Below are 111,579 nucleotides of genomic sequence, written 5' to 3'. Positions count from 1 at the left end.
TTAAAAAGTCAAACTCAGGGCAGGTTTCAAATTCGTCGCACTCCCAGCATCCTTGGAATTCCTTCTTCTGGGTGCATTGGGCAATGTTACAATACTTTGATCGTTCACCTTCCTGGCAACCCTCACACCTCAAATGCTCCATGGCCCCTAAACATTCATAGCATTCCGGGTAGTTCTTAAATTCTTTGAAAGGAATTACCTTTGCTACTTCGTCGAAATTATACTTCTTTAATTCTTTTCGAAGATCACTGGCTAAATCTGCTATGGAGCCCTTATATCCATGGCAGTCCCCGCAGTAAAGCCCACAATAACTAACTAAACTTTTATCAGTCATTTTATTTCCCCCTCAGTATAAAGGATTTTTTATGGGAATAAATATCATTCTTTTTTAGTAAGCATCCTTATCCCGGTGGTTAATAACCATAAGCCCACTAATACTCCTAAAAGCCAGGTGTAGGATGCCAAGAATAATCCCACCAACAGGATCAGGATACCTATGATTATGTCTTTAACTCCGCAGGCATTCACACCGGTCCTGGAAAGTATTCTGGCCACTCCTTCCAGTATTAGGAACAGGCCAATTATCCAGACTATTAATCCCACTATCCAAGTGAATAGGGCCGGGCTCCATATGAATCCCATTCCCAGAATAAGGGCCATAAATCCCAGAAAAAGTAAAGGAACCCCTAAACTTGCACCTTCATCCGGGCCCATCTCAGCTATCCCAGCCACTACCAGGCCCACACCTAACATCAGTACCAGAAATCCCGCTAGAATAGCAACCGGCACTAGTCCCAGGGCTGGAAAGGTAAATACAATGAGGCCCAGGAAAATTAAAAAAAAGGCCATACCTCGTTTTTGCATATCCGTACTCCCCTCTTTATTTAAGCAAAAAACACTCTTTATTTAAGCAATCGGATATTGATCATTTTTATTTCTGGGTTTGAATTTTTCATGAGCCAGAATCTTATCTCACATATTTTTCCAGCCGCTCTCTGAATTCCTTCCGGTGGCGTTTCTCCTCATCCAGTATATGTTTTAAAACACCCACCACTTCCTCGTCTGGTATCTCTCTGATCTGCCGGGTGTAGGTTTCGATGCCCTCACTTTCCAGTTCTATCTGGCGCTTCAGCATCCCCTCCAGGTCATCGCCACCGAAGTCCAGTTCCTGGTGTTCCATGGTGGGTTTTCCTCCCCTTTTGGTGATGAGATCGGCCAGCCACCACATGTGCCTCATCTCATCCACGGAGATGGCCTCGGTTACCCGGCTGGCATCACATTCTTCCATTATAAAGGAATTCCTACTGTAGATCATGGTGGCCTCTAATTCCCGGACAAGATTATCATTTAAGACTTTGATTATTTCTTTCTGGTCCAATTAACCCACACTCCCCTTTTTTAGACTATCCTGAACTAGATTATCTTTTTGTAACTATCTTTTAATTAATTTTCTGGATTTTGTGCCGGTTTATCTCTTGGCTGGTCACATCCCAACTGGAAGGTGAAGTGGATTACATTCTCGGGGACTCCCCCGATTTTCTTATAGAAATCTATAGCATAGGCATCATCGATATCAGCCTGGAGGAATATCTCTTTATCCCCCTGCTGGCAGGATATCCTTTTTAATTCCTCCAGTAGTCGGGTTCCGATCCCCCTCCGCTGATGGTCGGGGTGCACGGCCAGGTCATACACGTACACCTCATGGGCTTCGAAGTAGGTGGATGGTAATTGATGGGCAGTTAACCCGGCGATGATATCCTCTTGGTAGCTGGCCACCAGGAAAATGGTGTTCTTATTTTCCAGTAACCTTTCCAGGTAGCTGCGGCTGGGATACTGGAAGGGTTCCATTTCAAAGACGGTTTCGTAGAGCTTAATTAACTCCAAGAGTCCTTCTGTATCACCAATCCCCAACCTCGTATATTTCAGCTGATCATTTACCATTACTATCTCTCCCTAACCTTGGACTGCCCCTATTTATTTAAGACTAAACAATTCTTTATAGGATTTAAGACTAAACAATTCTTTATAGGTGATTAGATGTTTGGTAGGGGTAATAATGAAGTGCTTAAAATAAAAACCGGAAACTTAAATGCGTTTTACATTGATCAGATCTCCCAGAACCGGTTAAAAACTAACAAGACCAACTCCAGTGCTGATGTTATCATCGCCTTACTCTCCGATGCCAGTGAAACCGAATTTCAGGATTTATTTGAGGAGTTCATGGCAATAAATGACGAGTTTGATCGGTTCAAATTCCAGCAACACCTCAGCCACAACGGTTTTTACAGTTTCACCTTCAACCAGTGGCAGCATATGGTTCCTGGTCAGGAATGGTAATGCAGGGGTACCCGAGTGGACAAAGGGGGTGGGCTCAAGATCCACTGGCGCAGGCCTTCAAGGGTTCGAATCCCTTCCCCTGCACATTTTTAATTATTTCATAATCTATGTAGAATAACCATAATTTTATGATGATATTTGCTATGATAAAAGGGATGTTGATGTCCTCAGCTTCTTATTAGATTATCAGGTCAGTGAATTTTCCTTGTTCAGATTTGTTTTATATCCGTTGAAATCTCTTCGCATCCCGGGCGGTAAGGACCAGCTCCCTGACCTCCAGTGGTAACTGTTCATCCTGCCATTTCCTCTCTTTATCCACTGATTTACCCGCACTTTTGGTGGCCTTCAGGGCATACCAGGCCGCCCCCAGGGAATGGTCCGCCATATGGGCCGTGGCCACGGCGTGTCCCACCGAACGGGCCACATATATTGCAGTCTTATTTGATGCTTCCCGGGCTACTTGATGGGCTTCTACTGCCGCTTTCCGGGCCTCAGCCACCGAGGCCTCCCCCTGCCTCCACATTACAGCCACTTCCAATGCCCTGGTCAGCCGTTCATCGATCCTCTCACCAGAAAGGGGTAACACGTGCTGGGCACACTGGGTGGCCCATTCCATCAACTGGTGGTGTTGCTCTTTTTCCAGGGATCCGCCTCGATGTTCTCTTACAAAACATTTATCCCTCATTTTTATTTCTCCATCATCTATTTAGGCTATTATCCATCCCACTCCGGCAAAGATCATCACCGCACTCATCAGAATGGAACTGTACTGCGGGCTCTGTTTAAAACGTAAGTTGGCCCACACTGCCAGGGGTATGGTCAGCAGAATGGCCACTATCACCTGCCAGGGAATCAACGTCCAGAAGGATAGGGTTACCAGATACATCAACACCGTGAGTAGCAGGTGGATCAGGGGGACTCTCCCTGCCAGTCTTACCACCAGGGTGTTCTTACCCACCTGGCCGTCGGCTTCCCGGTCCAGCCAGTGCACTCCTAGGAGATTTACCAGCACCGCCAAAAAGATGGGGGTTAAAATCAGGAACATTTCCGGCTCAGCCACTCCCACCTGGGGGATGTAGGCTATAAGGGGCATCAGGTACCCGCCTAGGAGTGCATTGTCCAGCTCCCCCCACATGGTCCTTTCTAATTGCAGGGGTGGCATGGAATAGAACCATCCCCCCCACATGCCCACCAGGACTATCACTACCACCTGACTGGATATTAAACCCCATAAAAAGGATGAGAAGGTGAATATGAGGGTCATGATAGCCAGGATCACCGCCGACCAAAAAGCCCAACTGGGCGGAATTATCCCTGAGGGTAACACCCCACTCCCCCCTGAATAACGGGTGCGGCGGGTGATGGTATCGGTGTCCACATCCGCATACTCGTTGGCATAATGGGCCATCAGGGTGGCCAATACTAAAATTAGAAGCCCCACCAGAGCTGGAACTATATGGATGGTGCCCTGATCATGGTAAGCGATGGATAAACCCAGAAAGTAAGCGATAAGGCCTGCCACCAGGACGAATGGTCGGCCCATTTTAACCAGGGCCCGGAATTGATTCCAGCCCAATATTTTACTGAACATATGGTTATTTAACCAAGTATACATCCATTAATCCCGAAAAGGACTAGGGATTCTGAATACTGCTTCTTTTAATGGTAGCATAAAACCCATTTTCTATCAGGTAAATCCTGAAATCACCACTGAAATTATCCGAAGGATTACGGATGGCAGTGCTCAAGTAGTTTGGATCATCTAAGTAGGAAGGGCTGCATGGATATCCACTTATCTTTCCAGTCCCCTGGTACCAGTTGTTTTGTTACCATCTCTGGAAATCCGGCTGCCAGTAGGGCACGGTCCTCTGGGGATAAGTTGTACAATGCAAAAGGCACCACCAAATATGCAGGGCCAGTATGTTCTTGAAAAAAATCGGAAAACTTTTTTTGGATACTAGTCATTTCATCCATATTTATATTCAAGCTTCCAACTTTTTGAAATAATTGCGTCTCTTCAATCTGTATATGGGGATGCCATATATGATCTATCTTAACAAAACTGGATTTAAGCTGTTTTAATGAACTTATTTCATCTTTTTTTGACCTTAAACTGTTAAGTCCACTGTTTATTTCCTGTAGTAAACTTTCAACCTCTTTGTGTTCGGTCATCAATTGTACATAGGGTACCTCAGGTAGGAGGGGCTTAAAGTAGGGAAATACCAGCTGATTTTCGACCTTATGATGTCCATCTAAAAATGATGAAAAACTCTCCACATAGTTAAGGAAGCCTTCACGCTTGGATTTATCCACACCTCCTCCCTTTAAAAACTCGTTAATATTTCCAAGACCCACTTCCAGACTACGAGTAACGATCCTGTGAAAACGGATGAAGTCCTCCCCTATATTGGGCTTTTTTTCATTAGACATTCGAATACGTCCTTTAATCCACTTGGTTCATTTAATTTTATGACCAAGGCCTTTTAGCTTATTTCTACTTTAAATTTTGATTTCTCCTGTTTGGGGAGGTTGATGGTTAGAATGGAGTCCTCCAGTTTAGCGGTGGCTTCTTTAACCTTCACCTTGCCGGGTAGTTTGATGAATCTCTTGGTTTCACCGTAGCTCCTTTCTCTCAGGACGTAGTCCACTTCCTCCTCACTGTATTCTTCCTTAAACTGGGCCGTGATTTCCACACTGTCTTCAGTGATGGTCACATCCACGTCACCCTTCTTTATACCGGGGAGGTCAGTTTTCACGATTATATCCCCCTCAGTTTCAATAACATCGGCCAGGGGTTTATCTATGGTGATATAATCCGCCCAGGCCTTGCTGAAATCTTCCTGCCGGCTGCGAAGACTGCTTAAAAAATCATTTATCACCTTTTCCGCCTGCCTTCCCCTTTTCCTGGCAGCCTCTTCTGCTTCCTCTTCGGTCTGGGCTGCTGCTTCTTTAAGTTCCGCTGCTTTTTCCGTGGCCATCTCTTTCTTTTCCAGGGTGGCCTTTTTAATCTCCACTGCCTTTTCCTCTGCTTCTTCTTTCTTTTCTTTAAGCTCTTTTTCCACCATCTCTATCACCTACTAATATATTCGGTTTGAAAACGCTTATTTTTTTCTTAAAATATTCTCCACCAAGGGTTGGTATGATCTTTCAATCCAAAAAAGACTGGTTTCTAACCCTGACTCCGAATGTTTACTTGGACAACAACTAATACCCCCAGTAAATGATAAGCTGCAGGGCAGAGTAAGGAAATATTAGATTTAAACACCTGAAATAGATATTAATAACCTTAATTCTATTCTCTAAAAAGAAGGAAAATGGGTAGTTGGTACCTGCTAAGGATACTCCATATGAGGACTCAGGGGAGCGCCTTTAAATGCATGACCATAAAATCCATTTTCGCCAGGTACCTCATGAACAGTCCCCCATTGAATTCATCATTTTCTGAGAGGTACTGGTTTAGAAGATCCTGGAACTCGGAAAAGGAAGCATTGGTCAGATATGCACTCGCTATAGGAGCTTCTATGCCCTTTATATTTACCATCACGTCTATGTAGAACGTGTTTAATTCGCCACCTCTATTATTTCGCCCATATTATTCACCTATTGTTTCATTTCTAAATTCAGTGCATTGCAGGTGTTAATTTTTAGTTATCATTTTCCCCCTCACCAGGGAGACCAGGATCATCAGGATAAAACTCAACAGGTAGACCACCACGATCATGGCTATGACGTTGTATTGGGCGCTGAAGTTGGCCACCGCCACCACCAGCGCCGCGGAACCATTCCGGATAGCGGTGCCCAGGCCCAGTACCATTTTAGTCCCGGGGGAGGGACCCCCCAGGAGGTATCCCAGTGAAAAGGCAACTAAAATGAATGTCACAGCAGCTATCAGGGCTCCGGTTCCAAACACGGCCAGGAAGTCCTGGTAGTTCAAAAAGAGGTAAATGACCACCACCACGATGATGAAGAGGTTGGAGATCCAGGTGAAGATGGGTTTGAGAGTTTCGGCCAGGCTACGGTAGCGGGCTTTCAGAACCGTACCAGCCAGCAGGGGCAATACAATCAACACTAAAAGGGAGGTGGCAATGGACAGGTGGTTGATGTAAACTCCGGGGAGGAGGAGGGATAACATCACTGGCAGGTATATCAGAGTCACCAGGGACAGAATCAGCATCAAACCCACTGCGAAGACCATATCCGCCCGGGTAACCTGGACCAGTTTCAGCATGAAGGGCGAACCCGCCCCGGCGGCCATTAACACCAGCCCAATGGCCAGGCCCTGCTCCAGGGGGATTACCTGGAGGATTATATAGGTCAGTAGCGGAACCAGTAGGAAGTTAGCAGCCAGGGACTTTAAAACCAGGCTCTTATCCTTAAGGGGTTCCACAAACTGTTTAGGCAGAAAGCTAAGCCCCATGGATATCATGGTGGTTAAGATGTAGACTATAACGCTTAAATTGGCGATCTGCTGCAACAGGACGTCCATACAAAAATCCTCCCAACCATTACTTAAACTAGAGTAGTTTAAGAGAATTAAAACCTTTCCCCCTTACAGGGCTTCTGATCACATCCGTCCGGTCGGTGGTAAAATTAATCATTAGGCCCGGACAAAGGTTATACCGATGATTATGTCCCTGGAGATAACCACCATCAAGTTGAAGATCATGGGTGGTGTGGCCACCGTCAACTGTTACCTCCTAAAAAGTGGGGAGAATTTCCTGCTCATTGACACTGGACATGCCAGCAAAAAGAGGGCAGTGGATGAAACACTACGGCAAGCTGGCTGCCAGCCCGGAGATCTGAAACTGATACTCCTAACCCATGGTGATTCGGATCATGCTGGTAACGCTAAATTTTTAAGGGATAAATACGATGCTCCCCTAGTGATGCACCAGACTGATTCAGGTATGGTCACCGAGGGGAACATGTTATACAACCGCAGGGCAAACCTTCTCTCCCGTATCATAAGCCCCTTCATGGGTCTGGGTCGGAAGTACCGATTCACCCCCGACTTTTACGTGGAGGATGGGTATCATCTTTTACCCTACGGGATGGAGGCCCGGGTGGTGCATATCCCTGGCCACTCCGCCGGGTCCATTGGAGTCCTGACCAGTACGGGGGATCTATTCTGTGGAGATCTTTTCACCAACACCAAAAAACCGGCCCGGGGTGGTATCATCGATGATGAAGCTGCGGCCCAGGCCAGTGTGGAGAAATTGAAGAAAATGGAGATAAAGCAGGTCTATCCCGGTCATGGGGATCCCTTCCCCTGGAAATTATTACTAGATTAAGGGTAGTTTTAAAAAAAATACTTTAAATAATTCTTTAAAATCAAATTAAAAAAAGAAATTTGTTATTTCCTGTGAAATAGTCAAGATTAACTTAAATTTTATAAAAAGAATGAAAATAAACCCTAATGGGTTATAATCCTTCTAATTAAAAAAATATTGGTTATTCTACTACTTCTGCAAAGGCAAAGTTCCTTCGGGTAGAATTAACTCTAATTTTAACTTCATCGCCCACTTTGGCGCCTGAAACAAAAACCACGAAACCTTCGATACGGGCAATTCCGTCTCCGTCTCTGCCGGTATCTTCAATCTTAACATCGTATTCATGCCCTTCCTTAATAGGGGCAGAACTATCTCTATCATTACTGTAGCTATCTCTAAACAAACTTTCACTTCCAATTTTTGCCTAATAGGCAAATTACTATTGATTTTTTTAGCATATAAAGTATTGTAAAAGCGAGTTTATTTTCAGGGATCATAACCGAAATTTTTTTTGGAGAATAAATAAAAATTGGACTTAAAATGCCATTAAAATTTTATTCTTGAAACCAAACCTTATGTCGTAGGGGTTAGCAGTGCCGTGACGGATCGATAATGAATTGAAACTTATCACATGAGAATTAAAGTACTCAGCCAGCCCTGGACCAGTATCAATAGCCTTTTAGAACTATGCTTTTATGATGGTAAACACATTGCCAGTAATTCTCTTCGGTCAACACGTTTTCATACACCATTCCAAAAACATACTTCCCACATTCGGGGCAATATAACAGTTTTTTACCTAATTCTTTAATTTTTGTAGCCAAAATGCACATCTCCATCCATAAAACAGGGATCAATTTTCCTAGGAGGATATCCGTCTTTAAGAGAATCTAAATCATTTTTTAAATGGATCTAAAAATTGGGAAAATTAACTATTCTATGATTTGTGTCAGGATGTTAATTAAGGTATGTTCTAAAAAAAATTTGACAACCCCATATTTCCTATCAATTATTTTTAAAGAATCAATTTTTTAGGCATATAGGTAGCTTTAAAGGCACCAAAAATCAATACATACCTAAGGTGAAATTACAGTGAAAATTTTTTAGTTTTTTACCACGATGGAAATACTATTTTTTATGTCACTAAAATTTCGTTTTGAAACATATATTTAGGAGCTGATTTTACGTTAAATATTGCAGGATATACTCCCATCATAGCCACCATTTTAGGGGTGGTTATGGGACTAGGATCCAGTGAAATAAGTAACTGGCGCAGAGATAGAAGAACTAAAAAGAGGAAAATTAATTCAACCAGAACCTTAATCTTTCTTGAAAATGAAAGGAATCTGGAATTACTTAAGGATTTCTGGTATAAATTGAATAAAGACGAAGAATATGAAATCGAAGAAGATGAACTTAAAATAAACATGGCCCATAGATTGATAAAAACACCCATGCCTTCCTGGAACGAAATAATGTGGAGAAATCAGGCATCACTCCTGGCCATTACCTTTAAGGATACAGAAATAATCGCGATTTCATCTTTCAATAACTGTTTAGAAGTACTCCGATCCATCTATACCAAGTTAATAGATTTAGACACCAAAGACCGTGAATATAACAGTACCTATGGTTCCAGTGGAGTGGAGTTAGCTTCTCTACCAAAATCAACCCGTTTCCATGAGGAAGCCCCTGGTCTGTGGGATGAATTCGAAAAGATAACCATTAAATTAATTGAAAACGGCAACCCCCTCAATAAGTAAAACTGTAGAATTAACTTCCCTTGGAAGGTCTTTCATCAAGGATCAGTCAAGGAAATAATTAATTCGGTTTACCATAAATATTATATGAGGTGATTTGATGGCTACCGTGGCAGTTATAATGGATGACTGGTTTGAGGATGTGGAATATACTCAACCGGCTGCTGCCTTTGAAAAGGCAGGACATGAACTAGTTATCATCGGGTTAGAAAAGGGGAAAGTAGTGACGGGAAAACGTCAGAAGGTCCAAGCCACCATCCAGAGGTCCCTGGGGGATGTGTCGGTGGATGAATTCGATGCATTACTGATCCCGGGTGGTTACTCTCCGGACCGGTTACGGGCCCATGAGATGGCGGTTCAGTTTGTTAAAGACTTCACAAAAAGTGGTAAACCCGTTTTCTCCATATGCCATGCCCCCCAGATATTAATTACAGCCGATGTATTAAAGAATCGTCGGATTACTGGATATAAATCTATAATTCAGGATATAAAAAATGCTGGTGCTGAATTTATAGATAAAGAAGTGGTGGTGGATGGTAACCTGGTTTCCAGCCGTGACCCCGGAGATATCCCGGCATTTATCCGAGAATCCCTCCAAAAATTATGATATCCCCACTTATCATGATGATCTTATAAAAAAATTCAACCCCAATTCAGAGGGCCACTCCTGAAGATTTTAAAGAGAAAATCTTAGCCCTTATCCCGAACCTACCCCCCAGACAATAAATCCATTTTTAATACTTAAAAAAGGCCAGATATAGTAAAAACTGACTTAAAAAATCCGAAGACGTCTAATAATCTTGCCTGCGACTTTTTAAATTTATTTTTATCTTAAAAAATATATTTAACTATTGAAACCTGGCTGAAAAGTTCGTTCATATGAATATGGATGGGGATGGCTTTATAAGTAGCACATACTGGATTAGATTGTTTTTGGAACCGAATTAATTCCCTATATATGTAGGGGAGCACGCAGCACCATCCCCATCATCCCCTTTAGGTGCACTATCCAACATTAAAGGCCTAATAGTTTCTTAAACCATTATTAATGCTATTAGAGTTTAGTATACTAAAATTAAAGAATTGAAGAGAACTAACTTGAAAAGAATAGTTATCAATCTATTAGCAAAAGCCTCTTTTGCTAAAAAGAGTTCTTAAACTGTTTATTTCACAGTAAATTATCATAAATTTTATATGTAATGGTCTAAAAAGGCAAATTACCCAGAAATATTGGGAATATGACAAATTTCATGTTCCACTAAAAATTAGATTAACAAGATATATTCTGGGTACGGAGGCGGTATAATTAATGAAAAAAAATTAGTTACACTGCTGGTTCTATGCGGAGCATTGCTCCTCTTAAATAGTGGCGTGTGTTTTGCCAGTGCAAACCTAGACAACACTACCACAGCCATTAATAGCAGCGATTACATCAACGATACCAGTAACTCTACTGAATACACCAACAGCTACTTAAATAACATGGAAGATGCGGATAACTTAACAGCCCCTGAAGAAGTGGAAAACATTTCCGAAGGTGCTGCTGGTTCCCTTTCCGAACAGTACATCAACGCCAATGGTATCTGGATCCGAAGTGATGATATTTCCCTGATTAATGGCACGGCCCTTAAGAATGCCGGAATAACTGACGTATTCGTTAAGGTCAGCCGTGTGGTAGCCTACCAGACCACCCTGAACCAGCTCACTCAAGTTAAACAACTCCTTTTAGGTACCGGTATCCGGGTCCATGCCTGGGTAACCTGTTTCCTGGATGCCAATGGTAACTGGGTGGATCCCCAGAACACCACTGTTCAGGATGAAGTGTTGGACTTTACTTCTAAATTGGCCAGTAGTAACCTGGTAGATGGTGTACACCTGGATTATGTACGATACCCGGGAACAGCCTACCTTCACAGCGGTGGAACCGAAGCCATAACCCAATTCGTGGCAAGAGTAAACACTGCAGTTAAGACAGCCAATTCACTGGTAGCACTCTCTGCCGCCTTAATGCCGGAGGGTTCAGTTAACGCCTATTACTATGGACAGGATTACAGTCAGCTCGCTAGTTATCTGGACTTTTTAGTGCCCATGATCTACAAGGGTAACTATGGGGAGGATACCGACTGGATTGGTGATATGACGTCTTACATTGTAAGCCAGACCAATGGAACACCTGTACTGGTCGGATTGCAGACCTACATCTCAGACAGTAATCTGAGCACCCTGTCTGCAGCAGAACTGGGATGGGATATCAATGAAGCAGCAGGAAATGGTGCTTCGGGATACGTGTTATTCCGCTACGGCCTTATTGATTCTTCTTACCTGGCTGGTGGCGATTTCGACGCAGCCCCGGATAGTACCGCGCCCATTGTTTCCACAGTTGATCCCGTTAACAACGCGGTTAACGTGGCCATCGACAAAGTTATCACCGTAACTTACAACGAAGCTATCAAAACCGGCACCATGTGGATCGAACTATTAACCAGTTCAGGAGCCAGTGTGCCAGTGACCTGCGCCGTCAGTGGTAACATACTGACCATCACTCCCAAGACTAGCTTAACCTCAGGCATCAAGTACACCCTGGCCATCCACACCGGAGCAGTCAAAGACCTCACCGGAAACCAGGCCGCAGCCAAAGTAACCACCTTCACCACCGCCCAAGACAAAACAGCACCAGTTGTTAAGACAGTAGACCCCGCCAACAACGCCGTTAACGTAGCCGTTAACAAAGCCATCACCATAACCTATTCTGAGACTATTAAAGCCGGCACCATGTGGATCGAACTATTAACCAGCACCGGAACAAACGTACCAGTAACCATCGCCATAAGCGGTAACAAACTGACCATCACTCCCACCAGTAACCTCGATAATGGCATCAAGTACACCCTGGCCATCCACACCGGAGCAGTCAAAGACCTCACCGGAAACCAGGCCGCAGCCAAAGTCAGCACCTTCACTACCTTGACCGATACCACTGCACCTACCATCATCACCATCGACCCCACCAACAACGCCGTTAACGTAGCCAACGACAAAAAAATCATCGTCACCTTTAATGAACCCATTAAAGAAGGCACCATGTGGATCGAACTATTAACCAGCACCGGAACAAACGTACCAGTGACCTGCGCCGTCAGTGGAACCACCTTAACCATCACACCCACCAATAACCTAAACCAAGGCACCAAACACACCCTGGCCATCCACACCGGAGCCATAACCGACCTAACCGGAAACCTCGTCAAACTATGCGGCAGCACCTTCACCACCATCACCACCGACAACACCCCACCCACCATCACCACCATCGACCCCACCAACAACGCCGTTAACATTGTCAGTGACCAAGTAATCACCGTAACCTACAACGAAGCCATCAAAACAGGCACCATGTGGATCGAACTATTAACCAGCACCGGAGCAAACGTACCAGTGACCTGCGCCGTCAGTGGAACCACCTTAACCATCACTCCTAACAGTAACCTCGACAATGGCACCAAACACACCCTGGCCATCCACACCGGAGCAGTCACCGATCTAAACGGAAACCAGGCCGCAGCCAAAGTAACCACCTTCACCACCGAGGGTGCTTCTGGTTCGCCGACCACAACTTTTGCCTTTAATGATGTAATTGATGCTGCAGGACGGGTTAAGGACTTTATTGCAGTAAACCACAGAATGCCTACCTACGTGGAGATATCATCGGTTCAGGTTAGCATGCCCCAGTTACTGTATCTATTCACTACGGCGACTGTGCAGGCTAACAGCAAAGATACATCACCCATAACCCTCTTAACTGTCTCAGACTCCACCAATCCAACGGAATCTACTACCATCGGCACCATTTACCAGGCTGAGATCCTGGATATTGCCAACCGGGTGAAATCTTACATTGGAAGCAACTATCGGCTGCCTAACTACACCACTACTAGCCGTGGCCAGGCCGGTAGTGAATCACTGATCGACCTTTACTCCCGGGTTTTGGTCTTCTACGACAGCAACCAGCGATTACCTACCTACGCGACCATTACTCCCTGGCTCATTGAGGACTACAACAGTCCAGCATCTAACCTCGCCTACTCCGCTGATTTACAGCAGTATCTACCGGCCACGACCAACTGCCAGTCCAACGATTCCCGGATCATAGCCCTGGCCCAGAGCATCACTGCCGACTGCACCACGACCTACGAGATGGGGCTGGCCATTTATAACTGGGTTCGTGACTACATGGACTACTCCTTTTACTATAACAGCCAGAAGGGTGCGGTTGATTCCATGTTAAACGGCTCTGCCAACTGTTGTGACTTGTCCCACTTGATTGTGGCCCTTAGTCGGGCGGTGAATCTTCCAGCTAGATATAAACATGGTACTTGTACCTTCTCTAGTGGAACCTATGGACACGTCTGGGCCGAGATATACGTGAATGGTAAGTGGGTTACTGCAGATGCAAGTAGCAATGCCAACAGCTTTGGAACTATAACCAACTGGAATACCAGTACTTATATCCTGAAAGGCACCTACTCTACATTGCCTTTTTAAAAAAAACCCCCTTTTTTTCTTTTTTTAATAAAAAAAAATGCCTTAATACTTTTATTCTTAAAGATCTTTTTAATCATCCTCCCGCCTTGTTTTTGAAAAAAATTTATTTATCATGCTGCTGATAATTATTATAAGCTTAAATTAGGAAGATTGGTCAGGGGGAATTGAATGCTGGATTATAGTCGGAAAAATATTTTAGAAAATAGTGAGGTGGAACTTTTGGAGGGGGAGATCACTCACCAGTTATCCTTTAAACTATCACCGGATGTGGTGGAGGTGGTGGACCACATTGGACTATCAGCCCTCAACCAGCGTCTAATGGAAAGACGCCCCGACTGCCGGCTGGAAAAGGTGAACAGTGACCTGTACCTGGTGACCTTATTCATAGCCCAGGAGGGTGTCTTTAACGACAACATCAAGTACGATCTGATGCAGAGTGCCCTGAAGGATTTGAAAAAGCTACTATCAGAAGAGCTGGAGAATGTATGAACCAGGGGGTGTAAGGGTATGCAATTAAAATACCCCCTCAGGATCCTGAAGGGAACGTATTCATGTGAGGGAGCCTGCGAATAATGAATAAGCAACGTTTCTACGCTTACTGTGGCATCATGGCTCCCCTACTATTCACAGTACTGGTTGTAGTGGCCAGTCTGCTGCGACCGGGTTACAGTCAAAGCTACAACTTCATCAGTGATCTGGGGGTGGGGCCCTACGCCTTTATACAGAACCTGAACTTCATAATCTTCGGTTTCTTATCTCTCTGCCTGGGCCTGGGTCTCCGGGAGGGCCTGCCCAAAACCCCGGGTAAATCCATCCGGACCGGTAGTAATCTGGTGATACTCTTCGGTCTCCTGGTGATGCTGGCCGGGGTGTTCCCCGAGGATTATCTCTCCCAGTTACCCCATAACCTGGTGAGTGCCTCTGCCTTCCTGGTTATAATCGCGGCTCAGCTTTTGGTAGGGAAGGGATTGAAAAATGCAGATTCTTCTGTATGGGGCAGATACCGGACCTATTGCCTGGTAAGTGGATTGTTGTCCCTGGTCCTGCTTTTAGTTTTAAGAGTGGCCGTCTCCACTGACAGCGACTACCAGGGAGCTGTTCAGAGGATATTTCTGGCGGTGCCCTGGATCTGGATCGGGGGGAGTGGAGTGAAACTCTATACAACATCCGTTCGGTAGAGGTTTAAAAATTTAAATAAATAGTTTACCCTATGGTTAAAAGATAAGAGATAGTCTCAGGTAGATATTCAAGTGAAAAAAAAAGTAATTGTTACTTACAGTCAGTTAACCTTCGATACGATCCACTTCGAGAAACCCGTAGCTATCCACCAGATCCTTAAACTCATCAGTTTTTGAGACATTCTCCAAGGCATCTTCTATGTCTTTAAGGATGTTTGAAGTTCTAAGTTTAAATTCAACATCAGAATAATCTTTTTTAAGGACAATGGTAACCTGAATATTATCATCTTCAAATTTACAAATCTTTTGGCCATTTTTATCAGAAAGTTCTACTTTGCCATCCATGGGTCACACCACTTTATAGATCACTATGATAGTTCATAAAAACATTTCTAGGATGATTTAAACCAACCATTTTTCCAGGGTATTCTATGCTCAAAACAGGATTTATACTCGACACAGAATAAGTCTCAAATTACATGGTTCGGTCGACAAGCCCCCCCGGTCTCATCAATCCGAACCATTAATTACCCCATCAAAGTGAAGATATATTTCAAAAGGAACTAACACAGAAGACTATTAGTAAGTACTATTCACCTAGTCTTCAAGACCTTTTGATTCGTAGATACCCATTTCCCCCGTATCACGATACAGTCTATTTCTCCCTATTACATCTTAGTACAAACTAATAGATAAAATGTTTGGCGAAAAGATTAAATAACCAATTCAAACGGCTGTAATTAATAAAAGAAATTATTCAAGTAATATTATGTGGGGTCCCCAAAATTCTATTTTAAAAAAAAATAAAAAAGGAAGGGACCAGGTCCCCTATTTTCTTTTTGGCAATATCATCCCACCTAGAACCATGATTATGGCTAAAGCCATGATGGCCAGTGGTACTCCTGTCTTCTGCATGCCAATGGTACCCGCGGCTTCCACTTCTGGAACTTCCGTCTCGTTGGTTGGAGCTGCCGTGGCCTGGATGGTCAGTGTGGCCAGGTTGTTAAAGAGGTCTGGGTCGAATTCAAGGGCAGTGGCGTTGGCTTGGTTGACTATAGGTCCCGGATTAAGGACCAGAGCGTTAAGTACCAGATTAACTGATTCTCCATTGGCCATGGTGCCGATGTTCCATATACCGGTAACCGGGTCATAGGTACCCTTGCTGGGGATGGCCGAGACCAGTTGCAGGTTGGTAGGAAGCAACTCCGTGGTAGTTACGTCATTGGCTGGGTCTGGACCCCGGTTGTTGATGATCAGGGTGTACTGTATGGTGTTCCCTACCTGGGGTTGGGTGTTGTTAACGGTCTTGGTCAGCTCAATGTCTGCTGACTTAACTGGTGGCGCTGCTTTTTCCAGGGTTAGAAGTGCCCATGCAGTGGAGAGCACCGGGTTGGTGGCCCATTTGGACATTGGCCAGGAGCCGTCGGCGTTTTGTTCCGGTAGAATGGCATTGGCGAAGTCCTGATACCAGTCTATACCCCCAATGGTGTCCAGGTTAAAGGTCTGAACTGCTTTCATTATACTGTAAGTGGCTATGTAGTTGGTTACGTCAGCAGGGGTGGTTTCTCTCCATCCAATGTCATTGTAACCGCTTCCTGGTGCGTTCCAATTAGTTACCAGATAATTTATGGCAGCAGTTACTCGGGGGCTGCTGGATTCATCCCCGATGAAGGCAAACTCCACGATCAGGTTTCCAGTGTTGTAGACGTTGGCGTAATAATCTTCGGGGTCGGTGTATCCAGAACCACCGGTGGTGTCGGACTGGATGTAATCTGCCCATTTACTGAGTTCTGTTTTCACGAATGCTGGCACCGTACAATTAAAACCATTGGCTGGACTGGTAGCGTAGACTAATCCAAGGACTGCGTATCCTGATACGGAATTATCAGAATAATCCGTGTTTGGTACGTAGTACCATCCCCCATCTCTCAATCCGCTGTCGGTCTGGGCCCAGGCTAAAAAGTCCACCACGTTTTGAGCCACTTGTTTGTAGGTCTGGCCATTTACTGGACTTCCTGGAACATTCACCACCCGGTCAGGTGCTTCACTGGCGGTTAGGGCAGCCAGGGCTATGCCGGTTTGGTAGATTACCCGGTAGTCGTTGATTCCTGAACCGAAGTACACACCTATGCCATCTCCATTGCTGTCTGGATTTCCATCGGGTTGAACGCCAATGGCGACGGTTTTGGCTTGTGAGAAGAGGTAATCCAATCCATCCTGCACTTCGTCAGAATACTGGTAGCTCGGGTCAAATGGGGATATACCCTGCTCGGTGGCATGGGTTTCCAGTTTTAACACCGCGAAATCAGTGGTGCCGATGAAGTCGCTGGTACCAAAGGATCCGTCAGCGTTCTGCTGATCTGCTAACCATTCCGTACCATTAGTTGTTGAATTTTGAATTTCTTCCGGCGTAGCGGCAAAGGAAGCAGAAGAAAATGCTATGATGCCAAAGAGGACTAATACCATGAATAAAAGCTTTTTACTGTTTTTTTGTTTTGTCATATCTTTTCACCTCCATTTACAATGATTAGAATTTGTTTATATGCGTGTATCTATTATTAATATTATTTAATTATAATGAGAGTACTAGAAATCATGAATAAAGTATTAAAAAGAATTTTTTTTAATATTGACTACCAACAGCCGTTATAATTGATTAGACAACCATATTCTTTCGGATAATAATTGCATTTTATGATCATTTCCAAAATCTTCCTAGAAAGCTAGGCTAGTATGCTCACCAAAAAAAGTAACCCCCTGATCAATTCAAGATATGGTATAAACTGGAAAATACTCTTACTCTCCTCTCTATCTGCAGGAAAATAAAAACATTAGAATAATGAACAACAACATAGATTAATGGCCAGTTATAAGGTTCGGTCCTTCCAGGACTGTGAATATTTCATCAGAACCCGGTCCTTTTTAAAACTCTACCCGGTGCTGGAGAGTTTAAAAAATAACAGGGGACGGTTCATACATGTCATTGGAGCTCCTGGAACAGGTAAATCTGCCAATCTATACAGCACCCTGGCTCTCTTAGATTTGAATGTTTATGAGGCCTTTCTTTTCCTGGACAGTGTGAAACTCACCCCCGATGAAGTATGGGACCAGTTTTGGGTCACCCTCCAGGAGGATCTGGGAGCTAAGACCCCGGATGAAATCTACCAGAAGGCCGCCCAGTACGATGTGGTGCTTTTTGCCGACATCTTCCTGGACCCGGAATATGTGCAGAAAGATAAGGTGGGTCTGGGTTTGTGGACTGAGGAACACGGCCCCAAAACCATCACCTTCTATTTGAGGGTTTTAGGGGAGTATTTGAAGCACCGGAAAGATTTAAAGAACATTAATATTGTCACCCAGACCGCCTGGATTTTGAAGTACCGGGGAGTGAAGTACGACCTTTTAACCGACTTCTACCTCCTCTCCTGGATACTGGTCTTCCTACTTAAGATCTTCTTTGAGGTGGTGCGGATCTCCTACACCGAGGAGGAGATCATACAAATCATAAGAAACTATGAGCCCCACTGCAGTGAGGAAAATATCCGAAGCCTAATAAAAAGATATGGGTACCGGCCCCGCTTCATACTGGAGGCTCTGGAAAAGGGTTAAATATATTATTTTTTGTACTTGCGGTCGAAGTTCCGCCAGGACTTGGCGATGTAGGGTTCGCATTTGTCCAGTTCGGTTAGAAGACAGCCCCTGATAGTCTGGGTGTCCACCTCACCCTTCTGGTCCAACTTCTTATTGATGTTGGTAAATACCTCATCCAGGATGGCCTGTTTCTCTTCCACACTGTAACCGGCATCGATGGTGGCCTTCTGCAGGGCCCCCCTGATCTTATGGGCCTTGAAGGCCTCTGTTTTTCCCTTCTTCTTTACCACTTTCATAATTAACACCTAATCCATATTAACGGCCAGGTAGGCCAGGGCCACCGAACGGGCCACCAGTATTTCCAGGTAGGGCTGGATTAATATCCAGGCTATAAAGGTTCCTAGAATGGGGATGACGCTGATAAAGGCCATGAGCACCACAGCCACCATGACCAGCACCACCATCAGCAGGTACCATAATAGGTAGTCACCCCAGCCAATGGCAGATATCATCTCCTGGATAACACCGAAGCGCAGTGCCTCCTTTATGCTCCCGGTGGCTGCCAGGTGGGCCGAGGCCATGGTCAAAAACAGGCTAAACAGCAAGAAAATCAGCACCACCAGGATGCCCGAAAGGAACATAACCATCAGTATGGACTGGACTGATGCCGAATAAACGAGCCAAGCGCACAGCACCAGAACCACCGTGGGGATGAGCAAGTATACAATCTGCACCACCAGCAGTTTAAGTCCATTTAAGAGGAGCTCCCCCCGATTGGAAAAATCAGGCAGTCCCTCTTCACCGGCCAGGGTGGTCTCCATGACCCTTAAATAGTACCCCGCCACGAAGAGGCCGGATATGAAAATCAGTATGCTGCTCAGGACCACACCTGCAGCCAGGGCCGCTTCATTACCAGTGAAGGCCAGAACCAGCAGGATCACCAGGGCGATAATCATCGCTCCCAGGGGAATCGCTCCCAGTATCAGCACTTTCTCCAGGGCCTGGTAGGGATATTTCAGGGCATCATTCACTACAGCATCAAGGTCCATGATTTAACTCCTCCTCAAATTGATTCTATCTCCCGGCGCAGACTGTGAAATTCCTCCCGGAACTCTTCTAAAAGTTTCAGGGATTCTTCCAGCTGTTGATCAGCACCAAGGGCCAGGTATTCCTGGTTGCTGGTCACCACCTCCTGGAGGTGGGTTAAAAGCCGCAGGACCTTAAAGTACAGGGAACGGTATGGTGCGGGTGGACTTATCTTCTCGTAGTTGAAGAACACCCCCTCCACATTCTCCCTTATCCGGTCCAGCTTGGTCTTAGCTTCCTCCGGGGGGATGGTTTTTTTCTGTTGTTTACGGGTAATTTCCATCAACAGGAGGATGGAGGGACCAGTATCCTTCAGGGCCTGGGAACTTTTTTTTTTGAATTGTTTGCGGGTCATTCCAAACATTAAACCTGTCCCTCACTGCATCATGTCCATGCGGGTGTTTTCCAGATCGTGCTGGACATTATGTTTCTTATTCTTCCTCTTTTTCAATGTGATGTGGGGTTTGGGAATATCAGGCAGACTACCATCCAGGGGTAAGGATATTATCACCGGAACATCTTCCTTCCTTTTCTTTTTCAAGATTTTGACCCCTTATAAATTTTCCTGGGAGAAGAGGATTGTAGTGTTGACTAGTTTAGTTCCCGATTTATAATAAAATTTTCCTAAAACCCCTGGAACCAGTGCACCGTACTTTAGAATAGTCTAAAACAAGGTTGAAAAAGTTTTTTTTACTAAATAAAGTTAAATTTTTTTAAAAAATAAATTATAAAAGTGATCTCTAGTTATTTATCCAGCATGATATACAGGATCAAAGGAATCAGGGTAAGTAGTTGATTTCAAATGATTAGTATGGCTGTGAGCCATCAAATACATGGATAAGATAACTAGAGTACCTATTGGCCTTAAACCAATTCACCCCCCCATTCCCGGATCTAGATCCAGGACGAGCACTTTTATCCTACCTGAGAAATTTTCTCATGGTAGGTACTAAAATTTCTTAATCAAACATATTAAAATTTGCTCTCCGTCACAAATAGAAAGATTTTTAAAAGCTCATATTATGTAATATTAGCTTAAAAAGTATGATACTTATTTTCAGAGCTTCCCGACTGGGGCGGCGTAGATTACAAACTCGTCCTCCCCATCCAGGCCCAGGAGTTGGTCGAAGTATTCCTGGTCGTAGGCACCAATGGCACAGGTACCGCAACCCAGGGCTTCACAGGCCAGGTACAGGTTCTGGCCCACGTGCCCGGCATCCATGGCTATGACCTTGTGACTGTCGATATCATAGCGCCACTCCATACGGTAGGGTATGGCGGTCCAGATGAAGGTCACTGCCGACTTTCCAGCGAAGGACTGGTCGAAGCTGGCCTTTATTATCTTCTCCCGGAGGTGGTCGGTCTGGAATTCCAGGAGCAATTCATGGGTCAGAGGCAAGTATCGATAAACACCCTCCTCTAATCCCTCCACCCGGAATACTGCCAGGTAAGTTTCCAGGGCATGGCGACAGCCTGCGGAGGGCACGGTACGGAAGGCGTACTTCCCGGCGTAGTGCCTGATCCCCTGAGTGGCCCATAAGAGGTAGGATAACTCCAGGAGACTTAAGGGTTCATCCCCATAACTTCGTCGGCTGACACGGTTCCGAATGGCCTCTGAAAGACTTATAGTAAAGACTTCTTCCCAGTCAGTAGTGGGCAGATCCACTCTTTTAGCATCCAGGGAGTAGGGTTTCTGGATGGGTGGGGCGGTAACTCCCCGGCTCTGATCCGTCTGGGAGAAGTCAATGGTTTTACGTATAGAGTCCTTCAGGAAGTAACGGTAACGGTTGATTTCTTCTCGGTTCATAACTATTTCCTCCCATATTTTTCCTGTATCTCCCGGGCCACCATCTGGCTGGAGACCATGGTCATGGGCACTCCAATACCAGGATGGGTGTACTGGCCGGTGTAGTAGAGGTTTTTCACCTTCCGGCTCTGGTGGGCTGGTCTGAACAGGGCAGTCTGATCCAGGGTATGGGTCAGGCCAAAGGCGGTGCCCTTGTAAGCATTGTAACGGTCCTGGAAGTCGGTGAGGGCAAATAGCTTCTTGACCACCACATCCCCCCGGATCTTATCCTGCAGTTTAGTCTCCAGGTCATCCATGATCCGGTGGTAGAAGTCCTCCCGCAGCTGGGGGGTGTCCTCCAGGCCCGGAGCCAGGGGGGCCAGGATGTACAGGGTGTTACAACCTGGAGGGGCTGCGGTTTCATCGGTCAGGGAGGGCACGTTAACGTAGTAGGAGGGATGTTCCGGCCAGGATGCCTCGGCAGGATTGAATACCGCGTTGAAACCATCCTCCCAGTCCCGTTCCAGGAAGAGGTTATGATGGGCCAGACCCTCCACCCGGCGGTTCACCCCCAGGTAAGCCACCATCGCCGAGGGCGAAAGTATCTTCTTCTCCCAGTAATTCTCATCATAGCTGCGGTGCTCAGCAGTCAGGAGATCCACTTCTCCGTGGTGATAGTCGGCGTTAACCACCACCAGGTCCGCCTCGTACACCGCCTGGTGGGTGATAACCCGTTTAACCCGGTTGTCATGGACTTCCAGTAACTCCACTGGTTGGTTGTAGATGAACTCCGCGCCGTAGGACTGGGCCAGGTCCCGTACTGCGTAGACTATCTCCCGCATCCCACCCCGGGGGTAGTACACTCCTAGGGTCAGGTCGGCATGGGACACCAGGTGATAGAAGCTGGGCGTGTTCTGGGGTGATCCTCCCAGGAATCCGATGGCGTATTCCAGGATCTTCCGGGCCTGGTCACTCTGGAACTGTTTGTTTACGTAGTGCTGCAGGTTCTCCCACAGGCGCAGCTTAGGTGCCTTCAGTAGGAGTTTACCACTCAACAGGTCCAGGACCGACCGGTAGTCCTTGTAGAGCATCTCATTGACCGAGAACTCGTAGAGCTCCCGGGATGATTCCAGGTAATTTTTGAGCTTCTCCCCCCCACCTTCTTCAAAGCTTTCAAATAAGCGGTAATTCTCCTCTATATCCGGGGATATATCGTAGACATCTTTATCGTAGAAGAATATCCGGTACAGGGGGTCCAGTTTCTCCAGGGCATAGAAGTCTTCAGGTTTTTTTCCAAAGTCGGCGAAAAACTTTTCATAGACATCAGGCATCAGATACCAGGAGGGTCCCATGTCGAAGGTGTAACCGTCCTCCTGGTACACGCTGCCGCGGCCGCCGGGTTGTTCGTTTTTTTCGATCACCGTCACTTCAAATCCGTCCCGGGCCAGTAACGCCGCGGCGGAAATGCCACCGAAGCCAGCCCCCACAATGATTACCTTCATAACTTTCCAACTCCACTTCTTTTAAGATCCTGTAATTCCAGATCGAACTCTGGTTCTCCCACCACCACCAGGCCCAGGTATCCATTAACCGTTAGTAAATCCCCGTTTTTAAGGATCTCCGTGGCCCGGCTCACCCCATTCACTGCGGGTATTCCCAGCTCCCGGGCGATGATGGAACTGTGCACCAGCATACCCCCACGGCGTTCCACTATCCCTGCGGCCAATGAGGCCAGGAAGGTCATCTGCGGCTCCACCGCATCACAGACCATTATCTCCCCACTCTGGAATTGGGAGAAATCATCCAGGGAGGTTATGACCCGGGCCCGGCCCGTGGCCATCCCAGGAGAGGAGGGCTGGCCCACCAATTGCCGGGGTTTGAAACCAGGAACAGGGATGTTCTTCTCCTTCGGGGGTGGTGTGAGATCTAATGGAAAAATTTCATCCAGCAGGGCCTGGTGGATGAGTGGCCAGTCAGATGGGGAGATTTTAACCCCTTCCTCCAGTCGGCTCTCCTTTTTTAAGATATCAACGGCTTGGTGGAGTATCTTCAGGAATTGGTTTTCCACCCGGCCCAGCAGGAGATTATCATCATCCCGCAGCTTCCAGCTTAAGCGACCGATACGCAGCACCTCGGTGACTTCCTCCCTTCGGGATTCCCCGGCGGCCTGGTAAAGTTTTTCCTGGAAGTCATCAGAAGAAGTCTCCAAACGTGTCCGGGGAGTCTGTTGGGACAGGTGATAGAGGTTGTCAAGGATAATCTCCGGATAACTCTGCAGGGACTGGTCCTGGTAGGATACATCCAGGTGATTATCCAGTAACTCCTTAAACGATTCCAGAAAACAGGCCAGGGAGGGTATCTGGGCCATTTCCTTTAGGAGGGCTTCCCCCCTGAATCCTTCGTTTAGGATGGTTTTCACCTGTTCCTGCTGTGGGGATGAGTCCCTTAGTATCTGTGCTGCCTGGTGGAAATCTTCATCCCTTTCCCGGGCCAGGAGCTCCTGTTTTTTGAATATCTCCAGGAACTCGTAGGGATGGTCCGGTTTCACCAGGTCGTTGTAGTAGGTGCCCAGGTTACGTATACCATGGGCAAAGGGTATGAACTCCTCCCAGTAGATATCCTTCCATTTCTGGTAAATCAAGGCCCTCCTTTCAAGTTCCCGGGCCAATTCCATCCGGGATAGGTGGCTGGTGTCCTGAGTCGATAGTCGAGTCCCTTCCTCGGCCAGTTGGGGTATCAGTTCTCCCTCCACCCGGTCGGCCAAGCTCTGCAGCTGTTGGAAGTGGGGGGTGAGGGTGAGGTACCACTGCCTTTCCTGGTTGTGGTCCTTCAGACTGGTGATGGGGCGCACCTGCAGCACGGTGAACTCCCTTCCCGTGCCAGTCCACTCCACATCCACCGGGTAGGTGAAGATCTCATCTATCCGGAGCAGATCTCTCACCAGGCCCTGCAGCTCTTCCGGACTGAGGAGAGGGGAGGTCTGGCCTACTGGTTGGTAGTGATCCACCACTTCTCCATCAGCACGCTGGATCACCCATTTTTCTCCTTCCTCCACGTTATCAACCAATCTGCTCAGAAGTCCCCCTACGGCCTGGATGATCATGTTATCCTGGGCCAGGGTAGGGTCCTGGGTGAAGGCCAACCCGGATACTGGTCTTTTCTCCATCCTCTGAATAACCACCGCCATGGAACTTTTAAGTGGGTCCAGGGATAGTTCTTCACGGTAGAGTATGGCCCGGTCCGTCCATAGGGATGCCCAGACCAGTTTAACCGCCTCTATGATCTTTTCCATTCCGGAGATGTTTACGTAGGAGTCATGGATACCGGCGTAGGAGGTTTTCATGGAGTCCTCCGCAGGGGAGGAGGAACGTACACTGAAACTTTCCTCATCGTTGTATTTCTGGAGCCAGGAGAGAAGTTCGGTGTGGATATCATCGTTCAAGGGGGCTTTTAAGAAGGCGGATCGGATGCGGAGGGAGGCGTCCCAGATCTCCTCCCAGCGCATCTCAGCTGATGCTTTGCGGGAGAGTTCCTGGTCAATTACCTGGAAGAGCTTATTTTTCCTTAGAAATTTCTGGTAGGCCATGGTGCTTATACAGAAGCCCTCCGGGACCCTAAAGCCCTCCCCCATGATTCGGGACAGGTTACGGGCCTTGGAACCAGTTAACTCGTTCCCTACACGGGCAGCATCCTCTAGTGCAACTATCAATCCGGGTTGGGGTTCCACTCACTTACCTCCTGGAATCTTTGCACCAAAAAGTAGCGGTAGATATCCACCACTACCAGCACCGTGGAGGGGGCCTCTAGGAAACTCTTCAGGTAAGGATGTTTATCTAGTAAAAGGGCGGCCCACTTGGTAGCTGGGTAGTCCATGAGACGGGATTTTCCAGTGATGGTCACGGCACTGATCTGGTTAATGGCCGGGGCTCTCTGGGAACGATCATCCACCAACAGGGCCACCGGCGGAGAGTTAGAAAGCAGTTGATACTTCCTGGTCTCCCGGGAGGTGGAGAATACCAGGTGTTTAAGGTCCGGGGTTATGGCGAAGCTGATGAGGGATGCGTAGGGCTGGCCTTCCCCCTGGGTAGCCAGCACCGCGAAGGGTTCCGAGTCCAGTAATCTCCGGATCTCCCCCTCCACTTCTAGGCAATCCTCCTGGAGGGTACAGGACCGTTCTGGAAAGAGTGGTTCGTCAGGAAATCCCGGCATGTTTTATCCTCCTAAAATCCGCTCAAAATTCCGCCCAGGTCGGTGCGGTTCTCGGCGGTGGGCTGGCCAGCACTTTTGACTATGGTCCGGGCCAGGGAGCTGAGGTTCATGGACTGCACCCATACTTTACCGTTACCGGAGAGGCGAGCGAAGAATATTCCCTCCCCACCGAATAGTAGATTTTTTATACCCCGGGAATCCAGGCCCCCTATAAACTGTATATCGTAGTCGATGGTGTCCTGGAAGGCCACCAGGCAGCCAGTGTCCACGTGGATGGTACCGCCGTAGTCCGCGGGGTTGAGTTCGATGAAGTTCCCACAGGAACCGATGAAGAGGGAGCCCTGGTCACTGAATTTCTGGAGGATGAATCCCTGTCCCCCGAAGAACCCGGCACCTAATTTTTTAGTCAGGGCCACGTTAAATTCCAGGCTGCTCTCTGCCGCCAGGAGGCCGTCGGATTGTACGTACAAGTCCTGGGTCCCGTCCAGTTCGAAGGTCTTGATCTCGCCGGGTATCATTTGGGCAAAGGCCACCAGGCCATCTCCACCCTGGGGGGTGAAGTAAACGAAGGCCAGACTCTCGCCGGCCAGGCTGCGTTTCCCAATGTCTATGGCGGTGCCTAGGGCCTGGTCCAGGAAGCCCTTCTTCTCCTGGGTCTTCTTCCTGGTTCCGAAGCGGGTGTCCATGTCCATGTTGCTGGTTTTCCACAGGAATTTGCCAGCGTCACAGTACACCTCCTCCCCGGGGGAGAGGTCGCACACCACCATCTGCATGGCGTTTCCAACTATTTTGTGTTTAATCATCTTCAATCACCCATCCACTTTATTACTATTGTTACATTTATCATTCCATGTATATGGACTTATACCTTCATGATCTAAAAGATGTTAATCCTCTAAGTCCCGTACAAATTGCCCCACACTCTCCAGGGACTGTTCCGCCTCGGGGAGGGTGGAAGGGAACATCTGCCAGGCATGGAACATACCCTGCCAGACTTCCAGGTTCACCTGAACCTCCCGTTCGATGACCTGATCCCGGAAGCGGTTAACATCACACAGGAGTAGTTCGCAGCTACCGGCCTGTAAGAAGATGGGTGGCAATCCCTCCAGATCCCCGTAAACCGGGGATAGGAGGAAGTTCCCGGGATTCTGGCCCCACCGGTAGGAGCCCATCAGTTTATGCAGACTATCGTAATCTATCCAGTCCTCCACATCCTTCAGGTGCTGGTAAACCACTGGGAAGGTCAGATCCAGTATGGGAGACAGGCCCACCGCAGCCCGGGGCATGTCTTCTTCCTCCCGCTTGAGGGCCAGGAGGGTGGATAGGGCCAGGTTGCCCCCGGCGGATATGCCCGTTAAAACAATGTCCCCTGGCCTGAATCCTTCCTCCACCAGCCACAGGTAGGAGTCCAGACAGTCCTCCAGGGCGGCGGGGAAGGGGTGCTCCGGGGCTAAGCGGTAATCCACACTGAAGATGGAGTTACCGGTGGCCAGGGATAGTTGCTGGCACAGGTCCTGGTGGGAGTAGGTGGAGCCCATGTTGAACAGTCCTCCGTGGAAAAAAAGCAGCACCTTTTCCTGGCTGCTTTCCGGGGTGACTATCCAGTAGGCCGGTGCCGGACTCTCCTCTTCCTGGCGTATTTTTATGGGTCCGGTGGAGGGGAAGGACTGGTAGAGTTCATCAAAATTATGGCGCAACTTATCGGGATCCCTTTCCTCCAGGTCCACCTGATTTTTTATTAACTCCAGTAACTCCCTGGCATCTTTTTTCATGATAGAAATCCTCATTTGGTATTAATAAATTTCTCCCAAGTTCTTCATAAACTCCCGGGCCCGTCTGCGGTGTTTTACCATCCTAGTCTCATCCTGGAGGTAGCCCTTCAGGAGGGCCAGGCGGGGGTTTTTCTCCACCAGGTCCCGGTGCTGGTCCAGAAAATTCCAGAAAAGAGCATTCCAGATGTCACACCACTCTCCCCGGGGATAGTTACTCATCTTCAGGAGGTAATTGGAGGAGCTGAGGTAGGGTTTGGTGGTGATAAGGCCCCCATCGGCGTACTGGCTCATACCGTAGACGTTGGGCACCATCACCCAGTCGTAGGCATCGATGAAGAAGGTCATGAACCATCGGTAAACCTCATCGGGGTCCAGTTCCAGGAGGAGCATCAGGTTGCCCAGGATCATCAGCCTCTCAATGTGGTGGGCGTAGGCCTGGTCATGAACCCGCTTCACCGTGGCATCGAAGGGTAAAAGTCCAGTTTCACCATTCCACACCCGCCGGGGCATGTTCTTATGGTGTGCGAAGTAGTTCCGGGTGCGCTGCCGCTCTCCCTCCCGGATGTAAACAGCCCGTAGGAACTCCCTCCATCCGATGATTTGGCGTAGGAATCCTTCCCGGGAGTTAAGGGGGATGTTATCCTGCTGAAGCACCCCTTCCACCACCTGCCCTGGGGTTAACAGTCCCAGGTTGAGGCTGCTGGAGAGGAGGGAATGGAAGAGGAAGGGCTCAGTTTCATGGATGGCATCCTGGTAGTCTCCGAAGAAGGCCAGACGGTTCTCCAGAAAATCTGAAAGCCAATCCTCCGCCTCCTGGTGAGTCACCGGGTAGATGAAGCCACCAGTACTTCCCGGGTGGTGGGGAAATTTTTCCTCCACATAGTGCTCCGCTTCTTCCAGGTAAAGGCCTGGCTTCAGGTCCTTCACCGGGGGGATGTTCATCTTCCGGGGGAGCCGGCGCCGGTTGTACTTATCAAAGGTCCAGCGCTTACCAGCCGGTTTATCCCCCTCCAGGAGTATGTCCAGCCGCTTACGCATCTCGATGTAGAAGGTGGTCAGGTGGTAACGTTCCCTGGTTTTAAAATAAGTTTCTAGATCCTTTCGGGAGTTAATGAAGGAGGGAGTGTCCAGCGGGGCGGTTTGGATGTGATATTTAAGAGAGTGTCTGTGCAACCGTTCCTCCAGGGCGTGGTCCACCGGGTCGCAGTAATGAATCTCCCCCACTCCCTCGGCCTGGAGGTTGGTGAAAAGATAATCCATCCCAGTTTGGGGCTGGTATTCCAGGTAATGGACTTCATAGCCCCGGTGGATGAGCAGGTCCTGGTAGGCCTTCAGGGAGGCCCGGTGAAGCAACAACTTCTTCTTATGGAAAAGGATACGGTACTGGGGGTCGCAGAAAAAAAGGGGATCCTCGGCTAGATAAACCGGATTACCCTCCTCCAGACCGGGATGGTCCCGTAAAAGTTGGTGTGGAAAGATCACCGTAGCCGCCTTCATACCCCATTACCCCCTGGTATACTGTTATGTTCCTGGGAGACTATCAACTTTTAAAAAAAACCGGCCCCCCAGATCTATGCCTGGAGAAAATTTATTTCCCGGGTGGGAGAGATGTATAACCTGGAGGTGAGATTACATGCCAGTTATTACCATCGATGCCCCACCACTTAGCCGGGAACAGAAAGCCCAGCTGGTTAAGTCCTTTGCTGAAACTGCCAGTGAGGTTATGAATCTCCCGGTGAGTGCCATGGTGTTCATCATCAACGAAGTGGAACCGGAAAATGTGGGAGTGGGGGATATCTTGCTCTGTGACCGGGAGTGATCGAAATAAAACCATTTTTTTAATAAATGGGGGGTGAATTTTCATTTCCAGAAAAAAATTAACGCTTTTACAGTTAAATGACAGCCATGGTTATTTGGAGTTACATCAGGAGCTATTCTGGAAGGGTAAATATCCCCATCACCGGCTGGTGGGAGGATTTGCCCGTCTGAAGACCCTGATGGACTCTGTCCGTAGGGAGGGACCCACACTGGCTCTGGACTGTGGAGACACCATCCATGGCACCTACCCGGTGGTGCAAAGCCAGGGTGAGGCCATGGTCCCGGTGTTGAACCAGATGGGTCTGGGAGCCATGACCGGCCACTGGGAATTTGCCTATGGTCCCCCACAGTTCCGGAAAATCACATCGAAGCTGAACTATCCCATGCTGGCTGTGAACTGCTATCAGGAGAAGAATAATAAGCTAGTTTTCCCTCCCTACACCATCCTGGAGGAGGGCGGCCTCCAGATAGGGGTCATAGGTGTGGCGGCCACCATCGTGGACAAGGTCATGCCGCCCCATTTCAGTGGGGGTATCTACTTCACCCTGGGAAATGAGGAACTGCCCGGATACATTGACACCCTCCGAAAAAAGGAAAGGGTGGATCTAATTGTTCTAATATCTCATCTGGGCTTTCCCCAGGAGGTGAAGCTGGCGGGGGAGGTGGAGGGAATGGATATCATTCTTTCCAGCCACACTCACAACCGCCTGTACCATCCGGTGAAGGTGAAAAACACCATCATCATCCAGTCTGGATGTCACGGTTCCTTCTTAGGCCGTCTGGATCTGGAGGTGGAGAGCAGAAGGGTGAGAAATTATCAGCACCAGCTCTTAACCGTGAAGGAGGATATCCTTCCGGACCCGGTGGTGGAGGAGTTGGTTCACCGGGCCACTGGACCACATCAGGAGATGCTGCAGGAGAGGGTGGGTCACACCCGGATAGCCCTGAACCGGAACACCATCCTGGAGTCAACCATGGACAACCTACTCCTGGAGAGTCTTCTGGCCTCCACCGCCGCGGAGGTGGCCTTCTCCAATGGTTGGAGGTACGGGACTCCGGTTCCACCGGGTCCTGTGACCATGAACGACTTGTGGAACATCATACCCACCAATCCACCAGTCTCCATGGTGGAACTGACTGGAAGGGAGATCTGGAAGATGCTGGAAGTGAATGCCGAGTTAACTTTCAGTCAGGACCCCTACCAGCAGATGGGTGGCTACCTGAAGCGCTGCCGGGGAGTTGACCTCTACCTGAAAATTGAAAATCCATTCGGAGAGCGGGTGCAGGAGATATTCATACAGGGAAAACCTTTGGAACCAGGGAAAACATACCAGGCCGTGTTTGTAACCAGCCAGGGGGTGCCCTCCTCTTATGGAAGAAACCGGGAAGAAACCGACCTCCGGGCCGTGGAGGCCCTGAAACATTATGTGGAAGATGAAAAAATTGTGGAAACTCCTCTGGAGGGAAATGTAGTGGCAGTTTAAGTGGTGATAGTTTATGGCTGATGAAGAAAAATTTACCAATCATTTGAAGGATGAGAAGAGTCCCTACCTGCTTCAGCATCTGCACAATCCAGTGGACTGGTACCCCTGGGGTGAGGAAGCCTTCCGGAAAGCCAGAGATGAAGATAAACCCATATTTCTTTCCATCGGCTATTCCACCTGTCACTGGTGCCATGTCATGGCCCGGGAGTCCTTCCAGGATGGGGAAATCGGGGAGATCCTGAACCGGTACTTCGTGGCGGTGAAGGTGGATCGGGAGGAGCGTCCCGATATTGACAGTGTGTACATGACCGTGTGCCAGATGATGACCGGATCCGGGGGCTGGCCCCTGACCATCATCCTCACCCCGGAGAGGAAGCCCTTCTTTGCGGGGACCTACTTCCCCCGGGAGAGTGTTGGACGGGGGGTGGGCCTAAAGGACCTGCTTCTAAACGTCCAGGACCTGTGGATGGATAAGAGAGCTGAGCTACTGGACTCGGCTCGGGATATCAAAAGTGCCCTGGAGAAGTTAAGCCAGACCCAGCAGGGACCACTCCTGGATAGTGAAGTTCTGGACCAGGCCTACCAGTCCCTTAAGGATAACTTCGACCATGATAAGGGCGGATTTGGTGGGTTCCAGAAATTCCCCACCCCCCACCATCTGCTCTTCCTCCTGAGGTACTGGAAGGCCACCGGTCAGGAGGAGGCCCGGGAGATGGTGGAGATCACCCTGCAGAACATGACCCATGGTGGAGTGTGGGACCATGTGGGCTTCGGCTTCCACCGTTACGCGGTGGATCCCCACTGGCTGGTACCCCACTTCGAGAAGATGCTCTACGACCAGGCCCTCATGGCCCTGGCCCTCACTGAATGTTACCAGGCCACCCGGAAGCCACTCTACCGGGAGACTGCGGAGAAGATAATGGAGTACGTTCTCCGGGATATGAGGTCCCCGGAGGGTGGTTTCTACTCCGCCGAGGATGCCGACAGTGAGGGGGTGGAGGGCAAGTTCTACCTGTGGTCCCACCAGGAACTGTCACAGATCCTGGACCCGGAGGAAGTGGAGCTGGTAGAAAAGGTGTACCACACCACCAGGGAGGGCAACTATCGGGAGGAGTCCACGGGCCTGCATTCCGGCCAGAACATCCTGCACCTGGAGGGGCCACTTGAAAACACTGCCTCCCGGTTGGGACTGGAGTACCCTTTACTGAAGGATAAACTGGATGGGATCCGTCTTAAACTCTTCACTGTCCGGGAGGGGAGAGTGCACCCCCATAAGGATGATAAGATACTGGCCGACTGGAATGGCCTGATGCTGGCGGCCCTGGCCCGGGCCAGCCAGGTCTACGGTAACCAGAAATACCGGGATGCCGCCCGGGACTGTCTGGATTTTGTTAAAAATAATCTCTACCAGGGGGGCCGGTTATGGCACCGCTACCGGGAGGGTGAGGTGAAGGTGGATGGTAACCTGGATGACTACTCCTTCCTGATCTGGGGCCTTCTGGAATTGTACCAGTCCACCCTGGAAAGCAGTTACCTGGAGCTGGCCCTGGAATTGAAGGAGACCCTGCTTGATCTTTTCCAGGACCCGAAGGGGGGTGGTTTTTACTTCACTGCCCAGGATGCCGAAGAGGTTCTGGTACGTAAAAAGGAGGCCTACGATGCAGCCATTCCCTCCGGGAATTCGGTGGCTTACCTGAATCTGCTGCGCCTGGCCACGTTACTGGAGGGCCAGGAACTTAAAAGAACAGCCCTGCAACTGGAGATGGCTTTCGCTTCCTCTATTAAAGTAACTCCCACTGGTTTTTCCATGTTCCTGGCCGGTTTACAGTATCGCCTGGGCCCCAGCTTCAACGTGGTAATCTCCGGAGGGGAGGATGATGCGGACACCAGGAAGATCATCGGCGGGTTAAGAGCTCGTTACCTCCCCCATGTGACTCTTCTCTTAAATGCAGGCGAGGATATCTGGTTGAAGAGTAAGGTGGAGTCACTGCCTTCTAAAATATCCCTAGAGGGGAGGGCTACGGCCTACGTATGCGGCTCCGGTACCTGTTACCCCCCCACCCACCAACTGGAGGATGTTTTAAGGACTGTGGAAAAAGTAGATTCTGCTTAACCATAAAAAAATTTTATCTATCGGAGGCTTTTAATCCCGGGGCAGGCTCACCAGTTTACTGTAGAGAGACTTAACGTTCTGGTTCAGGCGTCGGTCCAGTTCTACCATACGCTGGGCATCTCCCTCCAGTATAAAAAGTTCCAGGCATTGCTTCTCCTGGAGGTGGCTGTGAATCTGGGTGCTGATGATGTCCTCGTAGTCGTGTTTTATCTCCGTGACCTGGTCTTCGGACCTCTGGGGGTGGATGAGGATGAGTATAGAGTGTATATTCCCTTCCAGCTCCCGTTTTTCACGGTTATCTTCGATGAACATCCGGGCTCCAGAGCGGATGACCTCGGAACGGCCGGAGAATCCCAGTTCATCCTTTAGGGCGTCCAGTTCTTCCAGGAGTTTCTGGCTCAGGGACACACTGATGATGGTCATACACCTATTATTATTAAATAATTATAAATATTTTGCTAAATTTTATTAAGATAATTTATAAATATTAATAAAACGATATTTACTGTAGAGAATTTACTGTAGAGATTCATTGGGAGGATAGTTGTTGTGGCAGGGAAGTTTAAGATCTTCATCATCCTACTGGTGGCCATCATCGGCACATCCTTACTGTACTTTTTACTCCTTCCCGATACCCAGACCCAGTCCAGCGACCAGGTACGGGTGGTGGTATCGGTGGCTCCCCAGGAAGAGTTTGTGAAGGCAGTGGGGAAAGATAAGGTTCAGGTTACGGTGATGGTTCCCTCCGGAGCAGACCCCCATACCTACGAACCCCTGCCCAAACAGATGCAGGAACTCTCCCAGGCCCAGCTCTACCTCATGGTGGGCTCACCCCTGGAGTTTGAACTGACCTGGATGGATAAGATGAGGGCCATGAATCCCCAGATGAAGGTGGTTAACACCTCCCAGGGTATAACCTTACTACCCAGCCAGGGGGAAAGTTCCAGCGACCCCCACGTGTGGGTTTCTCCCAGGAATGCCCGGGTTATGGTGGAAAACACCTACCAGGCCCTGGTGGAGGTGGATCCGGATAATCAAAAATATTACCAGGAGAACCGGGACCAGTACCTGGAGCGGCTGGACCAGGCAGACCAGAATCTAACTCACTCCCTCCAGAAAGTTAATAGTAAGAAGATCCTGGTTTACCATCCGGCCTGGGCCTACCTGTGCCGGGATTACGGATTAGAACAGATATCCATCGAGAAGGAGGGTAAAGAGCCCACCTCACAGGACCTGACCCGGCTGGTGGATCAGGCCCGCCAGGAGAACATAACCCTGGTCTTTGTATCCCCTCAGCACAACCAGGAAAACGCCCAGGTAATTGCCGATGAGTTGGGGGGAGAACTGGTGGTGGTGGATCCCCTGGCCAGTAACTACCTGGAAAACATGGCCCAAGTGGCAGAGGCCTTCTCCCGTAACTAGCCGGATACTGGGATTATACTAAAAGATAGGAAGGAGTCTATGGAAGAAACTGCAGTAAACATTAAAAATGTGAGCTTTTACTACCGGAAGAGGATGGTGCTGGAGGATGTTAATCTCCAGGTTCCCCATAAATCTTTTCTGGCCATCATCGGCCCCAATGGTGGGGGTAAGAGTACCCTGCTGCGTATCATGCTGGGCCTCATCACTCCCCACCAGGGAGAGGTGCAGGTGTTTGGTCAGGAACCTTCCCAGGCCCGCCATTTGATGGGGTACCTGCCCCAGCATGTGTCCTTCCTTCATGACTTTCCCATTAATGTGGAGGACACGGTCCTGACCGGCCGTTATCATGGACTGTTCCATGGTTACCGACCGGAAGACCGGGAGGCAGTCTCCAAGGCCCTGGATATGGTGGAGTTGGAGGGTCTGGAGGACCGTCAGATGGGACAGCTCTCGGGTGGACAGGTGCAGAGGGTTTTCCTGGCGCGGGCCCTGGTTAAAAATCCGAAACTACTCCTCCTGGATGAGCCCATGTCCAGTGTGGATCCCCAGATGCAGTTTTCCTTTTACCAGCTCCTGGAGAAATTGAAAAAAAGGATGTCCATCATCCTGGTCACCCACGATGTCGGGGCCGTCTTCGACCAGGTGGAACTCATTGCCTGCCTCAACCAGCACCTGTACTACCATGGCCAGGTGGAGGGTGCCGGGGAAGTAATTGAGAAGATGTATGGATGTCCCCTGGAAATAATCACCCATGGTACCACTCCCCACCGTATGCTGAAAAGACATTAGAGTTGATTTTTATGCTGGAAATTTTAGAGTACAGTTTCATGCAGAACGCCTTCCTGGCCGCCGTCCTGGTCAGCGTGGCCTGTGGCGTGGTGGGTAGCTACGTGGTCATTAAGAGGATCGTCTTCATCAGTGGCGGCATCAGCCACTCCGCCTTCGGAGGGGTGGGACTGGGATACTTCCTGGGGGTTAACCCCCTCCTGGCGGCGGTGCCCTTCACCCTGCTGGCTGCCACCGCCATCGGCCTCATCAAAAAGAGGATGGAGGTCTCGGAGGATACTGCCATCGGTATCTTGTGGAGTGTGGGTATGGCCCTGGGGATCATCTTCGTCAACCTCACCCCGGGCTACGCCCCGGACCTCTTAAGTTACCTCTTCGGGAACATACTCACCGTCCCCACCACCGATCTGTACCTGATGCTCCTCCTGGATGTGGTGATCCTGGTCACGGTCTACCTCTTCCAGAGGGAGTTCCTGGCTTTGTCCTTCGATGAAGAATTCAGTACCGTGGTGGGAATGCCAGCCGAGGCCATTTATCTTTTACTACTGGCCCTGGTGGCCCTGTCGGTGGTGGTGCTCATTAAGGTGGTGGGGGTCATACTGATCATCGCCCTTCTAACCATACCCGCCGCCATCTCCCGGGAGTACACCAACCAGCTGGGCCAGATGATGATCCTATCGGTGGCCCTGGGAATAATCCTCACCACCGGCGGATTGATCCTCTCCTACCTATTCAACCTGGCCAGCGGGGCTACCATCGTCCTCTTCATGGCCCTGGCCTTCCTCATATCCTCCCTATTAAAGGAATTCACCGGAACTTTACCAACAAGGTAGCCATCCCTGGAAGGGGAGTTCTAGAAAAAAATATATGAAAACAGGTGCAGATCCATAGTTATGAAGTCAGGAAAAGTCCTGGGCCTGGTTTTAGTCCTTTTTTTTGTTTCTTCCTTAACCACGGTTTATGGGGATGTTCTGGAGCCCGGTAAAAAGACGGTGCCCATCTACTACGTACTTGAAAATATTAATGATTACCCCGATTACGTGTTCCTCTTACATGGGAACCCCTCACCGGATTTTCAGATCCTGAATTCATCACCCTTCACCTTTTACAAGTTCAGTGTGGCTTCCATCTACGTGAACCTGACCCAGTTCCAGCCGGCGGAGCTGATGGCTATGAACTCCAACCAGTTGGATAACTATTTCCAGAATGATTCCCGGGTCTTAAATGCCAATCTCCAGTTGGAATCCATCTACCGGACGGTGAGCGATACTGATCCCCTGGAAAATGCTACCATCATGCTGAAAGTCGTGTCCCTGGATGATAACGGCCTTGAAATCAAGAAGGATCGGATAATATTCGGCTATAATGATGGACAGTCCGAAGAGAAAAGTTATGTGGAACAGAACACCACCCCAGAGGCTCCCACTGAGCCGTTAAATCTGTACTGGTACTATCTGCTGCCTATCCTGGCCGCAGCGGCCATCCTGATCATCCTCCTGTACCGCCGATACTCATGATCCATTTTTTCATCACCGCCTGGGTGTTGACGGTGTCCCTGGAGGCAGTGGTGTGGTGGATATTTCTTAAAGGTAAACCGGGCCCGCTGGTGTTTTACTCGGTCCTGATTAACTCCCTGACTTTGCCCCTGGCCCAATATCTTTATCTGAACTTCCTGGATAACCTGCCAGTCATGGAGTTCCTGGTGGTTCTGGTGGAGACCATCCTGATATACCTGCTGTTAAGGGTTAAACCCCACCAGGCCTTTTACCTGGCAGTGGTGGCTAACCTGGTCAGTGCCCTGGTGGGGCTGCTGGTGGTGAGCCTCTGGTGAAACCCTGCATTTAAAATAAAGTAGGCCACTTCAATCGGCTAGTAACTATAAGTACCCTCAATTTAAAGATAGCTTCCCTGCATCTTTGACTAGGGACTCACGTAGGTGGCGAAGTTTCGGTGGCAGGTATAGCATTGGTAGTAATAGAACCAGTAGTTCCCCTGGGTTGAGGATCCAGTTTGGGTGGTGGAGTTGGAATTACAGTAGGGACATACCGGAGTTTCGGGCCCTATAAATTCCAGGTCCTTTTTTATAACCGTGTAGGTCTCTCCCTTAAATAGGATCTGGGAGGGAATGGTGTAATTCTCGGTGAGGTTGGCGTCCTCGGGGATATCGATTTCTTCTTCCTCTTCCGGGGCTATACTGGCCACGGTTCCACTGCTTTCCTGAACCAGGGGGTGGGAGCTTAAGTAAATTCCGGTGACGGCCAGAATACCGCCCACCACAATTAGGACCACCAGTAATTTTTTAGTTAATAGGCGCATAACATTCACTTCAGTACTAATATTTTCTAAAATTCATCCGGTCATTTATTTAAGATCTAACCCGGGTTACGGCTTTAAGGATCTAACCTGGGTTACGGCTCCGATGAGGACTTCGTCCACTTCACCGGTGAATATACCGTTTTCCAGGACCCCTGGTATGTTGTTTAATTCCTTCTCCAGGAGGACCGGGTGGGGGATGTTATCAAACTGCACATCCAGGATGAAGTTGTTGTTATCACTGATAACCGGGCCATCCTTCATGTGGGCCATACGTAAACGGGGCGTTCCTCCCATGGATCCCAGACGCTCTTTAACCATGGTCAAAGCTCCTGGAAGGACTTCCACTGGCACCGGGAATTCCCCCAGCTGTTCCACCAGCTTAGATTCATCCACGATAACCAGGAAGGTTTTGGCGGCATAATCCACAATCTTCTCCCGGGTGTGGGCGGCACCTCCCCCCTTAATGAGGTTGAGGTAGGGGTCCACTTCATCGGCACCATCCACCGCCAGGTCCGGTCGGTGCTCATCCAGGGTGGTAACCGGTATTCCCAGTTCAACGGCCAGGAAATAGGACTGGTAGGAGGTGGGTATACCCCACACTTCCAGTTCCTCCTCTTTTAACCGTTCAGCCAGGCTTTTAATGAAGTGGTGGGTGGTGGAACCAGTTCCCAGACCCACCACCATACCATCCTTCACCCGCAGGGCTGCTTCAATTCCTACACGTTTTTTAGGATCCATACAAGGGCACTCCGTTCATATTAAATCATTTTAGTATTTGACCAGTACCATGGTGAGTTCGTAACCGCGGGGACATTTCTTGGGGGGTTTGCCCATTTTTTTGACAATTTTGCACTTATCATCCGGATAAAGTCCTTCCGGGATGCATAACTCTCGCAGGGAACATTCCTCATCACACTGGCGGGGAGTGTAGGAGAAACGAGACCCCTCAAATGCCTTTTTAGAATCTATCAGGGTCTTGATCAGGGCCCGTTCCACCTCCACCACTTTAACCTGCCCCCCATCATGCACCGGGCAGGGATGGATGGTGTCCTTCACATTTTTAATCCGATAAATTCTCCCTGACTCCAGGGAGTCTATGCAGGTGGCTTTGAAGCGGCACTCCTCGCACTGGATGGAAGCACCGTAGTGGATGAATTTCAGTCCTTTATCAGCTAAACTTTTCCCAATAAGAGTTATCATGACAATAATCCCCCTGGGCTACTATCTGCCCAGTGATATCATGGACCAGTAAAAGTATGATCAAGGTATATTTACAGACCAATCCAATAAGATTTCTTATCCTAATCGGGTTTATATCTATTTCCCTGGTGATGTTCCCATGGGAGTAACGGGAACTTTGTAGTTAAAAATAGGAATGGCCTCTTAGTGTATGGATTTAAGTGAGTATGAACTCTTTCTATAGGGTGCAGAACTAAAAAAAATTTTTCAGGATTCTATTACCCCGGTACGCGCCGCCAGCTTCTCCGCAGCCTGGGTGGTGAGTCCCCGATCACCCAGTATGGTGTAACGCTCCTGACGAATGGTGTGTGCCATACTGAGGGCTTCAATAATATAATCTGGTTTTATACCTAATTCCCGGGCGGTGGTAGGTGCCTTGATGGCCTTCAGGGTGTTCCTTATGAATTCCCAGTCCCCGCCATGGAGGTACATCATCATGATGGTGCCCACGCCGCACTGTTCACCGTGGAGGGCTGGCTGGGGGGCGATGACATCCAGGGCATGACTGAACTTGTGCTCGGCTCCACTGGCTGGCCGGCTGCTGCCGGCAATGCTGATGGCCATCCCACTGCTGATGAGGCCCTTAACCACCAGGGCCGCGCTTTCCACGTGTCCCTCCTTCACGGCGTCCGCCATTTTGGCGGTTACCTCGGCAGTTACCAGGGATAAATTCGCGGCCGAGTCACTGAAGTATTCATTCAACAGGCGATGGGCCAGTTTCCAGTCCAGCACCGCAGTCTGGTTGGATATGATATCCCCAAAACCTGCGGCCAATAGTCGAAAGGGTGCCTGTCCAATTATATGGGTGTCAGCGATTATTCCCATGGGGGGTGTGGCCTCGATGGACACACTTCCTCCCTCATTTTTGATGGATGCCCGGGGTGAGGCAATTCCATCGTGGGAAGCAGCGGTGGGGACGCTTATGAAATCCAGGTTGCAGCGGGTGGAGGCCAGTTTGGCCACGTCGATAACCTTCCCGCCTCCCACTCCCAGCACCGCAGATACACCCTCCATCTGGTCCTGAACCTCCCCCACTACTTCCAGGGAGGGATGGTGGATGACAGTATTTTCCACTTCAAAACCTTCCTTCTGTAGACTTTCCATAACCTTCTCCCCCCCAATCTTCAGGGTGGTGGGTCCGGTTACCACCAGAAATTTGCCTTTAAGCCTTAAATCCTTGCATATGGCTGCGGTGTCTTCAATGACACCCGGCCCCACATGCATTCCACGGGGGAGCAGCACCCGTTTAAAATCCATCTAGAAATCACCGTCCATTATACTAGTTCTACTAGGAGGCGTCTTTAAAATAATTTTTGATTTTTAAGCATTTCCTTGGTTAAGCATGGTTTTTACCCCACATTCCATGAAGGGAGTTGCGCCTTTTTAAAATTCTTAGGTTCCCTGTGGAAAAAGTTTATTATCCTCCACCTAAAAAGCTAGGTATTGAATTAAAAATAGACTCTCTGGGTGAATAAATGTCCAAGTTCAGTGAATGGTTCCATAACATCCTTGAAGAAGCAGAAATTATCGATACCAGATATCCTATTAAGGGAATGCACGTATGGCTACCCCAGGGCTTTCAGATAAGAAAGAACGCCCTGAAGTTGCTTAAAGGCATTCTAGATGAAGATCATGATGAAGTACTCTTTCCATTACTAATACCCGAAGATGAACTGGCCAAGGAGGCCATCCATGTTAAGGGCTTTGAAGAAGAGGTTTACTGGATAACCCACGGGGGATTAACCCCCCTGGGAAAGAAGCTGGCCCTGCGTCCCACCAGTGAAACCGCCATGTACCCCATGTTCGCCCTGTGGGTGCGCAGCCACCAGGATTTGCCCATGAGGTTCTATCAGGTGGTTAACACCTTCCGTTACGAGACCAAACACACCCGGCCCCTGATCCGGGTGCGGGAGATCACCACCTTCAAAGAAGCCCACACCGTGCACACCACCTCCCAGGAAGCAGAAAAGCAGGTGGAACGGGCCATTGAAATTTACTCATCCTTCTTTGACCAGGTGGGGATTCCCTATGTGGTCACCCGCCGTCCGGAGTGGGATAAGTTTCCCGGTGCTGATTACACCATGGCCTTCGACACCCTGCTGCCGGATGGTAAGACCCTGCAGATCGGTACCGTGCACAACCTGGGCCAGACCTTCGCCCGGACCTTCCAGATCACCTACGAAACCGAGGAGGGCCAGCATGAATACGTGTACCAGACCTGCTACGGTCTCTCGGATCGGATCATAGCCTCCATAATCGGGGTCCATGGTGATGAGGGAGGATTGTCACTTCCCCCCGAGGTGGCACCCTACCAGGTGGTGGTGGTGCCCATCATATTCAAGGAGGGTGCCCAGGAAGTCCTGGACTTCTGCGCCAAACTGGAAAAACAGTTAAGATCAGCCGGTTTCAGGGTGCGCCTGGATGACCGGGATCTCCGGGCTGGTAAGAAGTTCTACGAATGGGAGATGCGGGGAGTGCCCCTCCGTATAGAGATCGGACCCCGGGACCTGAAGGAGGGCAAGATGGTCCTGGTGAGAAGAGACACCCGGGAGAAGGAGTTCGTGGAATACCAGGCCGAGGAACTGGTGGAGCTGGTGGAAGATCGACTAGGAAATATAACCACCCACCTTAGAGAAAAGGCCTGGGAGATGCTCCGGGAAAACATCCGGGAAGTGAAGACCCTGGAGGAAGCCCGGGACACCATACAGGAGAATAATGGTATTGTTTCATTTTTATGGTGCGGGGATGAAGCCTGCGGTAAAGATGTGGAGGAAAAGGTTCACGTGGATATCCTGGGCATCCAGGGGGATGACGACACCGGTAAATGTGTTAACTGTGGAAAAACGGCCAGATACCGGGCACTCCTGGCCCGGACCTACTAGGAGGTTAGAAGAATGAACATCAGGGCCATAATTCTGGTACTGCTGGTGGTGGTATTTGCAGTTAGTATGGGGGCCATTAACTTCGCCTCCTTGGGTAGTGCGGACCTGGAACAGGCCCAGGCCGAAGGCAACGCTGGGGTTATCCAGAACACCGAGGCCGGTACCGTGCCCCACACGGTGACCATCACCAACAACGGAACCCAGAATGTGAAGGTTAACCAGGGACAGCTCCTGGAGAGCCCCGACTCCCAGGACCTGGTGGTGGCGGAAAATGTGACCATCACCCCCGGCACCAACAGCACGGTAAAAGCTTACTGCACCGAACCCAGCCAGAAGGCGGCTCCGGGTAGTAGTTTAATTGCCAATCAAACTGCCAACACCCTGGTGTTAACCATTATCCAGGCTTCAGCCCCCTCCGATGCCGCCAGCGCCCGGCAGGCCCAGCTCAAGATCTGGAACCTGAAGACCGGTGGTGAAGTGGACCCCTACACCGGTGAGGCAGCGGCCCTGGTTCAGACCAGCAAATCATCCTACTACCAGCTGCAACAGGACCTCTCCACCGCCAGGGATAACCTCAGCTCCCAGTTCAACCTCAACAATGAAACCCTGAAGAACATGCAGAACCTGGTGGACACCCGGGACGGATTCACCAGATGGCTGGAGAGTGTTGAGAACTGGTTAAACCAGTTAATAGGAGCCTAACAGGGATGACCATGAAAAAAACTGCGGCCATAATACCGGTATCTCGGTTTTCACACGCCAAAACCAGGCTCTCACCCATATTATCCCCCGCTGAGAGGGAAGGCCTGTTGAAGGCCATGCTACAGGATGTGATCCAGGCCCTGAAGGATGTGGTGGATGATGTGGTGGTGATCAGTTCGGATGGAGATGTTTTAAACTTCTTACGACCCCTGGATGTTCACTGTTTAAAGGAAAAAGGTCACACTGACCTTAACGGTGCGCTGACCCAGGCCCTGGAGTGGTACCAACCCCAGGGTGACCAGGTGATCATCGTACCCTCCGATGTACCCCTCCTCAGTGAGGGGCTGGTTAAGGGACTGTTAACCATGGCCGAAGAGTACCAGGTGGTCATCGCCCCTTCTAAGGGAGGAGGTACCAACGCCCTCATCTGCCCCAGCTGTGGATTTAAGATGAATTTCGGTGATTGCAGCTTCTTCGTGCACCTGGAGGAAGCCGGGAAGGCCGGATTAAGCCATGAGATTTTTGATTCCTTCTACCTCTCCCTGGACGTGAACACCTCCGAGGATCTGGGGGAGATCATGCTCCACGGGGTGGGAACCCATACCCAGCAATTCCTGGAGGGCCTGGGCCTAAAGGTGTACTCCCACCGGGGGTCCGAGCGTTTAAGGGTGGAAAGACCTGACCAAGAGAACTAATTTAAAAGAGAACTAAGTTAAGATAAATTTAAAAGAACCCTAAGGTGACTAGATGAACCCACCAATGGCCCTATCTATAGCCGGCTTCGACCCCTCCGGGGGTGCGGGAATACTGGCCGATATCAAGACCTTCCACTCCCTGGATGTGTACGGGACCGCAGTTATCACGGCCCTCACCGCCCAGAACGTGAACCGGGTGGCCGGAGTGGAAGCGGTGTCCCTGGATTTTGTTGAAAAACAGCTGGACCTGGTGATGGAGGGCTACCCCCTCCGTTATGCTAAGACCGGGATGCTCTACTCCCCGGATATGGTGAAGCTGGTGGCCCGTAAGGTAAAAGAATACCAGCTGCAGTTGGTGGTGGATCCGGTCCTGGTGGCCGGTTCCGGCGGTTCACTGGCTAGGGAGGGAATGGTCCAGGCCTTAAAAAGATACCTGCTCCCCCACGCTTTGCTGGTAACCCCTAATCTTTCGGAAGCCCAGGAGTTATCTGGAATCAGCATAGAAGAGGAGGAGGACGCCATCCAGGCCGCGGTGGAAATTGGAAAGATGGTGCCGGTGGTGGTTACCGGGGGCCATCTCCAGGGCCGGGACATCTTCTACCAGGATAGAGTGCAGATAATCGAGGGGGAACTGATAGAAAGCAGCCACACCCATGGCAGCGGATGCACCTACTCCGCAGCAGTGACCGCCTACTTATCCCAGGGGCTGGTGGTGGAGGAGGCCCTCCAGAGAGCCGCGGGGATGGTGAAAGAGGCCATCCGGAGGGGTAGGCTGGGTACGGTGAACCAGTTTTTAGAAATCTCACATAAACCTTAAAATAGATAAGAGAGTACCTCAAAAGTATTCAATAAGTTTTTAGAATCATACCAGAGTACATACCGTTTATTCCCATGAGATGGAGTGTGAAGTTATGGTTTCCAATGAAGAGATAAAAAGAATGCTCGAAAACCGCAGAAGAGGAATTAAAACTGAACCGAAAAAGGAAGCCCCTGCCCCGGTTCCCCCAGGTACTGGTCGAAAGCCCATGAGTCCCCCAGCTCCAACCTGTGAATCCTGTGGAGCCCAGAATCCCCCGGATTCCAAGTTCTGTATCAAATGTGGAGCGGCCCTATCGGCACCAGAAAAGGTCGAAGAAGAGAAAAAGGCAGAAACTCCCCCGGTTAATTTACCCCGTTCAGGGATGGATGGTATTGACTACAAGACCTGTCCCAACTGCAGTCATCAGAACAAGCCCCTGGCCAAGTTCTGTGTGGTGTGCGGCCATAAATTGGAGGATGTTGATGTTTCAAAACCAGAAACTGGTTCACTACTGGAACAGGTACCGGATACTTCTGAATCTGAACTAGAGGAAGAAACCGTGGTGGATAAGCCAGCAGGGGAAGAAACCCCGGCGGTGGCAGAACTCATTGATGAAGAATCAGTCCAGGAAGAAACCCAGAAAAGAACCTTACTATCCCGGAAGGTTCCTGAAGAAGAACTTAGTGCTGGTGAGGCAGGAACTACTACTGAAGAAGCCCCAGAAGATATCGCCCGGGAGCCTGCAGTAGAGGGGCCTACAGTAGAGGGAACTATTGGAGAGGAGCCTGCAGTAGAAGAAAGTACTGAACAGGAGCCTGCCGTAAATATTACAGAGGAGGCAGTCCCTGAGGATGTTCCATCGGTAGAAACTGCTCTAGAAGAGGCCACACCAGAAGAGGAAGTTCCGGAAGAGGAGGGGTTGCCCCAGGTAAAAACCTTCAAATTCGGCCAGGATTCACTGGAAATGGAAGAAGAGCCAGCAGCTGAAATATTAAGCGGAGAAGATGCTGCTCAAACCACAGAACAATCCCCGGCGGACCCCATGGAGAAGATCAAAAAGGCCAAAGAACTCCTGGATATTGGGGCCATCACTGAGGAAGAGTTTGAGGAGATTAAAAAGAAATATTTAGCCATGATTTAAAAGTATGCCTGGGAGGGGGCTTTACTCCCTCCTATTCCTTGTTTTAAATCCTCTACATGTTTTAGAGCCCACTTTTTTTATCAAATTTCATTTTTATTTATTTATTATAGTTTGTACACCTCATCTGCGGCCAGGATGGTCACCTGGGCTTCTTCCAGGGCACGGATACCGGCATCCACGTCTTCGGTGCGAATCACCACCATGGCCTTTTCCTCATTTTTCTCCACGAAGGCGTAGAGGTATTCCACGTTTATATCAGCCTGGGTTAAAACTCCCAGGATATGGCCCAGTCCTCCGGGTTCATCCGGTACTTCCACGGCTATGACATCGTTGACCTTCACCACGAAGTGGTTCTCCGTCAGCACCTCCTGGGCCTTCTCTGGGTCAGGCACGATCATTCGCAGGATGCCGAACTCGGAGGTGTCGGCAATGGACAGGGCCCGGATGTTTATATCCGAGGTGGCCAGTACATTCATGGCCTTCCACAATCTTCCCTTCCGGTTTTCTAAAAACACTGATATCTGTTTGAGTTTCATCATTATACCCCTTTTTTAGTCAAATTTTCGTTTATCAATAACCCTTACTGCTTTACCCTCACTACGGGGAATGCTCTCTGGTTCCACCAGGTTCACATTAACCCGCAGTCCAATCTCGTCATGGATACGTTTTTGTATCATGGTCTTGGCCTTCTCCACGTGTTTCACCTCATCGGAGAACAGTGCCGGGGAGGCCTCCACGTGCACCTCCAGTTCATCCAGTTGCTGGGGCCGGGTGACCATGATCTGGTAGTGGGGTTCCAGTCCCGGGATCTTCAGGAGGGCCCGTTCGATCTGGGATGGGAATACGATAACCCCCCTTATCTTCAGCATGTCATCGCTTCTACCGGTGATGCGGTCCATCTTAATCAGGGTACGGCCACATCCACATCTCCCACTCCGCAGGGCGGTGATGTCCCGAGTGCGGAAGCGCAGGATGGGCATGCCCTCCCGGGTGAGGGTGGTCAGGACCAGTTCTCCCTTCTCCCCCTCAGGCAGGGTCTCTAGAGTCTGGGGGTCGATGATCTCCGGGTAGAAGTGGTCATCGAAGATGTGCAACCCACTCTTTTCCATGCACTCCTGGGCCACCCCGGGTCCGATGATCTCGGTGAGGCCGTAGATGTTAAGGGCATCCAGATGCAGGCGCCGCTCGATCTCCTCCCGCATCTCCTCGGTCCACATCTCCGCCCCGAATACACCGGACTTCAGGTTAAGATCATCCCCGGTGATGCCCTCCTTCTCCAGGACCTCAGCCAGGTACAGGGCGTAGGAGGGAGTGCAGGTGATGATGCTGCTCTGGAAGTCCTTCAGGATCTCGATCTGGCGCTGGGTGTTACCGGCGGAGATGGGAATGACTGTGGCTCCCAGGTAGTGGGTGCCGTAGTGCACCCCTAAACCACCGGTGAAGAGCCCGTAGCCATAACAATTCTGTATAACATCCTTTTTTTGAGCACCAGCCATGGTCAGGGCCCTTGCCATTACCTCACTCCAGATCCGGATATCCTCCCGGGTGTAACCGGATACGGTGGGCTTGCCGGTGGTACCGGAGGAGGTGTGTACCTCCACAATATCATCGGAGGACACCGCGAACATGCCAAAAGGATAAGCATCCCGCAGGTCGGCCTTGGTGGTGAAGGGTATCTTCTCCAGATCAGATAGGGTTTGAATGTCCTCGGGACCTATTCCCACCTCATCGAAGCGTTTCTGGTAGTAGGGCACATTGTGGTAGGCCCGATTAACCACCTGCTGCAGTTTTTCCAATTGCAGTTTATTCTTCATATCCGGTTCCATGCACTCGGCTTCTTCATTCCAAATCATCAGCATACCTCAAAATTATAAAAGCATCTTCATATACTCATTTTAAATATAAGATACCGGTTACTAATCTTTTTTTTATAGAATAAAAAAATATGGTCTGCCCCTTCCTTTAACTGATTTGACTGAAAAATAAACTGATTAGCTAAAAAAATAATAAAAAGGAAACGAGGTGGTCTCCTTTCCGGGTTTATAAGACTCTTACACCTAAGATGGGTTAGATCTTATCTACAGTAGTTCTTCCAGGCGTTGGTTAACTTCATCCCATTTGACGATGTTCCAGAAGGCAGCCACGTAGTCTGGTCGCACGTTTTTGTAGTCCAGATAGTAGGCGTGCTCCCATACATCCAGGACCATGAGTACCGGGAATTTGGGAATGACGTTGACGTTGTGCTTCTCCACCTGCATGATGAACAAACGATCAGTTACTTTGCAGCGGGTTAAAACGGCCCATCCAGATCCTTCGGTACCGATGGCGGCCTGGGAAAATTCCTGTTTAAATCGTTCGAAACTTCCAAAGTCATCTTCAATGTACTTGGCAATGGTGCCTGTGGGTTCTCCTCCGCACTCCTCCGCGGGCCCTAAATTCTTCCAGAAGAGTTTGTGAAGGGCAAATCCACCTACATGGAAGGACAGTTCCTTGGCCACTGCCTTGATATCAAATTCATCCGGGCGGCTGTCGAACTTCTGCAGGAGAGCGTTGGCCCCATCCACGTAGGCCTGGTGATGTTTCTGGTGGTGTATTTTAAGCTGCTCCTCACTTATGTAAGGGGCCAGGGCCCCATAGTCGTAGGGCAGGGCTGGTAATTCATACATCTTCTTTGCCATACTTCCATCTCCTTTAATATTTTACTGTTATTTCTGTTCTTCGGGAATATAGCAGAACCACCAGTCGTAGCATTTGTTCTCAGCCAGCCTTTTACGGGCGGTTTCCACATCAGCAGCTGGCGGAATAATCACTCCTTCACCGATAAGTTCGTTTTCAGGCCAGTTAGCTGGTATAGCCACACCCCTTTCCTCGTTGACTTGGAAACCTTTAATCATTCGGACCACTTCATCGATGTTACGTCCCAGCTCCTGGGGGTAGTACAGCATGGCCCGCATAATACCCCGGGGGTCCACGATGAACACTGCCCGGACGGTGTTGGAACCCTTGGAAGGGTGTATGATTCCCAGAGTTTTAGCTACTTTTCCGGTGTCGGCGATGATGGGGAAGGTGATCTCCACGCCCAGTTCATCCTTGATCCAGTCTATCCATTTAATGTGACTATGAACCTGGTCTACACTGAGCCCGATAAGTTCCACGTTGAGTTCCTGGAACTGGTCGATACGTTTCTGGAAGGCCACAAATTCGGTGGTGCACACCGGTGTGAAGTCACCCGGATGACTGAATAAAACGAACCACTTACCCTTCATATCCTTAGGGAGCTTCATCATCCCCTGAGTGGTCTGAACTTCCATCTTCGGAAACTCGTCGCCTATAAGTGGCATTCCCTTACCGGCATCTTTAACCTTGCGTACTTCGTAAACTTTTTCTCCCATAGTTTCACCTCTCTAATGTATAGATATCTTGTTTTTCATTAATGATTAATATTTCGATTTTAGTAGTATAGTAACTGTAAATCTGCTGTAAATAGTATTAACCTGTATAAAAATATGGGGTGAGTACTATTAATTTGTTTAAAAAATCCTGGGATTTATAGAATTTCCTTTAATCTACATTTCATTCAAAGAATAATTGTCAAAAAAAATAATAAAAAGAGGAGAGAATTACTCCTCTGTTGGGGGATGGAACACTCGCTGGGCGAATTCCTGGTCCAGCATGTACAGGCCACTTTTTGATTCACCGGCCATTTTAACCTTCTGCAGTACACCGCTGGCTGATTCTTCTTCCTCCACTTGCTCGGCCACAAACCATTGCAGGAAGTTGTTGGTGGCGTGGTCGGATAGTTCCAGGGCCAGGTCCACCAGTTTGTTGATGAGGCCGGTGACCATCTGCTCATGCTCGTAGACATGCTCAAATACAGTGGTGGCAGATTCCCATTCATTCTGGGGGGCTTCAATATCGGCCATTACTGCTAGGCCACCCCTGCGCACAAGGTAGTCGTAGAACTTCATGGCGTGGCTGAGTTCCTCCTGGGCCTGGATACGCATCCAGTTGGCAAAGCCAGGCAAGTCCTGGTCTTCAAAATAGGCAGCCATGGCCAGGTACAGGTAGCCGGAATACAGCTCCCGGTTAAACTGGAAATTCAGGGCTTCCTCCATCCTTTCATCTAACATTACAAAACACCTCGGTTTTTTTAGTTAGTCTATGGGTTTAAACATGCTTTTACCGGCTCCGCACATGGGACAGCACCAGTCCTCAGGCAGATCCTCAAAGGCGGTACCCGGATCAACACCGGACATGGCGTCTCCTTCTTCCGGGTTGTATACATAACCACAGGGGGTACAAATATATTTCTGCATTAGATTCCTCCTTTTTTAGTTTTAATAGATTTTAATCCTTTAAATTTAATTTAGATCCCTATATAGATCTCTTTTAACATTCTTCTACCAGCCCACAGACTTCGCACTCACTTCAGATACCATCCTATACTTTAAGGAAACGTATCTTACCAGCTCCACACTTGGGACAGGACCAGGTGTCAGGCAGGTCCTCAAAGCCAGTTCCCGGTGGAGTGCCAGTCCGGGATTCCCCTGATTCAGAGTCGTAGACGTAGCCACAAACTTTGCATTTATATCTAGTCAACTATCTCACCTCTTCATAGGGGTGTGAACTTGAAGGTTGGCACCCCACATTTTGGGCATCTCCAGGTGTCTGGCAGGTCCTCAAAGGCTGTTCCCGGTGGAGTGTTGGTCCGGGGCTCTCCCAACGCTGGATCGTAGATGTAGTTACAAACTCGGCATTTGTACTTTTGCAATCTTGGCCTCCTGTATTGGTTAGATAATTATTCACTAACATTCATTATACTAATTTCTTAATCAGATGTTAATATTTCTATGGTTTGGAGTAATTGAAATTTGAAAAATCGTTTCTATTCTAATTGACAGCTCTGGTAGGTGGTTTTTCGGAAGGAAAGGGCCACCTTGGCCAGGCATAGTAAAGTTAATATTCCAAGAATCAATTCTCCTGGTACAGATGAACCCAGGAACCCGGTTAACAGTACCAGGACTATTATCACATAGTAAGGTAATCTATGGCGATGTATCTCCCTGTTTTTACACTCCTCTAATCGGTAGGCGGAAAAGAAAATGGTGGAGAGGGATAAAAGAGCCAGGGCTAAACCACCACAGAGCATCCACACTTCACCAGGGATCATGGGCTGCCACAAAGTGAGGGCGATGACGTGTTTGATTCCGGCAGCAACCATGGCTATGCCAATTAGAAGCGGAAAGTGGGAGTAAAACCATAACTGATACTTCCTAATCTGGGTTCCGGCATCCAGAACCCGAGTTTCAGCACCTCGGGCTTCTTCAAAGTAACCCCACCAGATGGTAAAAGCTATAATCAGACCCATTAATCCAGCTATTTCGGTTCCCATACTCAGACCGATGTTACTAATGGTGAATACCACGCTGACAATTGCTTCACCAATTATGATGATGGTGAAAAGTCCAAAACGCTCCGGGAGGTGGGTGGCGTGGGGTGGAAACTTCAAATGCTTTTCGGAGGCAGTGAGAGGCGTTATTAAATCAATCACTAACGCAATCCCCCAGATGACATAACGCCAGGGGGCAGGTATGAATGTTGAAAAGACCCATAAAGATGCGGCAATACCAAAACCCACCACATAATGCTGGGTTAAGGATTTAACCGGGGGTGATTGTTTACCTGCCAAGTAGTATTCAAAAACCAGCACGAACCTTAAAGCAGCATAGGAAAGTGCGAATCCGGTTCCGGTACTACCCAGCGCGTCTCTAACATTAACTGCCAGAGAAGCCACGATTAACATCTGTAACATGGTTAAAAAGCGGTTCAGAAGATCATCAGTACCAAATCTGCTCATATAAAAGGTGTGACCCACCCAGCCCCACCAGATAACGAAAAATAAAGGTAAAGACTCTAGTAATCCCAGGAAGGAGTAGTCTAGGCTGAGGTTAAGGGTTAATAGGGAGATGGCCGCCACGAAGACCAGATCATAAAGCAGTTCGGTCCAGTTGGCGTGACGTTCCTGGTCCTCGCTTTGCCCAGAATTATAGAGGGACGGTATAATGGGATCGTTATCCCTGGCCATTTTAACACCATTAATTACTACTTATTCCCGGGGAAGAGTTTAAAATAAGGTTTCCCGGTGGATTTAGTCATAGTAGAATGCACAACTATCAGGTATCGCCTGAGATTACCCTGTCATTATTTTACCAGCATCACCGGCACCGGCACCGTCCTCAGGGCATTCTCGGCCACACTACCCATTAACAGCTTTTCCACACCAGTACGGCCATGGGTGCCGATTATCACCAGGTCGACTTCGGATTTGGTGACGATCTTGGCCATGTCCCGGCGGGGGTTTCCAAAAAGCATCATGGTATCCACCGGGACGTTAATTTCCTGGCCCTCCTTCCTCACCTGTTCCAGTATATCCTGGCCCTCCTCCTCCAGGACCTCAAAGGGCAACATCAGCTTCTCATCCAATACATGCAGTGCCACCACCCGGGATCCCAGCTCCCGGGCCAGGGATAAGCCCACCTTCACGGCGCGTTCTGCATACTCAGACCCATCAGTAGGTACCATTATCTTTTTAAACATATTATACATCCCCCATTCTATTTAAGATCTTAAATGACCCTTTTACGGTGGTCTCCCACCACGAAGTCCTTCCCACCCAAGTGCAGGACTGGTTTGGTGTTCTCCACAGCGAGGAGTCCCTCCTGTAGGGAATCATCCCGGGCAGTTACCCGTACCACTTCCCCCACCACCAGCTGGTGATCGCCACATTCCTGGTCGGATACCACTTTACACTCCAACTGGGCCACGCACTCCTTGATACCGGGAGCTCTAACAATCTGTGAATCTTTGCCAGTTAATCCTGCCTTTTCCAGTTCGTTCACACCTTCGGGGAAGCTTTCACTGGTGATCCACAGCTCTTCCAGTATCTCCTCTCCAGGCAGGTTCACCACGAATTCTCCAGTTTCCTGGAGGTTGTGGTAGGTGTGGTGGGTGGGAACCGAGGCCACTGCTAAAAGGGGCGGGTTCACCGATACTGGCATGGTGAAGGAGAATGGGGCAGCGTTTATTTCACCCTTTAAGTTGACGGTGGTGATGATTATGGTGGTGCGAGGGGCCATCACCCGGTAGAATTGTGAAAGATCCAGTTCCATTCTAGACCGCCTCTTTTTCCAGGTACTTGGCATGGCATTTTTCTATGAAATCCTGGCACAGGGCCCGGGTATCGCCCTGGTCCACCAGTAGTCCGTCCTCCATCATAATGGCCCGGGTGGCCAGTTCCTCGATGAAGTCCACGTGGTGGCTGACCATGATGAAGGTGGTGTTGAATTCCTGGTTTATACGTTTCAGACTGTTAGAAACAATCCGCAGAGTGAGGGGGTCCAGATCACCGAAGGGCTCATCTAAAAAGAGTATTTTAGGCTGCGAGGCTAGTACCAGTGCTATGGTGGCCCGTACCTTCTGTCCTCCCGATAGTTCGTAGGATCTACGGTCCAGTATTTCCAGGGGAAGATCCAGTGCCTGGAAGATGGGTTCTGCATATCTTCGCACCTCTTTTTCCGGGAATCCTGGAAATAGTTCATCTAAGATGTCGGGTGAGAGCCCAATATTCTCTAATCGGTATTTGGCCTCGTTTTCGGGCAGGTCGGTGAGCTGGTACAGCACATCCAAGACCTGGTCAGATATTCCCAGCTCCTCGGCTTTTTTCTTGGCGGCGTCCACCACCATCTCATTCTTCACCCCCAGGCGGTGGGCGATCTGATCCCGAATGGTGGCGTAGTGGGTTAGGCTAAATTCCTGGTGCATGAAGCCCAGCTGCCTGCGTACCGTCATCCTTTCTATTCCAGGTTGGTGCATGTCCACCCAATTTCCATCCAGCTTAAATGATACTTTCCCCCCATCGGGCTGGTCCAGTCCCGCCATCATACGCAGGAGCACGGTTTTACCGGCACCGCTGGTTCCAATGAGGCTTAATATTTCACCCTCTTTAACTTCAAAATTAATATCTTCCATGGAGAGAACGTTTCCCCCCTTTAAAAGGTAAAACCTTCGGGCCAGATCATCCACCCTTATCAGGGAAGGACCCACCTCCTGGGTATCTCGACCGGGCTCAGCCTCATCCATACCGGCGAGGAACTTGTTTATAACCTCATCCGGCTTTCCCTCCTCCTTTACCTGACCATTTTCCATAAGTATCAGCTTGTGGGAGAGGTAACGGTGCACCTCAGGCAGGTGAGATACCAGAAGCACGGTGATGCCCAACTCCTGGTTGATATTTTTTATAGCATCCAGTATTTCCTGTTTAGTCCTGGGACAGGACATGGTGGCCGGTTCATCCAGAAGGAGTACTTCCGGCTTTTTAGCCAGTTGTCGGGCCATGATCAGTCTCTGCTTTTCACCACCACTCAGGACCGGGGCGAAGTGCTCGGCCTTGTGACCCAGACCCACCAGGCGCAAAAGTTCCAATGCTTCCTCTTTAAACTCATCGTTGGCATGATCAAAGTCAGTTAAACCCTCATCACCATACTTGGCTCCGTAGAGTTTACGCACCACGTTCTGTACCGTTGATTCCGGCCATAATCCAAAGGAACGTTGCAGGTGGATGGCAGTGGCCTCTCTAAGTTTGCGGGAGTAGTAGGAGGTGGAGTCATGCTTCACTGTGAGATCCCCAATGCTGATCTCTCCCTGATCAAAGCTTTCCACTCCCCGAATTATACGCAGGAGGGTGCTCTTACCCGAGCCACTGGTCCCAATTATACCCATAATTTCGCCCCGGGCCACCTGGAAATTAACATCATTAAGGGCTGGGATTTGCACCCCATCCTCAGTCTGGAAGGTTTTAGATAAATTCTTAACTGTTATCATTTTTTAATCACCTGAAGTATTTCCTCTAAATTTAATTCCTAGTGATAATTTTATTCCTAGTGAATTTGCCACATTCCCCTTAAACGTGGTAAATAGTTGGTCATGGAATTTAGTTGTTGGTGCTGATTTAAAAGATTTTGCGTTACTTTTTTTTAATTTAAATGGACTCTGCATATATTTAGGGCGGATATTATCAATCCCCTGGAAGGCCTGGGAGTACCGTTCCCGTTCCTAACTTCCAGCACCATCCACATTCCATGGTGTCCCAGTCACCACCCAATATAAATAGATAAAATCTAAAATAGTTTTATGGTGAGATAAGATGAGGGGTTCATGGTGAGAATGATGAGGGGCTTACTGGTTGGTCGCATGCAACCCGTGCACCAGGGCCACCTGCAGGTGATTAAAACTATACTGCAGGAAGTGGATGAACTTATAATTGGCATAGGCAGCGCCCAGTTGAGTCACACCGTTAAGGATCCCTTCACCGCCGGGGAGCGGGTTATGATGCTTACCAAGTCCCTGGCAGAAAACAACATCGCTGCATCACGTTACTACATCCTGCCCATCCAGGACATTGCCTGTAACGGTGTCTGGGTGGCCCACCTGGAGATGCTCTCCCCACCATTCAGCAAGGTCTACACTGGCAATCCACTGGTGCAGCGGCTCTTTTTTGAGGCAGGATATGAAGTAGAGGTACCGCCTCTTTTTAACCGAAAAATCTACTCGGGAACCGAAGTAAGACGGAGGATGCTGGCTGATGAGGACTGGCAGTCCCTGTTACCCTCCACCGTGGTGGAGGTTATCCAGGAGACTGGGGGAGTAGCCCGCATTAAACATCTCAACCGCAAGGAGGTGAGTGAAGTTGACCATTAAACTCATAAAACAGGGTGAGGAAGAGATCACCATCAACCAGTTAATAGATGAACTGAAGAAAATCCCCCAGATCGCCGAATGTGGAGCCATATTTGCCTTCGAAGGCCTGGTAAGGGGTGAAGAGAAGGATCTGAGCACCCACACCCTGAACATGACCACCCTAGATTATGATAAATCCCAGATGGAGCTGGAGAAACTGGTGGAAGATGTTAAAGACAAACACCAGGTTAAGGAAGTGGCGGTGATCCACTACCTGGGCAAATTCCAGCCGGGTGATCCCTTATTTTTAGTTGCGGTAGCCGGGGCCCACCGGCAGGAAACCCGCGCCGCCCTCAACGAAGTAATAGAGAGGGTTAAGTATGAATTGGAGTTCCAGAAGGAAGAGGAAACCAACCAGGGTAACCGTATCATAATGTCCGGAGGGTAGATATGAAGTCCATCAGGGACAGTGTCCATGGCGACCTGCAGCTGGAGGAGTTTGAAGTAGCGCTGGTTGATACACCGGAAATACAGAGACTGCGCCGCATAAAACAGCTAGGATTTACCTACCTGGTCTATCCCGGAGCCAACCACACCCGTTTCGAGCACTCCATGGGTACCATGTACCTGGCCGGGAGGCTGGCCCTGAACCTGGATCTGGATCCGGATACCCGGACTCTGTTACGGGTCTGCGCCGCCCTGCACGATGCAGGGCACGGTCCCTTCTCCCATGTCTCGGAGGGGGTTCTGGAAACATCCCACGAGAAGCTTACCTCACGTTTAATCCGGGAATCAACCCTGGGAGACATCCTATCCGAGAGGTATAATCTGAAGGAAGTGGTGGGGATCATCAGTGGCCAGGGACCCCTGGGACAGATAATATCCGGAGACTTGGATGTAGATCGTATGGACTACCTGCTGCGGGACTCCTACTACACCGGGGTGGCTTACGGTATCATCGACGTGGAGCGGCTCCTGAATAACATGTACCTGGACGGGGAGCACCTCACCCTCCACCGTAAGGGGGTGCAGGCCGCCGAGGCCATGCTCCTGGCCCGTTACTTCATGTATCCCAGCGTGTACCAGCACCACACCACCCGTATCGTTAATTCTATGTTCCGGCGCGGTTTAGGTCATCTTTTAAAAGCGGAGGTCATCCATTCGGATGAGATCTACCGTTACGATGATGCGGATATCGTCAGTGCTGCACGGAAAGAGAAGGGCTACGTCCGGGATATTATACGTCGCCTGGATAATCGTCAACTCTTCAAACGGGTTTACTCTCTTAAACTGGATGGTCTGGATGATCCCATGGCGGTTTTCCGTATGGACGAGTCCTTAAACCGCCAGGCCGAACTGGAAATGGCGGAGGATCTGGGAGTGGAGGAGGACTATATCCTAATTGACCTACCGGAATATCCTGCCTTCAACGAGCACACCCCCGTATCGGTATATGGCTCCACTAAAACCCTGGGAGAAGTTTCTAACCTGGTGGTGGCCCTGGAACACGCCCGCTTCAACCATGCCGATCTATCCATTTACATGCCGGAAGAGGAGGCATCCCAGGTGAAGGGATTCCCCTTCCGGGATTATCTGAACCTACCATAATAAAAATAAATCCGTATATGTACCTAAAATACTCTTTTACAAAAACAGATGGTGATATAGTATGATAGTGGTGGCCATTACCGGGGCCAGTGGTGTGATCTACGGGATCAGACTTCTGGAAGCCCTTAAAGAAGCCGGAAAGAGAACTGCTTTACTGGTAACCGAACCAGCCCGGATTATAATCGACTATGAACTGGATATTAGCCCCGATGAATTGAAGAAACTCTGTTACCGTATATATGATTCTAAAGACCTTACCGCTGCTATAAACAGTGGTTCGTGTCGTTTTGAGTCCATGGTGATTGTGCCGGCCACCATGAAGACCGTGTCCGCCATCAGCCAGGGATATGCCAGTAATGCCGTGACCCGGACAGCGGATGTGGCCCTTAAGGAGCACCGACAGCTGGTAATCGTACCCCGGGAAACACCCCTCCGCCAGGTGCACCTGGAGAACATGTTAAAACTGTCCCAGGAGGGTGCTATCATCCTGCCGGCCATGCCTGCCTTTTATCATCAGCCGAAGAGTATGGAGGACCTGGTGGACTTCGTGGTGGGTAAGATCCTGGATGTGTTGCACATCGACCACCACCTGTACCGGCGCTGGAGGGAAGAGGTGCCATGATCCCAGATGAAGATTTCCACAAGGACCCCACTGTTCCTGGACCCAGCAAGGAGGAAGTGCGCTGTCTGGTGATGTGCCAGGCCCGGGTGGAAAAAGACGATGTGGTGCTGGAGGTGGGCTGCGGTACAGGAGGACTCACCGTGGAGCTCTCCCAACGTGCAGCCAAGGTCTACGCCGTGGACAAGAACCCCCAGGCCCTGGAAGTTACCCGGACCAATCTCCAGAAACTGAACCCCTCCGGAAGAGTGGAACTGTTACTGGGAGACGCTCTGGAAGTCATGGAGAACTTACCCGCCTATGACCTGCTGGTGGTGGGTGGTAGCAGCGGTGAACTGGAACAGATAATTAAAAAGGCTTATCAGCAACTGAAACCAAAGGGTAGGATAATTGTCACCGCCATACTACTGGAGACCAAATTATACAGTCTTAAAACCATGGAAGATCTGGATATGGACCCCCAGATTGTGGAGATCTCCGTGGCCCGGGGAAGACCCACTAACCTGGGCACCATGATGCAGGGCCAGAACCCGGTGGCCATCATCCACGGACGGAAAAAATTTTAAATAACGTAGGAAGAATAAATTATGAAAATAGGAAAAAATATGAGTTGGAAATTAAAACTGGGAATAATCCTGGTTTTTATATCCTTTATACTTTACATCATCCTGTACTTCGTATTTCACGAGCTTCATCACCAGTTGTTCCTTCTAGGTATTGACCTGGCCTTCGTACCCCTGGAAGTGCTATTTGTGGTGCTGCTCATAGAAACTGCCATTGGGGAACGAGAGAAGAGGGTCATGCTGGAGAAGATGAACATGGTCATCGGCACCTTTTTCAGTGAGGTGGGCTCCGAACTTTTAACCCGGATGACCAGCTTCGACCCGGACACCGATAAGATACGCAACTCCCTCCTGGTCAATGCCAACTGGTCCAGTGAAGACTACCAGCGGGCTATCAGGGAGATTGAAAAATTCGACTACACCCTTAAGATTAGTGGCGATGATGCGGCTTCTCTGGTGTTTCTGGAAACTACCAAGGAGTTTTTAGTGCAAAACAGGAAGTTCCTTCTGGGACTTCTGGAGAACCCCAACCTCCTGGAACATGAAACCTTTACTGATCTACTGAGAGCCGTCTTTCACCTGACTGAGGAGCTAGAAAGCAGGCACGATTTAACCAATCTAACCAGAGCAGATTATATGCACCTGGTTGGGGATATGGTGCGAGTTTATAGCATTTTAATTTATGAGTGGCTGCGTTATATGGAATATTTGATGGTGAATTATCCTTATCTCTTCTCCCTGGCTGTGCGGAAGAATCCCTTCGACCCGGAGGCCAGTGTGGAGATCAGGGAGTGAACTTGAGTATGGACTTTTTTCTGGGAACCATCCCAGAATTCCTTTTTTGTGAACAGGGGCTCATATTTCGTAACCTTTTTAAAGGGTGGGAATGATATATTCTAAAAACTAAACGTGGTTGATGTAATGGAGAGCTTGACTCCTGAGCAATATCGACAGATGGTAAAAAAGGTAATAGATTTTAAACGTTTGAATGGTAAACTCCCTGAGTCTACGGTCATCGACGGTTGTCGTATAACCAAAAAAGACTACATCGACATGATCGAAAGGGTGAACAAGTTTTACCTGGAGATGGGAAGAAACCCTGGTTCGGTACAAATCGGATCTGAAGACCACCCCTACCACGATACAGGAAAACTCTTAATTCACTAAAAATGTCTTAAGTCATGGGATAAAGCCCTGAAACTGTTCTCTTAATAAAATTAGACTTATTTTGCTTTAACTTGGGTAATCTTCGTTTGATGATTACTTTGGTAATCTTCATTTGATGTTGGCGATTTACTGCGGATAATGTGTCCCAAAATAAAATCAATCAGGTATAAACAGAAATCCTACATTATTAATTTCTTTTTTCCAAATCCTCCACATCCTGGGGGAGGTTCAGATTAAAAAAGGTGTCCCCCCGGGGATCCAGGGACTCCGCCTCCAGGTATAAAACCTCAAGATGTTGAAAGAGAGATTTAACATCCCGCACTCCCTGTTTTAAGAGTAGTTCTATAACCGGAACGGTCCTTCTCTTACTATAAACGGCATGTAATGGTTCTGATTGGCCGTTGGCCCAGCGGGGTACCAGGGCATCGTAACCTTCCAGGGGGTACTCCAGCATGTGCTTCACAAAGGGAGGACTAATGCGGGGCGAGTCACAGGGGATGGTGAGGGCTTTTTCTGATTCTAAAGCGGATAGTCCAGTTAAAAGTCCAACCAGAGGGCCCTGGTCCCTTTCACGATCGAAGGAAACCTTCACTTTCCCCTTAAATGAGCTTAAAATTTCCTGGTAAGATCCAAACTGTTCTTCATCCCGGAGTACCAGGATGATCTCATCCAGGGGGGGCAGGGATTGCAGGATGTGGAGTAGAAGAGGTCTACCCTCAAAAAGTAGTAGGCCCTTATCCCTTCCCATTCGCCTTCCCCGGCCTCCGCAGAGGATTATGCAGGACTTCATAGCAGCTACATCAGGCGGGTGGTGGGGTAGTTGGGGCTTTCGTTGGTGATGAACATGTCGTGGGGGTGGCTCTCGGTTATTCCACTGGAAGTGATACGCAACATGGTGGTGTCCCTCTGCATGGCCTGAATGTCCTTGGCTCCGCAGTAACCCATGGAGGCCTTTAATCCGCCGATGAGTTGGTAGAGAACTTCACTGGCATGACCCTTGTAGGGAGTTACTCCCTCCACTCCCTCCGGTACCAGCTTGGCGTGTTTCATGGGTCCCTTCACATCCTGGAAGTAACGGTCGGTTCCGGCGCCGATACCACCAGTCATGGCCCCTAAACTGCCCATACCCCGGTACTGTTTGAATTTGCGGCCATTCATAATGACCACTTCACCGGGTGCCTCTTCGGTTCCAGCCAGGAGGTTGCCCAGCATAACACAGTCCGCACCTACAGCGATGGCCTTGGCCATATCCCCGGAGTAACGCAGACCTCCGTCTCCGATGATGGGAACATCATGGTCCTGGGCTGCGTCGGCGGCTTCACTGATGGCGGTAAGCTGGGGCACACCCACTCCCGCGATGATACGGGTGGTGCAGATGGAACCTCCACCGATACCCACTTTCAGGCCGTCCACTTCCTGGGCCAGCAGGTCCTCGGCGGCTTTAAAGGTGGCAATGTTCCCCACGATCAGGTCTGCCTGGATGTTGTCCTTCATTTCACCAGCGAACTGCACCACGTTAAGGTTGTGGGCGTGGGCACAGTCCACGGCTATGATATCGGCTCCAGCATCGTCCAGGGCCATGGCCCGTTCCAGGTCATATGGTCCGGTAGCCGCTGCTACCAGGAATCGTCCCTTCTTATCACGGGAGGCGTTAGGATATTTTTTACGCTCAATGATGTCTCGGATGGTAACGATACCCACAATCTGCTCCTGGTCCACCACCGGGAGGCGTTCTACCTTGTTCTCGTAGGCGATGTCCAGGGCTTCCTCGGGGGTGGTGGATTCGCTGATAGTCACCACCTCCTCGGTCATCACCTCCCGGACCTGCATCTGTTCCAGGGAGTTTAACAGGGGAGTTATGTCTCGTCGGCTGATGATGCCCACCACGGTGCCGTTATCCACCACTGGCAGTCCACTGACATCCTCTTCGTCCATGATCTGCAGGCTTTCCTTTACCGAGGCCTCGGGGTCAATGGTGATCACGTCCCGGATGGTCAGATCCGAGGAACGTTTGACCTTCTTAACCTCTTCCACCTGCTCCTTGATGGTCATATTCCGGTGGATAACTCCCATACCACCCTCCTGGGCCAGGGTGATGGCCATCTCAGCCTCAGTAACGGTGTCCATGGCGGAGCTTATGATGGGAATGTTAAGCTCATGGTTCCGGGAGACCCTGCTGCTGGTAAGCACGTCTTTAGGTTCCACTGCCGAGGCAGCAGGTACCAGCAAAAAGTCGTCAAATGTAAAGCCTTCCGGAGCATTTTTCAGTTTCTTGGAGAACATAACATAACACCTCATACACTCTAACACATAAATGAACAAATTACAGGGAATGCAGAACTGGAGTAGGGAAGTTTTATGGCCCCAATGACCATCCCTTCCCCATTACGGATATGAACCAGATCAGAATTCACTGACCAGGCTTTTGAGCCGGGACACAGCACGGTGGTGTATGGATCCCTGGTTGCGGTCCCCTCCAGTGCAGGCCGCACCGCGGATACCCACCACGTCACATCCCAGGTCGTGGAGTATTTTAAGCTGATCCTCTTGTACGGAACCGGCCAGGGCTGATTTCAATCCATAATCATGGATCTGGTCGGTGAAGGTGGTGATCTTTTCCGGGTCCATGAAGTCAAAGAGGGTTTTACCATCCTTTACTGCGGTGTCCACCATGGCCAAGTCAGCACCGGCATCGGCGGCTACACTGGGGATTTCCATGGGATCCACGGCTCCTACCCGGTGGGCGTCAGCGTAACCAGAGGCCACCACCAGAGCATCCTCCCGCAGGTCCTTTACGGCTTGGACCACTCCATCCATTACTTCGCGGGCCTCATCATAGTTACGGGTGCCATAAAGACCCACCTTTATGTAGTCGGCTCCGGATACCACTGCGCCGGTTGCTGCCAGGGCTACGGTGCCGGGTTTGTAGGGTACATCCCCCAGGGTGGCGCTTACCTTCATGTCTTTAGGGGTGATCTCCCGTATGCTACGGATAACCCAGGGGAAGTTGGCTCCCAGTGACCCCTCTTTGGGGTTTTTAACATCAATTATATCGGCTCCACCATCAATGGCTTCTCGAGCCTCTTGGGTATTAATGGGACTGATTAAGAGAAGCAAATCTAATTCCTCCAATTGTAAACAAGGTTAAAATTTACCAGATACTGTAGATACTAAACTAAATAATCTTACCCTAATATTGGAGAACTGGCATATAAAGATGTTCCTCAACCATCCACCATCCCCCCACATTATAAGGGCAGTGTCCGTAGGTGGATATTTAATTCACCAAATAAACCTAGTTTCAGTAAAAATCATCCAGACTGCGCTGCTTTCGGCCCAGCCGGTCCGAGTATATCTCCAAGGCCCTTTGCAGTTTTCGCTCCCCATCTTTTATCTCCCGCCAGTTACTGCTTTTTAAGGCTTTACTAACTCCCTGCTGGGTCATGTTCAGGTTCTCTGCGGCCAGGCTCTGTTTACCGGTCTTCACATATTCACTTATGATCCGTCTTTTCTTGGCAGATAATCCCTGCTTGAGGAGCTGGACCGAGTTCACCAGGCCAGAGATGGCCAGATCTGTTTCTTTGCGATCCACCGACATCTCAAAGAGGAGTCCGTCCTGTTCCAGATGGGCCATCATCTGTTTGGCCTTCTCCCGGGCCGGTCCCTCTAGTTGGTTGATATCATTCTCGGAGGTCTCTTCCAGGAAGCCGTGCACCAGGACGAAACGCATGGACTGGGGATAGAGGCCCTTCAGGACTATGTCCAGAATATCATAAACCCGGGATAGATTCAGAAGAACAGCTCCCACCCCTCTGGGATGAGTTAGGGGTGAGAGAGGAGTGTGCAGGTGTTTACTGTACCGGGAGTTCACCACCCGGCAAATTACTTCCAAACGGGACTGGTAATCATCAACCATCCCCCCGGATGCAGTTTCACCCCACAACAGGTAGAGCTTTTGTTTCATCAAACAATATTTACCACTACTGATATACAACGTTATTGGTTGTAAAATATAATACAACCATATTAGTTGTTAACTTTTTACAACAGTATCAGTTGTTTTTAGGCCATATTATGCAAAATTATATTCATAAAAACAGCTTGGCAAAATAGCTTAGATGATCATGCCAGTTAAGACCATGGCGGTGGTGAAGTAGATGGCCAGGGTGGTGATGTCACTGACTATGGTGGCTAGTGGGCCGGTGGCCACTGCCGGGTCGTATTTCAGCTTCTTGAAAAGGAGGGGAGCCACCGTAGCAATGATCACCGCGGCAATTACACTCAGAAACATGGAAAAACCCACAATTATGCTCAAAACTGGTTGGGTCCATCCTAAAAGCGAGGCAACTGCAGCCAGAGCCCCAGATACCAACCCTATCACCGCTGCCACTTGCAATTCCCTTAAGAAGTAGGTCTTCATAGACATTTTAGGCTCCAGGGCCATGCTGCGAATGATAAGGGCCTCGGACTGGGTTCCTGCCGCATCACTCATGTACACCATCACCGGTATGAAGAAGGCCAGGACGATGTACTCTGATAGTAGTTTTTCATAGTTACCAATAAGACCCGCGGCCATGGTCCCCCCTATAACTCCCACCACCAGCCAGGGGAGTCGGGAGCGGATCATCACCTTGGTGCTGGACTTGATGGTGGTGTACTCCTCTCCCACCTTGTGGAATATACCCCCAAAGTTAAACACGTCACTCTGCACCTCGTGGTTGAAGATGCGCAGTATCTGATCGTAGGGAACCACTCCCAGGAAAAGACCCGCCTCATCCACCACTGGCACTGACTTTATGCCATGGGAAAGGGCCAGGTATACTAACCGTTCCTGATGGGTGGAGGGGGAGGCCACCACCAGATCCTGCTTCATAACTTCTCCAGCAGTCACTTCACTATCCATGCAGCTCAAAACCTCCTTAATGGATAGCACTCCATCTAGATGTCCCTGTTGATTTATGACGTATATGTAGTCAATGTTTCCCAGTTGACAGGCCTGGGTGGATAAGAGTTGTTTAATACTTCCCAGGTCATCCTGGGGAAGTGCCCGGGGCACGGTGCTGATCATACTGTCCTGGGCCGTCCTGGAATCTAGGTAATCTTCGTCCATAACAGCAATTATAACCACCATTCCTATTAATTATTTCCAGGAACTCCTTACCAGAAATAAAGTTTGGTGCATACACTCTGGCATATCATCGGCGGGATTTGAAGTTGAGGACCATATCCTCCCTGTAATTCCGGCTGGTTTTTATTCGGTCTAACCGGGATGGATTAATAATGATGCTAAGGGGTTATTTGGAGGTTTTATAAAAAAGTTAATAAATAATAGCAGATATAGTAACATTAATCCTTAGATTCTGGTACTTTAGTCGTGGTTTAATGGAAAAAATAAGGATAATGATGCTGGAAGATGTTCCCTTCGATGCTGAACTGGCAGAGAGGGAACTTGAGCGTGAAAATATTCCCTTCTCCTCTTTAAGGGTGGAAACTGAGGCAGAATTCCGGAGGGGGATCCATGAATTTGAACCGCACCTCATCCTGGCCGACCATTCCCTGCCCTCCTTCGATGGTAAGTCCGCCCTGAAGATCGCCCGACAGGAGATCCCCCAGGTTCCCTTCATCTTTTTAAGCGGTAAAATTGGGGGAGAATTCGTAACCGAAGTCTTAAGGGAAGGTGCTAAAGATTATGTTTTCAAAAACAACATCTCCAAGTTACCCTATACCATCAAAAGGGCATTAGATGAAGTTGAAGAAACCCGGGACCTGGAAAGGGCCGCCAGATCCCTGGAAAAGAGAGAAGCTCAGCTACGTCTAATAACCGAGAACATACAGGACATGGTGATGCAGGTCGATGGCCAGGACCAGATCCAGTACCTTAGCAGCTCCATCTTTAAAATTCTGGGATACCATTACCAGGACTTCCTGGAACAGCCAGTGAGCAAGTTCTTCCAACTGGTGCACCCCCAGGATACAGATCACATGACCCTGGCCCTGGAAGGTGTTAAATCATCCTCCGCCAGTGCCCGGGAAGAATTCCGGTGCCAAACTGTGACCGATGATTACCATTGGCTGGAATCCATCATCAACCCATTTCTAGATGAAAACCAGAATGAAAATGGTTTTTTACTGGTTATGCGTGACATTGACAGTCGGAAAAAGGTGGAATTCCAGTTGGCCCGGCACCGGGAAAACCTGGAGAACATGGTGGAGGAGAGAACCCGGGAGCTGGGTGAAATCAATCGGCAACTATCCCAGGAAATCGAGGTACGGAAGAAGATCTACCGAAGTCTTTTGAACAACGAAAAAAGATTGGAGAGCATAATCAACGGCTCCCCCATACCCACCTTCGTTATCGGCACTGATCATGAGGTGGTTTACTGGAACCAGGCCCTGGAGAAATTCACCGGCATAAAGAAGAAGGATGTGCTGGGCACCACCAATCACTGGCACGTGTTCTACCCGGAACAGAGGCCCTGTATGGCAGATCTGTTACTGGAAGATGACCGGAAGGGGATCTTCAAGTGGTACTCCACCAAACACATGCGCACCAAACTGGTGGACAACGTGTACAGTGCCACCGGATTCTTCCCCAAACTCAAGGATGGTAGATGGCTGTACATGACGGCCTTTCCTCTCCTGGACTCTGAGGGAAAAGTAATAGGTGCGGTGGAAACTATGGAGGATATAACCCGGGAAGTGGAGTACAAGGAGGAACTTGAAAACTCCCTGGAGGAGAAGGAGATACTCTTAAGAGAAATACACCACCGGGTTAGGAACAACCTGCAGATCATCTCCAGCCTAATCAGTCTGCAGTCCAACCGTTCCGATGATGAAGAAACCCTCCACTTGTTCCGGAAAACCAGAAACCGCATCCAATCCATGGCCCTGGTCCATGAGAAACTCTACCAATCCCGGGACTTCACCCGCATAAACCTGGCGGAGTACATTCAGGACCTGGTGGTGAATGTGTTAAGGTCCTACGAAGACTCCAGGGAGAGGATCACCCTGGAGATGGACTGTGAACCGGTGTGGATAAATATTAACACCGCCATACCCTGCGCCCTCATCATCAACGAGCTGGTTACCAACAGTGTTAAACACGCCTTCCCCCATGATAAAACCGGGAAGATAATCATCCGGCTGCAAGAAAGGGATGGCCAGATTATCATCACCTGCACCGACACCGGGGTGGGTTTACCCCAGGATATTAACCTCCGGGATACATCCACCCTGGGCTTGAAGCTGGTCCAGGCCCTCACTGAACAGTTAAAGGGTAAAATTAAAATTTTAACCACGGAAGGCACTTCCTTTGAGATCTACATAAACTCCGGTGGCATGGACCCCCTGGTTAACTGATTTTAAGGTTCAATATCCCGGAGATGAATTTCTGGACATTCTTTTCTAACTTAAGAAAGTATAATATATCATAGTCTACAAATTCTGTCATGGTGAAATCTATGCAAAACACTCTAGAAAACTTAAGCAAGGCTTTTATTGGAGAAAGTCAGGCCCGAAATCGTTACACTTTATATGCCAAGGCTGCAAAAAAGGAAGGCTTCCACAAGGTAGCTGATATCTTCCTGGAGACTGCTGAACAGGAAAGACAACACGCTAAATGGCTGTTTAAAATGATCCAGGACATCAAAGAGAAGATGGGTGAAGATCCCGATGCTATCCACGTGGAAGCAGAGGCCCCCCTAACCCTGGGAGACACCGCCACCAACATCAAAGCCGCCATTGCCGGGGAACACTACGAAACTGCTGAGATGTACCCTGAATTTGCTCTGGCCGCTAAAGAGGATGGATTAGATGATGTGGCTACCCGTTTGAATGCCATTGGTCATGCGGAAAGCCATCACGAAGAAAGATACCTGGCCCTCCTGGAGCAGGTGGAAAAGGACACCTTCCAGAAGAAGGAGGAAGTAGTGGAGTGGGCCTGCCCCAAATGTGGTTACACCAGTAAGGGTAAAGAGGCACCACTAGAATGCCCCGCCTGTGACCATCCCCAGGAATACTTCTACATACGCTGCGAACAGTTCTAGGGGAAGATACCGTGGCTGAGAATGGCGAAGTGTACCGCTGTCAGGTTTGTGACAATGTCATCGAAATCCTCCAGGGAGGGGAAGGAGAACTGGTCTGCTGCCAGGTCCCCATGACCCTGCTGGTGGAGAGGAATGAGGACACTGGCCAGGAAAAACACGTGCCCGTCCTGGAGAAAACTGACAGTGGCTTACTGGTGAAGGTGGGTGAAATAGCCCATCCCATGGAAGAGGAGCACTGCATCGACTGGATCGAAGTAAAGGCCGATGGCAAGATCTACCGACAGGCCCTTAAAGCCGGAGACCAGCCCCAGGCCCAGTTCGACCTGGATCCGGATAAAGTCAGCCAGATCAGTGTGCGAAGCTACTGCAGTATCCATGGTCTGTGGAGATCCTAAAAATCTCCACCATTTTTCTATTTTTATAAGAATCCAGTGACTACTTCAAACATTTATAAACCCTTAGGGTGAGATATCTACCATAACCCTAGTAAATCTAACAAACCAAGCGTGGATGATGAACATGCGTAAATGGACCCTGATTCTGGCACTACTGATCCTGGTTATATTTTCCAGTGGCTGTATAAACTCGGATGTATCCCGTATGGACCAGTTGGCCTCCACCATCAACGACCATCTGAAGGAGGGTGACTCCTACTACAACCAGGCCGTGGCCAGTACCAACAAGCTCCAGTATGAACAAGCCCTTACCCAGGGTAACAACGCCTTCAGCGAATTCGATCTGGGCCGATCATCCACCCAGGAAGCTTTGATCTACGCCCGGAACAGTGAAAAGCAGGTTTACATTGACTACTTCCAGCTCACCCTGCAGGAACTGGACCTGCGGCTGAATGCCACCAGCGAGTTGAAGATGGCCATACCCTACCTGCAGGGTAATGAAACCACCAATGCCAACCAGCACCTGGACCTGGCCAATGACTACATGAAACAGTCGGTGGCCCTGGCCACCCAGAAGGACCAGCTGGTGCAGCAGAATGTGGCCCTGTTCAAATAATTATTATATTTTAATTTACTGATTTTTTTGAGGATTAACATGAAGAAGACTTGTTTAGAGTGTAAAGGTAAAGGATACCTGGTTACCAGTTACCAGATCTGCGAAGCCTGCCATGGAACCGGAGTAGGAGACCAGGTAGACCTGCAGGATCATGTGAAGGGACTGTCCAAGGGCGCCCGGGAAAGGTACCAGCTGGATGTGGATGAAGAGGTGCCCTGCTCGGTGTGTAAGGGCAAGGGTGAGGTGGAAGTAACCCAAACCTGTCCGGCCTGTGATGGGCAGGGAGAGCTTAACTACTGCCAGAAGTGTGGGAAAGAGATAGAGAAGGGTGACTACTGTGGGGACTGCCAGAGTAAAGAGGTGGTCTATCAGCTGCACCCCGCCAGTGATATTGGCGACCTGGAGGTGGGGGCCGTCTACAAGGGTAAAGTTACCAAGGTGGTGGACTTTGGAGTGTTCGTGACCTTCACCAAGAAGGTCTATGGACTGATGCGCATGCGGGCCTCCTCCTACCAGGTAGGGGATGAGGTCTTCGCCCGGGTGACGGAGATCAAAACCCACCGGGGTGAGGTGGACCTGGAACCGGCCCGTATTAACGGGGCTTATCACCTGGTAAAGCTTAAAAAGGAGTTACTCCGCACCCCCATTGGTAAGGTCACCCCCCAGGACCGGGGTAAGGATGTGCGCCTGGTGGGGGAGGTGATCCAGATCCAGCAGACCACGGGACCCACCATCTTCACCATCTCCGATGAGACCGGCATCACCTGGGCGGCGGCCTTTGACCAGCCCGGGGAGCGGGTTTATCCCCATGTCCAGACCGGTCACATGGTGGAGGTCCTGGGAGAAGTATCCCTCCATGGGGGTAAGATACAGGTAGAAACTGAGTACCTGGAAAGGTTAACCGGACCAGAGGCCACCGAGGCCCGGAAGGTCATTGATGAGGTCCTGGATAAAAGGGCCGTTCCGGAGAGCACCAGTCTCCTGCAGGAGAGTCCCACCCTGGAGAAGCTACGACCACTCCTGGCCCGGGCGGCCCAGTCCATACGCCGAGCCATCCTGGACGGGCGGAGCATCCTGGTACGTCACCACGCCGATGCCGATGGTATCTGCGCTGGGGTGGCGGTGGAGAAGGCAGTTATACCACTCATCAAGGATATTAACCCGGCCAACGATTCAGAGTGGCACTACTTCCGCCGCTCCCCCAGCAAGGCCCCCTTCTATGAACTAGAGGATGTGGTGAAGGATCTGAGCTTCGCCCTGGAGGACCAGGAACGCCACGGACAGAAACTGCCCCTGGTGGTGCTCCTGGACAATGGCTCCACCGAGGAGGATATCCTGGCTTTGATGAAGGTCAAGGTCTACGATATGGAGATCGTGGTGGTGGACCATCACTACCCCGGTGTGGTGGAGGATGGCCGGGTGGCGGTGGATGACTACGTGGACGTCCACGTGAACCCCTACCTGGTGGGGGGTGACAGTCAGATCACCGCCGGGGCCCTGGCTGTGGAGCTGGCCGGGATGATCAACCCCGAGGTCACCGACCGCATCCGACACCTGCCCGGCATCGCCGCAGTGGGGGACCACGCCCGCTCCCCGGAGGCAGAGCGTTACATAGAAATCGCCGCGGAGAAGGGCTATGACTGGGATGATCTGGAAAAAATTGCTACTACTGTGGATTTTGAGGCCTTCTATCTGCGCTTCATGAATGGCCGGGGTATCATGGACACCATCCTGGGCCTGGGAAACCGGGATAAACACACCAAACTGGTGGATGCCCTGTACAAGGAGTCCCAGCGCCGGGTCCAGTGGCAGCTGGCGGCGGCCATGCCCAACCTCAAAACCCAGAACCTGCCCAACGGCATCATCTTCAACGTCCTGGACGTGGAGAAGTACGCCCACAAGTTCACCTACCCCGCTCCGGGCAAGACCTGTGGCTACGTCCATGACCAGATGGTCCAAAAACACGGCGAGGAAACACCTATTTTAACTTTAGCTTATGGACCGGACTTTGGGGTGATCAGGGCCACGGATGCGGTGAATGAGAAGTTCGGCTTCAATTTAAATACCATTATTTTAAAATTAGCAGAGGAGATACCCGAGGCCGGTATCGATGGCGGGGGGCATGAGTGCGCCGGGTCCCTGAAATTCGTGGAGGGACTCTCCAAGAAGGTGCTCTCCGGGTTTGCCGGGAAAGTGGCGGGGATGAAGTAGTCCCCTCTTATTTTCTAAAAATTAGTGACTTTAAATATCTAGTTTAAGATCCCGATCCATCAACTCCTCCAGGGCCTCCCAGAACCCTAGAAAATTATCGGGGTAGTCATTCTCCCCGGAGGATTCTACTTCCAGGTCACTGTAGACTATTTTCACCCTCCAGCGGGTGCCATCCAGGCAACACAAGTCATAATGAAGATTCCAGTCCCACACTCCCAGTTCATCCAGTTCCTGCCAGAAACGGTTCCATTCTTCTTCAGCAGGTGATATTTCTTCCTGGTTGTCTTCTGAGCTATCAGGAGAATAATATAGTACATCATCTCTCAAGTGGATAGTAAAGCTCTCCTCCGGGTAGAGGAAGGGCCCGTATTCCACCTGGAACTCTTGGGGTAGAAAATCAGTTTTCATTTTCAATAAAAAAAAGGAATCTAAAAAAATAAATAGTTTTAGGTGTGACCGTCTCCACCACAACCGGGGCAGGTGATCTTACCATCCCCTCCACAGGTAGGACATTTGGACTGGGATCCGCCGGTTCCTCCACAGGCCGGGCAGGTTGCCTCATGGCAGGCCAGGACCTTAAGCATCTGCATCACGTTGGGCTGCTCCTGGCAGTTCTCATCGTAATAGACCTGTCCATCACCACCACACTTGGCACAGTTTCCGCACAGTAGTCCGTCACCGCCACACTTACCACACTTCAGGTAGCCCTTACCCCCACACTTGGCACACACCTGTTCCTGGGCATTTACGGTGTTTTTTTCCTCTTGCTGTACATTTTCCTGGGCTACCGGAGCAGAACTCTGGGTCGGTGGGCTGGTCTTCTCAGCCGGGGAAAAAAATCCAAAAGCACTAACTCCTCCAATTAAAACAAGCAACACTGCTAATCCTACTAAAACCTTGGTATTCATATACCATCACCGTCATAATTTATTATCGTAAGTAGTATTTAATATTAATGTCAATATTGTTGGTGATGATGAATATGGAATTTGGATCCTGGAAACTTGGCGAAGACTTCCAACCAGCCCCTCAGTTTAGAACCCTGTACTTCATCTACCTGGCCCTGCTGGTGATAGTAGGAATTCTAATAGGGATCTTACCGGCCTACCTTTTTGGACCTCCGATTTTGAGCCTTATCTTCGTGATATCCTTCCTGGCTGTGGTCTTTTTCACGGTGTACTGGATCCCCAAGTACTACGGGACCATACGCTACAAACTGGACCAGGAGGAGGTGGAATGGCACCGGGGAGTGTGGTTTAAAAACACAGGGATCGTGCCCTACAACCGTATCACCAACGTGGACATCAGCCAGGGACCCATATCTCGCTTCCTGGGCATCGGGACGGTGAAGATCCAGACTGCTGGTTACTCCAATCCCAACCAGGCCTGGGGCAACCCCTCCGAGATAACTATCCAGGGAGTGGTGGAGTTTGAAAGTCTGAGGAACATCCTCATCGGCTTTGTACGGGGCAGGAAGCCCCTGGCGGTGCAAACCTTCCCAGAGGAGCCAGGGGATGGTAACCAGATCCTGGAGGAACTGGTGGAGATCAAGGAACTTTTAAGGGAGATAACCAAAAAATAGTATGCATATCTAGAGGGATTCACTAAAAATTGTCCCATAATAATTTATTTTAAAAATAGATAGCAAGGGTTGCTATTATCCTTAAGGGATGGTAGGAGTGCTGATTGTGAATAACCTTCACTCCCACAAAAACCACATTGGTTTAGGTATTCCTTCCCAATTTACCCATTCATCCCCCCACTCCTCTTAGTGAGTGCTAACATATAAATTTTTTTGGGGAGTAAATTGATAAAATCCATGAATATGGATAGGCGCCATGAATGTGACATCCCCCTACAATAGCAGAGAAAAAGTCTTTAGAAGAAGAAAAAAAGGCAGTAAGGATGTTTCAGTGAAAAGAAAGCGTTAAATTGTCTATGAATCCTTCCAGAGCATGGGAATTGATGCCGGAATTTCGATAGATTTCCAGGTTAATCATGTAGGTAAATGCAAAAATGGAAAGGGTGAAACTTCCATAATCAATCTCCTGTCCGGGGAGATTTTTTTCAACGTACCGGGTGAATAAGTCTATACACTCTTTCATAGCCTCCCCTCGTATCCCTCCATCCAAGTTCAGGGATATAGTTAGGAATTGGAAATTGTTTCGGACCACCTGGTCCAGGCTCTTCACCAGGTACTCCACCAGACTGCGGTGATCAGCAAAATCCTTCTCGATAAAAATCTCCAAGAATTCCTTTTTCAAATTCTCAGCACCCTGACTTAAAACCAGTTCCAGAAGGTTTTCTTTGGATTTGAATTTGCGAAAAAGAGTAAATTCACTGAATCCTGATTCTTCGGCAATGACCTTAGTGGTGGCACCCTTATATCCTTTTTCAGCAAAAACCTTCAAGGCGGCGTCTAAAATTTTTTGCTCAGTATGGGGCATACCCGACCCTCCACTTCAACTGGAAGGTAACAACCAAATCCTTAATTAGTCCGGTAAGATTTATAAAAGATAATCTAGGAAGTGGGCTAATTTTGGGCTATCACCACTATTATTATCTAAGTACTGCCATAAGCCATTTAGGTTTCTAAAAAAAGGTGAACCCAGATCCCTATTTCTACTCCTGATCCGGTTCCTGCAACAGTTCCTGGTAGTATAGGCAGATATCTGCCAGGGGACATACTTCATGGAGGGGATTTACCGGTCGGCAGATGGTCTGGCCGAACTGGACCATGAGGTCGTTTAGTTCGATCCAGTACTTTCTGGGGACAATTTTTTCCAGTTCTAATTCGGTTTGTTCCGGATTCTTGGTGGAGACCAGTCCCAGTCGGTTGCTGATGCGGTGCACGTGCACATCCACTGGTATGGCCGGTTTTTCGAAGGCATAGACCAGGACGCAGTTGGCGGTTTTACGACCCACACCCGGTAAAAGTAACAGTTCCTTCATCTTCTCCGGCACCACACCCCCGAACTCATCCAGGAGCATCTGGGAGACCTCGATGATCCGCCGGGCCTTGACACGGTAGAAGCCAGCCGGCCGGATGAGAGGTTCCAGTTCCTCCGGGGTGGCGGAGGCCACATCCTCCAGGGTAGGATACTCCGCAAAAAGCTGGGCCGTGGCCCGGTCGGTGTTCTCATCCCGGGTCCTCTGGGAGAGTATGGTGCGGATCAGGACCCGGTAGGGGTCCCTGTTTTCGAAAACTCGCAGCTGGTACTGTTCCCGGAGGCCAGAGATGACCTGATCAATGATTTCGATATTCAGCTCCCCTGCTGTACCATATCCAGAAGAAGATTCAAGCCTTCCTGGACGCCCTTGCCCTCATGGGCGGTGGTGGGCACGACGTGGGGGTCCAATCCATTCAAGTCCAGGTGGGATGAGTTAAGGTCCTGTTTGTTGGCGAAGACCACGTAGGGCACCTGGCCCTGGTGGAGGGTTTCCATGATCTCCAGATCCAGGGCGGTGACTCCCTGGCTATTATCCACCACCACGATGGCCCCGTCCATCCCCCGAGATAGAACTTCCCGCATGAAACGGAAGCGTTCCTGTCCTGGAGAGGCGAATACGTGCACCTTCTTACCATTTATCTGGGTGTTCCCATAATCCAGGGATATGGTGGTGCCGTTGTACTCCACCTTGGCCTTGTTATGGCAGATGTTCTCCAGGGTGGTGGTCTTTCCTGAGTTGTAAGATCCCAGGATCAATATTTTGGTTTCCTTCTCACGTAACTTGGAGTGGTTATTACCGGTCATGGTTCCCGCCTGCACCTTAAGAATTATTAATTTAAGCAGTGTATGTTATGACTTTGTGGTTAACAACTATATAAGCCCTTGGTTATGACAACACCCCATACTGCTTGGTTATGCTGTCGCCGGAGACCTCCTCGTAGAAGGTTACAATACAAGCTAACCTGAACATCTCACATTCATATAATGTCAAAGTATGTTAGCCATCACTAATCATGGAAAAGTAGAGTTCATGGAGAAACCGGTAACGAGTAAAAAAAAAATGGAAGCTAAGACCTAGGAGTAAAAAAAAACAAGAAACCCAATTGAGTAAGAAACCCAATTGAGGCTCTTTAATTGAAAAAATGGAGAAAAATACGTTTTTAATTCATCTTTTTAGTCAGGTAACGTTAACTCACAGGAGGTCATCACTTTCTTTATGTGGCAATATCTAGGCGCGCATTGGCGGGTGAGGTCATGCCACTGGTAGTGCTGGCAGTTACTCTGATCGCACTTCCCCCCATTTTGACAGATAACTTTTCCATTGTTAGACATTGCACCGTTATCCTACCCTTTAATTAGGACTAATAAGCTACATCCACCCTATTTAACCGCTTCGATGTGGCAACCCAACTTCTCCATCACTCCCCGGTATCGGGGGAAGGATATGTGGTGGACTTCTGCATTTTGCACCCGAAGCTTACCTACTTTAAGTCCCACCAGGGACAGGGCCATGGCCAGACGGTGATCACCATGACTATCCACCACCATCCCGGAGAACTCTTCCGGGATTTTTCCCCCTAAAATTAATCCGTCACGTTCTTCCTGTACCTGGAAGCCTAATTTCGTGAGTTCCTGGGCGGTGGTGCTGATCCGGTCGGTTTCCTTGTAGCGGGCGTGCTCCACCCCGGTTATGGTGGTGGTACCATCTGCCAGGGCCCCTAGAACGGCCACGGTGGGCACCAGGTCCGGTGCGTCTTCCAGGTTAACCTCCACCCCCTGGATCTGGCCGTCACTTTCCAGTTTCACCTCATACTCCCCTCGCTGGACCTGGACTCCCATCTTTTCCACGATGTCCAGGATGATCTTATCCCCCTGATGGGAGTCCCGGAACAGGTTGCGGATGGTGACCTCCGACTCCAGGATCGCCGCAGCGGCGATGAGGTAGGATGCTGAGGAGTAATCCCCCTCCACGGTGTAGTTCTGGGACTGGTAGGTCTGCGGGTCCACCCGGAACCGTTTTTCATCTGGTTGGTAGTCCACCTGCACCCCGAAGTGGGCCATGATATCTAGGGTCATCTCCACGTAGGGCTGGCTCTTGAAATCACCAGTAACCTCCAGTTCCACCCCTTCCTGGGCGTAGGGAGCTGATAGAAGGATGGAGGAGATGTACTGGGAGCTCACATCCCCGGGTATGCTGGCTGAGCCGCCCTGGAAGCCTTCTCGGATGATGATGGGGGCCAGGCCATTGTCCCGGGTGGACCAGGCCCTCACTCCCAGTTTATCCAGGGCCGCCAAGAGGGGTTGCATGGGCCTGGTTCTGAGGGAGTCATCCCCGGTGAGGACCGTGCTTCCCGGGGCCAGGCTGGCCAGGGTGGTGGCCAGGCGGAGGGTGGTGCCGGAGTTTTTAAGATCCAACACGTCCTCCGGGGTTTGAAGCTTTCCAGCGGTGCCCTGCACCAGGCACACTTCATCACTCACCTGGAACTGGCTGCCGAAGGCCTGGCAGGCCACCAGGGAGGCTAGGGTATCCTCGGAGTACAGTGGACTTCTGATGGTGGACTCTCCCCTGGCCAGGGCCGCCAGGAAGAAGGCCCGGTGGGTGTAGCTTTTAGAAGGCGGTGCCTGCACCACCCCTCTGATCTTTTCGGTTTTCTCTACCAGAAACTCCATACCATCACCAATATCACGAATAGGCTTGTATCTCTTTCACTTACCATCTTAGACCTGTATCTCCACCACCAGGTCCAGCTCCTCCACCTGGATGATGTCGACCTTCTCCCCCGTCTTCCCCACCACTTCTTTACGGGTCTGGAGGAATTCCGGGGTTATGATGAGCTCCTCCACCATTAACTGGCCCTCCCTTTGCAGGGTTTCCCCTAACTCCTGGGGGTCCTGGTTCTGGAGGTAGGCCACGATAGTAGGGGCGTCCCTTTTGAAGTGGGGTCCCACCCGGTCCATGCGGGGAGTGACCTCCACCACCACTTCCTGGACCTCGGGACGGCCCACCTCCACCTGCAGGTCCTTTATGCGGATAGTGCCCTCTATATCCTGGTAGGATGCCGTCAGATCATTTTTCACCTCATCCTCGGGGGTGTAGATGGTCACCGCAGCCAGGGGTGTGTTGAGGGGTAATCCCTGGGCGGATTTGAAACGACGCAGCTCTCCAATGATCTGGATACCCATCTGGGCCCTTCTCTCGGCTTCCAGGTCGATGAGTTCCCCCAGGATATCCGGCCAGCGCTCCAGATGCACACTACCCTGGGAGAGGTACTGGTGTATCTCCTCACTGAAGTGGGGTGTGAAGGGGGCTAAAAGCTTCAGGGAGGTGCTGATAACGGTGTAGAGGGTGTACAGGGCTGCTTCCCGGGATTCTTTTTCCGGGCTGTAGAGCCGGTACTTCACCGCCTCGATGTAGTCGTCACAGAACTGGTGCCAGATGAAGCTCTGGATCCGGTTACGGGCCAGTGCAAAGTTGTAAGTGTCCATGGCCCCGGTAACCTCCCCCACCAGCCGGTTGAGCTGGGAGAGTATCCACTGATCCAGGAGTCCCAGCACCGGGAGGGTGTGGGTGGGGGTGTATCCTTCCAGGTTCATACTGGCAAAACGGAAGGCGTTCCAGAATTTCCGGAGGAACTTGTAGCTGTGCTGCACATCCTTCCAGGCGAAGGGCACGTCGGACCCGGGGACGCTGTTAGCGGCCCACAGGCGCAGGGCATCGGCCCCGTACTCCTCTATGACTTCCTCCGGGGCGATGACGTTGCCCCGGGATTTGCTCATCTTATGACCATCATCCCCGAAGACCATCCCGTTGATCACCGCCTCCTGGAAGGGTGATTCTCCGGTGAGGGCGTGGCAGCGCATGATGGTGTAAAAGGCCCAGGTACGGATGATGTCATGTCCCTGCTGGCGGATGCTGGAGGGGTATAAACTCATGAAGCTGGGTTCTGGCCAGCCCGCGATGACCAGGGGGGTGAGGCTGCTGTCCATCCAGGTGTCCAGCACATCCTCCTCGGCCCTGAAGCTGGTGGAACCGCACTGGCAGGGCTCCACTGGTTGTTTCTGGGTGGGGTCCACTGGGAGGTCCTCCTCCCGGGGTAGTGTCACCTCTCCACAGGCGGTGCAGTACCACACCGGGATGGGGGTGGCGAAGATCCGCTGCCGGCTGATGCACCAGTCCCAGTCCATGCTACCGGTCCAGTTCAGGAGTCTGACCTTCATGTGCTCCGGGGTCCAGTCAATCTCCTCCGCGGATTGGGTGATCTCCCCGGAGAGTTGGTTGGCGGCCACGAACCACTGCTTCTTGACCAGGATCTCGATGGGGGTTTTGCAGCGCCAGCACTGGCCCACGTTCTGGTCCACCTCCTCCCTTCGGATGAGATGACCACCCTCTCTAAGGTCCTCCACGATCTTCTCCTTACACTCCTTGATCTGGAGGCCGGCGTAGTCCCCGCAGGCCTCGGTCATGAGGCCCTTCTCATCCAGGGCCTCGATGATGTCCAGGTCGTAACGGTTAACCCAGGACACGTCGGTCTTATCCCCGAAGGTACAGATCATAACCGCCCCGGTACCGAACTCCGGGTCCACCTCCTCATCCTGTATGATCCGCACCTCCCGGTTAAAGAGGGGTACCTGTACCGTCTTACCGGTCAGGTCCTGGTAGCGTTCATCCTCAGGGTGCACCACCACCGCCACACAGGCCGCCAGTAACTCGGGGCGGGTGGTGGCGATCTCCACTCCCTCCCCACCCTCTGCATCCGGGAAGGTGAGGTAGTTCAGGTGGGTCCTGTTTTCATGGTACTCCACCTCAGCAAAGGCAATGGCCGTTTCACAGCGAGGGCACCAGTTCACGGGGTGCACCGCCCGGTAGATGAGGCCCTGGTGGTACATCTTCAAAAAGGAGAGCTGGGTCTTGGCCTGGTACTCCGGGGTCATGGTCACGTACTCCCGGCTCCAGTCCTGGCTAAATCCCAGGCGCATCATCTGGGCCTTCATACCGGCGATGTTCTCCCCGGTGAGGTCGATGCACATCTCTCGGAACTTTTCCCGGGGCACGTCGTTCTTCTTGATGTGGTGGATCTCCTCCACCTTAACCTCGGTGGGCAGACCATGACAATCCCAGCCCTGTGGGAATAAAACTTCACAGCCCTTCATACGTTGATAACGGGCGATTAAATCCATGTAAAGCCAGTTCAAGACGTGGCCCATGTGTATGGAGCCGGTGGGATATGGTGGTGGGGTGTCGATTATGTAGCGGGGTCGGGACTCCTCCGGGTTGAACCGGTAGAGCTGGTCCTTCTGCCACTTTTCCTGCCACTGGGTTTCTTTATGATGATCGTAATCTTTGGGGACTTGGCCATTACTCATTACTTTAACTCTCCTATTTTTTAGTTACATTAAGAGAATAAGCCTTAAGTAAAACATATATGCTTTTTATCAATAGTTGATATAAGTTAGTTGTAGTTAGTATATCTATAAAGTTACGGTGAATAGGAATATGGATTTGTTATGGTTCTACGTGGCAGTGGCCCTGGCCTTGAGTGACGAGTTGCACAGCAAACTCTTCTGGAGCTTGTTCTTCGACTTCTACGTGGTCCTGGCCGGGCTGATCCAGAGAATAGTCGGCAGCAGTATCCGCATGTGGATGGTGCACGAGTTCCTGGAGGCGATCTTCAACTTCGTGGTACTGTCGATAGTGTTCCTTTCCATTCCCATCGGATTCCTGGCGGCGGCGGTGCACCTGGCCGTGGATCTCTTCCACGAGGCCGTGAACCTGAACCTGCCCCCCCTGGAGCACCGTGCCCTGCACTTCGTCATAGAAGCATCCTTCTTCATCCTGGTGTTCTCCCTGTAGACCCCAGGAATCATTAAAAAAAAATAGATTCATGAGATGATCACAATGCCCGTTATAAAATTTACCTACCAGAACTTGGAAGAACTGCTGGGAACATCCCTGGACCAGGAGGAACTCCTGGAACTGTTACCCATGATCGGCAGCGACGTGGAGGACTACGATGAGGAGGAGGTTAAGGTGGAATTTTTCCCCAACCGTCCTGACTTCCTATCGGTGGAGGGAGTGGCCCGAACCCTGCGCGGATTTCTGGGAATAGAGACTGGCCTGCCCCAATACCACACCGAAAGCTCGGGGATGACCATGACCGTGGATCCCCGGCTGGATAAGATAAGACCCTACGTGGCCTGCTGTGTGGTGGAGGGCATCGAACTTGATGAGGAAAAGCTGAAACAGTTAATGGACTTCCAGGAAGACCTGCACTGGGTGCTGGGCCGGGACCGCCGTAAGGTGGCCATCGGTATCCATAACCTGGATGTGGTCCGACCTCCCTTTCACTACCGGGCCGGGTCTCCTCTTGAGGATTCATTCATCCCCCTGGAGTGTGAGGAGGAGTTAACCCTCCAGGAGATACTGGAGCAGCATAAGAAGGGCCGGAGCTACGCCCATCTTCTGGAAAACTTGGAATATTATCCTCTCATTGTGGATGCTGATGATAACGTGCTGTCTATGCCCCCCATCATCAATGGAGAACTTACCAAACTGACTCTGGACACCAGGAACCTCTTGATTGACGTGACCGGCACTGACCTCCAGGCCGTGACCCAGACCCTCATCATCCTGGCCACCAGCTTCGCCGAGGCGGGTGGTAGGATTGGTACCATGGAGATGGCCTATCCAGATCGGACCATGATCCTGCCGGATTTAACCCCCCAGGAGATGATGGTGGAGGTTGAAGATTCGGAGAGGATCATCGGCATCACCCTCAATGCCCGGGAGGTGGCCCAGGCCCTGGAGAGGGTGCGTATGGGGGCGGAGGTGGTGGATGAGAACACGGTTAAGGTACTGGTCCCCCCCTTCCGGGTGGACATCCTGCACCAGGTGGATCTGGTGGAGAACGTGGCCATCGGCTACTCTTTCCCCGATATCAAACCGGACTTACCCCGGGTGGCCACTGTAGCCCGGGAAGACCCCCGGAAGGAGTTTGAAACCCTAATCCGGGAGATCATGGTGGGACTGGGCCTGGTGGAGGTGATGAGCCTTATGTTGACCAACGAGGAGCACCACTACCATATGATGGGACTAACCGAGGAGGAAAGGGTGGAGGTGGCCCAGCCCATCAGCCAGGACCGTACCATGATCCGGCAGAGCCTCCTTAACGGTTTACTGGAATTTCTGGATCATAACAAGCACGAGGACCTGCCCCAGAAGATCTTCGAGGTGGGGGAGGTGGTTTATCTGGATGGTGATGCCGAGACCCGCAGCCAGGGAGTGCGGAAGCTGGCCGCCGCCGTCACCCACAGCCATGCCAACTTCACCGAGATCAAGTCCTTAACCGCCGCGGTGTTAACCAACCTGGGACTGGACATGGACATCAAAATAAAAGAGCATCCCTCCTTCCTGCGAGGAAGATGCGCCGGGGTGGAGGGACGGAAGGATGGCCTGCTGGTACTGGAGGGTGTCTTCGGGGAGATGAACCCCGGGGTGGTCACCAGCTTCGGCCTGGAGTACCCGGTGGTGGCGTTGGAAGTGGAGTTTCTGTAGGGGAATCTTCTCTATTATTTTAAGATAGCGAATTTATTTTTAGCCTGGGGACTAACATAGTATTAAATATATTAATATTATTAATAATTATCATGGAGGAAATCCCCCTGGAAGTATATTTTTTGAAAAATTTAACTCTAGATAATATCAATTTAAGACCACATTCTATCAATAAGATGTTTGATCGGAATATTAAAGATGAATGGATATATGATTGCCTTTTAAATAAAAAATTGATGGGTATAATTAAACAGAGGCCGCAAAGATTCCGGCTTTATTATAATCATCCGGAAAAGTCCCAGAATTATGATCTAATCATCGTCATAGATGTTTCTTCCTCTATTTCAAAATATATTAAGGTAGTAACAACATATGAACAAGAAGTAGACCGAAGGGTGCGCTAATGAAAAATCTATTCCAAATAAAAAAGGACTACGATTTCCAATCAGATATTCTATATCTCCGGATTGTGAATGATTACCATTACCAGGAATCACTGGAAATCGGGAACTATTTGATACTGGATTTTGATGAACAATATCATCCAGTAGCAGTTGAAATTTTAGACGCATCTAAAGTTTTAAATATTTCCAAATATTCCCTGCAGAGTGATTTTAACTTAGATATGGAGATATCGGTAGGGGAAGATCTGATAGCAGTACGTGCTCAATTTGTTCTTTCTCTCCATCAAAAGAGGATACCTGTAGTTAGGGATTTCAGGACCCTTAATGACATCCATTTGCCATCCCAGGAAATAGGATTGGTTATGGAATAAGTTCCGAAATATTATTTCGTTTTAATCCAGCCCCAGTACCGTCACCGTCAGCTTCCGGTGGCGTGGTCCATCCAGTTCCACGAAGAAGATGCTCTGCCAGGTGCCCAGCATCAGCCGACCATCAGCGAAGGGTAACGTCTGTGATCCCCCCACCAGGAAGCCCCGGATATGGGAATCGGCGTTGTTATCGATGCGGTCATGGAGGTACCCCGCCCCGGTGGGTACCAGCTTCTGCAGGGCCACCAGGAAGTCCTCCACCAGTCCGGCTTCGTTTTCATTGATGACCACCGCTGAGGTGGAGTGGCGACTGTAAATATTCACCAGGCCCTCCTGGAGGGCGCTGCTCCGGACTGTCTCCTCCACCAGCCGGGTGATGTCCACCATTTCCACCCGGATGCTGGTGTGCACGTCCACTACTTTCCTAAACATCTGCATCTATCATAACCCCCTGAATTCTTTTATTCCCCCTTTTTCATTAAAAAAATATAAAAAATAAACCTCAATCCCCTACAGGGGTCCGAACTGGTTCTCAATCTCGGCCTGGTCCATGGCCCGTTCACAAAAGTAGCAACGCACCACCAGGGGCTCCTGGCTGGTGACGTAGAACAGGGAGTCCACTGGTTCCTCGGTGTTGGTGATGCAGTTGGGATTGGCACAGCGTATGATGCCGCTGATGGTCTCCAGGAGCTTCACCTTACCCTTGGTTACGATTTCATAGTCCCTTATTATATTTATGGTGGCCTGGGGGGCGATGAGAGCGATCTTATCCACCTCAGCCGATTCCAGTTCCCGGCCCTCAATTTTGACTATGTCCTTGGCTCCCATCTGGGAGGACTTGACGTTCATACCAATGGTCACTGCTGTCTCCTGGCTGGGCAGGTTCAGGATCTTCAGAACGTGCAGGGCCTTGTTGGCGGTGATATGGTCGATGACCGTACCATTCCGTATGGGTGTGACCTTCAGTTCCCGGGGGGTCTTCATAGCCTACTCATCTCCTCGTATCTTATAGGAGGATATGGAGGAGTATGTTAATATAATTTTGCAAGCCAAGAGGTAAATAATTAGAATAAAGTGATAAAACTTGAGAAAAATTAAGGGGGAAGGTAAAAGGTTACTTCCTTTTACCCTTTTTTTTCTTTTTTGAGCCTTTTCGATCTTTTTTACCTTTTTTGGTGGTTTCTTCCTTGGCCGGTGCGGTTTTTATCTTTTTATCAACCACCAACAGTTCTAGGAACTTGGCGTAGACCGGCCGGGTGATGAAGATACCGATCAGCACCCCAATGATGGTGGTGAAGGCGAAACCGGACAGGGTTCCGATACCACTGTATCCCCGGCTGAAGCCCACGTAGGCTAAAGGCAGCATAGCCGCAATGAGAGTTCCGGCAGCGGCGAAGATGATGAAGAAGGCACCTTTAATTCTGGCCTGGAATCCTGTTCTCCGGCTGGTGGTCTTTTTACCCTTGAGCACCTCGTCGGTGATGATGATCTGGTCATCCACCCCGGTACCAATGGCGGCCAGTATACCGGCAATGGCAGCCAGATCGATGTTCCAGTTTATAACACTGGCCGTTCCCAGGATCAGCACCAGCTCCGCCAGGCTGGTGAGGATGATGGGTATCACCAGCACCGGTGTTCGGTAGCGGATGAAGATGATGATACTGATGACCACCAGGGCCAGTAACCCGGCGATGAGGGCTCCGTTCAGGAACTGTTCACCCAGCTCCGCGGAGACACTGCTCACTCCCTGGATGGAAACCTTCACTGGCAGGGCCCCCGACTGCAACACGGTCTGGATGGTCCTGGCCTGGTTCTGGGCCTCTTCTGAGGTATTTTCGGTCCCACTCACCTCCACATCGGTGGATGCGGTTCCGGTGGCCAGTCCCGGGTCCAGGAGTGGTGAGGATATGAGCTGGTCGTCTAGGTACATGTCCACCGGGGCATTGGCCTGACCCTGGGCTACCTCGGCAAACTTCTTAGCCCCCTCGGTGGATATGGTGAAGGGCACACTCCACTGGGTGCCGGTGACCTGGTAGGGTGATACCTTGGTTATATCCGAACCCACCAGGGCAGTCTCATTGTTTATTTTAACCTCGAACTTACCGGGGGTGCCCACCACCTGGGCCACCTGATCCGGCGATACCCCGGCAATCTCCACGATGACGGCCTGGTCCCCACTGGCCCGGACCTTAACATCCTTAACCCCGAAGATGTTCAGTCTACGGTCCAGAACCGCAGTGACCGTGCCCATGGTATCGGCATCCACCGGCTGTTCCAGAGCAATCTGGATCACACTTCCACCTTTCAGATCCAGGCCCTGCTCCAATCCATTGATGGAGATGGAGGCTATGCTTCCTACCACCAGAATGATGAGGAGAATAACCCTCCAGTCCTTGATAAATTCTTTGAAATCCATTTAGCGTGCCTCCAGGTACCATCGGAGTATTCCCAGGTTCATGATCCAAGTGGTCATCAAGTCGGCCAGCAGTCCAATGATAAGTACCGCAGCGATATCGGCCAGGGTCGAGGCGGCGGGTATGAATAAGACCACCACCAAGTAGAGGGCTACCATGGAAGCTATAGCCGCTACAGTCATGGTCAGACCTGTTCCCAGAGCGTTCATGGCCCTTTCGGTGACGGTTCCCTTTTTCTCCTTCAACACCCGGGTGGTGAGGAGGATGTCGGTGTCCACACTGTAACCAATGAGCATTAACAGCCCCCCCACCGATGCCAGGGAGAGGGGAATGCCGAAGAGGCTCATCCCACCAATGGCGATGATTATATCCGAGGCTGCTGCGGCAATAACCGCCAGGGAGGGCACCACACTGCGGAAGATGACAAACACGGTGATGCTCATGAACAGGAAGGCGAAGGCCAGGGCATAGTACACCTGGGTCAGGGCCTCTTCACTTATAAGAGCACCCACAGAACGGTAACTCTGTATGGTGGCCGTTCCCGCCAGGACTTCGGTGAGTTTAACCACATCCACGTTCCCGGCAATCTCCACCGTGGCTTGATCACCAGATATGGATTTAACATCCACCTCCGTGGTTCCCAAGCCGGTGGAGATTGTACTTTCCAGTTCAGCCTGACTCACAGGCTTTTCCAGCTGTAAAATGGCTATTGTGCCTCCCTCCAGGTCTATACTTCCTGGAAGTCCATTAACTGCCACCAGCACCAGGCATAAAATGGTAATCACCACGGGGATGATGATCAGCGGCTTGTATGATGATAATAGTAGTTTCTCTTTCATGACATTCACCGGTTTAAATTCCGTAGATGGGCAGGTCCAGTTCCTGCACCGTGTTTTTAACCTCCTCTGCAATCTCCAGGTCGGTGAAACCACCGGTACCGATGATGATGGAGTTCACCATACGCCCTCCTCGGGCCTCGATCTTCTCTCGCATACGGTTTATAACCTGACGGGCACCCCGGTTACCAATGGTGGTGAAGGTGGCCTGGCCAGCCGTGTTACGTCCCACGGTGGTGAAGGGTATCACGTCCTTACCCTGCAGGTCACACTGGTCGATGAGGGTGATGATGGCCGGGGCTGGCTTGGAAGCCCAGGTGGGGCCCCCGATATATATCAGACCATAATCACTCAGATCTATCTTCTCAGGTTCAATACGGGTTTTATTCTCTCGAACAGCATCTAAAGCTGATTTAAAATAATTCAAGGGACCCATACGTTCCGTGCGGTCTATGACCTCCACCAGGTCCGCCCCTACTGCCTGGGCCAGTGTTTTGGCCACCAGTGCCGTTTTCCGGGTCCGTGAGTAAAACAAAATCACAGTCTTCATTATAATACCTCGCACTATCCCCCGGGTACAAAACTAATAATCACCATTACCCGGGATTTAGAGGTTCACACTAGCTCATAATCTTTAAACCCTACCATATAAGGTTTAGGGATGGGCCTCTAATCCGGTGATGGGGGTCTGGCATCCCACCTAGGGATGCAGACCAATTCCCTCCAGGGACAGGGTCTCAGGGAAACCGCACATCAGGTTCATGTTCTGCACCGCCACCCCGGAAGCGCCCTTAACCATGTTATCAATGGCCGATACAACTACCAGACGCCCGTTATCATCGGTCTGGAAGGCTCCGATGTGGCAGTAGTTAGATCCCCGTACCGAGCTCAGGCGTGGTACTTCACCATCCTCCAGGACCCTGATGAAGGGCTCATCCTGGTAGAACTTCTGGTAGAGGTCCACCATCATATCGGTGCTGATTTCATCCCGGGGGTAACAGTGCAGGGTGGTCAGTATCCCCCGGATAACGGGCACCAGATGGGGGGTGAAGCCCACCTTAACCGGGGAGTACTCGGAAAGTTTTTCCTGGATCTCGGGCATGTGCCGGTGGCTGGTGAGGTTGTAGGCCACCACATTATCCCCACAGTTGGGATAGTGGGTGGCGGGTGTGGGTTTAATCCCGGCTCCACTAACTCCGCTCTTGGCGTCCATGATCACAAATTCCACCAGTTCCTCGTTCACCAGGGGCAGGGCCGCCAGGATGGACCCGGTGGGGTAGCAGCCAGGGTTAGCCACCAGCTGGGCCTTCTTTATAGACTCCCGGTATATCTCCGGCATGCCATACACTGCATCCAGGGGGTGGGTGTGTTTCAACCCGTACCACTTCTGGTAGGTTTCCAGGTCCTTGAAGCGGTAGTCCCCGCTCAAGTCCACCACCTTCATACCCTTCTCCACCAGGGGGGGTACGATGTTCATGGAGGCCCCGTGGGGGGTGGCGGTGAAGACCAGATCCGCATCCATATCCCCGGGGGAGATATCCTGGAATTTCAGGTCCAGATCCTGCAGGTGGGGATGTACCTTCCGTATGGCCAGTCCGGCGTGCTGTCGTGATGTGGCCGCCACCACCTCCACCTGGGGATGGTAGTGCAGAAATCTTAAGAGTTCTCCGCCAGTGTAGCCACTGGCTCCTATAATACCTACTTGTAACATGATACTCACCATCTAATTCCTTAGGGTTACTAACTTTAATATAATTTTATCATCATCTTTTATCTGGTTACCAGGGGATAAGGATTGCCTTTTGAAAATGTAGAAATGGAAGATGGATGGCTGGTCTGCTGGACCAATAAAGATTCAGGGAAGATTTTCTGGGGGATCCAGACATTCATTATGAGGGAGGATGAAATTGGTAATATCCTGATGGGGATCAGATTTATTAACACCCCTCCTGGAGGCGTTATTTAGTTAGAAAGGCAACTCTAGGTTTAATATGGTATTTATATATCCCTAGAAGAGTCAGTATCATAAAAAGACCATACTCCGGTACAGGTAAGGTTAGCGGAGCAGGGAATATTCTTATAACCATTTGAAGACTGATTATTAGGTGAGCCAAAGATTAGCTGAATTCCTTTTTTTAAAATTATCATTAAATGGTGGGATATGGAGTAGATGGGTCTGGAAAAGAACTTCTCCCTAACCTGACTCTTAAAAACCTTTATTGCATCCGGTAAATTTCGAAAAGGACCTAGAAAGCCGGGATGAACGGGAATTAAATAAAAAGATTTATATGTGATGATGCTTGATCAATATTTGTCCAAAAATAGGTCCCTCCAATCCTTGTTTGGAGGTTTGGACACGGAGACGGTTTTTTCGTCGGTGAGCGCACAATATTGTTCAGGGAATGATTTTGTGCCTCACACCTTAATAAATAACTGATTCTAAATGGTAGCGTTCATGGCGGTTATTTAAGATTTTATTCCTTTTTCTTAGCTTATTATTTCTCCAGGGCTTCCTGGAAGGCATCCTTGTGGAAGTTGGCAGCCAGTTCCTTTTTACACTCATCATCGGTGAATAATCTCATCTTAGGGGCCCGGCAGGGATAGTGCTGGATCTTGAGTCCGGCCTTAATGGGCAGGTTAGCAGTCTTTTCACCCCTTAACTCCTGGGCCACGAAGTAGGTGGATCCGCAGGGAGAGCATCGTTCCACCTGGATATCCACCACCCTATCACCCTGGCAGCTGATATGGACCACAGGTCGGCCGAATTTGGCCACGAACTGGTCGAAGGTGGGGTTGCCGTTTTCGGTTAGGTCGCACATGTTCTCGGGGCAGGTCACGTTACCGTAGTTGAGTAACTGGTTCTTAAAGCCCTCACCCCTCCAGGCGCCCACGATGATCCAGTCCACCTGGCTGTGGATGAGGTCCACCAGGTCCAGAGAGAGATCCGGGTGCAGGATGTAGGTGATGACCAGGTCGGCGCTTTTAATTTTCTCCAGCTCCTCGGGGGGTATTTCCACCTCCTCCACGAAGGTACCGGCCGGTGGTTCCAGGACTACAAATTCGGTTTCAAATTCCTCTTTTATGGTGGCGTAGGCCCGTTCTCCGTAGGGACCGTCGGTTACTATGGCTATTTTGATCATGTTAATACTTCCCGTGATTTTTTTAAATTCTGCTTCAATTTCAGTGCCTTCCTTTAAACTCTGCTTCTATTTCCAGTGGCCGGATATGGTTAAACCGGGTTTCTATTTTAAGTCGACCTATCCTGGTTTAAACTGGGCTTCAATCCAATCCCGGATCTGGTCTCTCACCTGGCGGAACCCTTCCAGTTTTTCCTCTGGACTGAGCTGGTTATCCACGGATATCTCCCGGGGATCAGGGAATCCCTGGTGAATAAACCGAGCGGCAGTTAAGAATATGGGACACTCTTCATCTTCCCCTCCACATAAGGACACCACCAGGTCAAATTCCTGGCCCTGGTATTTTTCCAGACTCTTCGCTTCCAGGGGAGACGTATCAACACCCAGCTCCTGTAAGACCTGTAGGGTCAGAGGGTTGATGGCTCGGGGATCAGAGCCAGCACTGTAGACCTGGTAGCAGTCCCCATATAAATGTCGCAGGATGCCCTCCGCCAGCTGGGACCGGCCGGAGTTGTTGCGGCAGATGAAGAGGACCTTCTTTTTCTGGTTATGATTCATAATATTATCCACATTTACTTCTAGTTCTAGATCCGCATGGGCAACGTTTTTTTATGGATCTTCACGGCCAGGACGAAGAATATCAGGGTAAATATGATGATAGCCACGAAATCCACCCATAAAGGATAGTAACTCACCTTTTGCAGGGAGTAACGGGTCAGATCCGTGAAGTAGGTTAGGGGGGATAAGGAGGCTATGATTTTACCCCAATAGGGCAGGTTCTCCAGGGGGATGAAGATACCGCTGATGAATACCAGGGGGAACTTGACCAGGGAGGAGATCATCATGACGTTGGAGGGGGCGTTGGTGGGTGGGGTGGCCAAGAGAAGACCCAGTGCCGAGAAACATACGGAAGCTAACATGATCCCCAGAAGCAGGACCAGGAAATGGATGGGAATGACTCCCATCAGTATTCCAATAAGCACCGGGACCAGGGAGATGAAAAATCCGAAGATAACCGAGGCCAGCAGGTCACCCATGATCAGGGTGTAGATGGATATGGGGCAGGCCATCAGCCGTTCCAGGGTGTTCATCTGGGACTCCCAGGGAGTTATAACCGGGGACACCGAGGTGGCGGTGAAGAGCATGGTCATCCCAATGAGGCCCGAGACCAGGAAGTCGGTGGACAGGTTCTTACTCCCGGTCAGGAAAGCCAGGAACAGGAATAATGGTATCAATATCCCGAAGATGATGACCGGCCCTTTGAGGTAGTAGATCAGGATGTCCTTTTTCATGATGGCCAGGGAACGTTTAAACTGGTCACTATAAATGGACATCCTTAAGCCCTCCCGATGAGTATGGACATCCTTAAGCCCTCCCGATGAGTTCCATGAACACCTCTTCCAGAGAAGGATTTAAGGTGTTAAGAGCTATGATTTTAATATTTCTGGATTTAGCAAATTGGGTGACCGAGTGAATGAGCAGATTAACGTCATCGGTGTTTAAGGTATATTTATCACCCGTTTTTTTGACTTCCAGCACTCCCGGTATTTCTGATAAATCAGCTTGGCGGACCGGAGCATGGAAGGTTACCTCTATAAATTTTAGCTTCTTAATCGTCCTTTTCAGGTTCTCCGGGGTGTCAATAGCGGCGATCTTGCCCTGGTTAATGATGGCTATCCTTTCACATAGCTGGTTAGCTTCCTCCAGGTTGTGGGTGGTGAGGAAGATGGTTTTCCCCTTCTCCCGGAGCTGCACCAGCATCTGTCGGATGAGAATGCTGCTTTGCACATCCAGGCCACTGGTGGGTTCGTCTAAAAATAGGAGTTGGGGGTCGTTGATGAGGGCCATGGCCAGGATCAACCTCTGTTTCATGCCCTTGGAGAAGCCCTTAACCTTATCATCTTTGCGGTGGTAGAGGCCGAATTCTGTTAAAAGACTCCCAGCCCTTTCCTGCGCAATATCAGAGGAAACCCCGTAGAGTCCGGCCATTAACATCAGGTTCTGCCAGGCCGATAGATCCACGTAGGCATTGGAGGTTTCCGGTACCACACCCAGGTGTTCCTTGGCCAGTAATGGTTCCTTCTGAATGTCGTAGCCCATTATGCAGGCCCGGCCCTGGTCGGGTTTGATGATACCAGTTAACATGCGGAGGGTGGTGGTCTTCCCCGCACCATTAGGACCTAGGAAGCCGAATATCTCTCCCCTAGGGACCTGGAAATCCACGCCATCCACGGCTTTGATATTGTTATAGCTCTTGGCCAGGTTCTGAACTTGTATGACATACTCCATGCATTTTCTCCACTATTAAATCACTAATTCACTCTTATTAAGAGTAAGGTAAGGGGGGGGTTCATTAGGAGGGGGTTCATTAGGATAATTAGAACTTACTATAAGTTGGACTGCATCCACTTTTTAATCTCTGCCACTGGCGGTATACGACCCATGGACTTCAGTTCTCCATCGATGGCTAATCCCGGAAGGGAGGTTAAACCTGCTTCTAGGATCTGGTCCATCTCCTTGATTTTGACTATTTCAGCCGGGATTCCCAGTTCTTTCACCGCCTTTTTAGCATTCCTTTCCAGGGCTTGACAATTGGCACATCCCGTACCGTACACTTCTATTTTCATTTTTTTCACCTCAAAGCATTTTTTTGAAATTTTTTTTGAAAATCATTTGAACCGTTTATCAACCAGCTATAAAGTTGAACAAGTACCCCACCGCCGTGATGGAAACAGCCAGTATGGCTATGAATATGGCCAGGAGTTTAGGTTTCAATACTTTACGGAGTATAATCATCTCCGGGACGGATAAGGCGGTTACAGCCATCATGAAGGCCAGAGCAGTTCCTATAGGTATTCCCTTGTCAATGAATACCGCCACCAGGGGGATGATCCCGGCTGCATTGGAGTACAGTGGCACTCCGATTAGGACCGCAATGGGAACTGCCAGGGGATTGTCTGGACCGGCATAAGTTAAAAGGAAATCTGATGGTACGTAACCGTGTATGATGGCTCCGATTCCAATGGCGATGACGACGTAGGGACCCACCCTTTTCAGCAGATCCTTAGTGTAATCCCAGGAGGATAGGGCCCGTTCTTTAAGGGTTTGTTTCTCCTCTTCCAATGCCATACCGGATTGTTCCGCGGCTTTTATTTTCTCGATCATCTCGTAGACGTAGCTTTCCACTTCCCCCTCTAATTTAAGCCGACCAATAATTATACCTGCTACTATGGCGATGATAAGCCCGGATATGATGTATATGGCTGTTATCTGCCAGCCCACCAACCCCAAAAGTAGGATGATGGCTATTTCATTGACCATGGGGGATGATATCAGGAAGGAGAAAGTTACACCCAGGGGTACTCCTGATTCAACGAAGCCTATAAACAGAGGCACCGCGGAACATGAACAGAAGGGGGTGATAATACCTACCAAAGCAGCCCCCACATTTCCCACATACTCATTTCTTTTACTTAACGCTTTTCTGACTTTAAAGGGCGATATATAACTTCTGAAGAAGGATATAGCAAATATTATCACGGTTAAAAGTATAAGGATTTTGATGGTGTCGTAGATAAAGAAGTTAACGGCACTACCCAGGTGGGAGGCGGGATCCAAACCCATCAGTACATAGGTCAGGTAGTTAACCAGCTCCTGTAATATATCGGCCATGTTCTTTTGCCTCTTTTAGTTAGAATTTAGGAGTGAATTTAGACTGGAAGGAGTTACACACGCTTTTTAAAGGTTTAAAGTCAGCGCTATTTCATCATGGTTGTGATTTCTTGGATGTGTTCCAATATCTCCGGGCAGGAGAGCTGGTAATGGATCCAGATCCCCGCTTTGCGCCACTTTATGAAACCGGCATTTTTCAGGATGTTCAGATGATGGGATACTGTGGATTGTGGTTTTTCCAGGGCATGCATGATCTCACAGACGCACAACTCTCCTTCCTGTAAAAGGTAAATTATTTTCAGGCGGGTGGGATCTGAAAGTGCTTTAAGGATCTCTGAATTCTGGTAAAATTCTTCCTCCGAGGGTATGCTTGATAAAATATTCTGCAGTCTGCTTATTTGCTCCGGGTCGGGCCGGCACTTGCCGTTAATTTTTTGAGCCATTCCATTTTCCCCATTCCATTTCAGATGAAACTAAAATCTCTTAAAGAATCTTCAATATTGGATAGTTTTATCCACAACCAGTGCAGCAGGAACAATTCCCCTTAACGGCCTTGACCTGGATGCTCTTTATCCGGCCCTCCAGCCGGGGATCCAGGTCCGGTTCCTGGTAACTGGTTTCGGTGAGGATCTCCACCATCTCAAATCCAGCTAAAAAAATGGTGCTCAGGTATTCCTGTTTGTCCAGGGCACCGGCTATGCATGCCGACCAGGCCCCGAGACTCTTTTTTATCTCAGGGTCCAGTTCACCCTCGGTAACCATGTCCGATATCATCATCCGACCCCCAGGTTTAAGGACCCGGAAGGCCTCCTGGAAGGCTTTTAACTTGTCGGTGGTGAGGTTGATGACACAGTTACTGATGATGACATCCACCATCTCATCCTCCAGGGGCATGTCTTCTATTTCACCCAGGTGGAACTCCACGTTGGTGTAGCCACCCTCTTCTGCTGTTTTCTGGGCTCTCCGGATCATCTCCTCAGTCATATCCAATCCTATCACCCTTCCAGATGAGCCAACCCGGTTGGAGGCTAAAAATACGTCGATACCACCACCGGAGCCCAGATCCAGTACCACTTCACCTTCTTTTAATCCGGCCAGGGCCGTTGGATTTCCACAACCTAACCCCAGAACCGCCTCTTCTGGTAGTTCAGCCAGTTCCTCTGCAGTGTAACCTACCTGCTGGGCCTGTTCCATGGTGTCACCGCCCCCACAACAGGAACAAGTGGTATTTTCTTTAGCTATCTCTCCGTAGCGTTTCTTAACGTACTCTTTGACTTTTTTTTCTTCCATGATCACACCAAGAATAAATCAATAAATCCAAGTTTATGGATTGTTTGGTGATGGTGGTACTTAAATCTTTCCAGGGTGCTGGACACTTAACTGTCTAAAAAAAAATAAAAATAAAAAAAAAGAAGTTCAATCAGCCCTACAGGGTGATCATGGTCCCGATACCCTTCTTGGTGAATATCTCCAGGAGTATGGAGTGCTTCACCCGGCCGTCGATGATATGGGCTGATTTAACCCCCTTCTCCAGGGCGCTGACACAGGTAGCCACCTTGGGCAGCATCCCATCCTTGACTATGCCCTGGTCAATGAGGTCCAGGACCTCCCCGATGTCGGCCTTCTTGATGAGGCTCTCGGGGTCCGAGGGGTCGGTGAGGATGCCGGGCACGTCGGTGAGGATGATGAGCTTCTCCGCCCCCACCTCGGCGGCCACCTCCCCGGCCACGGTATCGGCGTTGAGGTTCAGAGTCTTGGCATTTTCATCCACCCCGATGGGGCTGATGACCGGGATGTAATCGTTGTGGGTCAGGACATCCAGGATTTCAGGGTGGATGGCTTCGATCTCCCCCACCAATCCCAGGTCCACCATGGTCTCCTCCCCGGTCTCCTGGTCCACCACCACCTGGGGTGAACGTTTCCGGGCCTTTAATAGCAGGTTGTCCTTGCCAGACAGACCCACCCCCTTACCCCCGTGGAGTCCGATGTTGGCCACGATCTCGGTGTTGATCTTACCCACCAGGACCATCTTCACGATGTCCATGGTCTCCTGGTCGGTGACCCGCAGGCCCCCAATGAACTTGGGCTTTTTACCGATCTTGCTCATGGAGCGGGATATCTCCGGTCCCCCGCCATGGACCACCATGGGCTGCATGCCCACGTACTTCAAGAGCACCGTGTCCCGGGCGGTGCTGCTCTTGGCCGCCTGGTCGATCATGGCGTGGCCTCCGTACTTAATCATGATCTTCTGCTGATGGAACTTCTTGATGTAGGGCAGGGCCTCGATTAGAATGTTAACGGTTTCCATGGTGAACACCATACTTTTTAAGGTTATATTTATGAGGTTTAGGTTAAAGAGCGGGTTATGGATAATAAATTCATACTTCTAGTTGCTTTTTTCTCCTAATATCTATATTAATTGCTTATAATAAAATAATTGGTATCAGTCTTTCAAAAATGGGTAAGAAATCTAATGGTATGGGGGGGTCTAGGAATGTACGAAATGGAGCAAATAACGGTTCAGGATATCTTGAAGGATCTACAGGAGCATTATCCCGGGGTGGTGGAAGTTTTATATGAGGCGGAGTCCACCTACTGTGTGTACGCAGATGATGACACCCTGTGGAAGATGTACGATGAGTTGGCCAACTTCTTCCAGACGGTGGAGTTCAACGCCGGGGACCAGGAACGCTGCTACCTGCGGGTGGTGATGAAGAAGAATCTGGACAATTTTTAAATTGAAACTGATTCATTTATTTTAAATATGTGGATTTTTCCATAGTTACTCTTTTTTAACCCAAAGGGTGGGATTTTTAGCCCAGGAGAGGGTGGGAGTTTATTCTAATAACTCCAGGTAATCCTTCAAGGCCTCTTTGTAACTGCGGAGTGGTGGATGTCCCTGCATCCGCCAGTGGTAGTTATCCAGGACGGAGTACTTGGGCCGAGGTGCCGGGCTGCCGAATTCCTCGGTGGTGACCGGCACCAGCTCCACCTCCACCCCCTTCATCTGGAAGATGAGCTGGGCGTACTGGTACCAGGAGCAGTGGTCACTGTTGGTAACGTGGTAGATGCCGTAGGCCGGTGTTTTTATCAATTGGTTGATGGCCTGGGCCAGGTCCACGGTGTAGGTGGGGGAACCGATCTGGTCGGACACCACCTGGATCTGGTCCAGCTTCTCAGCCAGGCCCAGCATGGTGGCCACGAAGTTGGGGCCGTGGTAGCCGTAGAGCCAGCTGGTGCGCACGATGTAGAACTGGTCCAGAAGGTCCCGTACCTGCACCTCACCCAGATATTTAGTCTTCCCGTACATGCCCAGGGGGTTGGTCTGGTCATACTCCTGGTAGGAACCGTCCTTGGTACCGTCGAAGACGTAGTCGGTAGAGATGTACACCAGGGCACTGTCGGTCTTCTGACAGGCCACCGCCACGTTACGTGTTCCCAGGACGTTCACCTGGTAAGCCAGGTCCGCCCGTTCTTCACTGCCATCCACGTCGGTGAAGGCCGCGGCATGGACCACCACCTGGGGGTTGATCTCCCCTATGGTTTTAACCGTCTTTTCCAGGTCGGTGATGTCCAGGGTGTGGATGGTGGTGGTGCTGATTTCATGCTCCACTCCCAGAACCGCCTCCAGGTCGTGTCCCAACATTCCCTCTGCGCCAATAATCAATACTTTCATGTTAACAACCTTTTTTTTGACTTTTTTTTATTTCAATAGGATTTTAAAGATTTCTCTATAGGGGATTTTAGGTGCTGTACTCGGAGTTGATGCGCACGTAGTCGTAGCTGAGGTCGCAGCCAAAGGCCGTGGCCTGGTATCCTCCCAGATCCAGGTCCACCTCCACCAGGATTTCATCCTGCTCCATGATACTCTCGGCCAGTACCAGCTCCTCGCTGCCCTCGAAGGCCTGGACCATCCCCCTTTTAACGATGTCCACCCGGCGCTGGCCAGAGACCAGGGAGACACTGATACTATCCGGTTTTATACGGGCCCCGGAGTATCCTACCGCCGCCAGGATCCTTCCCCAGTTGGGATCGGCGCCGAAAAAGGCGGTCTTAACCAGGGATGATCCCACCACTGCCTTAGCCGCCCTCCGGGCGTCTTCAATGGTTTCAGCCCCTTTAACGGTGACTTCCATGTACTTGGTAGCACCCTCACCATCCCGGGCCATCATCCGGGCCAGCTGGATGCAAAGCTCATCCAGTGCGGCCTGGAACTTTTCATCCAGGTTTCCCTCCCCAGGCCGGGCCAGGAGGATCACGGTGTCGTTGGTGCTGACATCCTTATCAATATCCACCATGTTGAAGGACTTCTCCACAGCCAGTTTAAGGGCAGCCTCCAGCTCCTCCGGGGAGGCCGCCAGGTCGGTGGCCAGGAAGGCCAGCATGGTCCCCATGTTCGGGGCGATCATGCCTGAACCCTTGGTTATGCCTCCTAAGCGTATGGTCTGGCCATTTTCCAGGGTGGTTTCCAGGGCGTGCTCCTTGGGGTAGGTGTCGGTGGTCATGATAGCCTCGGCGGCGTTACGGCTAGCCTGGGCCGAGTGATCCAGTCGGCGCAGGGCATCCTTGATCAGGGCCTGAATGGTGTCCATGGGCATCTGCCGTCCGATGATCCCGGTGGAGGCCACCGCCACCTCACTGGTGGGCAGGTCCAGACTGATGGCCACCTGATCCGCCATCTCCCGGGCATCCTGCAATCCCTGCTTACCAGTGTAGCAGTTGGCGTTGCCACTGTTAGCCACCACCGCCGACAGACTACCATTTTTAAGGGCCTCCCGGGTTACGGTGATGGGGGCTGCCTGCACCTGGTTGGAGGTGTACACTGCTGCGGCGGTGGAGCCCGGGTAGTGGATGAGTCCCACCCCATAGTTTTCCTCACACGCTCCAGAGGCCTTAACTCCCTCCACAGCACATATTCCTCCTTTTATCACTCTCATTGCTTTATCCCCCGCTTTATAATTAATAATAATTTTTCTTATAACGAATTAGTTCACATCAATTCTGGGTGCTGTTTCCAGTGGAAGTATCATCGTCACCGTTATCGGTATCAGTGGGATTGGTGGATGGTTCCTGGTAAACTTCCTCCTGGGGTTGCTGAGTATTCGGCACCGTGGTATTGCTCTCTACCGTGGTGGTGGCGTTGTTGGAATTCCAGATGGTGGGTAACTCCCCGGACTGAGTCAGGTTCAGATCAGGCAGTTCAGTGGTACTGTTGCCCAGTCCCAGGAATGCTCCCACTCCACTGGCCATGGTGAAGGCCAGTAAGGATATAATAAGGGACACCACGGCTCGGGCCTTGGTTTCGGGTTTCATAAGTATCTCACCTTAGTTTATAGTAAAAAATTATCAATTCAGCTGACGATGGCGTACAGCATGGCCAGGACTATGGCCACCAGGCCCAGCTCCCACTGGCCCACGTTCCAGCCAATGAAGGTGGCCAGGAACACCAGTATGAATATTACTGCTACTTGGAAATATTTTTCCTGTATGAACTCTGAAACAGCCCGGGTGAACTCGGAGGGTATGTAGTAGGCGTACACTCCATCCGCCACGTCGAAGACCATCACCGGAGTGTTGTTCCAGATCTTGATCTCATCGGCCAGCTGAGCCCTTTCCCCGGCTTCCCGGCGGCTTTTACCAATACCCACCCGGAGACGTACTCCGTTGTTAAGTCCGTGCCAGGCGCTCTCGATACCGGCCCGTAGGGCAGCGTCCTTAGTGGGCAGGTTGGCGATGAGGTCATCTCCTCCCTCCCGGTAACCCTCGATCCGGCCTTCACAGTCGGTTTCTATGAAGTTCTTGATCTCGTTCATGATCTCCACCAGCCTGTCCCGGCCCTGCTGGTCGATGAAGCCGGTGGAGTCAAAGACATCGATGAACAGGTAGTTGTCATAGACCGCCGGGGTTCCCTCCAGCCGGCCCAACCGGTCCGAGAAGGTTATGGCGAATTCCCCGCCCAGTTTGGTGAATCCCACCCCACTGGTATTACCGATCTGCTTGTTAAGATTTATGGACCTCTCGATGGCCGCGGCACCAGTCATGCCCACTGCCACCCGGACGTCGATGGCTCGCTCCATACCCATACGGATCAGGGCGATACCCACCCGTATGGCATCATTTTTGGATAACAAACGGGCCACCACTTCGGTGGTACTTTTCTCCACGATGATACCCTTCTCTCCCCGTATGAGGTTCACAAAGTCCCCGATGATCCGGCGGTCCCCTCCGAATACCTCGGCGTAGAGGAAGCGGTCACTGCCCATGATGATGTTGGACAGGAGGGCGTACTCGTTAACCTCATTCTGGGCAGGCTCGATCTCCATGAAGCGACGGTTGTCCGGGATGTTACCCCGCCCCACCTCCTTCAGGACGTTCTGGAGGATGTTCTCCGTGTTGATGTTAGCTGCTTCCACCTCCAGGAGCATGGTGCGGGTGAAGTTAACCATCTCCACGTACTCCCGTTCCCGGTCATTGGTGGGGTAGTACTTGGTACCGATGGACAGCACCCGGTGCTTCACGAGGAAACTGAATATAGCCTTTAAAAAATAGTCTTGGGCCATTTAGTCCCGTCCTCCCTTTTCGAGGTGGATTTCAAAGTTTCCAGGTTTTTCCATCAGCATACTGGGCTTAACCGAGACTATGGGGAACTTCCAGGTGCCCAGCCGGGCGGCCACCGTGCTGGCTATGTTTCGGGAGTTTTTCTTAATGAAGGGATAATCATGGTCGTTGATGGTGATGTTCACATGGTAGGGTGATTCCTCCAGTATCTCATCGGAGTAGATGATGTTCAGTTCAAAGGAGCCGGGCTTGGTGAACAGGTCGTTACGCACCGCCACCAGGGGTGCGTGGTCCATCTTCAGTCGGTCCCCCACGGTAACGGCGATGTTACCCGCGTTACGCACCGCATCCCGGTAGTCCCGGGGGCTGACTAAGACGAAGATGATGAAGTCACTGGTGGTCTCGGCATCCTCCACCATGTGCAGGACCTTTTCAAAGAAGGGTATCTTCATGAACACGTTCTCCAGTTTGGAGTCAATACCCTCCTCCCGGGTTTTGGTGATGCGGTCAATGGCCTCCTTGGCCACCGCTATCCCTGAAAGTTTCTTATTCTTCTTCAATCGGTAAGAGTCATAACCCTTCTTCTCGAATTCATTCAGGGTCTGGGTGGATATCTTCTGCAGGATGTTCTTGATCTTCTTGGGCTTGGCAGCGGAGCCCACCAGTATGTTGTCCCCCTTGAAGGTGAAGGGTATCCGGCGGCTCTGTATATCCTGGAATTCATCGTTGTACTCCCGGAAGACGTCGTTGGATAGGATCTTGGCATCCTCCTCCTCGGCCCTCTTCAGGATATGGTGGTCAGCCGTGGTCCCCGAGGGCACCTCCTGGATCTTACCTTCCTCCACCAGTTTCAGATAATCATCCTTCTGGTCAATCTCGTGTCTCAGGGAGGCATCGGCTATGAGAACCGGCTGAAAGCCCATCTTCTCCAGGGCTCCCACCGCCTGCAGTATACGGTCTAGGCTGGGCTTACCCTCCATCTTCCCGTGATGGGCCACGTTAGCTGCGTCTACAATAACCTGCAATAAATCACCTGCACGTGTTTTCATACTTGGCCAGGGAGGTAACCTCCCCATCGGCGCTGTTCAACAGTATCTCGATATAATCATCATCTATGTCCACCGTGTTGTAGGAGGACAGTTGCTTACCCCTTAACTTCAGGGAGGAAACTGTGCCAGCCGTGGCGAAGGCGGTGTCCTCCACCATCCACACGTGGGGTATGTGTTTATGGCCGGATAGAACCAGGTTGGCATGATTCCTACACATGGATAGTAGTATGTCACCGGCATCGCTTAAAACGTTTCTCTCCCTTCCGGTGTGGGGCACCGGGATGATGTGATGGTGAAGGGCAATGATCCGGTACAGGCCCCTATCGTTGGCCTTGTGTAACTCTTCTATCATCCATTTCTCCTGGGTTCTTCCTACCTTACCATTATCCAGGTCTGGTTCACTGCTATCCAGACCTATAACCTGCAAATCCTGACTTTTAACGTGGAGGGTGCTGTACATACCCCGTATGAGGGTGCTGTACCGGCCCCGGATGAGTTCCCGGAAGGTTTGGTCCCCTACGTGCCGGGCGTCGTGGTTACCAGGAACCACCAGCATGGGACTGTTTATCATGTCCAGGTACTCGGCGGCCATCAGGAACTCGGAGTAATAGCCATTCTCGGTTAAGTCTCCAGTGACGATGGTGGCATCGGGGTTGCTGCTGTTGATATCATCCACCACCTGGAGGAGTAGTTCCTCCCGGAAATCCACCGACCCCACGTGCAGATCGGATATATGGGCAAGGTAGGCCATGTTCGGTTAACCTCTCAGGAACTCAGCTTCATGATGGCCTCGGCCAGGTCGCCCTGGGTTTCTTCCAGTGCCTGGCGAGCCTCTTCTTTAGTGACTCCGGTCTGGGTGGCTACCATGTCCACATCATCATCGGGTATGACCAGTTCCTTCTCTAACAGTTGCTCCTTGGTCTTACCAGTTACCTGGTAGGTGTTCTGACCCATGAAGTTCATGACATTGACTTTGGGGTTTTTAATAACCAGTTCCTTATCCTTCAGGCGTATCACCACTTCCTCCACGCCCTTCATATCCTTCATGTCCATTCCCATCTGCTTCATGGCCCGCTGCATCTGCTTCATCTGTTTAGGGTTCATCCCTGCTCCTGGTAACATTAAAGTCCTCCTTTTCTCGTCTTAACTGCTTGACCGGTTTGGAAGTCGGTGATCTCCCGGCCGTTTAAAATGGACTTACCAAAGGCCAGTAGTTCATCCTCACTGTTGACGATTAACACTTCTTCCTGTGCATGGATATCTATGTCACAATTTATTACAAATTTAGCAAATATACTTTTTCCTTCCCGGGCGAAGGGCTCGGCCTCTTCATTAACCACTACCCGGTTAACCGGGTAGGGAAGGTGTTGATGGAGTTTCCGGGCCCCCAGGGCCGCCAGTACCAGAACCCCATCACTGGCTCGCAGGGTGGCGATTAAATCCTCCCCCTGGTAGAGGTGCCGGATCTTGCCGGTTTTACGACTCTTCACCACCCGTACCGGTCCATTAAAGAGGGCCACTCCGGCTCCAGGCAGGAACTGGTAGTCGGCTATCATCCGCACCCGCTCCAGGTCATCCGTATCCAGGGATAGAGGATCCACCACGGTAACCTGTTCCTCCAGGTCCAGTTGATACTTTTTAACCAGTTTACAATCTACCAGTGCGGTTTCAAAGCCCTTCAGGTACTCCTCCACCATCATCTTAACCTGATGGCGGGCCTCCTGGTCCATGATGGTGGGGGTCTCGTTCTGGGCCAGGGGATAGACCTGATCCAATTCCAGGGGTATCACCCCGAAGGGAACGTCCACCACCGCCAGTTGCAGGGGTACCTTTCCCTGGATGACACCTCCACAGTCTCCCTTCCGGTAACCAACCCCCAGGTAGTGGGTGAGGTTCTGGGAGTAGGGCTTGGTAACCGGGGCTAACAACAGCACCGCCTCCTTCCGGGGCAGTTTCTTAACCTTCTCCCAGTGGCGGTAGACCTCGGGACGGCGGAGGGACTCGGTGCCGGAGTAGAAGAAGGCTGACTTCTTGTAGGGAGGATCATACTTCTCTATCAGAGGAGAATAAGTTCCCAGTCTCCGCAGGGCATCTAACAGGTAGGGATGGGCCCGGCAACGCTGTTCCACCAGCTCCCACAGGCTGCCCTCCACTATGGCCTGGCGGATCTGGCGGATCTCAGCGAAGCTGATGGCCAGGTTATGCTGGGCCAATAGCAGGGTGCGCTCCTCCCCATCCATGCTCCTCAGATCCGTGGGGGTGTATGCGGTGCACACCGGGCAGCTGCAGGGCATCTCCACCAGGTTCTCCAGTTTATGGGTGCCATTGGGCATTAGTAACCGGTCATCCTGGGCGTACAGGATGTAAGCGGCGGAGTCGAACAGGTCACAGCCCATGGCCACCGCCAGGGCAAAGACCATGGGGTGGCCGGCGCCCATGAGGTGCCGGGGCCGGGAGTCAGGCAGGTGCTCCACCGAGGCCATGACCACCTCCACCAGTTCCCGGTAGCGGTAGGACTCCATGAGGGGGACCACCGCCCCGATGGGATGTACCTGGAAGTCCATCCCGGCCAATTCCTGGGCACACTTGCTTCTCAGATCAGGGTAGGTGGAGCCCTGCACCACCGAGTTCATCATCAGATCCTCCCGTACCTGGAGAGACTCCCGGGCCCGTTCCAGGGTTACCTCCAGGTCCCGTTCCGCCCTTTCCCTGGGGACGTCAGGGGGTGTGGGGATGTCCAGGCTGGTGCCGATGTCGGTGCCGATGGCCTCCTGGAACTGGATGATCTCCGGGTTGGTGACTTCCACCTCCCCGTAGGTGGATAGCTGGAAGGAGCCACTGTCGGTTACGATGGGACCGGGGAAGTCAATTAAACCATGCACTCCCTCCTTTAAGGCCTGTTCTCGGAGTTCATCGTTCTTGTAGATGAGGTAGGCGTTGGTGATTACTATCTCCGCCCCGTAATCCTTTACCGGCAGGGTCTGCCGGCCGGGGTGCACCACCGGCATCAGGGCCGGGGTTCTGATCTTACCATGGTCCGTGGTGAGGATTCCCACCCGGGCCCGGGCATCCTTGTACTTAATCTCGAAGTTCATACACGTGTCACCTGAGTTGTGAGTCAATAAAAATCAGGGTTTTATAAGTTTTTTCATGGAAAAAAAATCTTGATATGAATTTATATTTCCTTATTAATTAGATTTTATTTCTTAATTTTCAAATAAATCCGTAACATCAGTAGAAAATGGGTATTCAATCCATATAAATGTTGAGGTTACCTGTCTGTGAGTAATTCTTCCAGGCGGCGTTGCATCTCCACTATCCTCCCCCGGGAGCCAGGATACCTTCCCTGGCCACAGTGGCAGATGCACAGCTCATACTGGGGGCAAACCAGGTAGCGGGCCTCCTCAGAGTTAAGACCAGCCAGCCCCACATTGTTTATCTGTTTTTCTATTCTTCTTTTCAGTTTAGGATTCTTCACCTCCCGGTTAAGGTACAGGGGGGTACGTACCGTGGAGGCCAGGCGGCTGGTGTTCCGGGCTCTTTTTCTTTCTTCTTTTCTCCTTTCCAGGATATTCTGGGGGTGGTCCTGTAACTCCGGATCCCGGTAGGGTACTCCGGCATCGGACAGGGCCACCATCCGCTCATCATCATCACTTAGGGGGTTCAATTTACTCCGGGTGGGGGAGGCAATGGTACCGCCCCGCCGGCCCACCCGGGGTCCTTCTCCCAGCTCCAGGCCCGCCATAACCAGGGCCATCCGCACCGGTGCCGCGGAGGTGTAGGTCAGGATACGGCCCGTCGGGGATAGGAGTTGTGACAGTTGCTCTAGGAACTCGGCACTGTACAGTTCCGGGGATTTACTGGGGCTGAAGGGGTCCAGGAACACCGCCTGGTAGGGTGGTGTCAACTCCGGGAGTAGCTGGCGGGCGTCGCCGATGTGCACCCTGATCTTAATGTTCCCGGGGAGGGGAGGCTGGGTCTGGTAGCGGAGGTATCCCACCCCCCGCAGGTGGTCTTCAATGGCCCGTTTCACCAGCTGGTGGCTGGGCATGGGCTCCGGCAGGAGGAGGGCGGCAGCCAGGGTCTCCGGGGAGTACTCCACCAGGTCCACTTCCACCCGGCCCGGCTGCTGTTCCAGGAGGGCGGCGGCGTTGTAGCCCAGGCCACTGCACAGGTCCAGGACCCGGACTTCATCCTGACCTTCTAATCCAGAGGGGACGGCGAATTTCTCCCGGGCCTCAGTAACCGCCCCGTGGATGCTGTGCATGTGCTCCTGCTGGTCATTTATCCTCTGGGAGGGCAGGGTGTAGGATCCGTCAGCAGTTTCCACCAGAAAGTCCCTGAGAAAGACCTGGGCACGTTGGCGGGCGGTGGGGTCTCCCTCCCGTTCCTCCTGGAAGTAGTGGGCCAGTGCTTCCAGGACCCGGGGGGGAGGGGTGATGGCAGGGTAAAACTCGGTGGACATATAAAATCAAACTCCAATCAATGGATGGGGAGAGTGGGTCCTAGATCCCATGATCCTGGGTCTCTCTATATATAAACCCCTTAATAAAATTATTAAATAAAAGAACTAGGTTAGGATGTGATGATGAATGGTTAAGGTCATGGGAATGGTGGGCAGCCCCCGCGCTGGTGGGAACACCCAGAAACTGGTGGAAGTAGCCCTGGAAGCTGCCCAGGAGGCAGGTGCAGCTACGGAGCTTTTAACTTTACATGATAAGGAGATGGAACCCTGCATTGCCTGTGACATCTGCCGGGAGACCGGGGAGTGCGCCATCTACGATGATGTGCCCGGGGTGCTGGAGAGGATGGTGGAAGCCGATGCCATCATCATCGGCAGTCCGGTGTACTTTGGAAACGTCACCGGTCAGTTGAAGATACTTATGGACCGCAGCCGTCCCCTCCGGAGGGAGTTCAAACTGAAAAATAAGGTATGCGGGGCCCTGGCCGTGGGTGCCTCCCGTAATGGTGGTCAGGAAACCACTATCCAGGCCATCCATCACTACCTGCTCATACAGGACGCCATCCTGGTGGGGGATGGGGATCCCCTGGCCCATTACGGTGGTGCCGGGATGGGGGGACCGGTGGGGGACACTGAATCTGATGACCCGGGTCTGGAGACCAGCCGGAACCTGGGACGCCGGGTGGCGGAGCTGGCCCGGCTTCTAGAACGATAGAAAAGAGAGTGCCGAGTATCATGACCATGCGTGTAACGGTGGGTATCGTGGCCCGTAATGAGGAGGAGTATCTGGCCAATACCCTGAAGAGCCTGGTGGATCAGGACTTCCCCCGGGAGGAGTACGAGATCCTGGTGGTGGATGGTGACAGCCAGGACCGGAGCCGGGAGGTGGCCCGCCAGGTGCTGGAGGAGTCCGGCCTGCAACATGCAGTTTACAATGAGAAGGACTACGGTTCCAGTGGCCTGTGCTTCGCCCGGAACCTGGTGATTGATAACAGCGACCCTCAGGCCCGGTACATAGCCTACACCGACGCCGACTGTGTGGTGGCCCCAGATTGGCTGCGCACCCTCTACCAGGCCGTGGAGGATAGTGGGGAGGATGTGGCTGGTGCCGGGGGTCCCCGGCTCATCGCCCCCACTGAGAATAAGAAGGAACTGGTTATAAACGCCTTCATCACCTCCCTGGTGGCCTCGGGTGGTAACCCGGCCTTCAGCCAGCGGGAGGTGCCCTACCTGGAGAGCATACCCAACTACAACGCCATCTACAAGAAGGGTCTCATTAAAAAATTCCGCTACGATGAGAGCCTGGTCATCAGCGATGATCATGAACTCAACTACCGTCTGCACCAGGCCGGGTATCTCTTCAAATACGTGCCAGAGGCCCGGGTTTACCACCGGGAAACCGACTCGGTGGGGCAGTTCACCCGGAACATGTTCCGCTACGGATTCAACATGACCAGCCTCCTGCGCAAGCACCGCCGCTTCTTTAAGGTGAAGGTGCTGTTAACCCTGACCATGCTCCTCTACCTGGTGCTTCTCTTACCCCTCTACCTCCTCCTGGGCAATCTATCCTTAATTCCGTTCCTACTGTACCTGGCATATGCCATCCTGGCCTGGGGTGAGGTTCTAATCCGCACCCGGACGATTTACTCATTTCTGGTATTCCTGCTCATGCCCCTGCAGCATTTGGCCTATGCCGGTGGGGTGATCTACAACTTCCTCACCCCCCAGAGGAGGGTGTGAATTTATTAAAGTGTATTAGGGGTAGAGGGTAAGTGGAGATTCTATATATATTAAGGAGTGAATTCTGAGTTGATAATAATAGGGAGTGAATTCTGAGTTGAGAACCGATACCAAAAAGGGGACCACACCAGCAGATGCTTTCTTCCAGGAACACGGCCCGGGCATCGTGGTGGTGCTGCCGGCCTACAATGAGGACCAGACCATAAGCGGGGTCCTGGATGATCTGTTGCGGCTGGGGGTGCAGCTGGTGGTGGTAAATGACGGCAGCCAGGATGACACCCACCGCATCGTCCAGGAATATGTGAAGAACTATCCCGGGCGGGTGCACCTCTACCGGCATCTTTTGAACCGGGGAGTGGGAGCCACCCTGCAGACCGGACTCCAGGCCGCCCTCTTATTAAGGCCCCGGGCCCTGGTGACCTTCGACGCCGATGGCCAGCACCATGCCCAGGACCTGTACGGGGTGGTGCGGCCGGTGGTGGAGGGCCAGGCCGATGCAGTGATTGGTATCCGGGATTTCAGGAAGATGCCCCTGCACAAGAAGTTCGGGAACACGGTGATGAACCTCATCACCCTCATCTTCTACGGCCACCAGGTGGTGGACTCCCAGTCCGGCTTCCGGGCCTTCACCCCCCAGGCCGTCCGGATGATGGATCTGCACAGCAGTGGCTACGGCATCTGCTCGGAGATGGTGGGCGAAGTATTCCGGCATGATCTGCGCCTGGAGGAGGTGCCCATAACTACCATCTTCACTGACTACTCCCTGTCCAAGGGTACTGACACCAAGATTGGCCTGAAAATACTGATTAAACTAATAAGAGATGTGTTCAAATAACAAGGTAAGGTGAGTAAAATGGAGTTTCACTTGTATCAATATCTGGGGATCCTGGTGGGGGTAGTGGCCTTCCTCTTCACCCTGTCCCGGTTCCGGAAGGGTAAAATGTCCCTGGGGATGCTGGCCCTGTGGAGTGGGGTGTGGATCATCATCATCCTGGTCTCCCTCAACCCCGATGCCACCTCCCAATTGGCCCTGGCCACGGGTATCGGCCGGGGACTGGATGTCATACTTATACTGGGCCTCATCGGCTGCTACTATCTATTGTTCCGGATATTCAACATGATGGAGAACTTGGAGGAACAGATGAACTACCTCATCAGGGAGTTAGCCCTCCAGGGAGGGGAAAGTGGCGAGAAAGAGGATGATGAGGACTAGAACTATTTTTACAGGTTTAACATGAAGATCGGTTACTTCGTAAGCCACTACCTCTACCCGGACCGGGTGGATCAGCCCGGGTACGCGGCAGAGTACGCCCATGGCGGCACCGAACTGGCCGCCTACCACTTGGCCCAGGAGATGGAACGACGGGGCCACCAGGTGGAGGTGTTCACCACCGCCCAGGACAGTCGAAGTGTGGTGGAACTGGACCGGGTGAACATTCACCGCTACGCCACCCAGTTCCGGGTGGCCAGTGCCAACTTCAGCTGGGGACTGCTCCGGGGACCCCAGAAGGTAGGGGTGGACCTGGCCCACGCCCACTACAACATGCCCTACGCTGATTACTCGGCTCTACTCTACGCCCGTAAGAGGGGGGTGCCCCTGGTTTTAACCTACCACGCCGACGCCCCCGACAGTGGAGGGAGTTTCCTGAGAAACGGGCTGCAGAGCTTCTACAACCGGCACCTGCTACCCCGGGTCCTGGAGGAGGCGGATATCATCATCACTACTTCCCAGTCCTACATGGAGGAATCCCCCTATCTGGATAGTCACCGGGAGAAGATCAGGGTGGTGCCCAACGGTATAAACCTGGAGGAATTCCAGACCACCCTCCCTAAGAGTGAGTGCCGGGAGCGGCTGGGTCTCCCCCAGGATAGGGTGATCATACTCTTTTTCGGCAACCTGGTCCCCTACAAGGGACCGGAGGTACTGTTAAGGGCTTTTGAAGAAGTTCATGAGGATTATAAGGAGGTGTTGCTCCTCTACGCAGGCCGGGGTCCCCTGCGGGGTGAGTTGCAGAATTTATCCCGGGAACTTAAGGTGGGGGAGGATGTGATGTTTGCGGGGTACGTGAGTGACCAGGAGAAAGCCCTCTACTACCAGGCCGCGGATATATTCTGTCTGCCCTCGGTGAACCGGGCTGAGGCCTTTGGCATCGTCAACCTGGAGGCCATGGCCAGTGCCCTGCCCATCGTGGCCTCCCATCTGGGGGGCATCCCCGACATCGTCCGGGAGAAAGAGAACGGCCTCCTCTTCGAGCCCGGTAAGGTGGAGGAACTAACCCGGGCCCTGCGCTTCCTGGTGGAGAACCCGGACGAGCGGAGGAGGATGGGCCGGGCTGGCCATCAGATGGTGGAGGATTACTCCTGGATGAAGATCGCCGGGGAAACCGAGAAGATCTACCAGGAACTCCTAGAAGGTGGTGAATAGGATGGAAGTGGATTACATATGCGGCCACCGCACCGACCGGCTCTTCGGCATGGCCAAGTACGAACAGGAGATTAATAGAAGGATCACGGATGTGCAGTTTAACCGGATCGACTACCTGCCCCTGCGCACCGCCCTGGAGAACCGGTACCCCCAACTTTTCTCCAGTCAGGAAACCTCCCCGGAGAAGTATCAAGGCCCGGCCCCATCCCCACCCCATCCCCTGGTGGAGAAGATGGTGAACCTGGCCCGGAGCAGTGGACGTCACCTGGACAGTTACCGTTACCAGTTGATGGTTAAAAGGGCCATCAGGAAGGATAACATCAAACACCTAACTCTCCAGGAGTTGGGCTTTCTTTTAAACACCATCCCCACCCGGAAGACGGTGATCAACTGTCACGACCTCATCCCCTGGGTCTACGACCAGGAAAGATCCCGCTGGTGGAAGAACAACATGCGGGGTTTGGTTAAGGCCCGGAAAATGATAACCGTGTCACAGTTCTCCCGGGATGAGATCGTGAAGCACCTCCACTACCCGGAGGAGGATGTGCACGTCATCTACGATGCCGTGGACCACCAGCGCTACCACCCCCAGGTGGAGAAACCCACCCTGGAGGAGGGATACAAGTACCTGCTGTATGTGGGTTCGGAAACTCCCCGCATGAACCTGGACCTGCTCCTGCAGGCCCTGGCTAAACTGAAGAATCTGATACCCCAGGTCCGGCTGCTCAAGATAGGGGAGGCCCAGGTATACGGGGCCCGGGAGGAGTTGCTGCGCCGGGTGAATGAGCTGAACCTTAACCAGGAGGTTCTCTTCCTGGGCTACCTGCCGGAGGAGGAGCTGCCCGGCTGGTACGCCGCAGCGGATGTGGTGGTCTATCCCTGCCTATATGCTGGTTTTGGTCTGCCACCCCTGGAGGCCATGGCCTGCGGCACCCCGGTGGTCACCTCCAACACCACCAGCCTGCCGGAGGTGGTGGGGGATGCCGGTTTGATGTTTAACCCCCACCGGGTGGATGAACTGGTCACCAAACTCTACGAGGTGTTAAGCTACCAGAACCTGCAGAAGAAGCTGATAAAGAAGGGTCTGAAACGTTCCCAGCTATTCACCTGGGAGCACTCCGCGGCCCTGACCCGGCAGGTGTACCAGGAACTCGAGGAACTGGAGTGAAGTGTTAGCCACTATCCCCGGAAGTAAAAAAAAAGAGTACATCAGTAAACCCTTATTTTAGATCTCGAAATCCGTACTTCCCGGTCCAGCCATCCCTAACTCCCCTGAGAACTGTCTGGGATTCCCTTCCCCGGCCCTTAAAGAGATATTCCAGGGAGGCCAGCAGCCGGGCCAGGGTGAAGCGCAGGTAGAACTGGTACCTTTCCCGGGTGGGGCAGTGTTTCCGGGCCAGGAGGAACTGGTTACGGGTCCCGTAGTAGATGGGGATCAGGGCCTCCACCGATTCGGAAACCTTGTGCCAGATCCGTGCTTCAGGAACCAGACAGACCCGGTACCCCGCCTTTTTAGCCCTTAAACACCAGTCCACATCCTCACTGTACAGGAAATATTCCGGATCCAGAAGTCCCACCCGCTCCACTGCCTCCCTTTTCAGGAGCATGCTGCAACCAGAAATGAAATCCAACTCCTGGGGAGCCAGAAGGCCATGATCCTCTTCATCAAGGTGGTGGTGTGTTATTTCACCGGTGCAGGGATTGATGTAACCCCCCAGGAAGGCTATTTTATGTGGTTCCTGGTGGTAGTACACCGTGGGGCCCACCACCCCAATGGATTCATCCTGCTCGGCATAATCCACCAGGAAATCCAGGAAGTGGGGGTGCACCAGGGTGTCGTTGTTCAGGAGTAAAAAGTAGTCTGCTTCCAGTTCTTCCCGGGCAAACTCCAGGGCCACATTGTTACCCCCGGAAAAGCCCAGGTTTTCCAGGTTTTCCAGGAGGATCAGATCCTCCGGGGCCTGCTCCCTGATCCGTGGTAGAGAGTCATCCTGGGAGCCATTGTCCACCACTATCACCTGGTAATGGGGATAGGTGATCTGGTGTAGGGATTCCAGACACTGCAGGGTGTCGGTCCAGTTGTTCCAGTTCAGGATGATGATGGCTACCCGTGGCGAGTTCATGGCGGTTCATTCCCGGTTCAAGAATTCCTTCAGCTTACTAATGTTCCAGTCCAGTTGTTGCTTGATTTTCTGGGTGAACATGGGTTTTCTGGCATCCCAGTGACCCATGGTGGTGTGTATCTGTGGATGATGGTCTCCGTGCTTTTCCAGTAACTGGACCACAGTCTGGTAATATTCCCGGGAGATGGAGTAGCCAATGGATTTGTGGTAGATGGTGAAGGGGAGGACATAAACAGCAAAGCCCTGTGTGATGATACTCAGACTGTAATCCACGGCGTACAGGTGCCACCCCGGGGTTACCTCCGGGTCGAATGATAGTTGTGTGAACCGGGCGGAGGGGATTACGAACAGGCATTCATCCACGGTCTGTACCCTGGTTGGCCGCTTGAGGTTGTATGGTGATACTTCTTTGGGCGGATCACCGTGCAGCATGTTAGTTATGACATCAGCCTGGTCAAAGGGCATCCCCGCCACACCAGCCAGGCCCAGGCCCGGTAAGGAATCCAGACACTCCTCCAATTCACGGATAAAACTGGATGAGCACAAATCCACATCCTGGTGGGCGAACATGATATATTCGCCCTGGGCTTTCCCACCCCCATAATTCAGGGCTTCTGCTGCAGATTTATACCGGTTCTGAGTGTTATCCACCAGGATCAGTTCATATTCAACTTCCTGGTCCTCCAGACTTTTAAGCAGGCATTCATCCAGAATCTTCCGGTTATTAAAGACGCACACCACTGAAATCATAGTTTAAACCTCGGCCACGGCGTAAAGGCGGAAATAAATGTGAGATTTAATAATTTTAATTTTATAAAGTCCTAAAACCAAAGCTTTCAAGGGCAGAGGTAACCCAAAGGCACCTAATTGGACTTCATCCCCCTCTTCTACATTGAATCTAGCAAACTCCTGGCCAATTAGGTTCTCCAGATCTTCTTTGGTAAAATAATTAACATGGTCTTCTTCAAGGAGGTGCTCGTACGTTAAGCTGAACTGGCTAAGCTGGGATAACTGGCCGCAGTTAGGAACGGTGATAAGCACATTTTTCCGAACCACTCTTTTGGCTTCTTTTAGTAAACTAAGTGGGTTTTCAAGGTGTTCTAAAACCTCAAAAAGTAAAACCGTGTCAAAAGAATCATCTTCAAAATCTAAATAGTCACCACTGGTAACTATGGCATTCACCCCATTTTTTCGCGCCTTTTCAACGTAGTGAGGGTTAACATCAGCCCCCGTGCACTGGAATCCTAGTTTTTCTAACTGGAGGCAGTATTCACCTGTAGCACAGCCCAGATCCAGGATTACTTTCCCAGCATTAGATGCTGCAAAGTCTATCAAGGGGGGAGAAACATAATTTTCATGATCAAGATACCATTCGGGGGTATTCCTGAAGATCTCATTCTTTTTCAATTTATTTCAATCCCATTTTTTTTAATTTTCTTTTGTTGTATATGCTGATAATTTTTTATGGTCTTCCACCCTTCACCATAGCCAGCAGTAAAGTTAGGGGGCCTCCTCCGATTTTCCTAATAACTGCCGTAATAGTTTCTTATCAACTTCGTCAAATGTTTTCAATAGATATATAACCACCAGATAGAGTGAAGAAGCTAGGATGACAAGTAGAAGAAGATTTAACCCCGGGAAATACCATAAGAAGGCACTCATAACTAAGCTACCTATCAGTACCTTAAGGATGATCTTCATGAATTTTTTAGAATCGACGGTGTAGCCCAGCTGGAAAGTGGTATGAACTATATAGGAAACCAGCACTATTTCGGTGATAACCGTGGCTACACTGGCCCCCACATAGCTGTATCTGGGAATTAAAATTAGGTTAAGGATCACATTGATTATGAGGCACATAACGGATATTTTAGTTATGAGTAGCTGTCTGTTGATAGACTGCAGGATCTGGACGAATGTGGCCCCGGCAAAAGTAAAAACTATGGTCCATATCAAAATTTGCAGTGCAATCACCGCCGGTGCGAAATCTGCTCCGAATAC

Annotated in this window: 126 protein-coding genes and 1 tRNA gene (2 of these 127 cut by a window edge); 46 read left to right on the top strand and 81 right to left on the bottom strand. The window is 50.6% G+C overall.

Annotation, left to right across the window (positions count from 1 at the left end):
• The 4 genes from FGU46_RS10340 to FGU46_RS10325 all read right to left on the bottom strand — a co-directional run.
• Positions 1-334 carry the 5' portion of a DUF3795 domain-containing protein gene (locus FGU46_RS10340; protein ID WP_286474920.1) on the bottom strand. It extends 92 nt beyond the left edge of the window, so 334 of the gene's 426 nt are visible here — the first part of the coding sequence; the start codon lies at positions 332-334; the stop codon falls past the left edge of the window.
• 44 nt (positions 335-378) lie between these two features.
• Positions 379-864 carry a DUF308 domain-containing protein gene (locus FGU46_RS10335; RefSeq protein ID WP_286474917.1) on the bottom strand — a complete coding sequence of 162 codons (486 nt, stop codon included), beginning with the start codon at positions 862-864 and terminating at the stop codon, positions 379-381.
• A 103-nt stretch (positions 865-967) separates the two neighbouring features.
• Positions 968-1,378, bottom strand: a complete 411-nt coding sequence (locus tag FGU46_RS10330) for a ferritin-like domain-containing protein (protein ID WP_286474916.1) — start codon at positions 1,376-1,378, stop codon at positions 968-970.
• A gap of 65 nt (positions 1,379-1,443) precedes the next feature.
• Positions 1,444-1,941, bottom strand: coding sequence for a GNAT family N-acetyltransferase (locus FGU46_RS10325; protein ID WP_286474913.1), 498 nt, complete (start codon positions 1,939-1,941; stop codon positions 1,444-1,446).
• A gap of 96 nt (positions 1,942-2,037) precedes the next feature.
• Here FGU46_RS10325 and FGU46_RS10320 point away from each other — a divergent pair, with 96 nt between their 5' ends.
• Together FGU46_RS10320 and FGU46_RS10315 are read left to right on the top strand one after the other, a co-directional pair.
• Positions 2,038-2,337 carry a hypothetical protein gene (locus FGU46_RS10320; protein WP_286474910.1) on the top strand — a complete coding sequence of 100 codons (300 nt, stop codon included), beginning with the start codon at positions 2,038-2,040 and terminating at the stop codon, positions 2,335-2,337.
• Position 2,338: 1 nt separating this feature from the next.
• Positions 2,339-2,421 (top strand) — tRNA-Leu (locus FGU46_RS10315).
• Positions 2,422-2,557: 136 nt separating this feature from the next.
• On the opposite strand, the gene FGU46_RS10310 is transcribed toward FGU46_RS10315, so the two are convergent.
• The 6 genes from FGU46_RS10310 to FGU46_RS10285 form a co-directional block, all read right to left on the bottom strand.
• Positions 2,558-3,022 carry a putative immunity protein gene (locus FGU46_RS10310; RefSeq protein WP_286474908.1) on the bottom strand — a complete coding sequence of 155 codons (465 nt, stop codon included), beginning with the start codon at positions 3,020-3,022 and terminating at the stop codon, positions 2,558-2,560.
• Positions 3,023-3,043: 21 nt separating this feature from the next.
• On the bottom strand, positions 3,044-3,928 hold the full coding sequence (locus FGU46_RS10305) for a prenyltransferase (protein WP_286474906.1): 885 nt from the start codon (positions 3,926-3,928) through the stop codon (positions 3,044-3,046).
• Positions 3,929-4,095: 167 nt separating this feature from the next.
• On the bottom strand, positions 4,096-4,767 hold the full coding sequence (locus FGU46_RS10300) for a hemerythrin domain-containing protein (protein ID WP_286474903.1): 672 nt from the start codon (positions 4,765-4,767) through the stop codon (positions 4,096-4,098).
• A 53-nt stretch (positions 4,768-4,820) separates the two neighbouring features.
• Complete coding sequence (locus FGU46_RS10295; protein WP_286474901.1) at positions 4,821-5,402, bottom strand: Hsp20/alpha crystallin family protein; 582 nt, start codon at positions 5,400-5,402, stop codon at positions 4,821-4,823.
• Between the two features lie 290 nt (positions 5,403-5,692).
• Positions 5,693-5,881: a hypothetical protein gene (locus tag FGU46_RS10290; protein ID WP_286474899.1), complete on the bottom strand. Its 189-nt coding sequence runs from the start codon at positions 5,879-5,881 to the stop codon at positions 5,693-5,695.
• Between the two features lie 93 nt (positions 5,882-5,974).
• Positions 5,975-6,823, bottom strand: a complete 849-nt coding sequence (locus FGU46_RS10285) for a bile acid:sodium symporter family protein (RefSeq protein WP_286474897.1) — start codon at positions 6,821-6,823, stop codon at positions 5,975-5,977.
• A gap of 142 nt (positions 6,824-6,965) precedes the next feature.
• On the opposite strand from FGU46_RS10285, the gene FGU46_RS10280 reads away from it, so the two are divergent.
• Positions 6,966-7,628 carry an MBL fold metallo-hydrolase gene (locus tag FGU46_RS10280; RefSeq protein WP_286474894.1) on the top strand — a complete coding sequence of 221 codons (663 nt, stop codon included), beginning with the start codon at positions 6,966-6,968 and terminating at the stop codon, positions 7,626-7,628.
• A 160-nt stretch (positions 7,629-7,788) separates the two neighbouring features.
• Here the strand turns inward: FGU46_RS10280 and FGU46_RS10275 are convergent, their stop codons facing one another.
• Positions 7,789-8,010 (bottom strand): TRAM domain-containing protein, encoded by a 222-nt coding sequence (locus FGU46_RS10275; RefSeq protein ID WP_286474892.1) that lies wholly within the window; start codon positions 8,008-8,010, stop codon positions 7,789-7,791.
• Positions 8,011-8,845: 835 nt separating this feature from the next.
• Here FGU46_RS10275 and FGU46_RS10270 point away from each other — a divergent pair.
• The 5 genes from FGU46_RS10270 (at position 8,846) to FGU46_RS10250 (ending at position 15,087) form a co-directional block, all read left to right on the top strand.
• Complete coding sequence (locus FGU46_RS10270; protein ID WP_286474887.1) at positions 8,846-9,370, top strand: hypothetical protein; 525 nt, start codon at positions 8,846-8,848, stop codon at positions 9,368-9,370.
• A 97-nt stretch (positions 9,371-9,467) separates the two neighbouring features.
• The gene (locus FGU46_RS10265; RefSeq protein WP_286474885.1) at positions 9,468-9,974 is read left to right on the top strand and encodes a type 1 glutamine amidotransferase domain-containing protein; all 507 of its coding nucleotides are present in this window, start codon (positions 9,468-9,470) and stop codon (positions 9,972-9,974) included.
• 743 nt (positions 9,975-10,717) lie between these two features.
• The gene (locus tag FGU46_RS10260; RefSeq protein ID WP_286474883.1) at positions 10,718-13,909 is read left to right on the top strand and encodes an Ig-like domain-containing protein; all 3,192 of its coding nucleotides are present in this window, start codon (positions 10,718-10,720) and stop codon (positions 13,907-13,909) included.
• A gap of 168 nt (positions 13,910-14,077) precedes the next feature.
• Positions 14,078-14,398 (top strand): hypothetical protein, encoded by a 321-nt coding sequence (locus FGU46_RS10255; RefSeq protein WP_286474881.1) that lies wholly within the window; start codon positions 14,078-14,080, stop codon positions 14,396-14,398.
• An 83-nt stretch (positions 14,399-14,481) separates the two neighbouring features.
• Positions 14,482-15,087, top strand: coding sequence for a DUF998 domain-containing protein (locus tag FGU46_RS10250; protein WP_286474879.1), 606 nt, complete (start codon positions 14,482-14,484; stop codon positions 15,085-15,087).
• 105 nt (positions 15,088-15,192) lie between these two features.
• Here the strand turns inward: FGU46_RS10250 and FGU46_RS10245 are convergent, their stop codons facing one another.
• Both FGU46_RS10245 and FGU46_RS10240 read right to left on the bottom strand, forming a co-directional pair.
• On the bottom strand, positions 15,193-15,432 hold the full coding sequence (locus FGU46_RS10245; RefSeq protein ID WP_286474875.1) for a hypothetical protein: 240 nt from the start codon (positions 15,430-15,432) through the stop codon (positions 15,193-15,195).
• A 483-nt stretch (positions 15,433-15,915) separates the two neighbouring features.
• On the bottom strand, positions 15,916-17,589 hold the full coding sequence (locus FGU46_RS10240) for a hypothetical protein (protein WP_286474873.1): 1,674 nt from the start codon (positions 17,587-17,589) through the stop codon (positions 15,916-15,918).
• 357 nt (positions 17,590-17,946) lie between these two features.
• Here FGU46_RS10240 and FGU46_RS10235 point away from each other — a divergent pair, with 357 nt between their 5' ends.
• The gene (locus FGU46_RS10235; protein ID WP_286474870.1) at positions 17,947-18,696 is read left to right on the top strand and encodes a hypothetical protein; all 750 of its coding nucleotides are present in this window, start codon (positions 17,947-17,949) and stop codon (positions 18,694-18,696) included.
• A gap of 5 nt (positions 18,697-18,701) precedes the next feature.
• On the opposite strand, the gene FGU46_RS10230 is transcribed toward FGU46_RS10235, so the two are convergent.
• From FGU46_RS10230 to FGU46_RS10180, 11 genes are all read right to left on the bottom strand, one after another.
• Positions 18,702-18,974, bottom strand: a complete 273-nt coding sequence (locus FGU46_RS10230) for an ATP cone domain-containing protein (RefSeq protein WP_286474868.1) — start codon at positions 18,972-18,974, stop codon at positions 18,702-18,704.
• Positions 18,975-18,983: 9 nt separating this feature from the next.
• Complete coding sequence (locus FGU46_RS10225) at positions 18,984-19,727, bottom strand: DUF4013 domain-containing protein (RefSeq protein ID WP_286474866.1); 744 nt, start codon at positions 19,725-19,727, stop codon at positions 18,984-18,986.
• Positions 19,728-19,741: 14 nt separating this feature from the next.
• A complete protein-coding gene (locus FGU46_RS10220; RefSeq protein ID WP_286474862.1) occupies positions 19,742-20,128 on the bottom strand; it encodes a hypothetical protein in 387 nt (128 codons plus the stop codon).
• A gap of 12 nt (positions 20,129-20,140) precedes the next feature.
• Positions 20,141-20,305, bottom strand: a complete 165-nt coding sequence (locus FGU46_RS10215; RefSeq protein ID WP_286474860.1) for a hypothetical protein — start codon at positions 20,303-20,305, stop codon at positions 20,141-20,143.
• Positions 20,306-20,821: 516 nt separating this feature from the next.
• Positions 20,822-21,571 carry a SagB/ThcOx family dehydrogenase gene (locus tag FGU46_RS10210; protein WP_286474857.1) on the bottom strand — a complete coding sequence of 250 codons (750 nt, stop codon included), beginning with the start codon at positions 21,569-21,571 and terminating at the stop codon, positions 20,822-20,824.
• A 2-nt stretch (positions 21,572-21,573) separates the two neighbouring features.
• Positions 21,574-23,052, bottom strand: a complete 1,479-nt coding sequence (locus FGU46_RS10205) for a phytoene desaturase family protein (protein WP_286474854.1) — start codon at positions 23,050-23,052, stop codon at positions 21,574-21,576.
• Positions 23,049-25,277 (bottom strand): PEP/pyruvate-binding domain-containing protein, encoded by a 2,229-nt coding sequence (locus tag FGU46_RS10200; RefSeq protein WP_286474852.1) that lies wholly within the window; start codon positions 25,275-25,277, stop codon positions 23,049-23,051. Before FGU46_RS10200 ends, FGU46_RS10205 begins: the two co-directional genes overlap by 4 nt.
• The gene (locus tag FGU46_RS10195; protein WP_286474849.1) at positions 25,256-25,759 is read right to left on the bottom strand and encodes a pyridoxamine 5'-phosphate oxidase family protein; all 504 of its coding nucleotides are present in this window, start codon (positions 25,757-25,759) and stop codon (positions 25,256-25,258) included. The genes FGU46_RS10200 and FGU46_RS10195 overlap by 22 nt, the downstream gene beginning before the upstream one ends.
• Positions 25,760-25,770: 11 nt before the next feature.
• Positions 25,771-26,562, bottom strand: a complete 792-nt coding sequence (locus FGU46_RS10190; RefSeq protein WP_286474847.1) for a TIGR00266 family protein — start codon at positions 26,560-26,562, stop codon at positions 25,771-25,773.
• A gap of 84 nt (positions 26,563-26,646) precedes the next feature.
• Positions 26,647-27,531: an alpha/beta hydrolase gene (locus FGU46_RS10185; RefSeq protein WP_286474845.1), complete on the bottom strand. Its 885-nt coding sequence runs from the start codon at positions 27,529-27,531 to the stop codon at positions 26,647-26,649.
• Positions 27,532-27,552: 21 nt separating this feature from the next.
• Positions 27,553-29,028 (bottom strand): cryptochrome/photolyase family protein, encoded by a 1,476-nt coding sequence (locus FGU46_RS10180; protein WP_286474843.1) that lies wholly within the window; start codon positions 29,026-29,028, stop codon positions 27,553-27,555.
• Between the two features lie 136 nt (positions 29,029-29,164).
• Between FGU46_RS10180 and dmpI the strand changes: the two genes are divergently transcribed.
• Genes dmpI through FGU46_RS10165 form a run of 3 tightly spaced genes read left to right on the top strand, consistent with a single transcriptional unit; the run spans position 29,165 to position 32,946 of the window.
• Positions 29,165-29,350: a 4-oxalocrotonate tautomerase DmpI gene (gene dmpI / locus FGU46_RS10175; RefSeq protein WP_286474840.1), complete on the top strand. Its 186-nt coding sequence runs from the start codon at positions 29,165-29,167 to the stop codon at positions 29,348-29,350.
• Positions 29,351-29,387: 37 nt separating this feature from the next.
• A complete protein-coding gene (locus FGU46_RS10170) occupies positions 29,388-30,833 on the top strand; it encodes a bifunctional metallophosphatase/5'-nucleotidase (RefSeq protein ID WP_353619904.1) in 1,446 nt (481 codons plus the stop codon).
• Positions 30,834-30,846: 13 nt separating this feature from the next.
• Positions 30,847-32,946 (top strand): thioredoxin domain-containing protein, encoded by a 2,100-nt coding sequence (locus tag FGU46_RS10165; protein WP_286474836.1) that lies wholly within the window; start codon positions 30,847-30,849, stop codon positions 32,944-32,946.
• A 30-nt stretch (positions 32,947-32,976) separates the two neighbouring features.
• Here FGU46_RS10165 and FGU46_RS10160 read toward each other — a convergent pair whose 3' ends face one another.
• Entirely contained in the window at positions 32,977-33,369 is a 393-nt protein-coding gene (locus FGU46_RS10160; RefSeq protein WP_286474834.1) for a CopG family ribbon-helix-helix protein, read from the bottom strand.
• Between the two features lie 126 nt (positions 33,370-33,495).
• Here FGU46_RS10160 and FGU46_RS10155 point away from each other — a divergent pair, with 126 nt between their 5' ends.
• The 5 genes from FGU46_RS10155 to FGU46_RS10135 are packed head-to-tail and all read left to right on the top strand — an operon-like array spanning position 33,496 to position 36,985.
• Complete coding sequence (locus FGU46_RS10155; RefSeq protein ID WP_286474832.1) at positions 33,496-34,368, top strand: metal ABC transporter solute-binding protein, Zn/Mn family; 873 nt, start codon at positions 33,496-33,498, stop codon at positions 34,366-34,368.
• A gap of 39 nt (positions 34,369-34,407) precedes the next feature.
• Complete coding sequence (locus FGU46_RS10150; RefSeq protein ID WP_286474830.1) at positions 34,408-35,157, top strand: metal ABC transporter ATP-binding protein; 750 nt, start codon at positions 34,408-34,410, stop codon at positions 35,155-35,157.
• 11 nt (positions 35,158-35,168) lie between these two features.
• Positions 35,169-35,987 carry a metal ABC transporter permease gene (locus tag FGU46_RS10145; RefSeq protein ID WP_286474827.1) on the top strand — a complete coding sequence of 273 codons (819 nt, stop codon included), beginning with the start codon at positions 35,169-35,171 and terminating at the stop codon, positions 35,985-35,987.
• A gap of 60 nt (positions 35,988-36,047) precedes the next feature.
• The gene (locus FGU46_RS10140) at positions 36,048-36,671 is read left to right on the top strand and encodes a hypothetical protein (protein WP_286474825.1); all 624 of its coding nucleotides are present in this window, start codon (positions 36,048-36,050) and stop codon (positions 36,669-36,671) included.
• A complete protein-coding gene (locus FGU46_RS10135; protein WP_286474822.1) occupies positions 36,668-36,985 on the top strand; it encodes a hypothetical protein in 318 nt (105 codons plus the stop codon). The genes FGU46_RS10140 and FGU46_RS10135 overlap by 4 nt, the downstream gene beginning before the upstream one ends.
• A gap of 89 nt (positions 36,986-37,074) precedes the next feature.
• Here FGU46_RS10135 and FGU46_RS10130 read toward each other — a convergent pair whose 3' ends face one another.
• From FGU46_RS10130 to FGU46_RS10115, 4 genes are all read right to left on the bottom strand, one after another.
• A complete protein-coding gene (locus tag FGU46_RS10130; protein WP_286474819.1) occupies positions 37,075-37,470 on the bottom strand; it encodes a hypothetical protein in 396 nt (131 codons plus the stop codon).
• Between the two features lie 66 nt (positions 37,471-37,536).
• The gene (gene rpiA / locus FGU46_RS10125; protein ID WP_286474817.1) at positions 37,537-38,208 is read right to left on the bottom strand and encodes a ribose-5-phosphate isomerase RpiA; all 672 of its coding nucleotides are present in this window, start codon (positions 38,206-38,208) and stop codon (positions 37,537-37,539) included.
• Positions 38,209-38,238: 30 nt separating this feature from the next.
• Positions 38,239-38,670 carry a UPF0179 family protein gene (locus FGU46_RS10120; protein WP_286474815.1) on the bottom strand — a complete coding sequence of 144 codons (432 nt, stop codon included), beginning with the start codon at positions 38,668-38,670 and terminating at the stop codon, positions 38,239-38,241.
• Between the two features lie 246 nt (positions 38,671-38,916).
• Positions 38,917-39,966, bottom strand: coding sequence for an NAD(P)-dependent glycerol-1-phosphate dehydrogenase (locus FGU46_RS10115; protein ID WP_286474812.1), 1,050 nt, complete (start codon positions 39,964-39,966; stop codon positions 38,917-38,919).
• A gap of 218 nt (positions 39,967-40,184) precedes the next feature.
• On the opposite strand from FGU46_RS10115, the gene proS reads away from it, so the two are divergent.
• The 5 genes from proS (at position 40,185) to FGU46_RS10090 (ending at position 44,928) form a co-directional block, all read left to right on the top strand.
• Complete coding sequence (gene proS / locus FGU46_RS10110; RefSeq protein ID WP_286474809.1) at positions 40,185-41,591, top strand: proline--tRNA ligase; 1,407 nt, start codon at positions 40,185-40,187, stop codon at positions 41,589-41,591.
• A gap of 12 nt (positions 41,592-41,603) precedes the next feature.
• Entirely contained in the window at positions 41,604-42,293 is a 690-nt protein-coding gene (locus FGU46_RS10105) for an ARPP-1 family domain-containing protein (RefSeq protein WP_286474806.1), read from the top strand.
• An 11-nt stretch (positions 42,294-42,304) separates the two neighbouring features.
• Positions 42,305-42,988 carry a 2-phospho-L-lactate guanylyltransferase gene (gene cofC / locus FGU46_RS10100; protein WP_286474804.1) on the top strand — a complete coding sequence of 228 codons (684 nt, stop codon included), beginning with the start codon at positions 42,305-42,307 and terminating at the stop codon, positions 42,986-42,988.
• Between the two features lie 52 nt (positions 42,989-43,040).
• A complete protein-coding gene (thiD, locus tag FGU46_RS10095) occupies positions 43,041-43,805 on the top strand; it encodes a bifunctional hydroxymethylpyrimidine kinase/phosphomethylpyrimidine kinase (RefSeq protein ID WP_286474802.1) in 765 nt (254 codons plus the stop codon).
• A gap of 94 nt (positions 43,806-43,899) precedes the next feature.
• Positions 43,900-44,928: a zinc ribbon domain-containing protein gene (locus FGU46_RS10090; RefSeq protein ID WP_286474800.1), complete on the top strand. Its 1,029-nt coding sequence runs from the start codon at positions 43,900-43,902 to the stop codon at positions 44,926-44,928.
• Positions 44,929-45,032: 104 nt separating this feature from the next.
• Here the strand turns inward: FGU46_RS10090 and FGU46_RS10085 are convergent, their stop codons facing one another.
• The 12 genes from FGU46_RS10085 to FGU46_RS10030 form a co-directional block, all read right to left on the bottom strand.
• Positions 45,033-45,464, bottom strand: coding sequence for an ACT domain-containing protein (locus FGU46_RS10085; protein ID WP_286478459.1), 432 nt, complete (start codon positions 45,462-45,464; stop codon positions 45,033-45,035).
• A gap of 15 nt (positions 45,465-45,479) precedes the next feature.
• Positions 45,480-46,781, bottom strand: a complete 1,302-nt coding sequence (locus tag FGU46_RS10080) for a phenylacetate--CoA ligase family protein (RefSeq protein ID WP_286474798.1) — start codon at positions 46,779-46,781, stop codon at positions 45,480-45,482.
• A gap of 225 nt (positions 46,782-47,006) precedes the next feature.
• Entirely contained in the window at positions 47,007-47,606 is a 600-nt protein-coding gene (locus tag FGU46_RS10075) for a superoxide dismutase (protein WP_286474794.1), read from the bottom strand.
• 27 nt (positions 47,607-47,633) lie between these two features.
• Positions 47,634-48,320 (bottom strand): peroxiredoxin, encoded by a 687-nt coding sequence (locus FGU46_RS10070; RefSeq protein WP_286474791.1) that lies wholly within the window; start codon positions 48,318-48,320, stop codon positions 47,634-47,636.
• Positions 48,321-48,548: 228 nt separating this feature from the next.
• Complete coding sequence (locus FGU46_RS10065) at positions 48,549-49,058, bottom strand: ferritin (RefSeq protein WP_286474788.1); 510 nt, start codon at positions 49,056-49,058, stop codon at positions 48,549-48,551.
• A gap of 24 nt (positions 49,059-49,082) precedes the next feature.
• Complete coding sequence (gene rd, locus FGU46_RS10060) at positions 49,083-49,244, bottom strand: rubredoxin (RefSeq protein ID WP_286474784.1); 162 nt, start codon at positions 49,242-49,244, stop codon at positions 49,083-49,085.
• A 124-nt stretch (positions 49,245-49,368) separates the two neighbouring features.
• Positions 49,369-49,527: a rubredoxin gene (locus FGU46_RS10055; protein WP_286474781.1), complete on the bottom strand. Its 159-nt coding sequence runs from the start codon at positions 49,525-49,527 to the stop codon at positions 49,369-49,371.
• A 13-nt stretch (positions 49,528-49,540) separates the two neighbouring features.
• Positions 49,541-49,699, bottom strand: a complete 159-nt coding sequence (locus tag FGU46_RS10050; protein WP_286474779.1) for a rubredoxin — start codon at positions 49,697-49,699, stop codon at positions 49,541-49,543.
• A gap of 114 nt (positions 49,700-49,813) precedes the next feature.
• A complete protein-coding gene (locus FGU46_RS10045; RefSeq protein ID WP_286474777.1) occupies positions 49,814-51,013 on the bottom strand; it encodes a low temperature requirement protein A in 1,200 nt (399 codons plus the stop codon).
• Between the two features lie 116 nt (positions 51,014-51,129).
• Complete coding sequence (locus tag FGU46_RS10040) at positions 51,130-51,525, bottom strand: universal stress protein (protein ID WP_286474774.1); 396 nt, start codon at positions 51,523-51,525, stop codon at positions 51,130-51,132.
• A 29-nt stretch (positions 51,526-51,554) separates the two neighbouring features.
• A complete protein-coding gene (locus FGU46_RS10035) occupies positions 51,555-52,097 on the bottom strand; it encodes a flavin reductase family protein (RefSeq protein ID WP_286474772.1) in 543 nt (180 codons plus the stop codon).
• A 1-nt stretch (position 52,098) separates the two neighbouring features.
• A complete protein-coding gene (locus FGU46_RS10030) occupies positions 52,099-53,808 on the bottom strand; it encodes an ABC transporter ATP-binding protein (RefSeq protein ID WP_286474770.1) in 1,710 nt (569 codons plus the stop codon).
• 345 nt (positions 53,809-54,153) lie between these two features.
• Between FGU46_RS10030 and FGU46_RS10025 the strand changes: the two genes are divergently transcribed.
• The 7 genes from FGU46_RS10025 to FGU46_RS09995 all read left to right on the top strand — a co-directional run bounded on the left by FGU46_RS10025 (position 54,154) and on the right by FGU46_RS09995 (position 58,620).
• Positions 54,154-54,684: a nicotinamide-nucleotide adenylyltransferase gene (locus FGU46_RS10025; RefSeq protein WP_286478458.1), complete on the top strand. Its 531-nt coding sequence runs from the start codon at positions 54,154-54,156 to the stop codon at positions 54,682-54,684.
• A complete protein-coding gene (locus FGU46_RS10020; RefSeq protein WP_286474766.1) occupies positions 54,674-55,111 on the top strand; it encodes a molybdenum cofactor biosynthesis protein MoaE in 438 nt (145 codons plus the stop codon). The genes FGU46_RS10025 and FGU46_RS10020 overlap by 11 nt, the downstream gene beginning before the upstream one ends.
• 2 nt (positions 55,112-55,113) lie before the next feature.
• Positions 55,114-56,271, top strand: a complete 1,158-nt coding sequence (locus tag FGU46_RS10015) for an HD domain-containing protein (RefSeq protein ID WP_286474763.1) — start codon at positions 55,114-55,116, stop codon at positions 56,269-56,271.
• A gap of 61 nt (positions 56,272-56,332) precedes the next feature.
• The gene (locus FGU46_RS10010) at positions 56,333-56,893 is read left to right on the top strand and encodes a UbiX family flavin prenyltransferase (RefSeq protein ID WP_286474760.1); all 561 of its coding nucleotides are present in this window, start codon (positions 56,333-56,335) and stop codon (positions 56,891-56,893) included.
• Positions 56,890-57,456 (top strand): precorrin-6Y C5,15-methyltransferase (decarboxylating) subunit CbiT, encoded by a 567-nt coding sequence (cbiT, locus tag FGU46_RS10005; protein WP_286474758.1) that lies wholly within the window; start codon positions 56,890-56,892, stop codon positions 57,454-57,456. The genes FGU46_RS10010 and cbiT overlap by 4 nt, the downstream gene beginning before the upstream one ends.
• Before the next feature lie 21 nt (positions 57,457-57,477).
• Positions 57,478-58,248: a hypothetical protein gene (locus FGU46_RS10000; RefSeq protein ID WP_286474757.1), complete on the top strand. Its 771-nt coding sequence runs from the start codon at positions 57,478-57,480 to the stop codon at positions 58,246-58,248.
• A 126-nt stretch (positions 58,249-58,374) separates the two neighbouring features.
• On the top strand, positions 58,375-58,620 hold the full coding sequence (locus tag FGU46_RS09995; protein WP_286478457.1) for a pseudomurein-binding repeat-containing protein: 246 nt from the start codon (positions 58,375-58,377) through the stop codon (positions 58,618-58,620).
• Between the two features lie 187 nt (positions 58,621-58,807).
• Here the strand turns inward: FGU46_RS09995 and mobA are convergent, their stop codons facing one another.
• The 5 genes from mobA to FGU46_RS09970 form a co-directional block, all read right to left on the bottom strand.
• On the bottom strand, positions 58,808-59,410 hold the full coding sequence (mobA, locus tag FGU46_RS09990) for a molybdenum cofactor guanylyltransferase (RefSeq protein WP_286474756.1): 603 nt from the start codon (positions 59,408-59,410) through the stop codon (positions 58,808-58,810).
• 5 nt (positions 59,411-59,415) lie between these two features.
• Positions 59,416-60,903, bottom strand: coding sequence for an IMP dehydrogenase (gene guaB, locus FGU46_RS09985; RefSeq protein WP_286474753.1), 1,488 nt, complete (start codon positions 60,901-60,903; stop codon positions 59,416-59,418).
• A gap of 120 nt (positions 60,904-61,023) precedes the next feature.
• Positions 61,024-61,737 carry a (5-formylfuran-3-yl)methyl phosphate synthase gene (locus FGU46_RS09980; protein WP_286474751.1) on the bottom strand — a complete coding sequence of 238 codons (714 nt, stop codon included), beginning with the start codon at positions 61,735-61,737 and terminating at the stop codon, positions 61,024-61,026.
• A gap of 184 nt (positions 61,738-61,921) precedes the next feature.
• Complete coding sequence (locus FGU46_RS09975) at positions 61,922-62,584, bottom strand: hypothetical protein (RefSeq protein ID WP_286474749.1); 663 nt, start codon at positions 62,582-62,584, stop codon at positions 61,922-61,924.
• A gap of 150 nt (positions 62,585-62,734) precedes the next feature.
• On the bottom strand, positions 62,735-63,730 hold the full coding sequence (locus FGU46_RS09970; protein ID WP_286474747.1) for a magnesium transporter: 996 nt from the start codon (positions 63,728-63,730) through the stop codon (positions 62,735-62,737).
• Between the two features lie 272 nt (positions 63,731-64,002).
• Between FGU46_RS09970 and FGU46_RS09965 the strand changes: the two genes are divergently transcribed.
• From FGU46_RS09965 to FGU46_RS09945, 5 genes are all read left to right on the top strand, one after another.
• Positions 64,003-65,979, top strand: a complete 1,977-nt coding sequence (locus FGU46_RS09965; RefSeq protein WP_286474739.1) for a PAS domain S-box protein — start codon at positions 64,003-64,005, stop codon at positions 65,977-65,979.
• 101 nt (positions 65,980-66,080) lie between these two features.
• Positions 66,081-66,665, top strand: a complete 585-nt coding sequence (rbr, locus tag FGU46_RS09960) for a rubrerythrin (protein WP_286474736.1) — start codon at positions 66,081-66,083, stop codon at positions 66,663-66,665.
• An 11-nt stretch (positions 66,666-66,676) separates the two neighbouring features.
• Complete coding sequence (locus tag FGU46_RS09955; RefSeq protein ID WP_286474734.1) at positions 66,677-67,060, top strand: desulfoferrodoxin; 384 nt, start codon at positions 66,677-66,679, stop codon at positions 67,058-67,060.
• Between the two features lie 124 nt (positions 67,061-67,184).
• Positions 67,185-67,676 carry a hypothetical protein gene (locus FGU46_RS09950; RefSeq protein ID WP_286474732.1) on the top strand — a complete coding sequence of 164 codons (492 nt, stop codon included), beginning with the start codon at positions 67,185-67,187 and terminating at the stop codon, positions 67,674-67,676.
• A 39-nt stretch (positions 67,677-67,715) separates the two neighbouring features.
• A complete protein-coding gene (locus FGU46_RS09945) occupies positions 67,716-69,887 on the top strand; it encodes a DHH family phosphoesterase (protein WP_286474730.1) in 2,172 nt (723 codons plus the stop codon).
• A gap of 30 nt (positions 69,888-69,917) precedes the next feature.
• Here the strand turns inward: FGU46_RS09945 and FGU46_RS09940 are convergent, their stop codons facing one another.
• On the bottom strand, positions 69,918-70,295 hold the full coding sequence (locus FGU46_RS09940; RefSeq protein WP_286474727.1) for a hypothetical protein: 378 nt from the start codon (positions 70,293-70,295) through the stop codon (positions 69,918-69,920).
• Between the two features lie 38 nt (positions 70,296-70,333).
• Positions 70,334-70,795, bottom strand: coding sequence for a J domain-containing protein (locus tag FGU46_RS09935; protein WP_286474724.1), 462 nt, complete (start codon positions 70,793-70,795; stop codon positions 70,334-70,336).
• Positions 70,796-70,869: 74 nt separating this feature from the next.
• Between FGU46_RS09935 and FGU46_RS09930 the strand changes: the two genes are divergently transcribed.
• A complete protein-coding gene (locus FGU46_RS09930) occupies positions 70,870-71,469 on the top strand; it encodes a PH domain-containing protein (protein ID WP_286474722.1) in 600 nt (199 codons plus the stop codon).
• A gap of 328 nt (positions 71,470-71,797) precedes the next feature.
• Here the strand turns inward: FGU46_RS09930 and FGU46_RS09925 are convergent, their stop codons facing one another.
• From FGU46_RS09925 to FGU46_RS09905, 5 genes are all read right to left on the bottom strand, one after another.
• Complete coding sequence (locus tag FGU46_RS09925) at positions 71,798-72,334, bottom strand: TetR/AcrR family transcriptional regulator (RefSeq protein ID WP_286474720.1); 537 nt, start codon at positions 72,332-72,334, stop codon at positions 71,798-71,800.
• 175 nt (positions 72,335-72,509) lie between these two features.
• Entirely contained in the window at positions 72,510-73,154 is a 645-nt protein-coding gene (locus FGU46_RS09920; RefSeq protein ID WP_286478456.1) for an endonuclease III domain-containing protein, read from the bottom strand.
• Positions 73,151-73,642, bottom strand: coding sequence for a GTP-binding protein (locus FGU46_RS09915; protein WP_286474717.1), 492 nt, complete (start codon positions 73,640-73,642; stop codon positions 73,151-73,153). Before FGU46_RS09915 ends, FGU46_RS09920 begins: the two co-directional genes overlap by 4 nt.
• A 576-nt stretch (positions 73,643-74,218) precedes the next feature.
• Complete coding sequence (gene aroA, locus FGU46_RS09910) at positions 74,219-75,508, bottom strand: 3-phosphoshikimate 1-carboxyvinyltransferase (RefSeq protein WP_286474715.1); 1,290 nt, start codon at positions 75,506-75,508, stop codon at positions 74,219-74,221.
• Between the two features lie 48 nt (positions 75,509-75,556).
• Positions 75,557-78,202, bottom strand: coding sequence for a valine--tRNA ligase (locus FGU46_RS09905; RefSeq protein ID WP_286474713.1), 2,646 nt, complete (start codon positions 78,200-78,202; stop codon positions 75,557-75,559).
• 130 nt (positions 78,203-78,332) lie between these two features.
• On the opposite strand from FGU46_RS09905, the gene FGU46_RS09900 reads away from it, so the two are divergent.
• The 3 genes from FGU46_RS09900 (at position 78,333) to FGU46_RS09890 (ending at position 81,165) form a co-directional block, all read left to right on the top strand.
• Positions 78,333-78,689 carry a hypothetical protein gene (locus tag FGU46_RS09900; protein WP_286474710.1) on the top strand — a complete coding sequence of 119 codons (357 nt, stop codon included), beginning with the start codon at positions 78,333-78,335 and terminating at the stop codon, positions 78,687-78,689.
• Between the two features lie 45 nt (positions 78,690-78,734).
• Entirely contained in the window at positions 78,735-80,390 is a 1,656-nt protein-coding gene (gene pheT, locus FGU46_RS09895; RefSeq protein ID WP_286474707.1) for a phenylalanine--tRNA ligase subunit beta, read from the top strand.
• Positions 80,391-80,793: 403 nt separating this feature from the next.
• Positions 80,794-81,165: a DUF2283 domain-containing protein gene (locus tag FGU46_RS09890; protein WP_286474705.1), complete on the top strand. Its 372-nt coding sequence runs from the start codon at positions 80,794-80,796 to the stop codon at positions 81,163-81,165.
• A 21-nt stretch (positions 81,166-81,186) separates the two neighbouring features.
• On the opposite strand, the gene FGU46_RS09885 is transcribed toward FGU46_RS09890, so the two are convergent.
• The 6 genes from FGU46_RS09885 to argC all read right to left on the bottom strand — a co-directional run bounded on the left by FGU46_RS09885 (position 81,187) and on the right by argC (position 86,123).
• Positions 81,187-81,600 carry a secondary thiamine-phosphate synthase enzyme YjbQ gene (locus FGU46_RS09885; protein WP_286474703.1) on the bottom strand — a complete coding sequence of 138 codons (414 nt, stop codon included), beginning with the start codon at positions 81,598-81,600 and terminating at the stop codon, positions 81,187-81,189.
• Between the two features lie 72 nt (positions 81,601-81,672).
• Positions 81,673-82,146, bottom strand: a complete 474-nt coding sequence (gene pyrI, locus FGU46_RS09880; protein ID WP_286474701.1) for an aspartate carbamoyltransferase regulatory subunit — start codon at positions 82,144-82,146, stop codon at positions 81,673-81,675.
• Positions 82,147-82,276: 130 nt separating this feature from the next.
• Positions 82,277-83,578 (bottom strand): preprotein translocase subunit SecD, encoded by a 1,302-nt coding sequence (locus FGU46_RS09875; protein ID WP_286474699.1) that lies wholly within the window; start codon positions 83,576-83,578, stop codon positions 82,277-82,279.
• The gene (locus FGU46_RS09870; protein WP_286474697.1) at positions 83,579-84,415 is read right to left on the bottom strand and encodes a protein translocase subunit SecF; all 837 of its coding nucleotides are present in this window, start codon (positions 84,413-84,415) and stop codon (positions 83,579-83,581) included.
• Positions 84,416-84,428: 13 nt separating this feature from the next.
• A complete protein-coding gene (locus FGU46_RS09865; protein WP_286474695.1) occupies positions 84,429-84,962 on the bottom strand; it encodes a flavodoxin family protein in 534 nt (177 codons plus the stop codon).
• A gap of 150 nt (positions 84,963-85,112) precedes the next feature.
• On the bottom strand, positions 85,113-86,123 hold the full coding sequence (gene argC / locus FGU46_RS09860) for an N-acetyl-gamma-glutamyl-phosphate reductase (RefSeq protein ID WP_286474693.1): 1,011 nt from the start codon (positions 86,121-86,123) through the stop codon (positions 85,113-85,115).
• Positions 86,124-86,207: 84 nt separating this feature from the next.
• Here argC and FGU46_RS09855 point away from each other — a divergent pair, with 84 nt between their 5' ends.
• Positions 86,208-86,378, top strand: coding sequence for a hypothetical protein (locus FGU46_RS09855; protein WP_286474691.1), 171 nt, complete (start codon positions 86,208-86,210; stop codon positions 86,376-86,378).
• A gap of 529 nt (positions 86,379-86,907) precedes the next feature.
• On the opposite strand, the gene FGU46_RS09850 is transcribed toward FGU46_RS09855, so the two are convergent.
• From FGU46_RS09850 to argB, 9 genes are all read right to left on the bottom strand, one after another.
• On the bottom strand, positions 86,908-87,552 hold the full coding sequence (locus tag FGU46_RS09850) for a DUF166 domain-containing protein (RefSeq protein ID WP_286474689.1): 645 nt from the start codon (positions 87,550-87,552) through the stop codon (positions 86,908-86,910).
• Between the two features lie 117 nt (positions 87,553-87,669).
• Positions 87,670-88,107, bottom strand: coding sequence for an arsenate reductase ArsC (locus tag FGU46_RS09845; RefSeq protein WP_286474687.1), 438 nt, complete (start codon positions 88,105-88,107; stop codon positions 87,670-87,672).
• Positions 88,108-88,133: 26 nt separating this feature from the next.
• Positions 88,134-88,883: an ABC transporter permease gene (locus FGU46_RS09840; RefSeq protein ID WP_286474684.1), complete on the bottom strand. Its 750-nt coding sequence runs from the start codon at positions 88,881-88,883 to the stop codon at positions 88,134-88,136.
• A gap of 31 nt (positions 88,884-88,914) precedes the next feature.
• On the bottom strand, positions 88,915-89,838 hold the full coding sequence (locus tag FGU46_RS09835) for an ATP-binding cassette domain-containing protein (RefSeq protein ID WP_286474683.1): 924 nt from the start codon (positions 89,836-89,838) through the stop codon (positions 88,915-88,917).
• Between the two features lie 98 nt (positions 89,839-89,936).
• Positions 89,937-90,176 (bottom strand): MTH895/ArsE family thioredoxin-like protein, encoded by a 240-nt coding sequence (locus FGU46_RS09830; RefSeq protein WP_286474680.1) that lies wholly within the window; start codon positions 90,174-90,176, stop codon positions 89,937-89,939.
• Between the two features lie 58 nt (positions 90,177-90,234).
• Positions 90,235-91,221: a permease gene (locus tag FGU46_RS09825; RefSeq protein ID WP_286474678.1), complete on the bottom strand. Its 987-nt coding sequence runs from the start codon at positions 91,219-91,221 to the stop codon at positions 90,235-90,237.
• Between the two features lie 86 nt (positions 91,222-91,307).
• Positions 91,308-91,664, bottom strand: a complete 357-nt coding sequence (locus FGU46_RS09820; protein WP_286474675.1) for an ArsR/SmtB family transcription factor — start codon at positions 91,662-91,664, stop codon at positions 91,308-91,310.
• Positions 91,665-91,731: 67 nt separating this feature from the next.
• Positions 91,732-92,511 carry an arsenite methyltransferase gene (gene arsM / locus FGU46_RS09815; protein WP_286474673.1) on the bottom strand — a complete coding sequence of 260 codons (780 nt, stop codon included), beginning with the start codon at positions 92,509-92,511 and terminating at the stop codon, positions 91,732-91,734.
• Positions 92,512-92,647: 136 nt separating this feature from the next.
• On the bottom strand, positions 92,648-93,529 hold the full coding sequence (gene argB / locus FGU46_RS09810; RefSeq protein ID WP_286474671.1) for an acetylglutamate kinase: 882 nt from the start codon (positions 93,527-93,529) through the stop codon (positions 92,648-92,650).
• A gap of 186 nt (positions 93,530-93,715) precedes the next feature.
• Between argB and FGU46_RS09805 the strand changes: the two genes are divergently transcribed.
• On the top strand, positions 93,716-93,958 hold the full coding sequence (locus FGU46_RS09805; protein WP_286474669.1) for a hypothetical protein: 243 nt from the start codon (positions 93,716-93,718) through the stop codon (positions 93,956-93,958).
• A gap of 99 nt (positions 93,959-94,057) precedes the next feature.
• Here the strand turns inward: FGU46_RS09805 and rfbD are convergent, their stop codons facing one another.
• From rfbD to FGU46_RS09760, 9 genes are all read right to left on the bottom strand, one after another.
• Positions 94,058-94,897 (bottom strand): dTDP-4-dehydrorhamnose reductase, encoded by an 840-nt coding sequence (gene rfbD / locus FGU46_RS09800; RefSeq protein WP_286474667.1) that lies wholly within the window; start codon positions 94,895-94,897, stop codon positions 94,058-94,060.
• Positions 94,898-94,964: 67 nt separating this feature from the next.
• Positions 94,965-96,158: a bifunctional ornithine acetyltransferase/N-acetylglutamate synthase gene (argJ, locus tag FGU46_RS09795; RefSeq protein WP_286474666.1), complete on the bottom strand. Its 1,194-nt coding sequence runs from the start codon at positions 96,156-96,158 to the stop codon at positions 94,965-94,967.
• A gap of 58 nt (positions 96,159-96,216) precedes the next feature.
• On the bottom strand, positions 96,217-96,534 hold the full coding sequence (locus FGU46_RS09790) for a hypothetical protein (RefSeq protein WP_286474664.1): 318 nt from the start codon (positions 96,532-96,534) through the stop codon (positions 96,217-96,219).
• Positions 96,535-96,572: 38 nt separating this feature from the next.
• A complete protein-coding gene (locus tag FGU46_RS09785) occupies positions 96,573-97,781 on the bottom strand; it encodes a hypothetical protein (protein WP_286474662.1) in 1,209 nt (402 codons plus the stop codon).
• A complete protein-coding gene (locus tag FGU46_RS09780; RefSeq protein WP_286474660.1) occupies positions 97,782-98,804 on the bottom strand; it encodes an NYN domain-containing protein in 1,023 nt (340 codons plus the stop codon).
• 4 nt (positions 98,805-98,808) lie between these two features.
• The gene (locus tag FGU46_RS09775; RefSeq protein WP_286474659.1) at positions 98,809-99,579 is read right to left on the bottom strand and encodes a metallophosphoesterase family protein; all 771 of its coding nucleotides are present in this window, start codon (positions 99,577-99,579) and stop codon (positions 98,809-98,811) included.
• Between the two features lie 14 nt (positions 99,580-99,593).
• Positions 99,594-99,950 carry a nascent polypeptide-associated complex protein gene (locus tag FGU46_RS09770; protein WP_286474657.1) on the bottom strand — a complete coding sequence of 119 codons (357 nt, stop codon included), beginning with the start codon at positions 99,948-99,950 and terminating at the stop codon, positions 99,594-99,596.
• On the bottom strand, positions 99,950-101,923 hold the full coding sequence (gene tgtA / locus FGU46_RS09765; RefSeq protein ID WP_286474654.1) for a tRNA guanosine(15) transglycosylase TgtA: 1,974 nt from the start codon (positions 101,921-101,923) through the stop codon (positions 99,950-99,952). The genes FGU46_RS09770 and tgtA overlap by 1 nt, the downstream gene beginning before the upstream one ends.
• Before the next feature lie 176 nt (positions 101,924-102,099).
• Complete coding sequence (locus FGU46_RS09760; protein WP_286474651.1) at positions 102,100-103,293, bottom strand: tRNA (5-methylaminomethyl-2-thiouridine)(34)-methyltransferase MnmD; 1,194 nt, start codon at positions 103,291-103,293, stop codon at positions 102,100-102,102.
• Between the two features lie 127 nt (positions 103,294-103,420).
• Here FGU46_RS09760 and FGU46_RS09755 point away from each other — a divergent pair, with 127 nt between their 5' ends.
• The 6 genes from FGU46_RS09755 to FGU46_RS09730 all read left to right on the top strand — a co-directional run bounded on the left by FGU46_RS09755 (position 103,421) and on the right by FGU46_RS09730 (position 108,623).
• The gene (locus tag FGU46_RS09755) at positions 103,421-104,005 is read left to right on the top strand and encodes a flavodoxin family protein (RefSeq protein WP_286474649.1); all 585 of its coding nucleotides are present in this window, start codon (positions 103,421-103,423) and stop codon (positions 104,003-104,005) included.
• Between the two features lie 20 nt (positions 104,006-104,025).
• Complete coding sequence (locus tag FGU46_RS09750) at positions 104,026-105,030, top strand: glycosyltransferase (RefSeq protein ID WP_286474646.1); 1,005 nt, start codon at positions 104,026-104,028, stop codon at positions 105,028-105,030.
• Between the two features lie 97 nt (positions 105,031-105,127).
• Positions 105,128-105,865 carry a glycosyltransferase family 2 protein gene (locus tag FGU46_RS09745; protein WP_286474644.1) on the top strand — a complete coding sequence of 246 codons (738 nt, stop codon included), beginning with the start codon at positions 105,128-105,130 and terminating at the stop codon, positions 105,863-105,865.
• Between the two features lie 18 nt (positions 105,866-105,883).
• Entirely contained in the window at positions 105,884-106,243 is a 360-nt protein-coding gene (locus FGU46_RS09740; protein ID WP_286474642.1) for a DUF2304 domain-containing protein, read from the top strand.
• A gap of 21 nt (positions 106,244-106,264) precedes the next feature.
• Positions 106,265-107,455: a glycosyltransferase family 4 protein gene (locus FGU46_RS09735; RefSeq protein ID WP_286474639.1), complete on the top strand. Its 1,191-nt coding sequence runs from the start codon at positions 106,265-106,267 to the stop codon at positions 107,453-107,455.
• A 1-nt stretch (position 107,456) separates the two neighbouring features.
• Complete coding sequence (locus tag FGU46_RS09730) at positions 107,457-108,623, top strand: glycosyltransferase family 4 protein (protein ID WP_286474636.1); 1,167 nt, start codon at positions 107,457-107,459, stop codon at positions 108,621-108,623.
• A 52-nt stretch (positions 108,624-108,675) separates the two neighbouring features.
• Here FGU46_RS09730 and FGU46_RS09725 read toward each other — a convergent pair whose 3' ends face one another.
• From FGU46_RS09725 to FGU46_RS09710, 4 genes are all read right to left on the bottom strand, one after another.
• A complete protein-coding gene (locus tag FGU46_RS09725) occupies positions 108,676-109,578 on the bottom strand; it encodes a glycosyltransferase family 2 protein (RefSeq protein WP_286474634.1) in 903 nt (300 codons plus the stop codon).
• 6 nt (positions 109,579-109,584) lie between these two features.
• On the bottom strand, positions 109,585-110,328 hold the full coding sequence (locus FGU46_RS09720; protein WP_286474632.1) for a glycosyltransferase: 744 nt from the start codon (positions 110,326-110,328) through the stop codon (positions 109,585-109,587).
• A gap of 3 nt (positions 110,329-110,331) precedes the next feature.
• Positions 110,332-110,985: a class I SAM-dependent methyltransferase gene (locus tag FGU46_RS09715; RefSeq protein WP_286474631.1), complete on the bottom strand. Its 654-nt coding sequence runs from the start codon at positions 110,983-110,985 to the stop codon at positions 110,332-110,334.
• A gap of 93 nt (positions 110,986-111,078) precedes the next feature.
• Positions 111,079-111,579, bottom strand: partial view of a flippase gene (locus FGU46_RS09710; protein ID WP_286474629.1) — the 3' portion only. 948 nt of this gene lie beyond the right edge of the window; 501 of the gene's 1,449 nt are visible here — the last part of the coding sequence; the start codon falls outside the window, past its right edge — the gene reads right to left on this strand; it ends in the stop codon at positions 111,079-111,081.

This window comes from Methanobacterium sp. CWC-01 (genome assembly GCF_030323845.1).
GTDB lineage: Archaea > Methanobacteriota > Methanobacteria > Methanobacteriales > Methanobacteriaceae > Methanobacterium > Methanobacterium aridiramus.
The sequence above is the reverse complement of the archived record's forward strand: the minus strand, read 5'-3'. Positions and strand labels throughout refer to the sequence as shown.

Excerpts from the sequence above, each read along its gene's own strand:
- FGU46_RS10335 (WP_286474917.1), bottom strand. The coding sequence starts at position 864 with ATGCAAAAACGAGGTATGGCCTTTTTTTTAATTTTCCTGGGCCTCATT.
- FGU46_RS10325 (WP_286474913.1), bottom strand. The coding sequence starts at position 1,941 with ATGGTAAATGATCAGCTGAAATATACGAGGTTGGGGATTGGTGATACA.
- FGU46_RS10320 (WP_286474910.1), top strand. The coding sequence starts at position 2,038 with ATGTTTGGTAGGGGTAATAATGAAGTGCTTAAAATAAAAACCGGAAAC.
- FGU46_RS10310 (WP_286474908.1), bottom strand. The coding sequence starts at position 3,022 with ATGAGGGATAAATGTTTTGTAAGAGAACATCGAGGCGGATCCCTGGAA.
- FGU46_RS10305 (WP_286474906.1), bottom strand. The coding sequence starts at position 3,928 with ATGTTCAGTAAAATATTGGGCTGGAATCAATTCCGGGCCCTGGTTAAA.
- FGU46_RS10300 (WP_286474903.1), bottom strand. The coding sequence starts at position 4,767 with ATGTCTAATGAAAAAAAGCCCAATATAGGGGAGGACTTCATCCGTTTT.
- FGU46_RS10295 (WP_286474901.1), bottom strand. The coding sequence starts at position 5,402 with ATGGTGGAAAAAGAGCTTAAAGAAAAGAAAGAAGAAGCAGAGGAAAAG.
- FGU46_RS10285 (WP_286474897.1), bottom strand. The coding sequence starts at position 6,823 with ATGGACGTCCTGTTGCAGCAGATCGCCAATTTAAGCGTTATAGTCTAC.
- FGU46_RS10280 (WP_286474894.1), top strand. The coding sequence starts at position 6,966 with ATGTCCCTGGAGATAACCACCATCAAGTTGAAGATCATGGGTGGTGTG.
- FGU46_RS10270 (WP_286474887.1), top strand. The coding sequence starts at position 8,846 with ATGGGACTAGGATCCAGTGAAATAAGTAACTGGCGCAGAGATAGAAGA.
- FGU46_RS10265 (WP_286474885.1), top strand. The coding sequence starts at position 9,468 with ATGGCTACCGTGGCAGTTATAATGGATGACTGGTTTGAGGATGTGGAA.
- FGU46_RS10255 (WP_286474881.1), top strand. The coding sequence starts at position 14,078 with ATGCTGGATTATAGTCGGAAAAATATTTTAGAAAATAGTGAGGTGGAA.
- FGU46_RS10250 (WP_286474879.1), top strand. The coding sequence starts at position 14,482 with ATGAATAAGCAACGTTTCTACGCTTACTGTGGCATCATGGCTCCCCTA.
- FGU46_RS10245 (WP_286474875.1), bottom strand. The coding sequence starts at position 15,432 with ATGGATGGCAAAGTAGAACTTTCTGATAAAAATGGCCAAAAGATTTGT.
- FGU46_RS10240 (WP_286474873.1), bottom strand. The coding sequence starts at position 17,589 with ATGACAAAACAAAAAAACAGTAAAAAGCTTTTATTCATGGTATTAGTC.
- FGU46_RS10235 (WP_286474870.1), top strand. The coding sequence starts at position 17,947 with ATGGCCAGTTATAAGGTTCGGTCCTTCCAGGACTGTGAATATTTCATC.
- FGU46_RS10230 (WP_286474868.1), bottom strand. The coding sequence starts at position 18,974 with ATGAAAGTGGTAAAGAAGAAGGGAAAAACAGAGGCCTTCAAGGCCCAT.
- FGU46_RS10225 (WP_286474866.1), bottom strand. The coding sequence starts at position 19,727 with ATGGACCTTGATGCTGTAGTGAATGATGCCCTGAAATATCCCTACCAG.
- FGU46_RS10220 (WP_286474862.1), bottom strand. The coding sequence starts at position 20,128 with ATGTTTGGAATGACCCGCAAACAATTCAAAAAAAAAAGTTCCCAGGCC.
- FGU46_RS10210 (WP_286474857.1), bottom strand. The coding sequence starts at position 21,571 with ATGAACCGAGAAGAAATCAACCGTTACCGTTACTTCCTGAAGGACTCT.
- FGU46_RS10205 (WP_286474854.1), bottom strand. The coding sequence starts at position 23,052 with ATGAAGGTAATCATTGTGGGGGCTGGCTTCGGTGGCATTTCCGCCGCG.
- FGU46_RS10195 (WP_286474849.1), bottom strand. The coding sequence starts at position 25,759 with ATGCCGGGATTTCCTGACGAACCACTCTTTCCAGAACGGTCCTGTACC.
- FGU46_RS10190 (WP_286474847.1), bottom strand. The coding sequence starts at position 26,562 with ATGATTAAACACAAAATAGTTGGAAACGCCATGCAGATGGTGGTGTGC.
- FGU46_RS10185 (WP_286474845.1), bottom strand. The coding sequence starts at position 27,531 with ATGAAAAAAGATGCCAGGGAGTTACTGGAGTTAATAAAAAATCAGGTG.
- FGU46_RS10180 (WP_286474843.1), bottom strand. The coding sequence starts at position 29,028 with ATGAAGGCGGCTACGGTGATCTTTCCACACCAACTTTTACGGGACCAT.
- dmpI (WP_286474840.1), top strand. The coding sequence starts at position 29,165 with ATGCCAGTTATTACCATCGATGCCCCACCACTTAGCCGGGAACAGAAA.
- FGU46_RS10165 (WP_286474836.1), top strand. The coding sequence starts at position 30,847 with ATGGCTGATGAAGAAAAATTTACCAATCATTTGAAGGATGAGAAGAGT.
- FGU46_RS10160 (WP_286474834.1), bottom strand. The coding sequence starts at position 33,369 with ATGACCATCATCAGTGTGTCCCTGAGCCAGAAACTCCTGGAAGAACTG.
- FGU46_RS10150 (WP_286474830.1), top strand. The coding sequence starts at position 34,408 with ATGGAAGAAACTGCAGTAAACATTAAAAATGTGAGCTTTTACTACCGG.
- FGU46_RS10145 (WP_286474827.1), top strand. The coding sequence starts at position 35,169 with ATGCTGGAAATTTTAGAGTACAGTTTCATGCAGAACGCCTTCCTGGCC.
- FGU46_RS10140 (WP_286474825.1), top strand. The coding sequence starts at position 36,048 with ATGAAGTCAGGAAAAGTCCTGGGCCTGGTTTTAGTCCTTTTTTTTGTT.
- FGU46_RS10135 (WP_286474822.1), top strand. The coding sequence starts at position 36,668 with ATGATCCATTTTTTCATCACCGCCTGGGTGTTGACGGTGTCCCTGGAG.
- FGU46_RS10130 (WP_286474819.1), bottom strand. The coding sequence starts at position 37,470 with ATGCGCCTATTAACTAAAAAATTACTGGTGGTCCTAATTGTGGTGGGC.
- rpiA (WP_286474817.1), bottom strand. The coding sequence starts at position 38,208 with ATGGATCCTAAAAAACGTGTAGGAATTGAAGCAGCCCTGCGGGTGAAG.
- FGU46_RS10120 (WP_286474815.1), bottom strand. The coding sequence starts at position 38,670 with ATGATAACTCTTATTGGGAAAAGTTTAGCTGATAAAGGACTGAAATTC.
- FGU46_RS10115 (WP_286474812.1), bottom strand. The coding sequence starts at position 39,966 with ATGGATTTTAAACGGGTGCTGCTCCCCCGTGGAATGCATGTGGGGCCG.
- proS (WP_286474809.1), top strand. The coding sequence starts at position 40,185 with ATGTCCAAGTTCAGTGAATGGTTCCATAACATCCTTGAAGAAGCAGAA.
- FGU46_RS10105 (WP_286474806.1), top strand. The coding sequence starts at position 41,604 with ATGAACATCAGGGCCATAATTCTGGTACTGCTGGTGGTGGTATTTGCA.
- cofC (WP_286474804.1), top strand. The coding sequence starts at position 42,305 with ATGAAAAAAACTGCGGCCATAATACCGGTATCTCGGTTTTCACACGCC.
- thiD (WP_286474802.1), top strand. The coding sequence starts at position 43,041 with ATGAACCCACCAATGGCCCTATCTATAGCCGGCTTCGACCCCTCCGGG.
- FGU46_RS10090 (WP_286474800.1), top strand. The coding sequence starts at position 43,900 with ATGGTTTCCAATGAAGAGATAAAAAGAATGCTCGAAAACCGCAGAAGA.
- FGU46_RS10085 (WP_286478459.1), bottom strand. The coding sequence starts at position 45,464 with ATGAAACTCAAACAGATATCAGTGTTTTTAGAAAACCGGAAGGGAAGA.
- FGU46_RS10080 (WP_286474798.1), bottom strand. The coding sequence starts at position 46,781 with ATGATTTGGAATGAAGAAGCCGAGTGCATGGAACCGGATATGAAGAAT.
- FGU46_RS10075 (WP_286474794.1), bottom strand. The coding sequence starts at position 47,606 with ATGGCAAAGAAGATGTATGAATTACCAGCCCTGCCCTACGACTATGGG.
- FGU46_RS10070 (WP_286474791.1), bottom strand. The coding sequence starts at position 48,320 with ATGGGAGAAAAAGTTTACGAAGTACGCAAGGTTAAAGATGCCGGTAAG.
- FGU46_RS10065 (WP_286474788.1), bottom strand. The coding sequence starts at position 49,058 with ATGTTAGATGAAAGGATGGAGGAAGCCCTGAATTTCCAGTTTAACCGG.
- rd (WP_286474784.1), bottom strand. The coding sequence starts at position 49,244 with ATGCAGAAATATATTTGTACCCCCTGTGGTTATGTATACAACCCGGAA.
- FGU46_RS10045 (WP_286474777.1), bottom strand. The coding sequence starts at position 51,013 with ATGGCCAGGGATAACGATCCCATTATACCGTCCCTCTATAATTCTGGG.
- FGU46_RS10040 (WP_286474774.1), bottom strand. The coding sequence starts at position 51,525 with ATGTTTAAAAAGATAATGGTACCTACTGATGGGTCTGAGTATGCAGAA.
- FGU46_RS10035 (WP_286474772.1), bottom strand. The coding sequence starts at position 52,097 with ATGGAACTGGATCTTTCACAATTCTACCGGGTGATGGCCCCTCGCACC.
- FGU46_RS10030 (WP_286474770.1), bottom strand. The coding sequence starts at position 53,808 with ATGATAACAGTTAAGAATTTATCTAAAACCTTCCAGACTGAGGATGGG.
- FGU46_RS10025 (WP_286478458.1), top strand. The coding sequence starts at position 54,154 with ATGAGGGGCTTACTGGTTGGTCGCATGCAACCCGTGCACCAGGGCCAC.
- FGU46_RS10015 (WP_286474763.1), top strand. The coding sequence starts at position 55,114 with ATGAAGTCCATCAGGGACAGTGTCCATGGCGACCTGCAGCTGGAGGAG.
- FGU46_RS10010 (WP_286474760.1), top strand. The coding sequence starts at position 56,333 with ATGATAGTGGTGGCCATTACCGGGGCCAGTGGTGTGATCTACGGGATC.
- cbiT (WP_286474758.1), top strand. The coding sequence starts at position 56,890 with ATGATCCCAGATGAAGATTTCCACAAGGACCCCACTGTTCCTGGACCC.
- FGU46_RS10000 (WP_286474757.1), top strand. The coding sequence starts at position 57,478 with ATGAAAATAGGAAAAAATATGAGTTGGAAATTAAAACTGGGAATAATC.
- FGU46_RS09995 (WP_286478457.1), top strand. The coding sequence starts at position 58,375 with ATGGAGAGCTTGACTCCTGAGCAATATCGACAGATGGTAAAAAAGGTA.
- mobA (WP_286474756.1), bottom strand. The coding sequence starts at position 59,410 with ATGAAGTCCTGCATAATCCTCTGCGGAGGCCGGGGAAGGCGAATGGGA.
- guaB (WP_286474753.1), bottom strand. The coding sequence starts at position 60,903 with ATGTTCTCCAAGAAACTGAAAAATGCTCCGGAAGGCTTTACATTTGAC.
- FGU46_RS09975 (WP_286474749.1), bottom strand. The coding sequence starts at position 62,584 with ATGAAACAAAAGCTCTACCTGTTGTGGGGTGAAACTGCATCCGGGGGG.
- FGU46_RS09970 (WP_286474747.1), bottom strand. The coding sequence starts at position 63,730 with ATGGACGAAGATTACCTAGATTCCAGGACGGCCCAGGACAGTATGATC.
- FGU46_RS09965 (WP_286474739.1), top strand. The coding sequence starts at position 64,003 with ATGGAAAAAATAAGGATAATGATGCTGGAAGATGTTCCCTTCGATGCT.
- rbr (WP_286474736.1), top strand. The coding sequence starts at position 66,081 with ATGCAAAACACTCTAGAAAACTTAAGCAAGGCTTTTATTGGAGAAAGT.
- FGU46_RS09950 (WP_286474732.1), top strand. The coding sequence starts at position 67,185 with ATGCGTAAATGGACCCTGATTCTGGCACTACTGATCCTGGTTATATTT.
- FGU46_RS09945 (WP_286474730.1), top strand. The coding sequence starts at position 67,716 with ATGAAGAAGACTTGTTTAGAGTGTAAAGGTAAAGGATACCTGGTTACC.
- FGU46_RS09940 (WP_286474727.1), bottom strand. The coding sequence starts at position 70,295 with ATGAAAACTGATTTTCTACCCCAAGAGTTCCAGGTGGAATACGGGCCC.
- FGU46_RS09935 (WP_286474724.1), bottom strand. The coding sequence starts at position 70,795 with ATGAATACCAAGGTTTTAGTAGGATTAGCAGTGTTGCTTGTTTTAATT.
- FGU46_RS09930 (WP_286474722.1), top strand. The coding sequence starts at position 70,870 with ATGGAATTTGGATCCTGGAAACTTGGCGAAGACTTCCAACCAGCCCCT.
- FGU46_RS09925 (WP_286474720.1), bottom strand. The coding sequence starts at position 72,334 with ATGCCCCATACTGAGCAAAAAATTTTAGACGCCGCCTTGAAGGTTTTT.
- FGU46_RS09915 (WP_286474717.1), bottom strand. The coding sequence starts at position 73,642 with ATGACCGGTAATAACCACTCCAAGTTACGTGAGAAGGAAACCAAAATA.
- aroA (WP_286474715.1), bottom strand. The coding sequence starts at position 75,508 with ATGGAGTTTCTGGTAGAGAAAACCGAAAAGATCAGAGGGGTGGTGCAG.
- FGU46_RS09905 (WP_286474713.1), bottom strand. The coding sequence starts at position 78,202 with ATGAGTAATGGCCAAGTCCCCAAAGATTACGATCATCATAAAGAAACC.
- FGU46_RS09900 (WP_286474710.1), top strand. The coding sequence starts at position 78,333 with ATGGATTTGTTATGGTTCTACGTGGCAGTGGCCCTGGCCTTGAGTGAC.
- pheT (WP_286474707.1), top strand. The coding sequence starts at position 78,735 with ATGCCCGTTATAAAATTTACCTACCAGAACTTGGAAGAACTGCTGGGA.
- FGU46_RS09890 (WP_286474705.1), top strand. The coding sequence starts at position 80,794 with ATGAAAAATCTATTCCAAATAAAAAAGGACTACGATTTCCAATCAGAT.
- FGU46_RS09885 (WP_286474703.1), bottom strand. The coding sequence starts at position 81,600 with ATGCAGATGTTTAGGAAAGTAGTGGACGTGCACACCAGCATCCGGGTG.
- pyrI (WP_286474701.1), bottom strand. The coding sequence starts at position 82,146 with ATGAAGACCCCCCGGGAACTGAAGGTCACACCCATACGGAATGGTACG.
- FGU46_RS09875 (WP_286474699.1), bottom strand. The coding sequence starts at position 83,578 with ATGGATTTCAAAGAATTTATCAAGGACTGGAGGGTTATTCTCCTCATC.
- FGU46_RS09870 (WP_286474697.1), bottom strand. The coding sequence starts at position 84,415 with ATGAAAGAGAAACTACTATTATCATCATACAAGCCGCTGATCATCATC.
- FGU46_RS09865 (WP_286474695.1), bottom strand. The coding sequence starts at position 84,962 with ATGAAGACTGTGATTTTGTTTTACTCACGGACCCGGAAAACGGCACTG.
- argC (WP_286474693.1), bottom strand. The coding sequence starts at position 86,123 with ATGTTACAAGTAGGTATTATAGGAGCCAGTGGCTACACTGGCGGAGAA.
- FGU46_RS09850 (WP_286474689.1), bottom strand. The coding sequence starts at position 87,552 with ATGATCAAAATAGCCATAGTAACCGACGGTCCCTACGGAGAACGGGCC.
- FGU46_RS09845 (WP_286474687.1), bottom strand. The coding sequence starts at position 88,107 with ATGAATCATAACCAGAAAAAGAAGGTCCTCTTCATCTGCCGCAACAAC.
- FGU46_RS09840 (WP_286474684.1), bottom strand. The coding sequence starts at position 88,883 with ATGTCCATTTATAGTGACCAGTTTAAACGTTCCCTGGCCATCATGAAA.
- FGU46_RS09835 (WP_286474683.1), bottom strand. The coding sequence starts at position 89,838 with ATGGAGTATGTCATACAAGTTCAGAACCTGGCCAAGAGCTATAACAAT.
- FGU46_RS09830 (WP_286474680.1), bottom strand. The coding sequence starts at position 90,176 with ATGAAAATAGAAGTGTACGGTACGGGATGTGCCAATTGTCAAGCCCTG.
- FGU46_RS09825 (WP_286474678.1), bottom strand. The coding sequence starts at position 91,221 with ATGGCCGATATATTACAGGAGCTGGTTAACTACCTGACCTATGTACTG.
- FGU46_RS09820 (WP_286474675.1), bottom strand. The coding sequence starts at position 91,664 with ATGGCTCAAAAAATTAACGGCAAGTGCCGGCCCGACCCGGAGCAAATA.
- arsM (WP_286474673.1), bottom strand. The coding sequence starts at position 92,511 with ATGGAAGAAAAAAAAGTCAAAGAGTACGTTAAGAAACGCTACGGAGAG.
- argB (WP_286474671.1), bottom strand. The coding sequence starts at position 93,529 with ATGGAAACCGTTAACATTCTAATCGAGGCCCTGCCCTACATCAAGAAG.
- FGU46_RS09805 (WP_286474669.1), top strand. The coding sequence starts at position 93,716 with ATGTACGAAATGGAGCAAATAACGGTTCAGGATATCTTGAAGGATCTA.
- rfbD (WP_286474667.1), bottom strand. The coding sequence starts at position 94,897 with ATGAAAGTATTGATTATTGGCGCAGAGGGAATGTTGGGACACGACCTG.
- argJ (WP_286474666.1), bottom strand. The coding sequence starts at position 96,158 with ATGAGAGTGATAAAAGGAGGAATATGTGCTGTGGAGGGAGTTAAGGCC.
- FGU46_RS09790 (WP_286474664.1), bottom strand. The coding sequence starts at position 96,534 with ATGAAACCCGAAACCAAGGCCCGAGCCGTGGTGTCCCTTATTATATCC.
- FGU46_RS09785 (WP_286474662.1), bottom strand. The coding sequence starts at position 97,781 with ATGGCCCAAGACTATTTTTTAAAGGCTATATTCAGTTTCCTCGTGAAG.
- FGU46_RS09775 (WP_286474659.1), bottom strand. The coding sequence starts at position 99,579 with ATGGCCTACCTTGCCCATATATCCGATCTGCACGTGGGGTCGGTGGAT.
- FGU46_RS09770 (WP_286474657.1), bottom strand. The coding sequence starts at position 99,950 with ATGTTACCAGGAGCAGGGATGAACCCTAAACAGATGAAGCAGATGCAG.
- tgtA (WP_286474654.1), bottom strand. The coding sequence starts at position 101,923 with ATGAACTTCGAGATTAAGTACAAGGATGCCCGGGCCCGGGTGGGAATC.
- FGU46_RS09760 (WP_286474651.1), bottom strand. The coding sequence starts at position 103,293 with ATGTCCACCGAGTTTTACCCTGCCATCACCCCTCCCCCCCGGGTCCTG.
- FGU46_RS09755 (WP_286474649.1), top strand. The coding sequence starts at position 103,421 with ATGGTTAAGGTCATGGGAATGGTGGGCAGCCCCCGCGCTGGTGGGAAC.
- FGU46_RS09750 (WP_286474646.1), top strand. The coding sequence starts at position 104,026 with ATGACCATGCGTGTAACGGTGGGTATCGTGGCCCGTAATGAGGAGGAG.
- FGU46_RS09740 (WP_286474642.1), top strand. The coding sequence starts at position 105,884 with ATGGAGTTTCACTTGTATCAATATCTGGGGATCCTGGTGGGGGTAGTG.
- FGU46_RS09735 (WP_286474639.1), top strand. The coding sequence starts at position 106,265 with ATGAAGATCGGTTACTTCGTAAGCCACTACCTCTACCCGGACCGGGTG.
- FGU46_RS09730 (WP_286474636.1), top strand. The coding sequence starts at position 107,457 with ATGGAAGTGGATTACATATGCGGCCACCGCACCGACCGGCTCTTCGGC.
- FGU46_RS09725 (WP_286474634.1), bottom strand. The coding sequence starts at position 109,578 with ATGAACTCGCCACGGGTAGCCATCATCATCCTGAACTGGAACAACTGG.
- FGU46_RS09720 (WP_286474632.1), bottom strand. The coding sequence starts at position 110,328 with ATGATTTCAGTGGTGTGCGTCTTTAATAACCGGAAGATTCTGGATGAA.